At 69.9% G+C, this 103,663-nt stretch carries 89 protein-coding genes, 1 tRNA gene and 1 pseudogene; 42 read left to right on the forward strand and 49 right to left on the reverse strand.

Annotation, left to right across the window (positions count from 1 at the left end; translation table 11 throughout):
* Positions 1 to 94: 94 nt before the first annotated feature.
* The 6 genes from ACWEMY_RS10850 to ACWEMY_RS10875 form a co-directional block, all read right to left on the reverse strand.
* Entirely contained in the window at positions 95 to 1,240 is a 1,146-nt protein-coding gene (locus ACWEMY_RS10850) for an acyl-CoA dehydrogenase family protein (protein ID WP_452389821.1), read from the reverse strand.
* A complete protein-coding gene (locus ACWEMY_RS10855; protein WP_452389822.1) occupies positions 1,237 to 1,836 on the reverse strand; it encodes a QsdR family transcriptional regulator in 600 nt (199 codons plus the stop codon). Before ACWEMY_RS10855 ends, ACWEMY_RS10850 begins: the two co-directional genes overlap by 4 nt.
* A gap of 120 nt (positions 1,837 to 1,956) precedes the next feature.
* Positions 1,957 to 2,029: transfer RNA gene (locus tag ACWEMY_RS10860), tRNA-Glu, on the reverse strand.
* Positions 2,030 to 2,123: 94 nt separating this feature from the next.
* Entirely contained in the window at positions 2,124 to 3,365 is a 1,242-nt protein-coding gene (locus tag ACWEMY_RS10865) for an arginine deiminase (protein WP_452389823.1), read from the reverse strand.
* 31 nt (positions 3,366 to 3,396) lie between these two features.
* Positions 3,397 to 4,836, reverse strand: coding sequence for a basic amino acid/polyamine antiporter (locus ACWEMY_RS10870; RefSeq protein WP_452389824.1), 1,440 nt, complete (start codon positions 4,834 to 4,836; stop codon positions 3,397 to 3,399).
* Between the two features lie 134 nt (positions 4,837 to 4,970).
* On the reverse strand, positions 4,971 to 6,107 hold the full coding sequence (locus ACWEMY_RS10875; protein WP_452389825.1) for a WD40 repeat domain-containing protein: 1,137 nt from the start codon (positions 6,105 to 6,107) through the stop codon (positions 4,971 to 4,973).
* A gap of 71 nt (positions 6,108 to 6,178) precedes the next feature.
* Here ACWEMY_RS10875 and ACWEMY_RS10880 point away from each other — a divergent pair, with 71 nt between their 5' ends.
* Positions 6,179 to 7,132 carry a DNA polymerase domain-containing protein gene (locus ACWEMY_RS10880; RefSeq protein ID WP_452389826.1) on the forward strand — a complete coding sequence of 318 codons (954 nt, stop codon included), beginning with the start codon at positions 6,179 to 6,181 and terminating at the stop codon, positions 7,130 to 7,132.
* Between the two features lie 66 nt (positions 7,133 to 7,198).
* Here ACWEMY_RS10880 and ACWEMY_RS10885 read toward each other — a convergent pair whose 3' ends face one another.
* Together ACWEMY_RS10885 and ACWEMY_RS10890 are read right to left on the reverse strand one after the other, a co-directional pair.
* Positions 7,199 to 7,714 (reverse strand): hypothetical protein, encoded by a 516-nt coding sequence (locus ACWEMY_RS10885; RefSeq protein WP_452389827.1) that lies wholly within the window; start codon positions 7,712 to 7,714, stop codon positions 7,199 to 7,201.
* Between the two features lie 55 nt (positions 7,715 to 7,769).
* A complete protein-coding gene (locus ACWEMY_RS10890; RefSeq protein WP_452389828.1) occupies positions 7,770 to 8,330 on the reverse strand; it encodes a GlcG/HbpS family heme-binding protein in 561 nt (186 codons plus the stop codon).
* Positions 8,331 to 8,528: 198 nt separating this feature from the next.
* On the opposite strand from ACWEMY_RS10890, the gene ACWEMY_RS10895 reads away from it, so the two are divergent.
* From ACWEMY_RS10895 to ACWEMY_RS10905, 3 genes and pseudogenes are all read left to right on the forward strand, one after another.
* Positions 8,529 to 9,692, forward strand: a complete 1,164-nt coding sequence (locus tag ACWEMY_RS10895; RefSeq protein WP_452389829.1) for a sensor histidine kinase — start codon at positions 8,529 to 8,531, stop codon at positions 9,690 to 9,692.
* A 7-nt stretch (positions 9,693 to 9,699) separates the two neighbouring features.
* Positions 9,700 to 10,329 (forward strand): response regulator, encoded by a 630-nt coding sequence (locus ACWEMY_RS10900; protein WP_452389895.1) that lies wholly within the window; start codon positions 9,700 to 9,702, stop codon positions 10,327 to 10,329.
* 341 nt (positions 10,330 to 10,670) lie between these two features.
* A pseudogene (locus ACWEMY_RS10905) lies at positions 10,671 to 10,997 on the forward strand (transglycosylase family protein); the annotation flags it as partial.
* A 99-nt stretch (positions 10,998 to 11,096) separates the two neighbouring features.
* Here ACWEMY_RS10905 and ACWEMY_RS10910 read toward each other — a convergent pair.
* Positions 11,097 to 11,861, reverse strand: coding sequence for a dioxygenase family protein (locus ACWEMY_RS10910; RefSeq protein WP_452389830.1), 765 nt, complete (start codon positions 11,859 to 11,861; stop codon positions 11,097 to 11,099).
* A gap of 23 nt (positions 11,862 to 11,884) precedes the next feature.
* Positions 11,885 to 13,120 (reverse strand): PucR family transcriptional regulator, encoded by a 1,236-nt coding sequence (locus tag ACWEMY_RS10915; protein ID WP_452389831.1) that lies wholly within the window; start codon positions 13,118 to 13,120, stop codon positions 11,885 to 11,887.
* Between the two features lie 193 nt (positions 13,121 to 13,313).
* Here ACWEMY_RS10915 and ACWEMY_RS10920 point away from each other — a divergent pair, with 193 nt between their 5' ends.
* The 4 genes from ACWEMY_RS10920 to ACWEMY_RS10935 are packed head-to-tail and all read left to right on the forward strand — an operon-like array spanning position 13,314 to position 17,168.
* Positions 13,314 to 14,495 (forward strand): esterase/lipase family protein, encoded by a 1,182-nt coding sequence (locus ACWEMY_RS10920; RefSeq protein ID WP_452389832.1) that lies wholly within the window; start codon positions 13,314 to 13,316, stop codon positions 14,493 to 14,495.
* Positions 14,492 to 15,826: a lipase family protein gene (locus ACWEMY_RS10925; RefSeq protein WP_452389833.1), complete on the forward strand. Its 1,335-nt coding sequence runs from the start codon at positions 14,492 to 14,494 to the stop codon at positions 15,824 to 15,826. The genes ACWEMY_RS10920 and ACWEMY_RS10925 overlap by 4 nt, the downstream gene beginning before the upstream one ends.
* A 25-nt stretch (positions 15,827 to 15,851) precedes the next feature.
* Positions 15,852 to 16,214, forward strand: a complete 363-nt coding sequence (locus tag ACWEMY_RS10930; RefSeq protein WP_452389834.1) for an ADP-ribosylation/crystallin J1 — start codon at positions 15,852 to 15,854, stop codon at positions 16,212 to 16,214.
* A 39-nt stretch (positions 16,215 to 16,253) separates the two neighbouring features.
* The gene (locus ACWEMY_RS10935) at positions 16,254 to 17,168 is read left to right on the forward strand and encodes a DUF1152 domain-containing protein (protein WP_452389835.1); all 915 of its coding nucleotides are present in this window, start codon (positions 16,254 to 16,256) and stop codon (positions 17,166 to 17,168) included.
* Positions 17,169 to 17,689: 521 nt separating this feature from the next.
* Here the strand turns inward: ACWEMY_RS10935 and ACWEMY_RS10940 are convergent.
* The gene (locus ACWEMY_RS10940) at positions 17,690 to 18,670 is read right to left on the reverse strand and encodes a cation diffusion facilitator family transporter (RefSeq protein WP_375929466.1); all 981 of its coding nucleotides are present in this window, start codon (positions 18,668 to 18,670) and stop codon (positions 17,690 to 17,692) included.
* A gap of 159 nt (positions 18,671 to 18,829) precedes the next feature.
* Positions 18,830 to 19,153, reverse strand: coding sequence for a hypothetical protein (locus ACWEMY_RS10945; protein WP_452389836.1), 324 nt, complete (start codon positions 19,151 to 19,153; stop codon positions 18,830 to 18,832).
* A gap of 223 nt (positions 19,154 to 19,376) precedes the next feature.
* Here ACWEMY_RS10945 and ACWEMY_RS10950 point away from each other — a divergent pair, with 223 nt between their 5' ends.
* The 3 genes from ACWEMY_RS10950 (at position 19,377) to ACWEMY_RS10960 (ending at position 23,696) form a co-directional block, all read left to right on the forward strand.
* On the forward strand, positions 19,377 to 19,913 hold the full coding sequence (locus ACWEMY_RS10950; protein ID WP_452389837.1) for a sigma-70 family RNA polymerase sigma factor: 537 nt from the start codon (positions 19,377 to 19,379) through the stop codon (positions 19,911 to 19,913).
* Positions 19,914 to 20,093: 180 nt separating this feature from the next.
* Positions 20,094 to 22,529, forward strand: a complete 2,436-nt coding sequence (locus ACWEMY_RS10955) for an N-acetylmuramoyl-L-alanine amidase (RefSeq protein WP_452389838.1) — start codon at positions 20,094 to 20,096, stop codon at positions 22,527 to 22,529.
* Positions 22,530 to 22,652: 123 nt separating this feature from the next.
* Positions 22,653 to 23,696 carry a CobW family GTP-binding protein gene (locus tag ACWEMY_RS10960; RefSeq protein WP_452389839.1) on the forward strand — a complete coding sequence of 348 codons (1,044 nt, stop codon included), beginning with the start codon at positions 22,653 to 22,655 and terminating at the stop codon, positions 23,694 to 23,696.
* Here ACWEMY_RS10960 and ACWEMY_RS10965 read toward each other — a convergent pair.
* The 3 genes from ACWEMY_RS10965 to ACWEMY_RS10975 are packed head-to-tail and all read right to left on the reverse strand — an operon-like array spanning position 23,693 to position 26,368.
* Entirely contained in the window at positions 23,693 to 24,124 is a 432-nt protein-coding gene (locus ACWEMY_RS10965) for a molybdenum cofactor biosynthesis protein MoaE (protein ID WP_452389840.1), read from the reverse strand. The genes ACWEMY_RS10960 and ACWEMY_RS10965 overlap by 4 nt on opposite strands.
* The gene (gene moaCB / locus ACWEMY_RS10970) at positions 24,117 to 25,169 is read right to left on the reverse strand and encodes a bifunctional molybdenum cofactor biosynthesis protein MoaC/MoaB (protein WP_452389841.1); all 1,053 of its coding nucleotides are present in this window, start codon (positions 25,167 to 25,169) and stop codon (positions 24,117 to 24,119) included. Before moaCB ends, ACWEMY_RS10965 begins: the two co-directional genes overlap by 8 nt.
* Positions 25,166 to 26,368, reverse strand: a complete 1,203-nt coding sequence (locus tag ACWEMY_RS10975; protein ID WP_452389842.1) for a molybdopterin molybdotransferase MoeA — start codon at positions 26,366 to 26,368, stop codon at positions 25,166 to 25,168. Before ACWEMY_RS10975 ends, moaCB begins: the two co-directional genes overlap by 4 nt.
* 142 nt (positions 26,369 to 26,510) lie before the next feature.
* Here ACWEMY_RS10975 and moaA point away from each other — a divergent pair, with 142 nt between their 5' ends.
* Genes moaA through ACWEMY_RS10990 form a run of 3 tightly spaced genes read left to right on the forward strand, consistent with a single transcriptional unit; the run spans position 26,511 to position 28,166 of the window.
* Positions 26,511 to 27,569 carry a GTP 3',8-cyclase MoaA gene (gene moaA / locus ACWEMY_RS10980; RefSeq protein ID WP_452389843.1) on the forward strand — a complete coding sequence of 353 codons (1,059 nt, stop codon included), beginning with the start codon at positions 26,511 to 26,513 and terminating at the stop codon, positions 27,567 to 27,569.
* Positions 27,562 to 27,804 (forward strand): MoaD/ThiS family protein, encoded by a 243-nt coding sequence (locus ACWEMY_RS10985; RefSeq protein WP_375929456.1) that lies wholly within the window; start codon positions 27,562 to 27,564, stop codon positions 27,802 to 27,804. Before moaA ends, ACWEMY_RS10985 begins: the two co-directional genes overlap by 8 nt.
* 2 nt (positions 27,805 to 27,806) lie before the next feature.
* Complete coding sequence (locus ACWEMY_RS10990) at positions 27,807 to 28,166, forward strand: iron chaperone (protein ID WP_452389844.1); 360 nt, start codon at positions 27,807 to 27,809, stop codon at positions 28,164 to 28,166.
* A 6-nt stretch (positions 28,167 to 28,172) separates the two neighbouring features.
* On the opposite strand, the gene nadE is transcribed toward ACWEMY_RS10990, so the two are convergent.
* Positions 28,173 to 28,997: an ammonia-dependent NAD(+) synthetase gene (gene nadE / locus ACWEMY_RS10995; RefSeq protein WP_452389845.1), complete on the reverse strand. Its 825-nt coding sequence runs from the start codon at positions 28,995 to 28,997 to the stop codon at positions 28,173 to 28,175.
* A gap of 6 nt (positions 28,998 to 29,003) precedes the next feature.
* Positions 29,004 to 29,663: a TetR/AcrR family transcriptional regulator gene (locus ACWEMY_RS11000; RefSeq protein ID WP_452389846.1), complete on the reverse strand. Its 660-nt coding sequence runs from the start codon at positions 29,661 to 29,663 to the stop codon at positions 29,004 to 29,006.
* Positions 29,664 to 29,756: 93 nt separating this feature from the next.
* On the opposite strand from ACWEMY_RS11000, the gene ACWEMY_RS11005 reads away from it, so the two are divergent.
* The 4 genes from ACWEMY_RS11005 to nrdE all read left to right on the forward strand — a co-directional run bounded on the left by ACWEMY_RS11005 (position 29,757) and on the right by nrdE (position 33,585).
* Positions 29,757 to 30,326, forward strand: a complete 570-nt coding sequence (locus tag ACWEMY_RS11005) for an NAD(P)H-dependent oxidoreductase (protein WP_452389847.1) — start codon at positions 29,757 to 29,759, stop codon at positions 30,324 to 30,326.
* A gap of 391 nt (positions 30,327 to 30,717) precedes the next feature.
* A complete protein-coding gene (gene nrdH, locus ACWEMY_RS11010; protein ID WP_375929451.1) occupies positions 30,718 to 30,951 on the forward strand; it encodes a glutaredoxin-like protein NrdH in 234 nt (77 codons plus the stop codon).
* Between the two features lie 22 nt (positions 30,952 to 30,973).
* The gene (gene nrdI, locus ACWEMY_RS11015) at positions 30,974 to 31,444 is read left to right on the forward strand and encodes a class Ib ribonucleoside-diphosphate reductase assembly flavoprotein NrdI (protein ID WP_452389848.1); all 471 of its coding nucleotides are present in this window, start codon (positions 30,974 to 30,976) and stop codon (positions 31,442 to 31,444) included.
* Between the two features lie 59 nt (positions 31,445 to 31,503).
* Positions 31,504 to 33,585, forward strand: coding sequence for a class 1b ribonucleoside-diphosphate reductase subunit alpha (gene nrdE, locus ACWEMY_RS11020; protein WP_452389896.1), 2,082 nt, complete (start codon positions 31,504 to 31,506; stop codon positions 33,583 to 33,585).
* A 52-nt stretch (positions 33,586 to 33,637) separates the two neighbouring features.
* Here the strand turns inward: nrdE and ACWEMY_RS11025 are convergent, their stop codons facing one another.
* From ACWEMY_RS11025 to ACWEMY_RS11050, 6 genes are all read right to left on the reverse strand, one after another.
* Positions 33,638 to 34,090, reverse strand: coding sequence for an RDD family protein (locus tag ACWEMY_RS11025; RefSeq protein ID WP_452389849.1), 453 nt, complete (start codon positions 34,088 to 34,090; stop codon positions 33,638 to 33,640).
* Positions 34,091 to 34,446: 356 nt separating this feature from the next.
* Positions 34,447 to 35,949 carry an endoglycoceramidase I gene (locus ACWEMY_RS11030; RefSeq protein WP_452389850.1) on the reverse strand — a complete coding sequence of 501 codons (1,503 nt, stop codon included), beginning with the start codon at positions 35,947 to 35,949 and terminating at the stop codon, positions 34,447 to 34,449.
* 135 nt (positions 35,950 to 36,084) lie between these two features.
* Positions 36,085 to 36,558 (reverse strand): RDD family protein, encoded by a 474-nt coding sequence (locus tag ACWEMY_RS11035; protein WP_452389851.1) that lies wholly within the window; start codon positions 36,556 to 36,558, stop codon positions 36,085 to 36,087.
* A gap of 9 nt (positions 36,559 to 36,567) precedes the next feature.
* The gene (locus ACWEMY_RS11040; protein WP_452389852.1) at positions 36,568 to 39,804 is read right to left on the reverse strand and encodes a CHAT domain-containing protein; all 3,237 of its coding nucleotides are present in this window, start codon (positions 39,802 to 39,804) and stop codon (positions 36,568 to 36,570) included.
* Entirely contained in the window at positions 39,801 to 40,469 is a 669-nt protein-coding gene (locus ACWEMY_RS11045) for a TRADD-N-associated membrane domain-containing protein (RefSeq protein WP_452389853.1), read from the reverse strand. Before ACWEMY_RS11045 ends, ACWEMY_RS11040 begins: the two co-directional genes overlap by 4 nt.
* Before the next feature lie 137 nt (positions 40,470 to 40,606).
* Positions 40,607 to 41,599 (reverse strand): LLM class F420-dependent oxidoreductase, encoded by a 993-nt coding sequence (locus ACWEMY_RS11050; protein ID WP_452389854.1) that lies wholly within the window; start codon positions 41,597 to 41,599, stop codon positions 40,607 to 40,609.
* Positions 41,600 to 41,786: 187 nt separating this feature from the next.
* Here ACWEMY_RS11050 and ACWEMY_RS11055 point away from each other — a divergent pair, with 187 nt between their 5' ends.
* Together ACWEMY_RS11055 and mgtE are read left to right on the forward strand one after the other, a co-directional pair.
* A complete protein-coding gene (locus ACWEMY_RS11055; RefSeq protein WP_452389897.1) occupies positions 41,787 to 42,179 on the forward strand; it encodes a hypothetical protein in 393 nt (130 codons plus the stop codon).
* A gap of 327 nt (positions 42,180 to 42,506) precedes the next feature.
* Entirely contained in the window at positions 42,507 to 43,952 is a 1,446-nt protein-coding gene (gene mgtE / locus ACWEMY_RS11060; protein WP_452389855.1) for a magnesium transporter, read from the forward strand.
* Between the two features lie 17 nt (positions 43,953 to 43,969).
* On the opposite strand, the gene ACWEMY_RS11065 is transcribed toward mgtE, so the two are convergent.
* The 3 genes from ACWEMY_RS11065 to ACWEMY_RS11075 all read right to left on the reverse strand — a co-directional run bounded on the left by ACWEMY_RS11065 (position 43,970) and on the right by ACWEMY_RS11075 (position 47,068).
* Positions 43,970 to 44,938, reverse strand: coding sequence for a peptidase (locus tag ACWEMY_RS11065; protein ID WP_452389856.1), 969 nt, complete (start codon positions 44,936 to 44,938; stop codon positions 43,970 to 43,972).
* A gap of 139 nt (positions 44,939 to 45,077) precedes the next feature.
* A complete protein-coding gene (locus ACWEMY_RS11070) occupies positions 45,078 to 46,097 on the reverse strand; it encodes a hypothetical protein (protein WP_452389857.1) in 1,020 nt (339 codons plus the stop codon).
* Between the two features lie 14 nt (positions 46,098 to 46,111).
* Positions 46,112 to 47,068, reverse strand: coding sequence for a hypothetical protein (locus ACWEMY_RS11075; protein WP_452389858.1), 957 nt, complete (start codon positions 47,066 to 47,068; stop codon positions 46,112 to 46,114).
* A gap of 364 nt (positions 47,069 to 47,432) precedes the next feature.
* Here ACWEMY_RS11075 and nrdF point away from each other — a divergent pair, with 364 nt between their 5' ends.
* Positions 47,433 to 48,395, forward strand: a complete 963-nt coding sequence (gene nrdF / locus ACWEMY_RS11080; protein WP_452389859.1) for a class 1b ribonucleoside-diphosphate reductase subunit beta — start codon at positions 47,433 to 47,435, stop codon at positions 48,393 to 48,395.
* A 125-nt stretch (positions 48,396 to 48,520) separates the two neighbouring features.
* Positions 48,521 to 49,147: a DUF4203 domain-containing protein gene (locus ACWEMY_RS11085; RefSeq protein WP_375929434.1), complete on the forward strand. Its 627-nt coding sequence runs from the start codon at positions 48,521 to 48,523 to the stop codon at positions 49,145 to 49,147.
* A 27-nt stretch (positions 49,148 to 49,174) separates the two neighbouring features.
* Here the strand turns inward: ACWEMY_RS11085 and ACWEMY_RS11090 are convergent, their stop codons facing one another.
* Both ACWEMY_RS11090 and ACWEMY_RS11095 read right to left on the reverse strand, forming a co-directional pair.
* Positions 49,175 to 50,551, reverse strand: coding sequence for an AMP-binding protein (locus ACWEMY_RS11090; protein ID WP_452389860.1), 1,377 nt, complete (start codon positions 50,549 to 50,551; stop codon positions 49,175 to 49,177).
* A gap of 34 nt (positions 50,552 to 50,585) precedes the next feature.
* Positions 50,586 to 51,863 (reverse strand): lipase family protein, encoded by a 1,278-nt coding sequence (locus ACWEMY_RS11095; protein WP_452389861.1) that lies wholly within the window; start codon positions 51,861 to 51,863, stop codon positions 50,586 to 50,588.
* A gap of 95 nt (positions 51,864 to 51,958) precedes the next feature.
* Here ACWEMY_RS11095 and ACWEMY_RS11100 point away from each other — a divergent pair, with 95 nt between their 5' ends.
* Complete coding sequence (locus ACWEMY_RS11100; RefSeq protein ID WP_452389862.1) at positions 51,959 to 52,627, forward strand: TetR/AcrR family transcriptional regulator; 669 nt, start codon at positions 51,959 to 51,961, stop codon at positions 52,625 to 52,627.
* On the opposite strand, the gene ACWEMY_RS11105 is transcribed toward ACWEMY_RS11100, so the two are convergent.
* A complete protein-coding gene (locus ACWEMY_RS11105) occupies positions 52,612 to 53,421 on the reverse strand; it encodes a glycosyltransferase family A protein (protein ID WP_452389863.1) in 810 nt (269 codons plus the stop codon). The two genes, ACWEMY_RS11100 and ACWEMY_RS11105, sit on opposite strands and share 16 nt — an antisense overlap.
* A gap of 73 nt (positions 53,422 to 53,494) precedes the next feature.
* Between ACWEMY_RS11105 and ACWEMY_RS11110 the strand changes: the two genes are divergently transcribed.
* Positions 53,495 to 54,706: a hypothetical protein gene (locus ACWEMY_RS11110; protein WP_452389864.1), complete on the forward strand. Its 1,212-nt coding sequence runs from the start codon at positions 53,495 to 53,497 to the stop codon at positions 54,704 to 54,706.
* A 3-nt stretch (positions 54,707 to 54,709) separates the two neighbouring features.
* On the opposite strand, the gene ACWEMY_RS11115 is transcribed toward ACWEMY_RS11110, so the two are convergent.
* Together ACWEMY_RS11115 and ACWEMY_RS11120 are read right to left on the reverse strand one after the other, a co-directional pair.
* Positions 54,710 to 56,404 (reverse strand): outer membrane protein assembly factor BamB family protein, encoded by a 1,695-nt coding sequence (locus ACWEMY_RS11115; RefSeq protein ID WP_452389865.1) that lies wholly within the window; start codon positions 56,402 to 56,404, stop codon positions 54,710 to 54,712.
* 55 nt (positions 56,405 to 56,459) lie between these two features.
* Positions 56,460 to 56,897: a DoxX family protein gene (locus ACWEMY_RS11120; RefSeq protein WP_452389866.1), complete on the reverse strand. Its 438-nt coding sequence runs from the start codon at positions 56,895 to 56,897 to the stop codon at positions 56,460 to 56,462.
* Between the two features lie 104 nt (positions 56,898 to 57,001).
* Here ACWEMY_RS11120 and ACWEMY_RS11125 point away from each other — a divergent pair, with 104 nt between their 5' ends.
* Positions 57,002 to 57,571 (forward strand): TetR/AcrR family transcriptional regulator, encoded by a 570-nt coding sequence (locus ACWEMY_RS11125; RefSeq protein ID WP_452389867.1) that lies wholly within the window; start codon positions 57,002 to 57,004, stop codon positions 57,569 to 57,571.
* A gap of 16 nt (positions 57,572 to 57,587) precedes the next feature.
* Here the strand turns inward: ACWEMY_RS11125 and ACWEMY_RS11130 are convergent, their stop codons facing one another.
* From ACWEMY_RS11130 to ACWEMY_RS11165, 8 genes are all read right to left on the reverse strand, one after another.
* A complete protein-coding gene (locus ACWEMY_RS11130; RefSeq protein WP_452389868.1) occupies positions 57,588 to 58,487 on the reverse strand; it encodes a dioxygenase family protein in 900 nt (299 codons plus the stop codon).
* 92 nt (positions 58,488 to 58,579) lie between these two features.
* Positions 58,580 to 59,674 (reverse strand): ABC transporter substrate-binding protein, encoded by a 1,095-nt coding sequence (locus ACWEMY_RS11135; protein ID WP_452389869.1) that lies wholly within the window; start codon positions 59,672 to 59,674, stop codon positions 58,580 to 58,582.
* Between the two features lie 45 nt (positions 59,675 to 59,719).
* The gene (locus ACWEMY_RS11140) at positions 59,720 to 60,508 is read right to left on the reverse strand and encodes an ABC transporter permease (protein WP_452389870.1); all 789 of its coding nucleotides are present in this window, start codon (positions 60,506 to 60,508) and stop codon (positions 59,720 to 59,722) included.
* Positions 60,508 to 61,326: an ABC transporter permease gene (locus ACWEMY_RS11145; RefSeq protein ID WP_452389871.1), complete on the reverse strand. Its 819-nt coding sequence runs from the start codon at positions 61,324 to 61,326 to the stop codon at positions 60,508 to 60,510. The genes ACWEMY_RS11140 and ACWEMY_RS11145 overlap by 1 nt, the downstream gene beginning before the upstream one ends.
* Positions 61,323 to 62,324 carry an ATP-binding cassette domain-containing protein gene (locus ACWEMY_RS11150; protein WP_452389872.1) on the reverse strand — a complete coding sequence of 334 codons (1,002 nt, stop codon included), beginning with the start codon at positions 62,322 to 62,324 and terminating at the stop codon, positions 61,323 to 61,325. The genes ACWEMY_RS11145 and ACWEMY_RS11150 overlap by 4 nt, the downstream gene beginning before the upstream one ends.
* The gene (locus ACWEMY_RS11155) at positions 62,321 to 75,703 is read right to left on the reverse strand and encodes an amino acid adenylation domain-containing protein (protein ID WP_452389873.1); all 13,383 of its coding nucleotides are present in this window, start codon (positions 75,701 to 75,703) and stop codon (positions 62,321 to 62,323) included. Before ACWEMY_RS11155 ends, ACWEMY_RS11150 begins: the two co-directional genes overlap by 4 nt.
* A gap of 102 nt (positions 75,704 to 75,805) precedes the next feature.
* Positions 75,806 to 76,207: an AMP-binding protein gene (locus tag ACWEMY_RS11160; protein ID WP_452389874.1), complete on the reverse strand. Its 402-nt coding sequence runs from the start codon at positions 76,205 to 76,207 to the stop codon at positions 75,806 to 75,808.
* A gap of 143 nt (positions 76,208 to 76,350) precedes the next feature.
* Complete coding sequence (locus ACWEMY_RS11165) at positions 76,351 to 77,154, reverse strand: VOC family protein (protein WP_452389875.1); 804 nt, start codon at positions 77,152 to 77,154, stop codon at positions 76,351 to 76,353.
* A gap of 306 nt (positions 77,155 to 77,460) precedes the next feature.
* Here ACWEMY_RS11165 and ctaD point away from each other — a divergent pair, with 306 nt between their 5' ends.
* The 9 genes from ctaD (at position 77,461) to ACWEMY_RS11210 (ending at position 86,770) form a co-directional block, all read left to right on the forward strand.
* Positions 77,461 to 79,203 (forward strand): aa3-type cytochrome oxidase subunit I, encoded by a 1,743-nt coding sequence (ctaD, locus tag ACWEMY_RS11170; protein WP_375929417.1) that lies wholly within the window; start codon positions 77,461 to 77,463, stop codon positions 79,201 to 79,203.
* Between the two features lie 81 nt (positions 79,204 to 79,284).
* Positions 79,285 to 80,514, forward strand: a complete 1,230-nt coding sequence (gene serB, locus ACWEMY_RS11175; protein WP_278263685.1) for a phosphoserine phosphatase SerB — start codon at positions 79,285 to 79,287, stop codon at positions 80,512 to 80,514.
* 81 nt (positions 80,515 to 80,595) lie between these two features.
* The gene (locus ACWEMY_RS11180) at positions 80,596 to 81,018 is read left to right on the forward strand and encodes a hypothetical protein (RefSeq protein WP_375929416.1); all 423 of its coding nucleotides are present in this window, start codon (positions 80,596 to 80,598) and stop codon (positions 81,016 to 81,018) included.
* A gap of 33 nt (positions 81,019 to 81,051) precedes the next feature.
* The gene (locus tag ACWEMY_RS11185) at positions 81,052 to 81,813 is read left to right on the forward strand and encodes a peptidyl-tRNA hydrolase (RefSeq protein ID WP_452389876.1); all 762 of its coding nucleotides are present in this window, start codon (positions 81,052 to 81,054) and stop codon (positions 81,811 to 81,813) included.
* A 100-nt stretch (positions 81,814 to 81,913) separates the two neighbouring features.
* Positions 81,914 to 82,753, forward strand: coding sequence for an ABC transporter ATP-binding protein (locus ACWEMY_RS11190; RefSeq protein ID WP_375929414.1), 840 nt, complete (start codon positions 81,914 to 81,916; stop codon positions 82,751 to 82,753).
* A 182-nt stretch (positions 82,754 to 82,935) separates the two neighbouring features.
* Positions 82,936 to 83,742 carry an NUDIX hydrolase gene (locus ACWEMY_RS11195; RefSeq protein ID WP_452389877.1) on the forward strand — a complete coding sequence of 269 codons (807 nt, stop codon included), beginning with the start codon at positions 82,936 to 82,938 and terminating at the stop codon, positions 83,740 to 83,742.
* A gap of 9 nt (positions 83,743 to 83,751) precedes the next feature.
* Positions 83,752 to 84,528, forward strand: a complete 777-nt coding sequence (locus tag ACWEMY_RS11200; protein WP_375929412.1) for an enoyl-CoA hydratase-related protein — start codon at positions 83,752 to 83,754, stop codon at positions 84,526 to 84,528.
* A gap of 88 nt (positions 84,529 to 84,616) precedes the next feature.
* Positions 84,617 to 85,594 carry a class I SAM-dependent methyltransferase gene (locus ACWEMY_RS11205; RefSeq protein WP_452389878.1) on the forward strand — a complete coding sequence of 326 codons (978 nt, stop codon included), beginning with the start codon at positions 84,617 to 84,619 and terminating at the stop codon, positions 85,592 to 85,594.
* Positions 85,595 to 86,770: a THUMP-like domain-containing protein gene (locus ACWEMY_RS11210; RefSeq protein WP_452389879.1), complete on the forward strand. Its 1,176-nt coding sequence runs from the start codon at positions 85,595 to 85,597 to the stop codon at positions 86,768 to 86,770. It abuts the gene before it with no gap.
* A 52-nt stretch (positions 86,771 to 86,822) separates the two neighbouring features.
* Here ACWEMY_RS11210 and ACWEMY_RS11215 read toward each other — a convergent pair whose 3' ends face one another.
* Positions 86,823 to 87,224 carry a RidA family protein gene (locus ACWEMY_RS11215; protein ID WP_452389880.1) on the reverse strand — a complete coding sequence of 134 codons (402 nt, stop codon included), beginning with the start codon at positions 87,222 to 87,224 and terminating at the stop codon, positions 86,823 to 86,825.
* Between the two features lie 107 nt (positions 87,225 to 87,331).
* Here ACWEMY_RS11215 and ACWEMY_RS11220 point away from each other — a divergent pair, with 107 nt between their 5' ends.
* Together ACWEMY_RS11220 and ACWEMY_RS11225 are read left to right on the forward strand one after the other, a co-directional pair.
* Positions 87,332 to 88,315 (forward strand): helix-turn-helix transcriptional regulator, encoded by a 984-nt coding sequence (locus ACWEMY_RS11220; protein WP_452389881.1) that lies wholly within the window; start codon positions 87,332 to 87,334, stop codon positions 88,313 to 88,315.
* Complete coding sequence (locus ACWEMY_RS11225; RefSeq protein ID WP_452389882.1) at positions 88,312 to 88,623, forward strand: hypothetical protein; 312 nt, start codon at positions 88,312 to 88,314, stop codon at positions 88,621 to 88,623. Before ACWEMY_RS11220 ends, ACWEMY_RS11225 begins: the two co-directional genes overlap by 4 nt.
* On the opposite strand, the gene ACWEMY_RS11230 is transcribed toward ACWEMY_RS11225, so the two are convergent.
* A complete protein-coding gene (locus ACWEMY_RS11230) occupies positions 88,620 to 89,183 on the reverse strand; it encodes a DUF1697 domain-containing protein (protein WP_452389883.1) in 564 nt (187 codons plus the stop codon). The two genes, ACWEMY_RS11225 and ACWEMY_RS11230, sit on opposite strands and share 4 nt — an antisense overlap.
* Positions 89,184 to 89,217: 34 nt before the next feature.
* Complete coding sequence (locus ACWEMY_RS11235; protein ID WP_375929405.1) at positions 89,218 to 89,964, reverse strand: acyltransferase; 747 nt, start codon at positions 89,962 to 89,964, stop codon at positions 89,218 to 89,220.
* A 124-nt stretch (positions 89,965 to 90,088) separates the two neighbouring features.
* Between ACWEMY_RS11235 and ACWEMY_RS11240 the strand changes: the two genes are divergently transcribed.
* Positions 90,089 to 91,381, forward strand: coding sequence for an outer membrane protein assembly factor BamB family protein (locus ACWEMY_RS11240; protein WP_452389884.1), 1,293 nt, complete (start codon positions 90,089 to 90,091; stop codon positions 91,379 to 91,381).
* A 2-nt stretch (positions 91,382 to 91,383) separates the two neighbouring features.
* Here the strand turns inward: ACWEMY_RS11240 and ACWEMY_RS11245 are convergent, their stop codons facing one another.
* Positions 91,384 to 92,385, reverse strand: a complete 1,002-nt coding sequence (locus ACWEMY_RS11245) for a polysaccharide deacetylase family protein (protein ID WP_452389885.1) — start codon at positions 92,383 to 92,385, stop codon at positions 91,384 to 91,386.
* A gap of 90 nt (positions 92,386 to 92,475) precedes the next feature.
* Between ACWEMY_RS11245 and ACWEMY_RS11250 the strand changes: the two genes are divergently transcribed.
* The gene (locus ACWEMY_RS11250) at positions 92,476 to 93,834 is read left to right on the forward strand and encodes a putative glycoside hydrolase (RefSeq protein ID WP_452389886.1); all 1,359 of its coding nucleotides are present in this window, start codon (positions 92,476 to 92,478) and stop codon (positions 93,832 to 93,834) included.
* A 5-nt stretch (positions 93,835 to 93,839) separates the two neighbouring features.
* Here the strand turns inward: ACWEMY_RS11250 and ACWEMY_RS11255 are convergent, their stop codons facing one another.
* From ACWEMY_RS11255 to ACWEMY_RS11275, 5 genes are all read right to left on the reverse strand, one after another.
* Positions 93,840 to 95,249, reverse strand: coding sequence for a DUF1254 domain-containing protein (locus ACWEMY_RS11255; RefSeq protein ID WP_452389887.1), 1,410 nt, complete (start codon positions 95,247 to 95,249; stop codon positions 93,840 to 93,842).
* Between the two features lie 141 nt (positions 95,250 to 95,390).
* Positions 95,391 to 95,753, reverse strand: a complete 363-nt coding sequence (locus ACWEMY_RS11260) for a SpoIIAA family protein (protein WP_278263688.1) — start codon at positions 95,751 to 95,753, stop codon at positions 95,391 to 95,393.
* Between the two features lie 131 nt (positions 95,754 to 95,884).
* Positions 95,885 to 97,138, reverse strand: a complete 1,254-nt coding sequence (locus ACWEMY_RS11265) for a glycosyltransferase family 4 protein (RefSeq protein WP_452389888.1) — start codon at positions 97,136 to 97,138, stop codon at positions 95,885 to 95,887.
* The gene (locus ACWEMY_RS11270) at positions 97,135 to 98,667 is read right to left on the reverse strand and encodes a 1,4-alpha-glucan branching protein domain-containing protein (protein WP_452389889.1); all 1,533 of its coding nucleotides are present in this window, start codon (positions 98,665 to 98,667) and stop codon (positions 97,135 to 97,137) included. Before ACWEMY_RS11270 ends, ACWEMY_RS11265 begins: the two co-directional genes overlap by 4 nt.
* A complete protein-coding gene (locus tag ACWEMY_RS11275) occupies positions 98,664 to 99,452 on the reverse strand; it encodes a class I SAM-dependent methyltransferase (protein ID WP_452389890.1) in 789 nt (262 codons plus the stop codon). The genes ACWEMY_RS11270 and ACWEMY_RS11275 overlap by 4 nt, the downstream gene beginning before the upstream one ends.
* Before the next feature lie 183 nt (positions 99,453 to 99,635).
* Between ACWEMY_RS11275 and ACWEMY_RS11280 the strand changes: the two genes are divergently transcribed.
* From ACWEMY_RS11280 to ACWEMY_RS11290, 3 genes are all read left to right on the forward strand, one after another.
* On the forward strand, positions 99,636 to 100,421 hold the full coding sequence (locus ACWEMY_RS11280; protein WP_375929396.1) for an electron transfer flavoprotein subunit beta/FixA family protein: 786 nt from the start codon (positions 99,636 to 99,638) through the stop codon (positions 100,419 to 100,421).
* 37 nt (positions 100,422 to 100,458) lie between these two features.
* Complete coding sequence (locus tag ACWEMY_RS11285; protein WP_452389891.1) at positions 100,459 to 101,415, forward strand: electron transfer flavoprotein subunit alpha/FixB family protein; 957 nt, start codon at positions 100,459 to 100,461, stop codon at positions 101,413 to 101,415.
* A 209-nt stretch (positions 101,416 to 101,624) separates the two neighbouring features.
* Entirely contained in the window at positions 101,625 to 102,275 is a 651-nt protein-coding gene (locus ACWEMY_RS11290; protein WP_452389892.1) for a Uma2 family endonuclease, read from the forward strand.
* An 8-nt stretch (positions 102,276 to 102,283) separates the two neighbouring features.
* On the opposite strand, the gene ACWEMY_RS11295 is transcribed toward ACWEMY_RS11290, so the two are convergent.
* Positions 102,284 to 102,721 (reverse strand): GNAT family N-acetyltransferase, encoded by a 438-nt coding sequence (locus ACWEMY_RS11295; RefSeq protein WP_452389893.1) that lies wholly within the window; start codon positions 102,719 to 102,721, stop codon positions 102,284 to 102,286.
* A gap of 95 nt (positions 102,722 to 102,816) precedes the next feature.
* Between ACWEMY_RS11295 and ACWEMY_RS11300 the strand changes: the two genes are divergently transcribed.
* Positions 102,817 to 103,663 (forward strand): aminoglycoside phosphotransferase family protein (locus tag ACWEMY_RS11300; protein ID WP_452389894.1); only part of this gene is annotated, 847 nt, incomplete at its 3' end.

Consider the following 103,663-nt stretch of genomic DNA (forward strand, 5'->3'; position numbering starts at 1 on the left):
ACCAACAACTATCGGCCCGCGCGCACAAACCCAAAACAGCCACGGGCGCGCCGCCCCCCCCGCGCAACCCCGCGCGGCCCCGACGCTTTACGTCCTACAGCCCCAGATCGCGGCCGATGAGCTCTTTCATGATCTCGTTGGAGCCCGCCCAGATCTTGGTGACCCTGGCGTCCATCCACGCCCGCGCGACCTTGTACTCGCGCATGTAGCCGTAGCCGCCGTGCAGCTGCACGCACGCGTCGAGCACCTCGTTCTGGATCTGCGCCGACCACCACTTGGCCTTGGCGGCGTCCACGGCCGACAGCTCGCCGGTGGCGTGCGCGGCGATGCACTGGTCGACGAACGCCTGCGTCACCTCGACCTTGGTGACGATCTCGGCGAAGAGGAACTTGTTGTACTGGAAGCTGCCGATCTGCTGACCGAAGGCCTTGCGCTCCTTGGCGTATCGCAGCGTCTCGTCGAGCACCGCCGCCGCGTGCGCGATATTCGACACCGCCGCGCCGATGCGCTCCTGGGGCAGCCGCTCCATCATGGCGATGAAACCGCGGTCGACCTCGCCGATCCGGTTGGCGTCGGGCACCCGCACATTGTCGAAGAACAGCTCGGCGGTGTCGGATTCGGGCTGGCCGACCTTGTCGAGCTTGCGGCCGCGGGTGAAGCCCGCCATGCCGTTCTCCACGGCGAACAAGGTGATGCCCTTGGCCTTCTTCTCCGGGCTGGTGCGCGCGGCGACGATCACCAGGTCGGCGTTGAAGCCGTTGGTGATGAAGGTCTTGGAGCCGTTGACGATCCAGTCCTCGCCGTCGCGCACGGCGGTGGTCTTCAGCGCGGCCAGATCGGAGCCGCCGGAGGGCTCGGTCATGCCGATGGCGGTGACGATCTCGCCGGTGCAGAACTTGGGCAGCCAGCGCCGCTTCTGCTCGTCGGTGGTCAGTTCCACCAGGTAGGGCGCGCACACGTCGTAGTGGATGCCGAACGAGGACGACAGGGCCGCACCGGCTTTGGCCAGTTCCTCACCGAGGACGGCGGCGAAACGCCAGTCGCCGGCGTCGCTGCCGCCGAACTCCTCCGGGATGCCGAGGCCCAGGTAGCCGAGTTCGCCCGCGGCCAGCCAGGTCTCGCGGTCGATCGAGCGCTGTTCGATGAACTTCTCGGCATTCGGTTCGACCGAGCGCTTGACGAATTCGGCGACCGAGGCACGGAAGGCTTCGTGGTCCTCGGTGTAGATGGTGCGCTTCATGGCTTTCCTTTCAGCAGAACCAGCGAGGCCTGCACGACCTTGGCCGCGTCGGGCTCCTCGCCGCTGATCACATCGGCGTAGATGAAGGTCTCGGTGATCCGCGCCAGCAGCAGCGCCAGTTCCGGCACCGGCAGCGGCGGATCGAGTTCGCCCGCCGTGACCGCCTCGGTGAGCAGCTCGGCGATGACCGCGACGAAGCGCCGCTGCACCGAGCCCGCGGTGGTGGTGAGCAGGCGCAGCGCGCGTTCGGGTTCGCGGCGCAGGAACTGGCGGAACGCGTCGGAGGTGTTGACGGCCTGTGCGAAGTCTCCGAGGACGGTGGCGATCCGCTGCACGCCGCGGGTGTCGGTGGCGGCGACGGCGCGGCGCAGGGTGGGTTCGGCGACCGACCAGATCACTTCGGCGAGCAGTTCGTCGCGGCCGCCGACCCAGCGGAACAGGGTGGCCCGGTTGACGCCGAGTTCCTCGGCGAGTTCCTTCATCTCCAGCCTGCGCCCGGCCAGGAACCCGGAGCGGGCGGCCTTGAAGGCGGTGATGGCGTCGGGCCGGGCGGCGAGGTCGTCGAGGCGCTGTCCCAGCGTGGTCTGTTCGCGCACGTCACCTCCCGGTCGGCTTTGCAACGTTTCGGCCAGTGTATTGGTGATGCAACATCTGTCAATATGTCGCACCAGGGGTACAAAAAATCCCCCGGTCGCGATGACCGGGGGATCTCGTTGTAGCCCCGACGGGATTTGAACCCGCGCTACCGCCTTGAGAGGGCGGCGTCCTAGGCCGCTAGACGACGGGGCCAGAACCACAGCTCACCGGGGTGAACCGCGCGGAACATACGATAGCCGACGACTGGTCGTTCATCCAAAACGGCTGGTCCTGGTCCCGCCGGGGGTCAGAAGTCGACGGCGTCGCGGATGATCGGGCAGGTCATGCAGTGCCCGCCGCCGCGTCCACGGCCCAGTTCGGCGCCGACGATGGTGATCACCTCGACGCCCTGCTTGCGCAGCGCGGTGTTGGTGTGGGTGTTGCGGTCGTAGGCGAACACGACACCCGGTTCGACGGCGACGAGGTTGTTGCCGCTGTCCCACTGCTGGCGTTCGTTGGCGTAATAGCCGCCGCCGGTGTCGACCACGCGCAGTTCCCGGAAGCCGAGCGCCTCGGCGACCACGGTGAGGAACGGGTCGGATTCGTCGACCACCTCGATCGGGTTCTTGTCGCCGGGGCGCAGGGAGAAGGCGTGGATGCCGTGCACGATGTCGGGGAAGATGGTGACCAGGTCGCGGTCGGCGAAGGTGAACACGGTGTCGAGGTGCATGGCCGAGCGCAGTTTCGGCATGCCCGCCACGATCACCCGCTCGGCGGCGCCTGCGTCGAACAACGCCTTGGCGACCTGGCTGATGGCCTGGCGCGAGGTGCGTTCGCTCATGCCGACCAGCACCACGCCGTTGCCGACGGGCATCACGTCACCGCCCTCGAAAGTGGCCAGGCCCCAGTCGAGTTCGGGATCGCCCCACCAGACCCGGGCGCCGGTGTAGTCGGGGTGGAAGGTGTAGATCGCCTTCATCAGCAGGGTTTCGTCGTGCCGGGCGGGCCAGTACAGGGGATTCATGGTGAGGCCGCCGTAGATCCAGCAGGTGGTGTCGCGGGTGTAGAGGGTGTTGGGCAGCGGCGGGAGCAGGTATTCGCGGGCGCCGCTCTGTTCGCGGGCCAGGGCGCGGTAGGCCAGATCGCTGCCGGGGACATCGGCCACCGCGAGGCCGCCGATGAGGTGGGTGGCCAGCGTGCGGTCGTCGAGGGACTCCAGATAGCCGCGGGTCTGCTCGATCAGCCCGATGCCGACCTCGTTCGGGGTCATCGTGCGGTCCAGGACCCAGTCCCGCGCGCCGGGCACGGCCAGGGTCTCGGTGAGCAGGTTGTGCAGTTCGACGACCTCCACGCCACGATCGCGCAGCTTGGCGACGAAGTCGAAGTGGTCGCGGGTGGCGTTCTGCACCCACAGGACGTCGTCGAAGAGCAGCTCGTCGCAGTTGGTGGGGGTGAGCCGCTCATGCGCCAGGCCGGGCGCGCAGACCAGCACCTTGCGCAGGGTGCCGACCTCGGAGTGCACGCCGTAGGCGGATGCGGGCTGGGTCATGGGCTTACCTCCTGGCAGGGGACTTCGGGGGTCAGATGGTGATCCAGCCTGCGGCGAGCCCGACGATGCCGGCGACGGCGCCGAGGATCGACACGACCAGCAGCACCGGCTCCCAGCCCTGGAACGGCGTGCGGCCCTGCTCGCGGCGGGCCAGCCAGAACAGGATGGAGCCGGGGGCGTAGATGATGAGCGAGAGCAGCAGGAACTCCGGGCCCGCGGCCATGATCATGAAGGTGGTGTAGAGGGTGGCGATCGCGGCGATGATCAGTTCCTTGCGCCGGTCCTCGGGGTGCAGCTCGGTATAGGTCTCGCGGGTGTAGGCCAGTTTGAGGGCGTAGGCGGCGGCCAGCAGGTAGGGGATCAGCGACAGCGAGCTGCACAGTTTCAGCGTGAAGGTGAAGGCGTCGTCGGAGAACAGCGTGGTCAGCAGCACCAGCTGGATCAGTACGGTGGTGAAGATCAGCGCCACCACCGGCACCTTGTGGGCGTTGACGCGGGCGAGGAACGACGGCATGTCCTCGTCGGCCGCGGCGACATAGAGGACCTCGGCCGCCATCAGGGTCCAGGCCAGGTAGGCGCCCAGGACCGAGACGATCAGGCCGATGCTGATGAACCAGGCGCCCCAGGTGCCCACGGCGGATTCGAAGACCGGCGACATCGACGGCTGCTGGGCCGCGGCGAGTTCGTCGCGCGGCAGGATGCCGAACGACACCATGGTCACCGAGGCGAACAGGGCCAGCACACTGAGGAATCCGAGCACGGTGGCCCGGCCGATTTCGGAACGCTTGCGCGCGTAGCGGGAGTAGACGCTCGCGCCCTCGATGCCGAGGAAGACGAACACGGTGATCAGCATGGTCGAGCGGACCTGCTCGAACAGCGACTCCGAATACGCGTCGCCGCCCAGGAAGTTGTCGGCGAAAACGCCGGTGTCGAAATAGAACACGAGCACGATGACGAACACCATGATCGGCACGATCTTGGCGATGGTGACGATCTTGTTGATCGCGGCCGCCTCCTGCACGCCGCGCAGCACGATGAAATGGAACGCCCAGATGAACACCGTGGACAGCAGCACCGCGGGCACCGTATTGCCCTCGCCGAAGATCGGAAGCACCTGCCCGAGCGTCGATTTGATGAGCACCCAGTAGCTGACATTGCCCACACACGCGCTGGCCCAATAGCCGAATGCCGAGAAGAAACCGAGGTATTCACCGAATCCGGCCTTGGCGTAGGCGTACACACCGGCATCCAGATCGGGCTTGCGGATCGCCAGCGCCTGGAACACCAGTGCCAGCATCAGCATGCCGGTACCCGCGATACCCCACGCGATCAGCGCGCCGAAACCACCGGTGGCCTGGCCGAAATTGCGCGGTAGCGAGAAGACGCCCGCACCGACCATCGAGCCGACGACCATCGCCGACAGGGTCAGCAGCGGCATCGTCTTGTTCGTGCCTACGTCGGTTTTCGTCATCCGTGACTCCCCGGGCGAACCTGCTGGATGTAACGGGATGCAGCTAGCCGAATGTTAGCCGAGCGTCGGTTCTCCGGGGCCGGACCAGCCGGAAGTGAGTGCGCCCGTCTTCAGATCGTGATGAGGAGCGGGGGCTACGGCAGTTCCCAGACGTGGAGGGTATTGTCCGCGCAGCCCGCGACGACAACGGTGCGGCCCTCGCGCTGGGCGGTGGTGACCGCTTCCGCGGAGCAGCCGGTCAGTGGCTCGCCGACGGGTCGGCCGGTGGCGAGATCCCAGAGGCGGACCGTCCCGTCGCGGGCGCCGGAGACGATGACGGTGCGGCCCCGGTAGTCGGCGGTCGCGAGGGCCATGACCCAGCTCTCGTGGCCGGTGAGTGGCTCACCGACGAGTTGGCCGGTGGCGAGATCCCAGACGCGGATGGTGTCGTCGTTGCTGCCGGAGACTACGACGGTGCGGCCGTCGAGCTGCGCGGTGGTGAGGGAGGCGATGTCCTTCGTGTGGCCGATCATCGGTCGGCCGACGGGGCGTCCGGTGTCGAGGTCCCAGGCGCGGACGATGGTGTCCGTTCCGCCGGTGATCACCACATCGCGGCCGTCGACCTGCGCCGTAGCGACGGCGTCGACATTGTTGACGGTCATGGGGGCTACGCCGTCGGTGGTGCCCGCGAACCCTTGGCGCAGGCGCCTGCCGGTGCCCAGATCGATCAGGGCTACGCCCGAGGTGGTTCCGGCGAGGACGACTGCGCGCCCGTCCCGTTGGGCGGTGGCCAGCGCGCGGGGACTGCGGACCGAGAGTTCGCCGGGGACGTCGTCACCGGCGATCTCGCCGATGGGGATGGCCGCGTCGAGATCCCAGAGGCGGAGGGCTTTCGCGCCGCCGGACACGATGACGGTGCGGCCGTCGCGTTCGCCGGTGGTGAGCGCCTCGATGCGATCTTCGCGGTCGGCCAGCGGCGGGCCGAGCGGCTGACCCGAGGCGAGGTCCCAGAGACGGATCGAGCCGTCGTCGCTCGCGGAGACAACGACCGTGCGGCCGTCGCGTTGGGCGGTCGTGACGGCATTGACGGTATCGGTGTGGCCGGTCAGCACACCGACGAAGTGCTGGTCGGTCGCGTCGTGATCGGTTGTGCTGGAACCGTTTCGATCCTCGCGCGTCAGCACCACCGCGGTGATCGCGGCGAGTACGACCAAGGTGACGACTACGGCGGCGGCAGCCCACCAGCGGCGGGACCCGCCCGGTGGCGCACCCCCCCCAGAACTCTCGACCACGAGAGGAAACCTACCCGAGGTGAGACCCGCGTGTGGTTGACCCGGTGCGATGCCGGGGGAAGGGTGGGGTGATGGTCGGTAAGGAAGTGCGGGGCGGGGTCGAGATGTCGAATCTCGACCAGCCGCTGTTCGACGGTGCCGAGGCGACCAAACGGGATCTGATCGACTACCTGGAGTTCGCGGGGGAGCGGTTGGTTCGGGTGCTGCGGGGGCGGCCGCTGTCGGTGGTGCGGGTGCGGCCGGGGCAGGAGCCGTTCATGCAGAAGAATCTGCCGAAGTACACGCCGGAGTGGGTGGCGCGGACGACGGTCTGGGCGGAGAGTTCGCGGCGGGAGATCACCTACGCGCTGTGCGACGACCTGCGGACACTGCTCTGGTTCGGTAATCAACGGGCAGTCGAGTACCACCCGACGCTGTTCCTCGCCGAAACCGCCCCGATGCCAACCCATCTGGTGCTCGATCTCGATCCCTCGCCGGGGCAGACCTTCGCCGACGCGGTCGCGGGGGCGCGGCTGATCCGGGAGGCGCTGGCCGCCGACGGGCTGGCGGGGGCGGTGAAGACGAGCGGGTCCAAAGGGGTGCATGTCTTCGTGCCGGTGGTGGCCGGTGTCGATGTGGAGGACGCCGCCGCGGCGACGCGGGCGGTCGCGGCCAGGGCTGAACGCATCGATCCTTCGATCAGCACAACGGCTTTCATCCGCGAAGACCGGCACGGGAAGGTCTTCCTCGACGCCACCCGCGCCGGCGGCGCCACGGTGGCCGCGGCCTACAGCCCGCGGATCGGGCCGGGCGTCACCGTGTCGTTCCCGCTGCGGTGGTCGGACCTCGACGACGTGACACCCGCCGACTTCACGCTGCGGACGGTGCCCGGCCTCCTCGGCGACCACGATCCCTGGGAGTCGGAAATGCCTGCCCCGCAACAACTCCCCGCAGATCTCGTCGAGGAGGGTCACACCATTCCGGTGGCGCGGGTGCAGGCCATGCACGAGGGAAAACGGCGGGCGCGGGCGCGACGGGAGGAATGACCGTCCGGAGGAACCCGCGATGAATCCTCGCTGTCCGCACGCCCCCGGTCCATGGGTGGCGGTCAGCTAGGCGAGCGGCGGGGCGATGAAGAGGGCCGGGTTCTGGACTGTCATCGCCGCGATGATGTCGGCGGCCTTGTGCGGGCGCATTCTGGCAGGCCACAGGATCAGGGCCTTCCGGCCGTCGACCGAGGTCCAGCCGGTGGCGCCCGGTCGGAGGCGGGGTGGGTGTGTTCTGTCGGACCACTCGTGCAGGACGACTTCGATCATCTCCTGCCGTCGGTATCGGCCGATCCGGACGCCGGCGATCTCGGGCCAGGTGATCCTGACCGGCTCGCCGCCGACCGCGACGGTCATGCCGCCGGGGTCGAGGACGAGCTCGGGGAGGTTCCGGATTCCGGCGCGGATCGTCAGGACCAGGATCGCGCAGGCGAGGAGGGCGACGGGTACCGCGTGGATCACCCGGGGCACGAGGTCGATCTCGCTGTCGGTCAGCAGCCAGATCGCGAACACGGCCGCGCCGCCCGAAAGTAGCGCGTGGATCGTGAACTCGGCACGGGACGCCGGGTACACCGTGCGCATGCTTCCTCCCCCGCGATCCTGTAGACGGAACTGTAACCCGCTGTGGGAGAAGGGACTAGCCGCCGAGTGCGGCCACACCGGCCTGGGCGAACTTCTGGTCCAGGTCGCCGCTGGGCGCGCCCGCCACGCCGATGCCCGCGATGGGGGCGCCGTTGGCCTTCACGGGGGCGCCGCCGCCGAGGAACAGGGTGCCGTCGATATCGGCCAGGTGGGGTGCGGACTCGAGGCGCTTGGTGAGTTCGGTGGTGGGGGCGTTCCAGGAGACGGCGGTGAAGGCCTTCTGCTGGGCGGCGTCGTAGGACTGCGGGCCCGCGCCGTCACCGCGCAGGGTGACCAGGACATTGCCGTTGCGGTCGACCACGGCCACGCTCACGCGCTGGTTCTCCTTCGCGGCGGCGTCGAGGGCGGACTGGGCGGCCTCGGTGGCGGCGGCGAGGGTCAGGTGGGTGCTCTGCGCCAGGTTGGGCTCGGCGGCGTCGGCGACCACGGGGGTGCGGGTGGCGGGGTCGGGGTTCTGCGCCTGGACGGTCACCACGCCGACGACACCCGCGCCGATCACCGCGGCGGTGGCGCCGGCGACGACGAGACGGTTACGGGTGCTGAACTTGGTGGTCATGGCCTGCTCCTGAGGGGGTTCCGGCCGGTCGGCGGGGTGCCGTGGCCTGCTGATATCCATCCTGTGCGGGATCGGGGCCCGGCGGATCGGCGGTGTGGCTGGATTCCGGCGGCCGGAACGGACGACACCCGGGTCGACCGATCGGATGACCCGCCGAGACCGGGTCGGCGGTGAGAATGGGCAGGACAGGAGGTGGCCATGGACCCGGCACACGAACGCGACGACGACCGGCTGCTGCCCGTCATCGTGCACAGCGCCTTCTATGTCCTGCTCGCCGCCTCGCTGCTGCGCTGGCTGATCCGGCACAGTGAGACCAGGTCCACGCCGCTGATCGTGGCGCTCGCGCTGATCCTCGCCGTGCTCTACGCGCTGAGCGAGCTGCGGCAATCGCATCGGCTGGAGTGGTTCGCGGGGCTGGTGCTGACCTGGTCGGTGCTGGTGGTGCTGGCACCGAGTTTCGCCTGGTGCGCGGTGCCGCTGGTCTATACGGGTCTGCGGATTCTGTCCGAGCGGGTCGCGATCATCCTGGTGATGGTCCTGACCGTCCTGGTGGTGGTGAGCCAGGTGCGCATCGCGGGCTGGCTCGATCCCAATCTGGTGCTCGCCCCACCGGCGGTCGCGGCGGTGACCACGGCGCTGTTCGTCGGGATGCGCCGCCAGGCCGAACGGCAGCACGCGCTGATCGACGACCTGGTGCGCACCCGCGCCGAACTGGCCGCCACCGAACGCCGCGAGGGCACCCTGGCCGAACGCGAACGGCTCGCCGGGGAGATCCACGACACCCTCGCCCAGGGCCTGTCCAGCCAGCGCATGCTGCTGCAAGCCGCCGACCTGGTGTGGGACAGCGACCCCGGCCAGGCCCGCACCCACCTGCGTGCCGCCGCCGAGATCGCCGAACGCGACCTCACCGAGGCCCGCCGCTTCGTCCACGACCTCGCCCCGGCCGATCTCGCCGCGGGTGGATCACTGCCCGCCGCGCTGGCCGCCCTGGCCACCCGGGAGTCCGGTGACGCACTCGAGGTGCGCTTACATATAGAAGGAGCGCCCGGCCCGCTGCCGCAGCGGGTCGAGGCCACGCTGCTGCGCATCGCCCAGGGCGCGCTGGCCAATGTGCGGGAGCACGCCGCCGCGCGCACCGCCACCCTGACGCTCACCTGCCTCGACGACCAGATCGTGCTCGACATCGCCGACGACGGCCGCGGCTTCGACCCCGCCGCACTGCCCGGTCCGCGTCCCGACGGCGGACACGGGCTGCCTGCCATCCGCGCGCGGGCGCGTCAGCTGGGCGGGACCTGCACGATCGAATCGGCTCCCGGCGACGGCACCGTGCTCTCGGCCGCGATCCCCCTGGCCGCTGGCTAGCATCGGCATCGTGACTGTGCGCCTGCTCCTCTGTGACGACCACGCGGTCGTGCGCGCCGGCCTGCGCGCGCTGCTGTCGAGCGCGCCGGACATCGAGGTGCTCGACGAGGCCGCCGACGGGCCGAGCGCCGTCGCGCTGGCCGCGAGCCTGCACCCCGATGTGGTGCTGATGGATCTGCAACTCGGCGGCGACATGGACGGCATCGAGGCCACCCGCCGGATCACCGCCCAGCCCGCGCCCACCCCGCACGTGCTGGTGCTGACCACCTACGACACCGACGCCGACATCACCCGCGCCATCGAGGCGGGCGCCACCGGCTACCTGCTCAAGGCCGAGCGGCCCGAGGAACTCTTCGCCGCCATCCACGCCGCCGCGAGCGGTCGCACCACCCTGTCGGCCCCGGTCGCGGCCCGGGTGATGGCCAGGATGCGCAATCCCGGACCCACCCTCACCACCCGTGAGCGCGACATCCTCGGGCAGCTGGCCCAGGGCCTGGGCAACCGCGAGATCGCCCGCGCCCTGCACATCAGCGAGGCCACGGTGAAGACCCACCTGGGCCGGATCTACGACAAATTGGGCGTCGACACCCGTGCGGCGGCCGTCGCGGTGGCCACCGAGCGCAGGCTGCTCGCCTGAAATGCCCGAATAGTTTGTGACCGGCGCCACGGTTTACCGGTGACCTCGCTCACGAAATGCATGATCAATGACAGTCCTGTGATTACGGATTTATTACGGCAGACCTGCGCGGAACAGTGTTCTTTTGAACAATGCTCGCTACAGAATCGTTCGTGATCGGGATGTGATCGAAGCTGGCAAAGCCGCTACATTCGATCACGGCTTGAACAACAACCCGAGCCGAATCGAATCGCAGAACACCGGAAAGCCTGCCCCGCGATTCGAGGATCCCCGACATTCCTGAGGGGCAGGGACACGGCGATCGTCACCAGCCGGGCCGGTGGGCGCAGGTAGGAATCCTTATGTCTTTCAATCGCAAGTTCACCACTCGTGCCCTGGGCCTCGCCGCTGTCGCCGGTGCCATGATCGCCGTTCCGGCCGGTCTGACCACCGCCACCGCCTCGGCCAACAACTGGGACGCCGTGGCGCAGTGCGAGAGCAGCGGCAACTGGGGTATCAACACCGGTAACGGCTACTACGGCGGTCTGCAGTTCTCGCAGAGCACCTGGGAGGCCTACGGCGGTGCCGGTACCGCCGACAACGCCAGCCGTGAAGAGCAGATCCGCGTGGCCGAGAACGTGCTGGCCGCGCAGGGTCCCGGCGCCTGGCCGGTCTGCAGCGCCTACCTGTAAAGCGCGCTGTCACCCGAGACTTTCCTTGTCGGGAAACGAAATACCCGTTATTCGGAGCACACGCCGAATAGCGGGTTTTTTCGTGCCCGGATATATTCAGCCTATTTGTATCGAGCGCCGCGCCATGCCGAGCCAATAACCGTCGACGACGGTGCGCAGCGAGTCGAGATCATCCAGGCCGGCGCCGAGGGTGAAGAAGATCGGCGCGAAGTGCTCGGTGCGCGGGTGGGCCAGCCGGGCGGCCGGCGCGGTGTGCTCGAAATCCAAGAGGGCGTCGATGTTTCGCGCGTCGAGCGCCTCGCGGCCCCACTCGTCGAACTCGGCGGTGAACGTGTGCACCTGCCGGTCGTCGCCGGTGATGGCCCGCAGATTGTGGGTGAAGAACCCGCTGCCGACGAGCAGTACACCCTCTTCGCGCAAGGGCGCGAGTCTGCGGCCGAATTCGAGTAGTTCGCTGGGGTCCAGGGTGGGCACCGAGACCTGGAGAACGGGGATATCGGCGTCCGGGTACATCTGCGTCAGCGGGACGTACGCGCCGTGATCGAGCCCGCGCTCCGGCTCGTCCGTCACCGCGCCACCCAGCAGCGCGCGCACCCGCGCGGCGAGTTCGGGTGCGCCCGGCGCGGGATAGCGCACGTCGTAGTAGCGCTGGTCGAAGCCCCAGAAGTCGTAGACCAGCGGCACCGTGCTGGTGGCGCCGATACTCACCGGCGCCGACTCCCAATGCGCCGAGACGATGAGGATCGCGGTCGGGCGCGGCAGATCGCCCGCCCAGGCCGCCAGCTCGGCGGGCCAGGTGGCGTGGTCGATCAGCGGCGGCGCGCCGTGGGACAGGTAGAGCACCGGCATGGTCATGTTCATGATGAACAACCGGAGCGTCGCGGTTACTCCTCGAGGCGCGGAGCGGCGTCGAGCCGGTGCACGGTGAGGGCGGCGGCGAGCATGCGCGACGCCGTCGGGTCGGCCGGGTCGAGGCCGGTGAGCTCGGCGATGCGGCGCAGGCGGTAGGTGAAGGTGTTGGGGTGCACGTGGATGCGCCGCGAGGCCGTCTTGCGGTCGGCGCCGTGGCGCAGGTGCGCCTCCAGCGCCTCGATCAGATGCGGGCTCGACAGCAGGGGGATCACCCGCTGGGCGAGGCGTTCGCGCGCCGGGCCGGGGCGGGTGAGCTGGTATTCGAGCAGCAGGTCGTCGAGGCGGTAGCAGCCGCCGGGCCTGCCGCGCAGCCGGGCCAGCTCGGTGAGTTCGGCGGCGTCCTTGGCGGCGGCCGGGATGGCCTCGCGGGTGACACCGGAGAACTCGGCCAGATACACCGTCGCCCCGAACTGCTCGGCCAGCCGGGCGGCGAGGGCGTCGAACTGGGCGGGGTCGAGCACATCGGTCTCGGAGGAGTTGCTCAGCAGCGCGATGCCGTTGGCACCGTCGAAGGTGGCCGGGGTGGTGGTGCCGGTCAGTTCGTCGAGCGCGCGTTGCAGCACCCTGATCCGGCGGCGGGTGACCAGGTTGGCGGCGCTACCCGCGCGGGCGGGTTCGCTGAGATGGATGGCCAGCACGGTGTACTGGTCGGTGAGCACGGTGTCGGCGCGCGCGGCGAGTTCCTCGGCGGGCAGACCGCGCACCAGCGCCGAACACAGTTCGCGGCGGGCTTCGCGCTCGGCGTGATAGATCGACTGCTCGACCTCGGTGTAGGTCTCCACCACGGTCATGTTGATGTGGCGCAGCAGTTCGAGCAGGCGGCTGCCGACCACGATCAGCTCGGCCATCTCGGTCGGATCGGCCAGCGCGGAGGCTTCGGCCAGCACCGACTGGGCCGACCCGTGGATCGCGCCGATCAGCATCGGCAGCGGCAGGCGGTCCTCGGCGTGCCGTTCGGCGACCGGCCCGACGAAGGCGGCCACCTCGGCCTGGGTGAACTCGCGATCCGCGGCGATCGCCTCGAGCACGGCCCGGCCGCAGGCATAGATGGTGGGCAGGACTTCGGCGGTGAAATGGCCCGCGGGCAGATCGGCGGGTGCGGTGGCGCCCAGTCCCTCGGCGAGCATGCGTTCGGCGATCTGGGGCCAGCGGGTGAGCAACCGCGCCGTCAACGCGGGGCGGGTGGAAACGGGGTGTTCGGCGAGCATGACTCGATTGTGTCCGAGGACAGGGCGGCATGGGACCGGCCGGTCGAAAACGCACAGAACTTGGCGTCGGCGACAACCGTCGCGCGGTTTTCTCGGTGCACGGTGCAGTGACACCAGTGTGGCGCGGGTCATAGATTCGCAGAGCACGCCGAAGCGACACTGCTCGTCGGCGCTGTTCGACGGAAGTGACTTCATGACAACGCACACCCTGCGCCGCACCCTCTGTGGCCTCGGCATCGCCGCGGGCCTGACCGCGGCCTCGGCCCTGGGCACCACGCCCGCCGCGGCGGAACCCACGCTCGAGCCGACCATCGCCTCGCTGGCCGCCTACCTCGATTCCACGATGGCCACCGCGGCCGACGGGCGCAAGCCCACCGCGATCGCCGACACCGGCAGCGCCTCGGGCAGCGGTTCCGGCAGTGCCTCGGGCTCCAGCTCGGGCTCGGCCGCGGCCAGCCGGGCCACCGACACCCTCGGCGAGGGCCCGGCGATGACCGCCCCGCTCGCCGCCTTCGCCTACAGCCTCATCCACCCCGACGCCGCCCCGCCCGGGGCCAACCGGTGGGACTGCAAGCCCTCGGCCGCGCACCCCAACCCGGTGGTGCTGCTGCACGGCACCTGGCTCAACGCCTTCGACACCTTCTCCTATCTCTCGCCGCGCCTGGCCGAGGCCGGGTACTGCGTGTTCACCCTGAACTACGGCAAGTCCGGACTGATCGAAGGCGGCGGTGTCGGCGCGATCCTGCCCGGCCGCAACGGCGTGGGGCCGATGGCCGATTCCTCCCGGCAGGCCGGTGACTTCATCGACCGGGTGCGCGCCGCGACGGGCGCCGAGAAGGTCGACATCATCGGCCACTCGCAGGGCGGCACCATCGCCAACCACTACCTGAAGTTCGGCGGCGGCCAGGGCAAGGTCGGCAAGCTCGTCACCTTCGGCGCCACCCACCACGGCACCTCGCTGATGGGCATCGCCACCCTCGGCCGGATGATCAACAACGCCGGCATCGACATTCTCGGCTTCTACCGGCCGATCGTCGGGATCAGCAATATCGAGCAGGCGGTCGGCTCGCCGTTCTACGACACCCTCAACGCCCACGGTGACACCGTGCCCGGCGTCGCCTACACCGCGGTCGGCTCCCGCTACGACGAGGTGATGAACCCCTACGACTGGACCTTCCTCACCGCCGGTCCCGACGCCACCGTCGACAACATCACCCTGCAGGCGGGCTGCGAACAGGACATCTCCGACCACCTGACCCTGATGTACTCGCCGCGGTCGGCCTCGATCGCCCTGCGCGCGCTCGACCCGGAGCACGCGCCGGAGCTGGTGTGCACGTTCAACCCGTGGTTCCTCGGTGGCGGTGGCTCCTTGTGAGTCCCGATCTGCTCGCGTCACCGTGGCGTGCCGCGCCGCTGCTCCCCCCCGAGGACCCGTTCTACACCGCCCCGCCCGCCGTCGAGTCGCTCGCGCCGGGCGAGGTGGTGCGGGCCCGGCCGGTGGAGGCCGCGCTGTTCGGGCTGGTGCCGCAGCGGATCACGGCCTGGCAGTTGCTGTATCGCACCTGCGATCTGGACGGGCGGCCGGAGGTGTCGGTGACGACGGTGCTGCTGCCCGCCGACGCCGATGCGGCCCGCTCGCGGCCGCTGGTGTCGTTCCAGTGCGCGATCGATGCCGTTGCCCCACAGTGCTTCCCGTCCTACGCGCTGCGGCGTGGAGCCGCGACGCTCGGGTCGATCGCACCGCTGGAACTGCCGATCATCGCGATGGCGTTGCGGCAGGGCTGGGCGGTGTCGGTGCCCGATCACGAGGGGCTCGGCGGGCGGTTCGGTGCCGCCCGCGAGCCCGGGTACCGCGCGCTCGACGGGGCAAGGGCCGCACTGGCTTTCGCGCCACTGGGGCTGGACGCCTCGGCCCCGGTGGCGCTGTGGGGATACTCGGGCGGCGGGCTGGCCACGGCCTGGGCCGCCGAGCTCGCGGCGGAGTACGCGCCGGAACTGCGACTGGTCGGGGCCGTGGCCGGATCGCCGGTGGGTGACCCGGCCGCGGCGTTCGTGCGGCTCAACGGCGGCTGGTTCGCCGGGTTCCCCGCCGCCTTCGTGGCGGGGCTGCGCCAGGCCTACCCCGAACTCGACCAGGTGCTGCGCGATCACCTCGACGATCGGTACCGGGCGCTGCTGGGGGAGGCCGAACAGCGCAGTACCTTCGCGCTGCTGCTGCGTTTCCTGCGTCGCGACGTGAGCCGTCATCTGCGCGGCGGGCTCGACGGATTGCTCGCCGAACCGGCCCTGCGCCGCATCCTCGCCGATATCGAACCCGGCACCCGCGCGCCCGCGGCGCCGCTGCTGGTGGTGCAGGGCGTGCGCGACGAGGTGATCGCGGTGGCCGACATCGACGCCCACGTCGAGCGCTACCGCCGCGCGGGTGCCACCGTCGACTACCTGCGCATCCGTCGTGGCTCGCACCTGCCGCTCGAATTCCTCGTCGTCCCCGCGGTTCTCGACTGGCTCGGCGACCGGTTCGCCGGGCGTCCGGCGCCGGACGGGACCACCACGGTCACCTCGGTGGTCCGCACCCAGCGGGCTCTGCGGACCCATCTCGCCTTCCTCGGCGTCGCCCTGCGCATGCTCACCGGCGGTCACCTCGCCTCCGTGCCGGACCCCGAATTCGCCTCGACCCCAGCCCCGGAGGTTGTTAAGGTTCTCTAGACCAAAAACAGTGGGGGTGGAGATCATGACCGAAGGAACCGTGCTGTGGCGCCCGACCGGGCCCACCGAGCTGGCCCTGGTGGCCGAATCCGGTTGGCGCGCTTGGCCACCCCGCCTGCCCGATCAGCCGATCTTCTATCCGGTGCTCACCGAGGACTACGCGATCATGATCGCCCGCGACTGGAACGTGCCCGCGTCCGGTTCCGGGTACGTCACCCGCTTCACCGTCGACACCGCCTACCTGGCGAACTACGACATCCACCAGGTAGGCGGTCGCGACATCCTCGAATACTGGATCCCCGCCGAGGAACTGGACGATTTCAACGCCCACCTCCTCGGCCCCATCGAACTGGCGCACACCTTCCCGGAACCCGCCGACCAGGCATAGATCCCGGTGGACCTGTTCACTCCCCGCGCCGTAGCCCGCATGGCGAACCGTCGCAACGTTCTCCTGGCGGGCGCGGGCGGCGGCTTCGACGCCTACGCCGCCCTGCCGCTGGCCGTCGCCCTCCACGACGCCGGCGTCCGCGTCCACTTCGCGAACCTCTCCTTCACCGACCCGTCGGCACTGGCCGCGCTCGAGCGGGACGGCCTCGTTCCGGTGGTCCCGGACTCCCCGGGCCCCGCGACGTACTTCCCCGAGCGAAGTCTGGCGCGGGCGCTCGTCCCGACCGGCATGTCGCCTGTCGTCCATGCACTCCCACGGGCGGGGGTCGTTCCGCTCCGCGCGCAGTACGCGCTGCTGGCCGAGCGACTCGCGCTGGACGCGATCGTGCTCGTCGACGGCGGCACCGACATCCTGCTGCGCGGTGACGAGGAACGTCTCGGCACACCCGAGGAAGACCTGGCGAGCCTGGCCGCCGTCGCCGGGCTGGATCACGCCCTCGAACGGCAGGTCTTCTGCCTGGGCTTCGGGATCGACAGCTTCCACGGCGTCAACCACGTCCACGTGCTGGAGAACATCGCCGACCTGGACGCGGCCGGGGCCTACCTGGGCGCCTTCTCCATCCCCGGCGACGCCCCCGGCGCACTGCTCTACCGCGACGCGGTCGCCGCGGCGGCGCGGGAGACACGGCGGCCCAGCCTGGTCAACGGGCAGATCGCGGCCGCGCTCGCCGGTGCGCACGGCGATGTGGCCGTGCCGGGGCGCGCGCGGGTGGGGGAGTTGTTCGTCAATCCGCTGATGGCCATGTACTTCACCGTCGATCTCGTCGGGCTCGCCCGGCGGCACCGGTGCCTGGAGCGGCTGGAGGGGACGGAAACGCTCGAGGACGTGGCGCGCCGGATAGGGGAGTCGCGGGTGGGGGTCGAGTTGCGGCAGCCCCGGGTGTTTCCGCACTGAATTGCCGCCGGAAATGCGGTGTGCGCAGGGAATTCAGGGTTGTGTGTGACGGAATGTAGCGGTGCCCCTATTTCTCGGGGCATGGGAAATTTGTCCTTATCAGTTGGCGAAATGTGAATCTCAGAAGGCTCTCATATTCGCCTCAGAAAGATGGTGTATCACGCGAAAAGCCCTGGTGGTGATAGGTTTTTGTGTCAACTGTTACCGTCGTCACGAAATCGGGAAATTCGTAACCCGAGGCGATCGGGGCTCGATATGCCATTCGTAAGCCAGCCCCGCTGGACCTATCGAGAAACAGAGGAATTCTTATGATCCCCGTTATCATCGACACCGGTAGCGCCGCCCTGAACGGCCTCTTCGACACCCTCGGCGCCGCGCTCCACGGCATCGTCGACACCCTGTGGACCGGTTCCTTCGGCGGCTGATCCAGCCCCCAGGTCGATGTGACGACCAGGTCCGCCCTGACCGCGTGACCTACGAGAAGGCCCCGCACCCGGACGAGGTGTGGGGCCTTCCCGCGTTCAGTGCGAGTGCGTGGCGGTGCCGCGTCCCGGCACGTGTGTCGGACCGTGCGACTCGCCGCAGTGCCCCTCGTCCGGCCGCGCGGCGCCGATGTCGAGCACCTTCGGGTTCGCGTGGTCGACCTGCAGGGTGACGTGCCCGATGTGGTGCTCGTGGTCGAGCATGTGCGCGATGTCCTCGCGCACCGCGTGGCAATCGTGCCCCGGCTCCACCAATACGTGCGCCGACAGCGCGGGCGAGCCGGAGGTGATCTCCCAGATGTGCAGGTCGTGCACCTCGGTGACGCCTTCGCGGGCGGCCATGTCGCGGCCCACCCGCGCGGGGTCGAGATAGTCGGGCGCGGCTTCGAGGAAGATGCGGCTCGACGCGCGGATCAGCCCGATGCCCGCCTTGATCATCAGCACCACCACGATCAGGCTGGCCACGATGTCGGCGCGCGCCCACCCGGTGAGAATGATGACCAGACCGGCCACCGCCGTGGCGATGAAGGCGAACAGATCGTTGAGGATGTGCTGGTAGGCGCCCTCGACATTGAGGCTCGACCGGTCGGCCTTGCTGATCATCCAGGTCGCCAGGACGTTCACCACCACGCCGACCAGCGCGGTGATCAGCACGAGCGTGCCGTGCACCTCCGGCGGCTCGAACAGCCTGCGGATGGCCTCGTAACCCAGCCACATCGCCAGCAGTAGCAGCGTCAGCCCGTTGGCCTGGGCCGAGAGGATCTCCACCCGCTTCCAGCCGAAGGTCATCCGCCCCGCCGCCGGGCGCGCCGCCAGCCGGATCGCGAGCAGCGCCAGCACGATGGAGGCCGCGTCGGTGGTCATGTGCGCCGCGTCCGAGAGCAGTGCCAGCGAGTCGGCGATGACGCCGACGATCACTTCACCGATCAGGAACGTGACGATCACCGCCAGTGCCCCCGCCAGCCACCGCCGATCGCTGTCGGCCGACACCCCGTGGTCGTGCCCGTGTCCTGCGCCCATCGCGTTCCCCTTCTGCTGCGGTTCGATCGAGGGCTATCGTATGCACACATCGCTATGTGTGCAATTCCTTCGTTGTCGACGACGGCGCGCACGGGCCATCCAGGCTGGTCACCGGCGGTTACCAGCCTAGGCTCTGGACGGGCGTTGTGGTGAGGTCGCTCAGTCCGGGTCGGGCCAGGTGTCCTCGACGATCACCCGCGCCGCCGCGTACTGCTCGGCGATCAGCGAAGGGGGATAGGTCGGCCAGGCCGACACCGCGCCCGTCCGCTTGTCGATCACGTACACCGAACCGCCGACCGGCACCGGCCGATCCGCCGGTGCGTGCGTCGGCACGACCGCGAAAACGGCGAAACCTTCGGGGAATTCGGCGATCCGGCGTTCGGTGCCCGGCGCGTCGGCGGGTAGGTGATCGTCCGCGATGCGGGAGGCCTCGGCCCGGTCGACCGGCGTCTGCGCGCCGGTCGGAAATGCATGGATGTCCACGTAACAACAGCTCCTCGCCGCGATTGTCGTCGCCGCGCCGCCGTCGTGGGTGGGGAATCGGGGAAGCCGCCGAAAAGGGCGAGCCCGGCAGCCCTGCTCCCCCCTCCTGGAGCAGGCCCGGCCGGGCTCGCAGGAAAAGTGTCGCGCGGGGGCCCAGCAGTCTTCTGAAGACCGGCTTAAGACGCGACGTTGTCATCGGGGGCCGCCGGTGCGATATATCGATATGACCGACACACCCTGCGGCGCGCACTGCGCGCGACTGTGCACCAGAGACGGGCTGGCGGCGATGCTGGCCGCCGACCACGGCCTGCTGCACTGGCGGGCGATGCGCAGCCTCGGCGATCGGGGCCTGGCCGAACACGCGGTGCAGGAGACCCTGCTGCGCGGGTGGCGGGCGTGCGGGGTGTTCGACGAGCGCAAAGGCACTGTGCGGGCGTGGCTTTCGACGATCGAGCGGCATGTCCTCATCGATATCGCGCGGGCGCGGGCGGCCCGCCCCGGCGACGTGGGCTGGGACGACATCACCGAGTTGCCTGTCTGTGGCGGACCGGATTTCGCCGAGGGGGTGATCGACGGTCTGCTCGTCGAGCACCTGCTCGCGCTGCTGCCGGAACCGCAGCGGGCGGCGGTGGTCGAGGTGATCCTGCGCGATCGTGGATACCGGGAAGTGGCAGCGGATTTCGGCATTCCGGTGGGCACCGTGAAGACGCGGGTGCACTACGCGCTGCGCTCGCTGCGGCAGTTGCCAGACGTTGCCTGAGTAGGTCCGATTCCCGCTTATCTGGGCGCCTGACCAGCGCTTTTTCCTGTTTTTCCGGCGGTTGCGTTTCGGTAACGGTGCTTGATCTGTGGTAACGCTCGTTGCAAGAGTGAACCAGTGGGTTTGGTGTTACCAATGGGAAGGGAGGGGTGCTCCGGTCCCGGGGTGCCGACCGAACATATGCAACCAAACATCATCAATGCCGGTCTCTGCTCCGCTGTCTCCGCCGCGGTCGTGGTGTCGCTGTCCGGGCTGATGCCCGTGACCGCCCACGCGGCGCCACCCGGGCAGCCCGCCGACAGACTGGTCGGGAAGACGATCTTCCTCGACCCCGGTCATCAAGGACCGAATCACTCCGAGAACCTCAGCCGCCAGGTCGACAACGGCCGCGGCGGCACCAAGGACTGCCAGACCACCGGCATGACCTCGCTGCACGGCATCCCCGAGCACACCATCAACTGGGAGGTCGCGCAGCTGGTCAAGGCGTCGCTCCAGGCGCTGGGCGCCGAGGTGGTGCTCAGCCGCGACGACGACTCCGGCTGGGGCGGATGTGTCGACGATCGGGCCCGCGCGGCCAACGCGTCAGGCGCCCAGATCGCGGTGAGCATCCACGCCGACAGCGCACCCGCCGACCTGAGCGGCTTCCACCTCATCGTGCCGGAACTGCCGATCCCCGACACCGCCGCCGAGCACGCGCAGTCCGGCGCGGGCCGGGCGGCCTCGGCCGCGATACGCGACGCCTACCGCGCCGCCGGTTTCGCCTCGGCCACCTATGCCGGTGTCCAGGAGGGACTGCAGACCAGGGCCGATATCGCGGGCCCCGCGCTGACCCATATCCCGCTGGTCTTCGTCGAGATGGGCAACGGCGCCAACGCCGAGGACGCGGCGCTGCTGGAATCGCGCGACGGACAGCTGAAGCACGCGGTAGCGATCGCCACCGGCGTGGTGGGCTTCCTGATGAACGCACCCGTCGCCGGGACGACTCCGGTCGTCGAACCGGACCGGACCGCGGGCTCGGAGGAAACAACCGCCCCCGACTCCAGCTCGAACGGCACGGAGTCCACCGACGGTGCCGCTCCGACAGAATCCGCCGACTCGGGTGCCGCTCCGACCGAGCCCACGACCGCTTCCCCTGAGGGCACCGGACCCGCGGGTGCGTCCACCGACAGCACTGGCCCGGCTGCGCCGCCCGCCGCGGAGTCCAACGGCTCCGCGGCCCCCGACCAGCCCCACGGTGCCCCCGCACAGGGCGCCGACCCGGCACCGTCGGACCCGGCCGGTGCTCCCGTGCAGGGGACGGACCCGGCATCGCCGGACTCGGCCGGTGCCCCCGCGCAGGGGACGGACCCGGCATCGCCGGACTCGGCCGGTGCCCCCGCGCACGGGACGGACCCGGCATCGCCGGACCCAGCCGGTGCCCCCGCACCGGAACACCCCGCGGCCCCGCTCACGGCCGACCAGGGCGCGTCTCCGTCTGATCAGGGCGCTCCGTCCGGTACCCCGTCCGTCGACTCGGCCCCGGCAGCGGACCCGGCCCCCGCTCCCGCGGACGCCCCGGCTCCGGCAGAGGAACCCGTCCCCGCGGATCCCGCTGCCGCACCGGTCAGCCTGTTCGCCGCCGTCCGTCACCCGGTCGCCGACCCCCCGAAGCCGCCTACCGGTTCCAGCGGCCACCTGTCCATCCCCGGCGAGAAGAAACCGGACCCGGCCACCAACGGCCCGTCCCCCGTCGCCCCGAAGCCCCCGACCGGCTCCACCGGCGGCCTCACCATCCCCGGCGACAACGCGGCGCCGCCCGCAGCCCCGGACGGCACTCGGGAAGCCGTTCCTTCGAATACTCCTGATTCGGCGCCGAATCCAATGACGACATCGGTTCCGTCGGCGACACCGGACGCGGCTCCGGGCCCGCGCGGTGTTCCGGCCCAGGGCCTGGGTGCGGTCCCGGTTCCCACGCCCGGCGCCGGCCGGTCTGCCGTGCCTGACGCCGTCACCACTCCCGGCGCTGCTCCGGCTCCGGCTCAGGGTTTGGGCTTGGTCCCGGTACCCGGTGCGGACGTGGTGCCGACTGCTCCTCCGGCTGGTCTCGATTCTGTTCCGGGGGCGGGTGCGGTTCCGGCGGATTCGGGTTCTGTTCCGGCAGCGCCGAGGTCCGCACCGAGTACCGGTGCCGCGCGGACGACGACCTCCGTCCCGTCCGCCCCGCCGGCTCCGGCGACCACGGCCGACCCCGCTCCGGCGAATTCCGAGCCTGCCGCGCCGCCGCACGCTCCGGTTCCGCCGAAGCAGACTTCGCCCGCGACTCCGGTCGGCCCGATCCCGGCGCGTGCCCCGATCGGGGATCCGGTGCCCGTCCGCACCGCGCCGCCGGGAGCGCCTTCGGCTCCGGCGCCCACCCCGCGCGAGCGTGGTACCACGCCGAAGTCCCAGGCGACACCGGAGGAATCACTGCCCGATGTCAGCTCACTGAGCAGCTCGCTGGGTGGTCCGGTGATGACGATCATGAACCTGCTGATGCCCATGGCTCAGGCCCTCGGCATGGACAACAGCGCCGCCACCAGCCAGTTGATCAACCTCGCCTACACCCTCGCGGGCGTGGTGTTCGGCCCGACGAAGTAATCACGGCATCCGCGCAAGGCGCAGACCCGGCACAGCGGTCGTCACCACGACGGCCGCTGTGCCGTTCGCGTGGCGCGGCTGTCCCCTCGGGGGCCGAGGGAGCGGGCGCCGCGTAGTGGCACCATGGTCGGCGTGATTCCTGTCGTCATAGTCGCGGGCTTTCTGGGGTCGGGGAAGACGACTCTGCTCAACCATCTGCTGCGCAACAATCGCGGCACCCGCATCGGGGTGGTGGTCAACGACTTCGGGTCGGTGAACATCGACGCGATGCTGGTGGCGGGGCAGGTCGACGCGATGGTGTCGATGGGCAACGGGTGCGTGTGTTGCGCGGTGGACGTCTCCGAGCTCGACGATCTGTTCGGCCGGTTGGCCCAGCCTCGCAGCGCGGTGGATGTGATCGTGGTGGAGGCCAGCGGTCTGGCCGAGCCGCGCAATCTGATCCGGATGGTGATCGCCAACCCGAATCCGCGCATCGGGTACGGCGGGCTGGTCGAGGTGGTCGACGCCGAGCAGTTCGGGCAGACCAGCGCGCAGCACCCGGAGCTGGTCTCGCACCTGCGCCTGGCCGACCTGGTGCTGGTGAACAAGGCCGACCGGGTATCGCCGGAGGCCCTCGCCGAGTTGCGTGGGCGGCTGAGCGAATGGGTCGGCCAGGTGCCGGTCCACGCGACGACGCACGGCCGGGTCGACCCCGGCCTGCTCTTCGACGAGCGCACCCCGGAAGCCCCGACAGTCGCCCAGCAGTTGAGTTTCGACTCCCTGCTCGACGAGCACGACCACGATCACGACGAACCAGACCACCGCCATCTCCACGACGACTACGTCACAGTGACGTTCACCAGTGCACACCCGCTGGACCCCCGCGCCCTGGTCACCTTCCTGGAGGACCCGCCGTCAGGACTGTTCCGCGCCAAGGGATTCGTGTCCTTCGCGGTTCCCGGCGAGCGCCGCAAATTCGAGGTGCACCTGGTCGGCCGACACATCGTCTTCACCCCGGGCACCTGGGCGCGCGGCGAACAACGGACATCAACCCTGGTGCTGATCGGCACCGGAATCGACACCGAGCAGGCGCTGAAACGCTTGCGCGACACCGCCGTCGACGGACCGGCGCACACCGACGAACAGGCCATGCTCGGCGTGTGGCGCTACACCCCGAGTGTGGACTAACCGCAGGCGTTGACCCATTCGGAGAGCCCGTCGGCGAACAACTGCCGCTTCCAGATGGGCACTTCGTGTTTGATCCGGTCCACCAGCTCGTGGCAGACGGTGAACGCCTCGGCCCGATGCGGCGCCGCGACCGCGACCACTACGGCCAGATCGCCGATGGTCAGTGAGCCGATGCGATGGGTCGCGGCGACCGGAAGATCGTGGGCCGCAGCCACTTCGGCACACAGCTGCCGCAGGAAGCGTTCCGCCTGCGGGTGCGCGGAGTACTCCAGCGCGCTGACCGCCTGACCGCCGTCGTGATTGCGCACCTTGCCGGTGAACACCACCACCGCGCCGAATTCCGGTCCGTCGACGGCCTGTTCGACCTCGATGGGGTCCAGATCGTCCTCGCGGATCGCGGTCAGCCGGACGAGGCCGTGCTCAGTCATGGTCGCCTCCTCCGGCCACCTGCGCCAGCAGATGATCCAACAACGGTTCCAGCACGGCGATGCCGTCTTTCACGCCACCGGGGGAACCCGGCAGGTTCACTACGACGGTACGTCCTGCCAGGCCCGCCACGCCACGACTCAGTGCCGCCAGTGGGAATTTCGCCGTGCCGCGCTGCCGGATGGCATCGGCGACACCGGGCAGTTCCCGATCGAGCACCGCGCGAGTGGCTTCCGGTGTCGCGTCGGTGGGCGAGGCGCCGGTGCCCCCGGTGGTGACGACCAGCGCGGGCCCGCCGGACAGCGCGTCGGCCAGCCCGGTCGCGATCTCGGCATCGGCGTAGACGAGCGGTCCGCGCACCGAGAAACCCTGCGCGGTAAGCCATTCGGTGAGGACGGGGCCGGTGGTGTCCTCGCGGGTCCCGGCGGCGGTGCGGGTGGAGGCCACCACGACGACCGCCTTCGGTGAACCTGCCACGGCGTCAACGTCATTCGGTTCAACCGCCATCGAGACCGTGGCATCCGTCGGCACGGTGGCGTGGGTGACCTCGGGCGTCGCGACCGCGCCGGGACGACTCTCCGGCCGCACCCAATGCCCGTGCTTGCCACCCTCTTTGGTGACCAGCCGCACCCCGTTCATCACCGCCGCCGGGTCCACCGCCTTCACCATGTCGTGCAGCGTCAGCCCCGCCACCGCGACAGCGGTCAGCGCCTCCATCTCCACCCCGGTCGGCCCGGTCGTCTTGGCCGTCGCCTCGACCGTGATAGACGTCTCGGTGAACCCGAACTCCACCTTCACCGACGACAGCGCCAGCTGATGACACAGCGGGATCAGCTCGGAAGTCTTCTTGGCACCGGCGATTCCGGCCAGGCGCGCGGTGGAGAGCACATCGGCCTTGGGCATCCCGTCGGCCCGCACCAGTGCGATCACCTCGGCCGTGGTCTGCAATTCCCCTGCGGCAACGGCGATCCGGGTGGTGTCGGCCTTCCCGCTCACATCCACCATGCGTGCGCGGCCTTCGCCGTCGACGTGGGACAACTCGCTCATAGCGACAAGATTCGCACAGGGGCGCCCACGCCCAGCGAGGTGACCTCGGACGGGACGTCGACGAGCACATCGGCCCAGGCCATCCCCGCGATCAGGTGCGAGCCGGGCCCGCCGATCACCTCGACCCCGTCGTCGGTGCGCAGGCCGCGCAGGAACTGGCGGCGCCCGGCGGGGGAGCGCAGCGGAGTGAGCAGGGCGGTCTCGCCGGTCGGCGCCGGGGGCAGTCCGCCCAGGGCCCGGATGGCCGGACGCGCGAACACCGCGTAGGACACCATCGTGCTCACCGGATTGCCGGGGAAGCTGAGTACAGGGACGCCGTCGACCACGGTGTAGCCCTGTGGTCCGCCCGGTTGCACGGCGACCGAGCCGAAGGTGCCGCCCAGCGGCTCGAGCACGTCCTTGACCACCTCGAAATCGCCCTTGGACACCCCGCCGGAGGTGAACACCACGTCGGCGGCCGCGGTGGCGGCGTGCAGCGCGGCGGTGAACCGGGCCGGGTCGTCGGTGCTGTGCGCGATATCGACCACGTCGACCTCGTCGGCCCGCAGCGCGGCGGCCAGCGCGATCCCGTTCGAGTTGAAGATCTGTCCCGGCGCGAGCTCGCTGCCCGCCGGGCGTAACTCGTCGCCGGTGGTCAGGCACACCGCGCGCAGCCTGGTTCGCACCGGCACGGTGGGCAGGCCGACGGCGGCCAGCGCGGCGATGTGCCGGGGCGCCAGCACGGTGCCCGCCCGCGCCACCAGCGCGCCCACCCGCACATCGGTGCCCGCCTCACGGACGAACTCACCGCGCCCGCGTCCCCGTTCCACGACGATCCGCTGCGGCCCGGCCTGCACGTCCTCCACCGGGATCACGCAGTCGGCGCCGGGCGGCATGGGCGCGCCCGTCATGACCTTCAGCGCCGATCCGACGGGCAGCTCCGCACCGGCTCCGCCCGCGGCGATCACCCCGGCGACCGGCAGTTCCACCGGCGTGACGGTCACGTCGGCCGCACGCACCGCGTACCCGTCCATGGCCGAGTTGCGGAACACCGGCAGATCGATCGGCGAGAGCACGTCGGCGGCGAGGACGCGACCGAGCGCGCCGGGCACCGGGACCTGTTCGTCCTGGCGGTCGGCGAGCGGGGCCAGCAGCGCGGCGACGGTCTCGCGGTACTCGTCGACGCTGCGGGCCGACGCGGTGGCGGGCCGGGGAGTCATGGTCCCAGCCTAATCGCCGCCGGACCGGCGCGTTCTGCGCGCGTGGCTCACCGCGCGGGGTAGCTTGCGGTGAGCTGACGAGTTCGCGACCAATCGGCCCGCCGCACCGATCGTGCTGGGCCTTACGGGTCATACTAGAGAGATGACGTTGGTCGAGATGGGGATTCCCGCTGTGCGAACGGAGCTGCCGTCCCTCGACGGCAGGCCCGACACGCCTTTCCTCGTCGACCGCTTCGGCCGTGTCGCCCGCGATCTGCGCGTGTCCATCACCGAGAAGTGCTCGCTGCGCTGCACCTACTGCATGCCCGAGGAGGGCCTGCCGCCGATCCCGCGCCAGGAACTGCTCACCACCGACGAGATCGTGCGCCTGGTGTCGCTGGCGGTGCGCGAGCTCGGAGTCCGCGAGGTGCGCTTCACCGGCGGGGAGCCGCTGATGCGCCGTGAACTGGAGGACATCGTCGCGGGCTGTCACGCGGCCGTGCCCGACACGCCGCTGGCCATGACCACCAACGGCGTCGGCCTCGAACACCGGGTACGCGCGCTCGCCGCGGCGGGCCTGTCGCGGGTCAATGTCTCCCTCGACACCGTCGACCGCCTCGACTTCACCCGCCTGACCCGCCGCGACCGCCTCGAATCGGTACTCAACGGCATCCGCGCCGCCCGCGACACCGGGCTGGCCCCGGTGAAGGTGAACGCCGTGCTGATGCGGCAGAACCTGGCGGGCGCGCCCGACCTGCTGGCCTGGTGCATCGCCGAGGGCTGCGAACTGCGGTTCATCGAGGAGATGCCGCTCGACGCCGACCACGAATGGGCCCGCGACCACATGGTCACCGCGGCCGACCTGCTCGATGTGCTCGGCGCCCGCTTCACCCTCACCCCCACCGCCCGCGCCGACCCCTCGGCTCCGGCGGAGAAATGGCTGGTCGACGGCGGTCCGGCGACGGTGGGCATCATCGCCACCGTCACCCGCAAGTTCTGCGACAACTGCGACCGCACCCGCCTCACCGCCGACGGCATGCTGCGCTCGTGCCTGTTCAGCGACCAGGAGTTCGACGTGCGCACCGTGCTGCGGGCTGGCGCGAACGACGACGAGGTCGCCGAGCTGTGGCGCGGCGCGATGTGGCAGAAGTGGGCCGGACACGGTATCGACGCCGCCGGCTTCGTCCCCCCGGAACGCACGATGGGAGCCATCGGTGGTTGAGGTCCGCTACTTCGCCGCGATCGCCGACGCGGTCGGCAAGAACACCGAATCACTCGACCTGCCCGTGGGCGCCACCGTCGCCGATCTACGCGCCACCCTGGCGGCCACCTACGGCACCGAGGTCGACACGCTGGTCCGCGTGTGCGCCTTCCTCATCGGCGACGAACTCACCCGCGACCCGGCGGCCATGCTGGTCGAGCGCGTCGACGTGCTGCCGCCGTTCGCGGGCGGCTGAGCATGGTCCAGAGCCGCGCCACCGACGTCGCGACCTACCTCGCCGAGCTCCCGCCCGAACGCCGCGCGGCCCTGACCCGGCTGCGTGAGCTGTGCCTGGCCGAGCTGCCCGGTTTCACCGAGGTGATGGCCTACGGCATGCCCGCCTATGAACGCGACGGTGTCGGCGAGATCGCCTTCGCCGCCCAGAAGCAGTACATCTCCTTCTACCTGCTGCGCACCGACGTGCGCGACGCCCTCGCCGACCGCCTCGCCGGACACGACATGGGCAAGGGCTGCCTGCGCTTCCGCAAGGACCCGGACTACGACCTGGTCCGGGACCTGCTGCGCGCCACCGCGTCCGGCGAGGGAGTCAGCTGCTGAGGGTGCTCAGCGCCACCAGGTGTCGAGCGGGGTGACCGGCACCGTGCGCTTGTGCCGGGTGTTGGTGAAGATCGACTCCAGCCGCGCGGCCACCTCGGGCGCCACGTCCTTGCCCTCGAGGTAGTCGTCGATCTCGCTGTAGCGCAGGCCGAGCGCCTCCTCGTCGGGCAGCGCCGGGCGGTCGTCCTCGAGATCGGCGGTGGGCACCTTCGACCACACGCTCGACGGCGCGCCGAGTTCCTGCAGCAGCGCCGCGCCCTGGCGTTTGGTGAGCCCGGTGAGCGGGGTCAGGTCGACGCCACCGTCGCCGAACTTGGTGAAGAAACCGGTGACCGCCTCGGCGGCGTGATCGGTGCCGACGACCAGCAGGTTCTCCTGCCCGGCCAGCGCGTACTGGGCGACCATCCGCTCGCGGGCCTTGATGTTGCCGCGCACGAAGTCGCGCAGCCGTTCGTGGTCGAGCGCACCGGCCACCTCGGCGGCCACCGCGTCGGCGCCGGGGCGGATGTTCACCACCACGCAGCGATCGGGGTCGACGAAGTTCAGGGCGATCTGCGCGTCGTGCTCGTCGGCCTGCACGCCGTAGGGCAGGCGCACGGCCAGGAAGGTGGCCTCGGTGTCCTCGGCGCGCAGTTCCTCGGCGGCGAGCTGGCACAGCCGACCGGCCAGCGAGCTGTCCTGGCCGCCGCTGATACCGAGGACGAAGCCCTTGGCCGGGGTGCTGCGCAGATAGTCCTTGAGGAAGTCGACGCGGCGGCGGACCTCCTGCTTGGGCTCGATCTCGGGCAGCACACCCAGTTCGGTGATGATCTGTTCACGCAGTGTCGCCATGCCGTCTCACTCTACTTGTGCGGCAGGCGAAACAACCCGGCGAACGAGCCATTCCCAGTTGTCGCCGATCTGGTCGCGGGTGAAGCCGAGCGCGTCGATCTGGTGGGTGACCAGCGCCGCGGTGAGGGTGGCCAGCAGGGAGTCGGCGATCAGGGGGAGTGACCCGCGCACCCCGGCCGCCTGGAGCAGCAACTGGACGTGCGCCTTGTGCAGTCCGTAGGGGCCGCCGCCGAAACGGGCGTCGCCCTGCTCGGCGGCCCGGTGCAGATCGCCTTCGACCTCGATGTCGAGCAACCGGGTGCGTCCGAAGGCGATGAGCCGGTCGACCGGCTCGGCGGCGGGCCCGAGCGGGGCGGGGCCGAACATGAACGACGCCTGGAACTTCTGCTCGGAGTGGTCGAGCAGGGCGAGCATCAGGCCGGTGCGGTTGCCGAAGCGGCGGAACACGGTCCCCTTGCCCACGCCCGCGCGCTTGGCCAGCGCGTCCATCGTCAGCCCGTCGACACCGTGCTCGCGCACCAGCTGCTGGGCGGCGTCGAGCAGCAGGGCGCGATTGCGGGCGGCGTCGGCGCGCTCGATGGGCTCGGCGCTGCCGGGCAGGAGCTGCCCGATCGGCAGCAAGGGCGGCTCGTCCGACTTCGGTGTGCCGTAGCTCACGCCGCTCACACGTCCTCCGCGGGAAGTAATCGGACCTCGGTCCGGTTATTGTCGGATGAATCTTAGAAACATCCCCACCTACTGAGTACACCAGGAGTTGCCATGAGCGAGACCCGCATCCTCACTCTCGTCGGAAGCCTGCGCGCGGGCTCGATCAACCGCCGCCTGGCCGAAGCCGCCGCGCAGACCGCGCCCGAGGGTGCCGAGGTCTCGATCTACGAGGGCCTGGCCGAGCTGCCCTTCTACAACGAGGACATCGACGTGCCCGGTCAGGTGCCCGCGCAGGCCGAGGCGCTGCGCGCGGCCGTGGCCGAGGCGGGCGCGATCCTGCTGGTGACCCCCGAATACAACGGCACCCTGCCCGCCGTGCTGAAGAACGCCATCGACTGGGCCTCGCGCCCGTACGGCGCAGGCGCGATCAAGGGCAAGCCGGTCGCCGTGGTGAGCGCGTCGATCTCCCCGAACGCCGCCGCCTGGGCGCACGGCGACACCGTCAAGTCCGTCGGCGTGGCCGGTGGTGTGGTCGTCGAGGCGGCTGTCGCGCAGTTCGGCGGCATCGGTGAGCGCTTCGGCGCGACCCACCCGGCCGAGGACGCCGAGGCGCTGACCCAGCTCGGCGCGGTCGTGCACGAACTGGTGGCCGCGGCGGACGCGGTGGCCGTCACCGCGTAAGCTGTCCCACGGCTCTGACAGGGGCGTCGCATCCGTTCGCGGAGGCGACGCCCCTTCGCCGTCCCCGGGGTTTGCTGAAGACTCGCCGAGATGCGAAATCGTGATCTGGGCCACTGTTTCACCAGCGTGTCGATCGCGCGTCCTGGGACTTACCGCGTGGGAATTACATCTGTGCGACTCGCAACACCTTGTGTTGTTCCAATCTGTCGGCCACTAGGTGTAGTGTCTTCGGTACTGGAAGACGGTACGAAGCCACCACTGATCGGGCCCAAGGGAAGGGGTTACGAGCAGGGCTTTCTTCGCCAGATCCAGGAGTTTGCGCAGCATCACCGTTCGTGCTTTGCATACGGATCTCAGGCTGTGGATCAGGCATAGGAGAGGGAGAACCCAGATGACCGTCACCGTGTACACCAAGCCCGCGTGCGTCCAGTGCAACGCCACCTACAAGGCGCTCGACAAGGTCGGGGTGGAGTACGACATCATCGACATCTCCGAGAACGCCGAGGCGCGCGACTACGTCATGGCGCTCGGGTACCTGCAGGCGCCGGTCGTCGTCGCCGGCGAGGACCACTGGTCGGGCTTCCGTCCCGACCGCATCAAGTCGCTCGCCGTCGCGGCCGCCTAGGACTTCGCCGGAAGGAGGCGCCATGCCCGAGCGGAGCACTCCGGGCGGGCTGGTCTACTTCTCCAGCGCTTCGGAGAACACTCGTCGTTTCGTCGAGAAGCTGGGTCTCCCGGCCACTCGGCTACCACTGCACACCGCTGAATCGCTGCGCGTCGACGAACCCTACGTGCTGATCACCCCCACCTACGGGGGTGGTCGGCACGTCATGGGGGGACAACGTCCCGACAAGGACCTCGTACCGCGGCAGGTCGCCAAGTTCCTCAACGACCCGCACAACCGCGCGCTGCTGCGCGGGGTGATCGCGGCCGGAAACACGAACTTCGGCGATACCTATTGCGCTGCGGGCGACATCATCTCGCGCAAATGCGGGGTGCCGTACCTGTATCGCTTCGAACTCATGGGAACCGCTGAGGACGTCGCGCGCGTCCGAGAGGGATTGGGATTGTTTTGGCAACAGCAACCACAGCACCGGCAGGCAAGTCAGCCCGTCTAGAGCAGGCCGCGGTGCGTGCCGACGCGGGCGAGGTCCTGGACTACCACGCCCTCAACGCCATGCTGAACCTGTACGGCCCCGACGGCGAGATCCAGTTCGACAAGGATCGCGAGGCCGCGCACCAGTACTTCCTGCAGCACGTCAACCAGAACACGGTCTTCTTCCACAACCTGGACGAGAAGCTCGACTACCTGGTCGAGGAGAACTACTACGAGGCCGAGGTGCTCGACCAGTACGGTCGCCCCTTCGTCAAGCAGCTGTTCCAGCAGGCCTACGCCAAGAAGTTCCGGTTCCCCACCTTCCTCGGCGCGTTCAAGTACTACACCTCCTACACCCTCAAGACCTTCGACGGTAAGCGCTACCTGGAGCGTTTCGAGGACCGTGTCGTCATGGTCGCGCTGACCCTGGCCGCCGGTGACGAGGTGCTCGCGGGCAAGCTGGTCGACGAGATCATCGACGGCCGCTTCCAGCCCGCCACCCCCACCTTCCTCAACTCCGGCAAGAAGCAGCGCGGCGAGCCCGTGTCCTGCTTCCTGCTGCGCATCGAGGACAACATGGAGTCGATCGGTCGCTCCATCAACTCCGCGCTGCAGCTGTCCAAGCGTGGCGGCGGTGTCGCCCTGCTGCTGAGCAACATCCGTGAGCACGGCGCGCCGATCAAGAAGATCGAGAACCAGAGTTCGGGTGTCATCCCGATCATGAAGCTGCTCGAGGACTCGTTCTCCTACGCCAACCAGCTCGGCGCGCGGCAGGGCGCGGGCGCGGTGTACCTGCACGCGCACCACCCCGACATCTACCGCTTCCTCGACACCAAGCGCGAGAACGCCGACGAGAAGATCCGCATCAAGACCCTCTCGCTGGGTGTGGTGATCCCCGACATCACCTTCGAGTTGGCGAAGAAGAACGAGGACATGTACCTGTTCTCGCCCTACGACGTCGAGCGCATCTACGGCAAGCCGTTCGCCGATGTCGACGTCACCGAGAAGTACTACGAGATGGTCGACGACAAGCGCATCCGCAAGTCGAAGATCAAGGCGCGCGAGTTCTTCCAGACCATCGCCGAGCTGCAGTTCGAGTCCGGCTACCCGTACATCATGTACGAGGACACCGTGAACCGGGCCAACCCGATCGCGGGCAAGATCACCCACTCGAACCTGTGCTCGGAGATCCTGCAGGTCTCCACCCCCTCGGAGTTCAACGACGACCTGTCCTACTCCAAGGTCGGCAAGGACATCTCCTGCAACCTGGGCTCGCTCAATATCGCCAAGGCCATGGACTCGCCCGACTTCGGCCAGACCATCGAGACCTCGATCCGCGCCCTGACCGCCGTCTCCGACCAGACGCACATCTACTCGGTGCCCTCGATCGAGCAGGGCAACAACGAGTCCCACGCCATCGGCCTGGGCCAGATGAACCTGCACGGCTACCTCGCCCGTGAGCGCGTTCACTACGGCTCCGAAGAGGGTGTGGACTTCACCAACATCTACTTCTACACCGTGGTCTACCACGCGATCCGGGCCTCGAACCTGATCGCCAAGGAGCGCGGCAGCGCCTTCGGCGGCTTCGCCGACTCCAAGTACGCCTCGGGCGAATACTTCGACAAGTACACCGACCAGGTGTGGGAACCCAAGACCGCCAAGGTCGCCCAGCTCTTCGCCGACGCCGGTGTGCACATCCCCACCCAGGACGACTGGCGTGAGCTGAAGGCCTCGGTGCAGGAGTTCGGCATCTACAACCAGAACCTGCAGGCCGTCCCGCCGACCGGTTCGATCTCCTACATCAACCACTCCACCAGCTCGATCCACCCGGTGGCCTCGAAGATCGAGATCCGCAAGGAAGGCAAGATCGGCCGCGTCTACTACCCGGCCCCGTACCTCGACAACGACAACCTCGAGTACTACGACGACGCCTACGAAATCGGCTACGAGAAGATCATCGACACCTACGCCGCCGCCACCCAGCACGTAGACCAGGGCCTGTCCCTGACCCTGTTCTTCAAGGACACCGCCACCACCCGCGACCTCAACAGGGCCCAGATCTACGCCTGGCGCAAGGGAATCAAGACCCTGTACTACATCCGCCTGCGCCAGATGGCCCTCGAAGGGACCGAGGTGGAGGGCTGCGTCAGCTGCATGCTATGAGATGACACATCACGAAAAGGGCGGTCTCCCTGGAGAGGCCGCCCTTTTTCTGTCAGCCGATGCTGCCGAATATGTCGAAGCAGGACCAGCCGCCGCGGAACCATTGGGTGACGAGTTGCCACAGGGACGGGTGGGTGCCGTCGGCGCGGCGCAGGCGCAGGCCGAAGGAGCATTTGCCGATGGTGGTGTGGGTGAGGTGCTGGATGATCGTGCGGTGCAGGAAGGACGCGCCGAGCCAGGCGGCGAGGCCGTAGAGGACGGCGGTGGGGCCGGCGGCGAGGTACCAGGCGGTGGCGCCGATGGCGGCGTGCAGGGTCGCGTCGATGAGAAAGGCGGCGATCACGCCGGTCTCCGCGCCGCTGGATGTCGTTCCGGTGAGCGGGAATTCACTCTTCGGAGACGCCGGTGCGGCGGGCTCGCGGGGGACGTAGGCCAGTCGTCCGTCGGCGTCGCGCTCGTATCGGCCGTGTCGCGCCGCGGGCCGGATCGGTGCTGCAGTGCTCATGGGGTCAGCGTGGTGCACCGCGCTTAACAGGCACCCGGTGCAGTCCTTGTACCGCAACCTCCGGTCGAATTGTCGTCTCAACGACCGATATTCCGCACCGCCGCGGCCCGGTGCGATCGGCTCACGGTGCTGGTCTGCGCGTCCTCGGTGAAGTCGATATCCCCTGGCCGACCGGGTGCGCTGGATGCGCGAAATCCACCCGGAGCCAGGTATTTCCGTCGTCGGGACGGTGGACGACACCCTGATGGATCTCAACGATCTCGACATCTGTGCCGCGCACTGACAGTCCTCCGAGTTCCGCTGGGGAATCGCGGACCCGCTCCCGGAGAAGCGGTTGCGGGTCCGCGTCAGCCGGATCAGCCCGCCGAACCGGTCGACCAGGGCAATCCCGACGCCGACCCGGTGCCGCTACCCGAGGGCAGTTCGGCACCCGCCGAACCCGGCCGGTGGATGTGGACCGTGACCGGCTCGCTGCCGTCGGCCTCCACCGTGACGATGCGCGCCCCCGCCGCCGAGGTCACCCGGCCGCCGCTGATCCGGACCTCGTAGCCGTCCGGATAGGCCAGGTCGGAGACATAGATCTCGGTCGGTGCCGACGCGGCGCGTGGCCGGTAGCGATAGGCGAAATCGCCGGTGGTGGAGTCGAACACCATCTTGTCCGGGGTGCCCGCGGTGGCCTGCGGGTAGGTGCGGACCAGTTGCTTGCCGAGTTCGCCGCGGAACGGGTCACCGTCGCTTGCGCTGTAATGCCAGTAGTGCCAGCCGACGAACCGCTCGTCCGCGCGGGACACGGTGTTGTGCAGTACCGTCGGGTCGCCGTCGCCGAATTCGGTGACCAGCGTGGGGATGTCGGTGCGGGCGGTGAAGGAATCGATGTTGGCCCAGGTCTTGTCCTGCTGCACCGGGCACACCGCGCGCAGTTCCTCGGGCAGGTCGAGGTAGATGGCGAGCTGGCTGGGGATGCAGTAGTCGTGCGGGGAGAACACGATGTTCGGGCTGGTGATCGGCGGATTCTTGCCCAGATGGCTGGGCATGGTCTCGTTCCAGGTGACGTTCGGTTCCCAGAACACCGGCACCGCCGCGTTCCGCGCCCGCACCGCGTCGGTCAGGTATTGCAGGGCGCGTTGGTATTTCGCGTCGAAGTCCGGGCAGCCGTTGGGGAAGCAGGTGAGAAACGGTGTGCCGGGCCATGGTTCGTTGAGCAGTTCGATGCCGAGCACGCTCGCGCGGCCGTTCATGCGCTCGGCTAGTGCGCCGAGCGCGGTGCCGAGATGGTCGAGCACGCCGTGGGTGTTGTTCCACACCTCGTCCCAGCCCGCGTTCATGCTCGGCATGAGGTAGTAGAGAGGGAAGCCCGGATTCGGCTCGCCGTCACCGGGACGTGCCCTGATCGCCCACTCGGGAAAACCGTTGCCGCCCCAGATGTTCGACAGGCCGTCCTGGTGGTTGTCGAGCAGGGTGTAGATGCCGTGCGCGGCGAGCGTGTCCACCACGGTCTCGACCCGATCCAGATACGCGGTGTCGACCACGCCCTCGGTGGGCATCAGGCCGTCGAAGGAGACGCCGAGCCGCACGGTGGTGAACCCGCGCCGCGCCAGGATCGCCGCCGAGGCGTCGGTGAGTGTCAGGCCGTCGCCCGGCTGCAGATACGGCGCGGACTTGTCCACATTGTTGACCCCGTGCAGCAGTACTGTGCGGCCGTAGCCGTCGATCAGTTCGGCACCCTGGGCGCGCAGGGGAGTCAGCGCGACTCCCGGCTCCGCGGCGACCGGCGTGCTCCCGGTCATCCCGATTCCGGCGACCAGCGCCAGTGCCGCCATCCATCGCACGGCCCGGCCGCGCCTCGCTGTCTCGATCATCCGCGTCCCTCGACTCCGCAGATGGACAGGTGTTCATTTGAACGCCTGTCCAGTTCTGTTGGCGAGTGAACATAGCCGGAGACCATGGGTGTGGTCAAGGACACATCGAGGAAAGTGTCTGCCGGAGCGGCGCTCTCAGGGCAGCGAGACGAGTTCGCCGATCGTCCGCAGCAGCGTGGTGAACCAGCGCGCGATCAGCCGCTCCAGCGAGGGCGCACTGCCGTCGGGATGCTGCAGCCGAAGGCCGAACACGGCATTGCCGAGCGTGGCCCCAGCTAGAGCCTGCACCACGGTCCGGTGGACGAACGACACCGCGATCCAGGCGAGAAACCCGTACAGAAGCGCCATCCCGGGTCCGGACGGCCGCAGCGCCAGCCACACGCCCACCCCGACCAGGATGTGCAGCGTCCAGTCGATCAGCACGGCGGCGACAACGGCGGGCACCGGCTTGCTGCCGTCGGATCGACTGGCGGACAGGCTCTTCGGACTCGGTGCCGGTCTGCCCTCGGCATCGACCTCGGGTCCGAGGCGCAGTGTGCCGTCGTCGCGTCGTGGATATCTCTTCGCCAGCGCCGCTGCCTCACGCCGCTCCGCCCCCGGATCGCTCATGCCCTCAGGCTATTCCACCGGCGGCCGACTGGCACCCGCTGCCTGGGTGGCGACGAAGGCTGACCAGTTCAGCGGATGCATCGCCGGATCGCCCGTGCGCTGCCATCGTCGCAGGCGGTTCTGCCCCATGATCCGCACCGCGTCGGGAAACGCGTGGGTATCGGTCAGTTCGACGAGTTCTGCGGCGGCACTCCACATTCCGTCCGTATTGGGCAGCGGCCAGACACTGGACACGATCGACCCGACTCCCGCCGCCAGCGCCGCGGTGGCCAGCCCGAGCGGTTCCAGCGCCCGGGTGGCGAAGCTGTCGCAGCCGATCATGATCAGCGCGTCGGCGGCGGGGAACGCGGTGTGATCCTGGAACCACGCGGCGGCGGAGATCGTCCCGTCGGCCAACACGAAGGCGGCTCGGCCCGGGGACATGCTGTCGGCGAGCGAGGCGTGCCCGGCGAAGACGATCTTCTTCGGGGGACGTTCGGTGAGCGCGTCCCTGATGTTCTGCCGACTGGACCGGGACGGCCGGTGGGCTTTCAGCCGCGTCTGCGCCCAGCGGGGGAGGTGGTCGCCGACGAACACCGTGCGGAGGTCGCCGGGGAGGGGGATGTCGCGGGGGTGGCGGCCCAGCAGTCGTTCGCCACCCGGGTCCAGGATGAGCGCGCTGCCCTCGGCGTTCTCGCGGCCCGGACGGGCTCGGGTCATCAGCAGTGGTGACGGACAATAGTTGAGGGCGCAATGGTCGTGGACGCGGCCGTCCGGGAGGGGAAGAAGGCCGAGAGGGAGCTGAGCCGTCAGCCAGGTCGGCTGCACGAAAAGGGTTGTCGGCTTGCGTGACTCGGTCAGGAAAGCGCGGATGGTGTCGGGCAGGAGGGCCGCGGACACGCCCTCGGCGAGAGCTTGTTCCTCGGCGGGCGAAACCGCCGATGCCGCTTTGATGATGGCGCGGTAGTCGGTGTCGTCCTCTCGGGTGGCCAAGGGCAGGACCTTGCGGTATGCCGTTATCGCCTCGGCGACAGCGGATTTCGGTGTGCACGACGCGTCATGAACGCCGGTGCTGGTCACGACGGCGTGATAGAGACTGTCACCGTATTCCCACTGTGACCACCAGATCCAGCGCGCGTTTCCGGCTTCCGTGGCCAGCGTCGGTAGGCAGAAACCGGTGTCGCTGTGCTCACCGTCGCCGAGCGAGACCGAGATCGGCGGGCTCAGTGGGATGTGGTGGTGGCGTGCGTCTTCGATGAGGGTCTGCCGCTCGTCGGAGCGACCCAGAAGATCAGCGATCTCATCGGCGACCTCGGAATCGACGGGATGAGGGAGGTGCTCGTCGGGGAGGAGTTCGGGGGTCTCGTGCTGGGCCGGTGTGCTCTGCGATGCTCCTTCGATGATCAGCTCGATCATCGCGGTTCGAGGTTGTTCGCTGGCAAAGCCCGCTTGTAATGCGATGTGCCGCAGGAATTCCACCTGTCCGAGCAGACCGGCGCGCCAGGTGGTCATGGCCTGCCGCGCCCACCAGACCGCATAGCCGGACAGGACCGCGGACGCGTGCCTGTACGCCTCGTGCGGGTGCTTCTCGTGGACATCGCTCAGGAACTTGTTGATGGTCACGATCTTTCCGTCGCGGGTCTGGTCGAGAGTCGCCGCGATCACCATGTCGCGATATTCGTCGAAACCGATCTGGCCCGAGCGGAACAATGCCTGTGCGAGATCGGCGCGGATCTCGATCGCCTGCGCGTAGTCCTTGCGGCGCAGGCAGAGATCGATCGCCGCGGTGAAGACCTTGGCGGCCGGGAGGTACGAGCCGTCGACCGTCCAGCGCTGGCCGATCGCGGACAGGCAGCGCGCCAGATCGCCCCACGCACCCGCTCGCCGGAATCCCTCGGTGGCGAGGAACAGATGGAATTGCGCAGTCTCCGGTGCGCTGGCCTGGGTCATGCGCGAGATCAGCAGATCGACCTCGGCGAGCCAGCGCGTTTTGTTCTCGGCCACGGCCTTGTCACGCAGTGCCCACAGTTCCGTGTCGGGGACATGCAGCCGCAGATGGCTGAGAACATCGATCCTGGCCCACTGGACAGCCAATTCGCGAAACGGCGAGGAATCCAGCTCGGCGATCGTCCCCAGGCAGTCGAGCGCCTGGCGGTACAGGCCGATCTTGTGCAGCACGAAGTAGCCGCACCACAGCAATTCGACCTTGATCTCGGGGTGGTCGTCGATCTCGGGATCGGCGAGTGCCTTCGCGACGATGTCCACTCCTTCGCGCATCGCCGAGTCGGTATCGGCACGAGTCAGGCATTCGGCCTGCAGGGCCTGCGCCGCCAGCCGGTGCCGCGCGTGCCGAGACGCCTTGGCCGCCTGGGCGCAGATCCTCGCCTCGGTGCCGAGGACGGAGAAATCGCGGCCGATCAGCATCAGCGTGGGCATCACCCGCAGGACCAGCCAGTGATGGCCCTGTGATGACAGCAACTGCACCAGCGTGCGCAACTCGCGGTAGGCGATGTCGCGATCCGCCGTCGCCTCGGCGAAATCGGCGAAATTCCCGGCGATCTCGCCCGCTCGCTCGTGTTCTCGATGGCGCAGGGCCCGCCGGATCTTGCGTGCCACCCGCACATGCGCGCCGCGGCGCATCGGTGGCGGCACCACGATCGGGCTCCCGTCGCAGTGTGGAACGCGATAGCCGTGCTCGGTGGCCAGCAGCTCGGCTGAGACGCCGTGGCGGGGATAGGTGCCGGTGAGTTCGACCAGGTAGCGGATGATCGAGGCGCGGGCCGGGGAGATCTCGACCGCGCTGTCGGACAGCAGGTGCGGCTGCCGGTAGTCCAGCACCAGCGTGACGACATCGAGCAGGGCGGTCAGCTGGCCGCACACCTCGACGTCTGTGCACCGCCGCGCGGTGTCGACGAGTCGCCGGGCGAGCGCTTCGTCGTCGCGGTGGAAACCGTAGGCCGCTTCGAGCAGCAGGTGCGCGGCCATGTGCGCGTTCTTGTTGTACCGGTGCAGGTAGTAGGCGTTTCCAGCGAGCCAGTGCTGGGAGGAGTCGGCGCCGAAGGCCGCGCGCAGCGCCGACATCTCGGCGAAGCGCGCGGCGGGGTCGGTCGCGAATGTGAACGCGGCGGGACGCGCCCAGCGCCACGATGACGCGGGACCGTCGAAAAGGCGATCGCCCCCGGCGAGGGCCTCGGTGACGTTGCGCCCGGACCAGACCATCGACCACCGGCCCAGCCACACCGCACCCCGGCGCACCACCGAGGTCATCGCGCCGCCTGGTCTCCCTCACCCTCGGCATCGATGCTCTCGGCCATCCGCCAGATCTCCTGCCCGCTCAACTCCGGAAACGCGATGCTGAGCAGCACGGCGGTGGCGAACCGGTCACGGGAGCCGGGGTCGAGGATCGTCGCGGACATGCGCAGGGCCTCCGATCGCGCCGCCGTGGTCGAGATCCGGTCGGCGAACTTGTCGGCGCGTTCGCTCGCCCCGCGCGACTGCCAGAACAGCAGACCGCTGGCGGCGCCGGGCAGGAGACCGGCCGCGACGGTGGCGAGGCCCTGCGGATCACCGGGGTCGCCGGTGATCAGGCCGTACATGATGACGCCGATGGCGATGGCACCGCAGAGCAGGCTGGCGATCGTGGTCATCCGCTGCTGCTGCTGGGCGCTGGCGTGGTTCTGGATGTCGAGGTCGGAGCGTTTGCGGGCGGCGGCCTCGAGCCAGTCGTGTTTCCACTCGGCGGGGCGCTGTTCGTTGTCGGCGCTGAGGACCGGCGCCTCGGTGTTCTCGCCGCCCTCGGCGATCACCTGGGTCAGGTGCTGGACGCGGGTGCGGGAGCGCCGGGCCTCGAGTAGCTGGAGTCCGGCGGCATAGACGGCGCCCAGGACGGTCGAACCGGCGGCGAGCAGTTCGACGGACAGGATCTCACTCATTCGGGGTCCCTTCCGGACCTGTCACACGCCAGGTCCAGAAGGGAGATCCGCGGGATCGGTGGGGGTGTTACCCCGGGGCGGCGTTTCCGATTCGTACGGCGTGTTCGCCGGAACCGGCTGTCCGCCAGCACATCCGGTCAGCGCAGGGCCGGGATCACCTCGCGTTCGAACAGTTCGATGCCGGAGGTGTCGTAGGCGGCTTCCGGGAAGTTGACGATGGTGTAGGCCAGTCCGAGATCCCGGACGGCGGAGAGACGTTCCACGATCTGCTCCGGGGTGCCGGTGGCGGCGCTGGTGGCGAACTGTTCGCGGACGCGGGTTTCGGCGGCTTCGGCGCCGAGGAAGGGGGTGAGTCGGTCGACGACGGCGGCGAGGCGGTCGGCGACCTCGGCCTCGGTGGAGCCGACGACGGCGTTGAAGTTGGAGCTGCGGGTGATCGCGGCGAAATCGGTGCCCACCTCGGCGCAGTGCTCGGCCAGGATCTCGGACTTGCGGGCGAACTCGGCCGGGTCGCCGCTGAAGTTGGTGTAGTCGGCGTACTTGGCGGCGATGCGCAGCGTCTTCTTCTCGCCGCCGCCGGCGACCCAGATCGGAATCCCGTTCTCCTGCAGCGGTCGTGGGTGCACGATGGCGTCGTCGACCTGGTAGTACCTGCCGTCGAGGGTGGCGCGGCCGGTCTGCCAGGCCTGGCGGAAGATCTGCACGCCCTCGTCGAGCCGGCCGAGACGCTCACCGGCCGACGGGAAGCCGTAACCGTAAGCGCGCCATTCGTGTTCGTACCAGCCGCCGCCGATGCCCATCTCGACGCGGCCGCCGGAGATGAGGTCGACGGTGGCGGCGACCTTGGCCAGATAGGCGGGGTTGCGGTAGCTCATGGCCGTACACATCTGGCCCAGCCGCACGCGCGAGGTGGTGGCCGCGAAGGCCGACATCAGCGTCCACGCCTCGTGGGTCGCCTCATCGGTGGGGACCGGGGTGGTGTGGAAGTGGTCGTAGACCCAGATCGACTCCCAGTCGGCGCCGCTGTCGAAGCGCTGGGCCAGCTCGCGCATCACCGCCCACTGGTCCGCCGGTTCGATACCGACCAGGTCGAGTCGCCAGCCCTGGGGGACGAAGATGCCGAAGCGCACAGGTTTCTCCTCGGAGTGAGTGACGGGAACCGCTGCCCCCACTGTCCCCACTGTCGCGGCAACGGGCAACGGTTGTGCGCGCGCCGCGCCGAATCCAGGACCGGCGGATATGGGCGGAAACCGCTTGGCGCCAGGCGCGGGGGAATGCGCAGACACACTCTTCCTCTCCGGTGGCTTCGCCGAGGCGATGCGCACCCCACCCACCATCGATGCCTTGGATGTGCTGGCCGCGCTGGTGCCCCGTTTCGAGGGCCGGGTCTGGGTGATCTCGAAATGCGGTCCCCGCATCGAGCAGCGCACCCGGCAATGGCTCGACCACCACGATTTCGCCGCGCGCACCGGCATTCCCCGTGCGCATCTGCGGTTCTGCCGCACCCGCGCCGGGAAGCTGCCGCACTGTACCGAGCTGGGCATCACGCACATGATCGACGACCGGCTCGATGTCCATCGCCACCTGCGTGGACACGTCCCGCACCTGTATCTGTTCGGCGCGCAGGCCGCCCCGGCCCCGGACTGGGTGACCCACGCGCCGGACTGGCGGGCGGTGGAACGCGCCCTCGGCGCCGACCTTCCGCGGTGAGCGGGGCCACTGTGGCCAGTGGTACGACAGTGCCAAGGTGAAACGTCGGCGCATCGCATGTAGGCTACGAAGTGAAGGATGTCCGGCCGTGGGTCGGCAGCGACGACGAGGAGGTGGTGTTGCCATGCGCAGCGAACCCCCCAGTCGAAGGCCGCGCGGCGTCGCCCCTTCGTCCTCGTACTGATTCCCGGCTCGTTCGTGCCGGTCGTGCGTGATGGCCGTGGCGGTGGACGCCCGCGGTGTGTGCCACCGTTCCCTGATCCACACTCGTAGCATTCCCGCGGCGCTGTCGCCGGAGTGCGCGCCCACGCGCCAGAGGACTGTCCCATGTCGCAGACCGATCTCGTCGAAGCACGTCACGTAACCGTCGATTCCGTTGCGCCCGAAGCAGTTTCGGACCAGCAGCGCACCGAGGACCACTCGGTGACCGAGGCGCTGGCGATCCTGTCCGAATCGGTGCGCGACATCGTCGAGACCCACCGGGTCGCCGGGGTGATGGACTGGCTCGACAACCGCCCCCCGCACGTCATCGCCGACGCGCTGGCCCGCATGGACGCCATGCAGGCCGGCGTGGTGTTCCGGCTGCTGGACAAGGACCGCGCGATCACCGTGTTCGAGGAACTCGAGCCGGTCGACCAGCAGCAGATCCTGCAGGGCCTGCGGGAGAAGAGCTTCCGCGACCTGGTCGAGGCGATGGACCCCGACGACCGCGCCCGCATGCTGCGCGAGGCACCGGCCAAGGTCGCCAAGAAGGTGCTGGCCGGGCTGAGCCCGCGCGAGCGCCGGATGACCGCCGCGCTGCTGGGCTACCCCGAGGGCTCGGTCGGGCTCTACATGACCCCCGAGGTCGTCGCCCTGCCCGGCAACCTCACCGTGGCGCAGGCGCTGACCTGGGTGCGCGCCAAGGGCGGCAACGCCGAGACCGTGTACACGCTGCCGGTGGTCGACCGCGGCCGCAGGCTCACCGGCATCGTCGAGCTGCGCGAACTGGTGCTGCACGCGCCCGAGGCCATGGTCTCCGAGCTCGTCGTCACCGAACCCGCCTTCGTGCGCGCGACCGACTCCGCCGAGAAGGCCGCGCGCCTGATGAGCTCCACCAACGACATCAACCTGGTCGTCGTCGACAGTGAGGACCGGGTGGTCGGCCTGCTCACCATCGACGACGCGATGGAGGTGCTCGAGGCCGCCGACAGCGAGGACGTCGCCAAGCAGGCCGGTTCGGCGCCCTGGGAGGGCCACTACATGGCCGCCGGGGTGTTCCAGCTGGCGCGCTACCGGGCGCTGTGGCTGATGCTGCTGCTGTTCGCGGCCACCCTCACCGTCAGCGTCACCGATGTGTTCGCCGCGACGCTCGAGCAGGCGGCCAGCCTGGCGCTGTTCATCCCGCTGCTGATCGGCGCGGGCGGCAACGCGGGCGCCCAGGCGGCCACGGCGTGTGTGCGCGCGCTCGCGGTCGGCGAGGTGCGCGGCTCGGACCTGTTCAAGGTGATCTGGCGGGAATGCCGGGTGGGCCTGGTGCTGGGCGGGATGCTCGCCGCGGCCGGGCTGCTCATCGGCACGCTGTTCGTCGGGCCGAAGATCGCGGTGGTCGTGGCGATCACGCTGGTGATCATCTGCGGCTGGGCGGCGACCATCGGTGGCACGATGCCGTTGCTGGCCAAGCGGATCCGCATCGACCCCGCGGTGGTGTCGGCGCCGATGGTGACCACCCTGGTCGACGCGACCGGGCTGATCATCTACTTCACCACCGCCAAGCTGGTGCTGGGGATCTGACTCCGCGCTCGGGGAACTCAGCGTTCGGGGAACAGCGTGAGTGCCCTGGCCATGACGTCCCTGGCGACATCGTCGGTCTTGGCCACCACCTCGACCACCGGGATCCGCCTGCCGAACGCGGTGGATTCCGGGGGCAGTTCCGGGCCGACGGCGGCGGTGTAGATCGGGATGGAGCTGTCGTAGACCGAGACCGACCGGTGCACGGTGCGGCCGTCGATGTTCTCTTCGGTGCTGTTGGCGGCCAGGTACTCGGGCACGCGGTACTCGTAGCCGACGGTGATCTTCTCGCCGCGGTAGCCGAACAGGCACTGGGTCAGGCGCTGTTCGGCATCGGGCACGGTGTCGGCCAGCTTGGTCCGGACCGTGCACGGGTCGGCGCCGAGCAGCACCGTGGGCACCGTGTCCGGCGAGGTGCCCTGCGGGGGCGACTCGCGCCAGCGGTCGATCATCCCGGGCATGAGCTGGTCGGCCACGGTGCACGGGTTGGTGCCGGGCGGGGTGGACAGGCCGAGATAGAACGACGCGCCCGCCGGGAAGTGGGCCGTCGCGCCACAGGCGCGGGGTTCGCCGGCGTCGCGGTCGGGGACGACGCGCACCTGCACGTCGCCGATCTGGGAGAGCACGCCCTTGGCGGCGGGCGGCAGGCCGGGCAGCAGGGTCGCGTGCCAGGTGAGGGTGGTGCCGTCGCCGGAGGTGTCGCTGCCGATGATCGCCCGGCACGAATCCAGGCCGACGGTGACGCTCTTCACCTCCCCGAGTTCGGCGAGCTCGTCGCGCGGCAGCACCGCGCACACATCGACCTGACGCGTCGCCTGCGCCACCTCGTCGCGCTGGGCCGCGTCCTGCGGCACGTGCGACCAGAACTCCGGCGGCTGGGCCGGGATGACAGGAGGCGGTGGCGGCGGCAGCGTGCCGTAGTCGGGCGCCTCGCCCGCGTCGTCACCACACGCGGCGCAGACGAGCAACGCGGTAGCGGCCAACACCATCCTGCGATACATCGGCACCCCTGTCCTCGACAGACTCCGGCCCGGACTCGCGCCCGACCACCGAGTCTGCCCGGATGGGCAACCCGCGCGCAAACGATCGGGTCCGGTCGTTCCCAGAACGTTGTCAGCGTGGATCGGCTCAGTTCAGCGTCGCGAGGGTCTCGCGCATGACCTGTTCGGCGACGGCGGGATCGGCGGTGACGGTGACGACCGGGACGCGGGGGCCGAGCAGCTTGTCGCTGGTTCCGGGGGCGAGGGCCGGGCCGACGGCGGCGGTCAGGGTGTCGATCGAGGCCATCGCCGACTCGAAGCGGTAGACCTGCCGGGAGCCCGCGGTGAAGGCCGGGATGTCGTCGAGAAGGCTCTGCTCCTGGCGGTAGTCGAAACTGACGAGCGCTTCGTGACCGTCGACCGGCACCGTGCATCGCGCGACGTCCTGCTGGTTCACCGGCACGCCGACCCCGATCAGCGGCGCGGCCGCGCACGGGTCGGCACCGCTGAGCACCGTGCGGTCGGAGTCGGGGGAACTGCCCTGCGCGGGTTCGGCGCGCCAGGTCACCAACGCGACGCGCAGCAGTGATTCGGCCGTCGCGCACGCGTCCTGCGGCGCGCGCACGCTCATGGTCAGGGAAGCTCCCGACACGAACAGGGCATACGCGTCGCAACTGCTGCGCAGGGTCGGATCGGTGGCGGGTTCCTCCGCGTACAGCGTCCGCACATCGCCGAGCGCCCGTTCGGCTACCGGCCTGTCACCCAGCTCGTATTCGCCCGAGAAGATGGCCCCGGCGGTCCAGGTGGCGTCGATGCCACCCACATGCCCGTCGACGGCCATGTTCGCTCGGCACTGCGTCGGGCTCACGTTCTCGACCTCACTCACCGCACCGAACTCACCGAGCGACTCCCGTGGCAGCAGCGCACACACATCGATCGCCCGCACCTTGCGCAGCACATCGAGCCGCTGCTCATCGGAATTCGGTGCGGCCGACCAGAATCCACCGGTCGGCATCGAATCGGCGGCCTCGGAACTCTGACAGGCAGCGGCCAGCACCGCGGCAGCGGCGAGTAACGCCACCCGCCGCGCCGTCGACCGGCCCCTGGCCGAACCGTCGTTCTTCCCGCCGCTCATCGAGCGCGCCGCAGTCGTGATGAGCTGTCGCACAGTGGTTCTCCTGGTCAGGCGGCGGGGAAGAGTTCGGCGGTGGCGGTGAGGACTTCGCGCAGGACGGCGGGGTCGCGGCCGGTCAGTTTGACGACCGGGACGCGGGGGCCCAGGGACGAGGGCGGGCCGTCCGATGCCAGAGGTGCGCCGAGGATCGCCCCGTACCAGTAGTTTTCGGTGACGCTGCGCAGGTCGTAGCCGCGGTGTCCGTTGACTTCCAGTAGCGATTCGCCCTGGGTCAGGATGCCCTGCTGCTCGTAGGAGTACTGCAGGTCGACGGTGGTGCCCCGATACTCGAAGACACACCCGAACAGGAATTGCTTGTCCACCGGTGCGCTGACGCCCAGTCGCGACGTGACCGCACACGGATCGGCACCGGTCAGCGGGGTGACTGGGTTGTCCGGGGACGTGCCGGCAGCGGGCTGGGTGCGGAGCCGGTCGAGCGCGCCGGGCAGTACCCGCTCGACCAGGGCGCACGGTTTGTCCGCCACCGGTGTGGATATCTGCAGGCTGAGGCCGACCGTGGCCGGATACAGCGCCAGCCCGGTGCACGGGTGGGTCAGGACGTCCGGGTCCGGTGGGGTGTCTCGCTGGGCGACGACCGAGGCGTCACCGAGGCGGCTCTCGACGCTGTCGGGGAGCGGTTCCAACGGCTCGGCGGAGAGGAAGATCGACCAATTCAGGCTCGTCTTCTTTCCGAAATCCGTCGAATCGAGTTCCGCTGCACAGGAATCGGTGGAACGCGCGGCCACGGACAGGACCGTGCCGTGCTCCTCGAGAACCGACCGCGGAATCAGCGCGCACGGATCGATGGCGCGGGCGGCCGCCAGAATCGCCAACCGCTGCTCGTCGGTGTTCGGCGCGGTGTCCCACGCGATCGGCGCGACGGCGGCGGGCTCCGGGTCATCGCACCCCGCGACACCCGTCAGCAAGACCGCCGCGGCGACCACACCGGCCAGTCGACGAAGCATGATGTTCCCCCCTCGGGCTCGTTCGCCCAGCGGAACGGGCGCACGAGCCGCAGTTTGCCGGGTGCCTTCGGAGAATGCAAAGCGCGGCGGTGGGTGGTGGTCTTCACAGTGGGCGGACGTCCGGCGGACATCGGGAACGGATCACGGCGATGCGATGGTGGAGTGGCGGCGCCCGTGCCGCACAATAGGGGCCGCGTGTGTGAAGCGCTGGTTCTGGTGGTGCCGCCGGAGTCGACGCGATGCACCACAAGCTGTTGTGTCGGAGGGCGCGTTCGCCTACTAGAAGTAGTAGTGTTCGAGGTGAACTAGCTCATTCGCGATGGCACGTGCGAGTACAGGTCTGGCGGAAAGGTGTGGAAGCGGAATGAAGCTCATCGATCGGGCGTCGGCCATCAATTGGAATCGGGTGCCCGATGAGAAGGACGCCGAGGTCTGGGATCGGCTGACCGGAAATTTCTGGTTGCCGGAGAAGGTCCCGGTGTCCAACGACATCCCTTCCTGGAACACCCTGACCCCGGATGAGAAGCAGCTCACCATGCGGGTCTTCACCGGTCTGACGCTGCTGGACACCATCCAGGGCACGGTCGGCGCGGTGAGCCTGATCCCCGATGCGCTCACTCCCCATGAGCAGGCGGTGTACACCAACATCGCCTTCATGGAGTCGGTGCACGCCAAGAGCTACAGCTCCATCTTCTCCACCCTGTGCTCCACCAAGGAGATCGACGAGGCGTTCCGCTGGTCGGAGGAGAACCGCAACCTGCAGCGCAAGGCCGAGATCGTCCTGTCGTACTACAACGGCGAGGACCCGCTCAAGCGCAAGGTGGCCTCCACGCTGTTGGAGAGCTTCCTGTTCTACTCCGGCTTCTACCTGCCGATGCACTGGTCCTCGCGGGCCAAGCTCACCAACACCGCCGACATGATCCGCCTGATCATCCGTGACGAGGCGGTGCACGGCTACTACATCGGCTACAAGTACCAGAAGGGCCTCGAGCTGGTCTCCCAGGCCGAGCGCGACGAGCTCAAGAACTACACCTTCGAGCTGCTCTTCGAGCTCTACGACAACGAGGTCGACTACACCCAGGACCTCTACGACGAGGTCGGCCTCACCGAGGACGTCAAGAAGTTCCTGCGCTACAACGCCAACAAGGCGCTGATGAACCTCGGCTACGAGGCCCTGTTCCCGAAGGACGAGTGCGAGGTGAACCCGGCGATCCTGTCGGCGCTGTCGCCCAATGCCGACGAGAACCACGACTTCTTCTCCGGCTCGGGCTCCAGCTACGTCATCGGCAAGGCGGTCAACACCGAGGACGAGGACTGGGAGTTCTGAGCGCGTAGTACCACGACGAACGCCGTCACATCGCTCCCGGTGTGACGGCGTTTTGTGTCTGGGCAGGGCCCGTGCGGCGGTTTACTGTGAGATAGCGGTTTCCGTGTGGCTGACGGGAGTGGACGATGAACGGTCTGGTCGTAGCGCTGGTCGGCGCGTTGCTGTGCTTCTACGGGATCCGCTCGGTGCATCTCGGGGTGATCGCCGTCGGCTTCGGGCTCGGCTGGATGATCGCCGATCTGTTCAACGCCTCGTTCGCCTGGCTGTTGCTGATCGGGTTGATCGGCGCGGTGTCGTCGTGGGTGGTGACCTCGCTGGTCTTCCGGTTCGCCTCCTACTTCATCGGCGGGCTCACCGGCGCCATGGTCGGCGCGAAGCTGGCGACCGTGCTGCAACCCGGGGACACCCGCAATGTCGCGATGAGCCTGATCGTGATCCTGGCGATCGCCGTCGCCGGTGCGTTCCTGGCCGAGAAGTTCCGGGCGCGGGCGCTGCTGTGGCTCACCTCGATCGGTGGCGCGAGCATGGTGCTCAGCGGCGTCGGCCGGATGAGCGATTCGCTGGAGTTCCTGCGCCACCCCGAGAACGGCTGGCAGCAGATCGGTTCGACCCTGGCCTGGATCGCGCTGTCGGCGGCGGGCTGGATCACCCAGCGGCACCTGTTCGCCGAGAAGCTGGGCATCGAGCACCTGGTCGGCGACGACGAGCGCGAGGACCCTTCGCGCCGCAACGGCGGCTGGCCCAACGGCTGACGGCGGCGACCCCTCGCCGCCGCCGTCTCACCGCAGCGCCGCCAGCCCGCGCCGGTCGATCTTCCCGGTCGGGGTGCGGGGCAGATCGTCGACGAAGATCACCTCGCGCGGGGCCTTGAACCGGGCCAGATGGGTCTTCACGTACTCGCGCACCGCCGCGGCGTCGAGATCGGTGGCCACGACGAAGGCCGCCAGCCGCTGCCCGAACTCCTCATCGGGGATGCCGATCACCGCGGCTTCGGTGACGGCCGGGTGCCGGTGGAGCAGGTCCTCCACCTCGCCGGGAAAGACGTTCTCGCCGCCGGAGACGATCATGTCGTCGTCGCGGCCGTCGATGAACAGCCTTCCGGCGGAGTCGAAATGGCCGAGATCGCCGGTGCTCATCAGGCCCTCGCGCACCTGTTTTGATCCGCCGCCGGAGTAGCCGTGGAAGGCGATGCTGTTGCCGACGTGGACCGTGCCGACCACGCCGGGTTCGCTGATCCGGGTGCCGTCCTCGGCGTAGAGGGCGACGGTGATGCCGACCGGCGCCTTGCCCACCGTGCCCGGCGCGGCGGCCCAGTCCGCGGGAGTCGCGATGGTGGCGGTGCCGGTCTCGGTGCAGCCGTAGAAGTTGTAGAGGACCGGGCCGAACGTCTCGATCGCCCGGGTGCCCAGCGCCGAGGGCAGGGCGGCACCCGCCGTGAACACGATGCGCAGGGCGGTGGTGTCGGCGGCGGCGAGTGCTTCGGGTCCCAGATCGAGGATGCGGCGCAGCACGGTCGGCACGAGCACGACCATGTCGGCATGGTGCTCGGCCAGCTGGGCCAGTGCGCGGGCCGCGTCGAATCTGCCATGCAGGACGACGGTCGACCCGAGATTCAGGGCGAGGATGAACTGGGACAGTGCGGTGCCGTGGAACAGGGGAGCGCACAGCAGGACCGTCTGGCCGCGGCGCAATGGCACCCGGTCGACGAATTGCGCACCCGCCAAGGGAGATTCGATGCGACGCGGCGCGCCCTTCGGTGTTCCGGTGGTGCCGCCGGTCAGCAGGACGAAGCCGCCCTGTGCGGCGGGATCGGCGAGTCGTGCTGTGGTGCCGGATCGTTCGGCGGAGGGGGCGTCGCAGTCGAGCACGGTGACCCCGTCGGGAACCTCGGCCGCGGGGACGGACAGGCTCGGGTCGAGGACGAGCGCGTCCACCTGCTCGCGGACCAGTACCTCGCCGTCGACGAGTGCTATCCGGTGCGGGACCCTTCGTGCCGAAGTGCGGATGCCGCCGGCGATCGGGCCCAGTGTGCGCATCGTGCGTGCGGTGCGCAGGGTCTGTGCCGGGCGACGCAGGTCGATCAGCCCGGCGCGCTGCATGACGGTGAGCTGACGCGCGACGGTGCGCGCCGCGCGGAGCCGATGTGCCGCGCTCATCGCGAAATACCCTGGGGCGCAGGGGAGGAGCCGGTCAGCATACCCGCGGCCCCGGGTCCGCTCCGGCGGTCACCGCGAGCAGCCAGGCCACCGTGCCCAGCTCGGGCACGATCTCGGCGCTGATGTGCTCCGACATCGGCACCCGGAACATCCGCAGGTTCACCCCGCGCGCGCAGTAGCCCGCCACGATGTCGTCGATCGCCAGTTCGGCGGGCAGCAGCTGGTCGGTGGTGGAATGCCACATGAGCAGCGGGATGTCCGGGGTGTTCTCCGGGCGGCCGAAACTCGCCGCCGCCAGACCCGGCCGGGCTGCAGCGAGGGCCGCCTCGGGGTCGGTGAGATAGTCGGTGACCTGGCGCAGGAACGCGGTGGCGACGGTGGTGTAGAGGCAGCGTTCGCGCAGGTCGGCGGCGACCTGCTTGCCCTCCGGTGTCAGATACCGCTGGAGCGCGCGGTCGAAGTCCGGGTATTCGCGGGCCAGGCCGAGAATCGCCAGCCAGCCGGTGAAATTGGCCTGCGGCTGCTGCCCGGAAATGGCGAACGGCGCGATCGCCACCTTGTCACCGGGGATGCCGCCCTGCGCGCTGCCCCGGATCTCGAGCTCGGGCGCGTAGTGCTGTCGCTGTTCGGCCGCCGACGCCGAGGAATTGCCACCACCGGAATAGCCCCACAGGCCCACCGGCGACGCCTCCAGCCCGAGCCCGGCGCGCTTGGCCGCACGGATGCCGTCGAGCACCATCCGGCCCTCGCTCGGCGACATGATGGTGTTGTCCTTGCCGTCGAAATCGGTGACCACCACCGCCGCACCCGCCGCGAGGAACTGGCCGATCAGCGCGACCTCCTTCTGGATGCCCGCGCGCAGGGTGTACGACGGATTGCACTGCTGGCCGAGGCTGTCGATCGCCTCCTGGTACGAGATCAGCGGGCGCGCACCGGGACCCAGCCACGGGATGCCCGGCATGAGCACGGTGGTGGCGGTGGCGATCGGGGTGCCGTGGGTGTCGGTGCTGCGCAGCAGGAGCTGGGTGGTGTGCACCGGGACCGGGATGCCGAGCGCGTAGGTCTGCACGACGCGGCTGCGGATCACGTCACCGTCGGCGTAGGCGGCGAAGTCGTCGGGGTCGGCGTACCAGGGGTCGTGCTGGGGCGTGGGGATCGGGACGACGGCGGGATACACCTGCGCCTCGTCGGGCAGCGGTGGGAGCTGGAAGTCCTCGGCCGCGGCGGGCGCGGCCAGCACCACGACGGTTGCCAGCAGGGGGAGGGTGCGCGCGAACCGGCGCGCTCCGGTGGTGGCCGTGCTGCGCTGCATGGCGTCTCCTTCGGTAGGTGATCCCGATTACAGCACGGCGTCTTGTTGAGAACAAGAGTCCTTGTTCTTTTTGGGTGATCGGTAGGCTGAGCTGCGTGACGTCCACCGACAAGAGCCCCGTCCGCCCCCGGCGCATCCAGGGATTGGACGCCGAGCAGCGGCGCGCACGCCGCCGCGAGCAGATCCTGGCGGCCGCCTTCGAACTGATCGCCGCCGAGGGTTATGTCAACACCGCGATAGAGCAGATCTGCCAGACCGCCTTCGTCGGCAACAAGGCGTTCTACGAACTGTTCGAGAGCAAGGAAGCCTGCTATCTGGCCCTGCTCCAGCAGCAGAGCGAACGCGCTCAGGGCATGGTCGCCGCCGCGCTGGCCGAGGTCACCGGGGATCGCGACGCCGTGGTGGCCGCCGTCATCGGCGCCTTCGCCCACTCCCTCGTCGACGATCCCCGCGTCGCCAAGGTGACCTTCGGCGAAGCCAGCGGCATCTCCGCCAAGGTCGAACAGCAACGTCGCACCAACCGCCGCTGGGCCGCCCAATTTCTCGAATCCCTCTGGCGTACGCAAGGATTCGTTCCCCCTGGCGACATCCCCCACCTCTACCCCATAGCCGTCTCCACCATCGGCGGCCTCTTCGACACCGTCGCCGACTGGCTCCACACCGACGCGGGCGTCGCGGGCGACATCGACACCCTCCTCCGAGACCTGACAGCCTTCGCCGACATCGTCCACCGGGGTCTGTCCGCCGCCTACCCGCCGTCCTGAACCGCTGGCGTCAAGGCGCCGGTGTCAGCCACCCGGGACCGGCGAGCAGTGCTGCCGCCCGTGCGCGAACGAGAGATATTTGCTCCCCCCCCCCCCTCGAAGATCGAGGGTCTGGTGGAGTGCTGGAGGTGGTGCTTGCGATAGCGCAGGGTAGGGGTGTCGATGACGATGCCGGGGGCGAGAGCTGAGGCGGACATCAGGAGGGCAGTGTCCTCCATGCCGCGCAGGGCTGCCCAGCCGCCCGCGGTGAGCAGGAGGTCGCGGCGCCACAGGATGCCGGCGGGGTGGACCGGGAGACGGTAGGTGTCCGGGGTGGTGATCCAGGCGTCGAGCAGGGCGCCGCGTTCGAGGATGCCGGGGGCGGGGTCGTGAGGGAAGGGCCGGAGTTCGCCGGAGCCGAGGAGGTCGCGCGCGGGGCCGACGGCGAATCCGGCGGTGGGTTCGGTGGCGAGCGCGGCCGACAGGTCGGCGAGCGCGGTCGGCTCCAATTCGTCGTCGGCGTCGAGATTCTGGATCAGTGGGGCGGTGATCCGGCCGAGCGCGACGTTGCGGGTGATCCCCGGGCCTTCCCTGGTGCCGTTGAACGCCAGGCGCAGGCGGGGGTCGTCGGTGGCGCCGCAGCCGATGAGCGCGGCGGGGATCTCCGGGGTGCGAGGACCGTCGACCTGGACGAACCACGACCAGTCGGTATGGGTCTGCGCGCACAGTGACCGCCACGCGGCGGGTAGGTAGCGGGCGTACCCGGCGTGTACCGCCGTGAGCACCGCGATCTCCACGAACCGACACTCTGCCATGTCGACTCACGCGGAACCCTGTGGTAGGTAGTGACATTGATCATTCGGGTGTGGCGGCAGGCAGGGGACGTTCATGGATCACGCGCTGATCGAGTCGACGTTGAGCGGGCTGGTCGCCGCGAATTCGCGTGTGCTGGAACGCGATTGTGAGCAGATCGCGCTGCAGTACCTGGCGCAGCAGGTGGAGCCGCAGTTCGATGTGGACTCGGCGGATTTCGACAGTGATCCGCATCTGATCTGCGCCGATCGGTATTGGAATCACCGGTTCCGGGCGGAGCCGACCCTGCACACCGCCGTGTTGTGCGCGGGCTGGATGGCCGAGCATGTGGCGGCGGCGGTGCACGAGCCGATCCGGGAGAAGTGGGCGCTGGGGTACGCGTTCATCACGCGCGATTCGGTGGAGTCCGCCGGGGAGATCGCCGACGCCACCGGGGACATCGTCGCCGCCGACGACAGTGGTTGCAACAAGGCGTATTTCGCGACGCTGTATCACGCCGGGAAGTTGCGGGCCGACTTCTATTTCGATGAACTCGCGCAGTTCCTCGACGCCTCACCGTTGGCCATGGCGGCCGGGCCGCATCGGGAATCGGTGCTGTTCACCGCCCTGCGAGCCTTCGCCGCCTTCGGGAGCCGGCGCGCCACCGGGGAATACGCGCGGGAGTTGTTCGATCGGGTGTGGAGCGATACCGACCGGACCTACGCCGCCGTGGATGTCGCGCTGAACGGGCTCGCCTACAGCGTGGAGTTCGACGGCAGGAACGAACTGCTGCGGGATCGGGCGGGGGAGGCGGTCGCGGCCTATCCCGGCAGCCACATCCTGCATTTCCGGCTGGCGACCGGGCAGTGGTGGTGTGGTGAGCACGACGCGGCGCTGGTGAGCATCGATACGGCGGTGCGGTTGCTGCCCGCGATCGGTGGCCGGGTGAGTCATGAACTGCTGCAGGAACAGTATCGTGCGCGGCGGGAGGCCATCGAGGTGGCGCGGGTCAATGCCCGGCATGCGGCGGCAGCGCGGGAGAGTGCCGAACGGACCGAGGCCGAGATCGCGAAACTGGCCGAGACCGTGCGGGGTTCGGTGGTGAAGGTGATCGAGGGTGTGTCGATCTTCGCGGCGATCATCGCCTTCGCTGTCGGCTCGCTCAATATCAGCCTGAACGGGTCGCTCTCACTGGGTGATCGGTTGTGGATTCTCGCGGCGTTCGGTGGGGGATTGCTGTTGTTCGCGTTGCTGGTGGTGGGTGGGACGTGGACGATCGTGCATCGGTTGTCGCGGCGGTCGCGGTGAGGGCTATCGGGGCGCGGTGCCGAGGACGAATCGGTCGCGGGTTTTGGTTTCGCAGACGATGAGGGTGGAGCCGGGGGCTCGGAGCAGGGTCTTCGGCGTGCACTTCGTGAAGGGAGCGGGGGTGGTTTCGGTGAGGTCGGGCCGTTGCCAGGTCTGGAGGCCGTAGGCGATCGAGATCAGTTCGTCGTCGAGGAGCAGGTGGCGGCCGCCGATGGGCAGCAGGCCGTCCAGGCCGATGGGCACGGTGCGTGAGCGCGTGGGGTCGGTGCGATCCGAGACGGTTGTTTCACCGAGGCCGGGGCTGGTGACGACGGTGGTCCGGTCGGCGGCGAGAACGTCGACGCTGTCGGTGATCTCGGCGGTGGTGAGGTGGGTGGGGCTGACGAAGTGGAGGTGGCGCAGTCCCTCGGTGCGGTAGCTCCAGTCGAGGGAGACGACATCCTCGACGACGGAAATCGTCGGCAGGCGGTTCGGTTCCGGGGTGGGGAAGGCGCGTTCGGTGATGACGGCACCGGTGGTCGCGTCGAGGGCGCGCACGGTGGTCGCCGGGCCGAGCGAGTCGCGGCAGACCATCACCTGGTAGACCGCGACCGAGGTGATCGCGATCTGGGCGCGTTCCGTCCGGCAGTTGTCGGGGACGGCCGGGGCGGACCACAGGCGCTCACCGGTGCGGGCGTCGTAGCGCCGGAAGTCGCCGTCGTCGGCGCGGGCGAGCAGCGTGTGTTTCCCGTCGCCCGTCAGCGCGTCCAGCCCCGTCTCCCTGTCGCGGGTGAAATCCGATTCGGTCCACAGGGTTTCGCCGGTGCCCGCGTCCAGGGCGATCCAGCCGAGGCCGTACCAGTAGGCGATTACGGCGTTCTCGGCGGTCAGCGAGTACGGGGTGTCCGGATCGAGGTGGACGCCCCGCTCGGTCGCGGTGGGTCGCAGGTGGTGCCAGCGTGGGGTTCCGGTGGTGCCGTCGTAGGCGGTGATGCCGGTCGAGGTGGCGACGAGGAATCCGTGACCGCCTGCCACGACGGTGGACGAAGGGGGCAGGTCGAGGCGGAATCGTTCCTGTCCGAGGGCTTTCGGCTGCGCCGGGACGGGGGCGTCGGCGACGGTGCGGTGATCGAAGAACCGGCTGTCGTCACCCGCCCACACGGCGGCACCGGTGGCGGCTACACAGGCGAGGACGCCGATCGCGGCCATGGTCGCGCCGGTGCGTTTCGGGAGCGCGCCGTAGAGCGGCGGTGAGATCGCCGCGCCGAGGACGAGCAGCGTTCCCACCACCACGAGCGCCCACGCGGCGACCGACATCGGCAGCTTCGGGAAGGCCGCGTAGTGCTCGAACGTGGTTTCGACCATGGAGGGGATGTGCAGCCGCCAGACGGCGAGGAATCCGATGACCACGATCACGTGCATCGCCGCGCTCGGGACGTTCCCGATTCCCTTGGCCTGCAATGTCCGTGCCCAGCGCAGGGCACTCGCCAGTACGAGCAAGGAGGCGATGCCGAGCCCTACCGCGAGCAGGCCGAGATCGGTGGAGAGATCGGTGACTTCTTCCGCCGAGATGTCGACGCGGCTGTCGGCGGCGACGAACAGGCTGTAGAGCCCGAGCAGTACACCGCCGACGAGCAGGACGACGCCGAGGACCGCCGCGGCCGACACCGGTCGCGAATAGTCCGGGCGCCGTGGCAAAGACGTGCTGCTGTCGGTCATCGACCCTCCCCCATGAAGCTGCGGACCCGAGGATAGCGGGCCTCGCGGACTCGGGTCAGGCGAGGACCACCACCGCGCACGCCGCGAGGAAGACGCCCTGGAGGGCGGTACGGGCGGGGAGCGGCATGGTGGTGATGCCCAGGTCGGCACGGGCGGCTCGGATATTGGCGGGGAACATCACCAGCAGCAGGACGAACAGGCAGGCGGCGGCCACCGGTGCCGTGGCGGGGATGAGCAGGCCGACCGCGCCTGCCAGTTCGAGGAATCCGGTGAGGGTGACCAGTGCGGGGGCATTGGGCAGGCGGGGCGGGACCATCGCGATCAGGGCGTCCCGGCGAGGCTGCTGGAAGTGGGCGACCGCGGTGAGGGCGAACATGGCCGCCAGGCCCAGGGTGATGGCGTGGGGCCAGGAATCGAGCCAGGTCAGCGGGGCGATCCAGCCGAGCAGGCGGGCCAGCAGGGTGACGGTGGTGAGGACGATGAAGGGGGCCATGTGGAGCTCCTGAAGCGGGCGACGCGGTGTCAATCTTGACACTGGAAAGATTGACACCATCGCGGGAACTTGTCAATGACAAGTTCGTCGGTCAGGATCTAGGGATGGCCAAGGACGGGTATCACCACGGGGATCTGCGGGCGGCGCTGCTCGACTCGGCGGCCGAGCAGATCGCGGCGGAAGGCGTGGAGGCGGTATCGCTGCGGGCGCTGGCCCGGCGGGCGGGGGTCTCACACGCGGCGCCCGCGCACCACTTCGGGGACCGCGCGGGACTGTTCACCGCGCTGGCCATCGAGGGATTCGACCTGCTGGCAACGGAATTGGCGGCCGCGGGGGAGGACATGCGCGAGGTGGCGGTGGCCTACATCCGGTTCGCGCTGGCCCAGCCGGGGCGCTTCGATGTGATGTACCGGCGCGAGGTGCTGCGGGCCGACGATCCCGACCTGCTCGCCGCCCGCGAGCGGTCCGGCGCGGCACTGCGGTCGGGGATCGCCGGGCTGCGGGCCGGGCAGGCGCCCGACCGGCAGCGCTCCACCCGGCTCGCGGCCTGGTCGCTGGTGCACGGGTTCGCGACGCTGTGGCGGGAGGGGGCCCTCGAAGGGTCGGAGCTGGCGTCCTCGGCCGATCCGGAACAGCTGGCCCGGGCGATGCTGGCGACGGTGCAGTTCGACTGAGCGACCCGATGTCGCGTTATCGGGGCGGACGACCACCGCTGGGCGGCTCGCCACCTTGGCCGCCCGGTGGCTGACCGCCCATCCCGCCCGGGGGCTGCCCGCCGGGAGCGGACTGGGTGTTCTGGGACTTGTCGGCCACTCCGATCGTGAGCGAGACCGCCATGCCGGTGGCCGGTGTCCCGCTGACGGTGGCGAGCTCGGCGTCCCACCCGTCACCGAAGACATTGTCCGAGGCCAACGTCACCCCGGACATGTTGCCGGTGCTGGCGGCATAGCCGGAGTCGGCGGCGAAGACGGTCTCGCAGGCGTCCTGGGGGAGGGCGATCTGGGAGGTGAGGCGGGCATTGTCACCGGCGACGGCCGTGGCCAGCGAGTCGTAGACCTCGAAGTGGATGTGCGGCCAGCGGCCGGTGTAGCAGGCGGGGAAGATCGAGGTGAACTCGACGGTGCCGTTGTCGTCGGCGACCTGGACACCGCGCAGGTAGTTCTGCTCGGTGACGCCCTCGCTGTAGAGCGAGTACCGGCCCTCGCGGTCGCAGTGCCAGACGTAGACGGCCATGCCCGCGCCCGCCGCGCTGGTCGTCAGGTCGACGAGGTTCAGCGTGAGAGTCATCGGAACACCCTGTGCGGTCCCGGAATACGCGCCGAAGCTGCCGGTGATATCGGAGCGGACCACACCCGATTCGATGAGCACATTGGGTCCGTTGGAGCCGTCACCTGGATAGGGTCCGGCCGTCTCGCCCGGTGCGGCGGCGGGCAGGGTGGCCGGGGTGGACGTGGCGGTGGTGGTGGTGCCGGAATCGCTCGCGCAGGCCGCCGCCGCGGCCGCCACGCCGGCGATGCCGAGCGCGCTCAGCATCTGTCTGCGTGACATCACCCGCAGGTCGTGGCCCAATCCGAGGTCGTGCTCGTGCATCGCGTCTCCTCCGCTTCTCCGGTGTCGAGGTCGACGGTAGGAGCGGGGTCTGCGCCGAGGCTGGGGACGCGCTGGGAGGTTGCTGGGAACGCTCAGTCGGTGACGTAGCCGTTGAGGCTGTTGCGCAGATCCGTGAGGACGGCGCGGGCGGCGGTGAGGCCGGTGGTGTGCCAGATCTTGTCGTCGACGGCGAAGACGCGGCGGTCGGTGGCGGCGCCGAGCTCCTCGAACTCGGTGGAGCGCAACACCTGCTTGCCGTGCTCCTCGCCCTGCTCGCCGTCGAACATCACGTAGACGACATCGCCCTCGGCCTTGGTGGCCAGTTCGTCGGCGGTGATGTCGTAGGACTGGCCGCGCTGGGCGGTGGGACGCTGCACGCCGACATCGGCGAGGACCTGGGCGGCGAAGGTCTCGCTGCCCTGCACCTGGGTGCTGTCGGCGGTGAAGCGCAGCACCGACGCCTGTGACTGGCTCGCGTTGAGGGCGGGGCCGAGGTCGTGAGCTTCGGTGAGGTAGTCGCGCAGGGCGGTGGCGGCGGCGTCGCGGCGGCCCATGCCGGCGGCGTAGGCGGTGAAATCGGACTGCCAGCTGCCGCCCTGGCCGATGAGCACGGTGGGGGCGATGGCGCGCAGCGCCTCGTAACCGCCTGCGGCGGGGGCGATGTCACCGAGGATGAGGTCGGGCTTCAGTTCGGCGATGCGCGCGGGATCGGGCTGACCGATCGGGCCCACGCTGGGCACCTCGAGCACGCCGTAGCCCAGATACATCGGCTGCGGGCGGTCGCCTTCGAGGGTGACCGCGCCCGCGACGCGTTCCCACAGGCCCAGCGCGCAGGCGGCGTCGAGGGCGGAACTCGTGAGCACGACGATGCGCTGCGGGTCGGCGGGCACCTGGGAGACCCCGGCGGTGTGGGTGACCGCGCGGGTCGCACCGGGTCCGGCATCGGGGGCGCTGGGCAGCGGGCAGGCGGTGGCGGTGTCGCGGTCGGCGCCGACCACACCGGCTCCGGCGATATTGGTGGTGGTGCGGATGATGGTGCTGGCGTCGTCGGTCTTGTCCGCGCAGCCCGCGGTGAACGCGACGGCGCACAGCAGCGCGGCGCCGACGGCGATGCCGCGCGAGCGGGCACGACCGGCCCGCTCGGCGGTGCGACGGAATCGGGTGCGTTCTCGGGCGCTCACCGGCATGCGCACGAGGGTACTGCGTGGCCCCGGTGCTGCTCGCCGGGGGCGTCACCGGCGGCTGGCGCGGCGGAAACCGATGGCGGCGGGGACGGCGAACAGCAGCACCGCGCCCGCCGACCAGATCAGAGTCAGGACCAGCGGACGGGCGACCGGGCCGTGGTCGGCCAGCCCGCGCATGGCGTCCACGGCCACCGACATCGGCTGATTGCGCACCACCGGCTGGATCCAGGTCGGGAAGGCGACCAGCGGGACGAAACCGGTGCTGAAGAACATCATCAGCGAGGTGAGGATGGTGATGCCCTCGACCAGCGCGGCCTTGGCGGTGTAGACGGCCACCGCGGTGACGATGGTGGCGAAGGCCAGCCCGAAGATCACCGGGACCAGCAGGAACGCCAGTGCAGCCAGCGGGCCGTGGTGGAACCGGAAACCGAGCAGGAAACCGACCAGGACCACCGCGATCGTGCCCGCGAGGATGCGGCAGCCCTCGGCCAGGATGCGTGAGGCCAGGCCGGAGGCCCGGTGCACCGGCAGCACCCAGAACCGGGCCAGCAGGCCCGCGTCGCGTTCGCGGCCCAGCAGGACTCCGCTGGCGACGGCGCCGGAGAGCGCGCCGACCAGCGCGACCATCGGCACCGAACCGTAGAGGGCGTCCTCGCCGGTGAACCGTTCGATCTGCCCGCCGACCACGATGTCGAGCATGATCAGCAGCAGGCACGGGATGAGCAGTGTCTCGAGCAGGGTGATCGGGTTGCGGGCCCAGCGCACCAGCAGCCGCTGGGTCTGGATGAGCGTGTGCCGGACCAGCGCGGCGGGGGAGTTCTCGGTCTGCAGTGTCATCACGCCCTCCGTGCGCTGAGCCGGACGGCGACGGGCGCGCAGATCGCCAGGATGGCGGCCAGCCACAGCAGCGACGGGCCCATCAGCGACCAGCTCACCACCCCGGCATTGCCGGCGGTGTCCCCGGCCAGCGCGCGCAGGGCGATGGCGAACTGGGACACCGGCTGATTGCGCACGAACCACTGGATCCACTCCGGGAACTGATCGGCCGGGGCGAGACCGGTGGAGAGCATGCCGAAGATCAGCGGTGGCAGCACCAGCGCCTGCGAGGTCGCCTCCGGGCTCTTGGACAGCGTGCCGATGACATCGGCGCCCAGGGTCAGCGCGATCCCGATGAGCAGGGACAGGGCCAGGAAGCCGAGGGTGTGCCAGCCGTCGAGCCGGAACCGGAACCCGATGACGTACCCCGAGGCGATGGCGGCGGCCAGCGAGATCACCAGCCGGAACAGATTGGCCGACATCCGCGCCGCGACCGGGACCAGCGGCCGCAGCGGCATGGCGCCGAAGCGGCGGTTGAGCCCGGCGACGGCGTCGGTGGCCGAGCGGAAGGCTGCCGAGATGGCGGTGAAGGCAGCGGCCTGGAGGATGACCAGCGGCATCATGTACTGGGCGTAACTGCTGAAACCGTTGCCGGAGAACATCATCACCGTCTTGAGCGGGATGTAGAAGCTGGCCGTGAACGCGGCGGGGGCCAGCACCGAGGACAGCACCTCGCCGGACCTGACGGCGGGCGCGATCAGCCGGGTGGTCAGCACCCACCACTGCTGCACGGTGGCGGGGGCGGCCCGGACGTCGGTGTGCCAGGTGGCGGCGGTCACGGGACGGCCTGCTCGGTCGTGGCCAGATGGCCGGTGAGCTGGAGGAACACATCGTCGAGGGAGGGGCGGCGCAGGGCGATGTCGACGAGTTCGATGCCGGCGTCGTCGAGGCGGCGCAGGGCTTCGGCGAGGGTCTTGGCGCCCTCGGGGGCGGGGATGGTGAGGCGGTCGGATTCCGGGGTGAGCGCGGCCAGGTTCTCCGGGGGCAGCAGGGTGCCGAGGGCGGCGGCGATGGTGGGCAGGCCGTCGAGATCGAGGGGCACGATCTCGCAGTAGCTGCCGCCGGTGCGGTGTTTGAGTTCGTCGGCGGTGCCCTCGGCGATCACCACGCCGTGGTCGATGACGATGATCCGGTCGCTGAGCGCGTCGGCCTCTTCGAGGTACTGGGTGGTGAGCAGGGTGGTGATGCCCTCGTTCTTGAAGCCGCGCACCAGGTCCCAGACACCCTGGCGGCTGCGCGGGTCCAGGCCGGTGGTCGGTTCGTCGAGGAAGACCACGTCCGGGCGCACCACCAGGCCGCAGGCGATATCGATGCGGCGGCGCATACCGCCGGAGTAGGTGCCGACGCGGCGTTCGGCGGCCCGGTCGAGATCGAATTCGGTGAGCAGTTCGCGGGCCCTGGCCTGGGCGGCGGGTTTGCGCAGGCCCATGAGCCTGCCGAACATGACCAGGTTCTCGTAGCCGCTGAGCATGTCGTCGAGGGCGGCGTACTGGCCGGTGAGCATGATGCTGCGGCGCACCGCGGCCGGATCGGCGACGACATCATGTCCGGCGACCACCGCCCGCCCACGATCCGGGGTGATCAGGGTGGACAGGATATTGACCGTGGTGGTCTTGCCCGCGCCGTTGGGACCGAGGATGCCGAGCACCTGGCCCGGCTCGGCGGCGAAGTCGACCCCGCGCAGGGCGTGCACGTCACCGAAGGATTTCTCGATGCCCTCCACGAGCACCCCGCCGGTGCGGGCGGGACTGGGGGCGAGAGTGGGTTCGACGCTCATGGCCGGTCTCCTGCTTCCATCTGGTCGTCGAGCAGTGGTGAGATCACCGACAGGGCAAGCGGAGTGGTCATCTCGTCGTGGGTCACCGGCACGTCGTGGCTGACGATCTCGCCGGTCACGTAGGGCCGCCAGCCGTCCTGGCCCATCCATTCCTGCGGGTCGACGGCGGCGCGGAAGTAGAGCAGGTCACCGTCGTGGACGGGGCGTTGATAGCCGGTCCTGGTGCCCGCGGAGGCGTTGTAGGAGGCGGCCATCCGTTCGAGGGTGGCGGCGTCGACGAGTTCGACGCCGAGCCGGGCGGTGATGGCGGCGGCGGCCTGCTCGGCGGTGGCGTCGGCGGGCACGTCGTCGATGCCGAAGATCGCGCCGAAGGTGTGGATGAAGGCACCCGCGGTGAGGCGTTCGATGCTGTCGCCGTCGATATCGGCGGTGTCGGTGTCGAGCAGGGCGACTACGCCGACCTGCTCGCCCGCTGCGGCCAGTTCGACGGCCATGGCCTCGGCGATCAGGCCACCGAACGACCAGCCCAGCAGGTGGTAGGGCCCGTGCGGCTGGACCGCGCGGATCTCCCGGACGTAGCGGCGCGCGAATTCCTCGATCGAGCGGGCCGAGGGTTCGCGGCCGGCGAGGTCCGGGGCCTGGAGGCCGTAGATCGGGCGGCCCGGCCGGAGGCTCTCGGCCAATCCCAGGTAGCTCCAGGACATTCCGGAGGAGGAGTGCACGCAGAACAGGGCGGGTTTGTCGCCGTCGGGACGGATGGGGAGCAGCACGTCGAGGCCGAGACCGGTGGGACCAGCGGGGGCCGTGGTGGTCGTGGCGGCTTCGTCAGCGGCGGCCGTCGCGGCGGCGGGCGTGTCGGCGAACCGGGCGGCGGCAGTGAGGGCCTCGGCCCACAGCTGGGCGAGCTCGGCCACGTCGTCGTGGTCGAGGAGCTGTGCGGCATAACCGAAGTCGGCGCGCAGGCGGTCACCGACGACCATGGCGTTGATGTCGATGGCCGCCATCACGGGCACCTCGCCGTGTTCGGCGGCGTCCAGGTCACCGAGGTCGCCGGTGGGCAGCCAGCCGAGGCCCTCTAGTCCGGCGGGGGTCTCGACGGAGGTGTGCCTGCCGAGGTAGTTCACACAGATCTGGCCTGGGAGGGCGGCCGGAAGTTGTTGGGCGGTCTCGGGATCGAGGTAGCGGAGCATGCCGAAGCCGATGCCCTTGTCGGGGACGGACAGGAGGTCGTGTTTGACGGTGCGGATGGCGGTGCCCATGGCGGGGCCGCCGGTGCAGGCGTCGTCGATGTCGATCTCGGCCAGGTCGAGGCGGACGGGGTACAGGTTCGTGAACCAGCCGATGGTGCGGGACAGGTCCGCGCCCGGCACCACTTCCTCCTGCCTGCCGTGGCCTTCCAGGCGCAGCAGTGCCGAGGGTTCGTCCACGCCGCGGCGGGCCCGCCAGCGCACGAGAGCGAGGGCGAGAGTGGCGAGCAGGGCGTCGGTGACGCCGCCGTGGAACAGGCCCGGCAGCGTGGTGAGCAGGGCGGTGGTGGTGGTTTCGTCGACCTCGATGTCGAGGCGGCGCACGGTGTGGCCCTGGTCGATCGCGGGATCGAGGGGGCGACTGCCGAGCAGCGGGTCGGGGCCGCCGGTCACCGTCTGCCAGTAGCCGAGTTCGGCGCGGCGGCGGTCGCTGTGCGCCTGTTCGGTGAGCGCGTGCGACCAGCGGCGCACGGAGGTGCCGGTCTCCGGCAGGACCGGGGTGGTGTCGGCGGCGACCTGGGCCCAGGCGGCGATGAGGTCCTGCACGAGGATGCGCCAGGACACACTGTCGATCACCAGGTGATGGGCGACGACGATCAGGCGGCCGGGCCGGGTGCGTGACCCGGCGTCGCCGACGGGGTCGAGCCAGACGAACTGGAGGACCACCCCGGTGGCGGGATCGAGGCGGTTCATCGCGGAATCCAATGCGGTCTGGGCGTATTCGCGCAGTTCCACGGGGTCGACCGCGGCGTCGAACTCGGTGCGGTGCACGAGAGCGTCGACGTCGATCGTGCCGGGGTCGGGCACGCTCAGCCGCCAGTCGTCGCCGTCGCGGGACAGGCGTGCGCGCAGCATGTCGTGCCGGTCGATCACGGCGGTGAGGGTGGCGACGAGCCGGGTGCGGTCGATACCGACGGGCAGGTCGAGCACGGCGGTCTGGACGAACCGGTCGAAATCGCCGCCGCGCTCGATCATGTACCGCACGATCGGGGTGAGCGGCAGGTCGCCGACCCCGCCACCGGGCAGCTCCGCCAGTGCCTCCACGGTCTCGCCCGCGTCGACGACGGCGCCCAGTGCGGCGACGGTGCGGTGTTCGAAGACCTGGAGCGGAGTGCACTGCACGCCCCGCAGTTTCGCCTGCGTGACCAGCTGGATGGCGAGGATGCTGTCACCGCCGAGGGCGAAGAAGGAGTCGTCCACGCCCACCCGCTCGCGGCCCAGCAGTTCGGCGTAGATGTCGGCGAGGACCTGTTCGGTCGGGGTTTCCGGGGCGCGGTAGGCGGTGTCGTCGGTGACGAACACCGGGTCGGGCAGGGCCTTGCGATCGAGTTTGCCGACTGCGTTGATCGGGATGGCGTCCAGGACGACGAACGCGGCCGGGACCATGTAGCCGGGCAGGGTGTCGGCGGCGACGGCGCGTACACGGTCGATATCGAGTTCGGTGCCGGGCAGACGCACCAGATAGGCGGCCAGGGCGGTGGCGCCCGTGGGCCCCGGAACGCCGAGGGTGACAGCGAGATCCACGCCGTCGATGCCGCCGAGGACCGCGTCGATCTCGCCCAGTTCGATGCGCTGGCCGCGCACCTTCACCTGGAAATCGGTGCGGCCCAGGTATTCCAGGGTCAGGCCGGTGGCGGTGTGGGTCCAGCGGACGAGATCGCCGGTGCGGTAGAGGCGGTCGCCGGGTGCGCCGAAGGGGTCGGCGACGAAACGGGCGGCGGTGAGGGCGGGACGGGCGTGATAGCCACGGGCCGCGGCGGTGCCCGCCAGGTAGAGCTCCCCGGCGACGCCGAGCGGTACCGGACGCAACCGGTCGTCCAGGACGAGAGCCTTCGCACCCCGGATCGGTGTGCCGATGGTGACCGGTTCCGATTCCGACAGCGGCGCGGAACCCGTTGCCCAGATGGTGTATTCGGTCGGGCCGTACAGATTCACCATGGTGCGGCCGTCCGCGCCGCCGCACCAGCGCGCGACGAGGTCGGGGCCGACCGCCTCGCCGGCCACGGCCAGCACCCGCACGCTCGAGACCTCGGCGGGATCGATGGTGGCCAGGGCCGAGGGTGTGATGACCATGTGCGTGACCTGCTCGGCGGCGATGAGTTCCGCGAGCGGGGCACCGCCGAAGACGTCCGGCGGTGCGATGACGGCGGCGGCCCCGCAGCCGTAGGCCATGAGCGCCTCGAAGATCGACGCGTCGAAGCTCGGGGAGGCGACCTGGAGCACGCGGGCGTGCTCGTCGAGGGCGAGGTCGGCGCGCTGGGCGGCGATCAGGTCGGCCAGGCCGCGATGGGTGACGGTGACGCCCTTCGGGGTGCCGGTGGAGCCGGAGGTGTAGATCATCCAGGCCGGGTTCTCGACACGGATCGGGGCCGGGAGCTCGTCCGGGGTGAGTGGGGCGTCGCTGGTGGCGGCGAGGCGCTCGGCCACGGCCGGGTCGTCGAGGACGAGCCAGTGGGTGCTGTCGGGGAGCCCGGGCCGGTACTCGGCGAGGGTGATGCCCACGCGCGCACCGGAATCGGTGAGCATATGTTCGATGCGGTCGGCGGGGTGCTTGGGGTCGACCGGGACGAAGGCGGCGCCGGTCTTGGCGGTCGCCCAGAGACTGGTGTGCAGGACTTCCGAGCGTGGGAGTGACAGGGCGACGACGGTTTCCGTGCGGGCACCCGCCTCGATCAACAGTCGCGCCAGCTGGTTGGAACGGGCGTCGAGTGCGTGGTAGGTGGTGGCGGAAGGTGCTGCCACGCCGGAGGGCTTCGTGGCGGAGGGGACGGTGTGCGCGTCTGCGGCGGAAAGTGCTGTCGTGCCGGAGGATTCCGTGGTCGAGGGAGTGCCTTCCGTCTCCGCATCTGTGCGCCGAGTGGAGTGTGCTGGCGCGGGGTCGACCGTGGGATGCGGCTGATAGGCGATGACGGCGGGGCGGTCCGGGAAGGTTGTGGCCGTACTGGCCAGCAGGTGGGCGAGGGTGGTCGTGCCGGTGGTCGCGGGGCCGTGCACCGGGACCAGCTGGGCGCGTTCGGTTTCGGTGAGGATGTCGATCTCGGCGAGGGGGAGGTCGGCCTCGGCCAGGACGGCCGTGAGGACCCGGTGCCAGCGGTCGGCGAAGGCGGTGACGGTGGGGGCGTCGAACAGGTCGGTGGCATAGGACAGGGTGCCCTCGATACCGGCGGGGCGTCCGGAGTCGTCGAAGCGTTCGCGCAGGTCGGCGGTGAGGTCGAAGGCCGAGGAGCGGCGGTCGAAGTCCTCGACCTCGAAGCGCAGGCCGGGGAGTTCGAGGACGGGGGCGACGAAGTTCTGGAGCGAGAGCGAGACCTGGAAGAGGGGGTGGTGGGCGGTCGAGCGGGTGGGGTCCAGGGCTTGGACGAGTTGCTCGAAGGGGATGTCGGCCTGGGCGAAGGCGTCCAGGTCGGTGCCGCGCACGGTGTCGAGGAACCGGCGGAAATCGGTGCCGGGGTCCACGGGGGTGCGCAGCGCGAGGGTGTTGACGAACATGCCGACCAGCTCGTCGAGAGCCTCCTCGCCGCGACCGGCCACCGGGGTGCCGATGACGATGTCGCCGGTGCCCGCCAGACGCGACAGCAGGACCGCCAGGGTGGCGTGCACGACCATGAAGACGCTGACATTGTGCGCGGCGGCGAATTCGACCAGGGCACTGTGTGTTTCGGTGTCGAGGGTGAAGCCGACATCGTCGCTGCGCAGGGACTGGACCGCCGGGCGGGGGCGGTCGCCGGGGAGTTCCAGAGCGTCCGGGGCGTCGGCGAGGGTGTCTCGCCAGAACCGGATCTGCTGTGCCGCCAGGGAATCGGCGTCCGTGGCGGCACCGAGCACCTCCCGGTGCCAGAGGGCGAAGTCGGCGTACTGGACGGTCAGCGGTGCGCGGGTAGGTGCCGACCCCGCGATGCGGGCGGAGTAGGCGGCCACGAGATCGGCGGCCAGCGGTGCCATCGACGCGCCGTCGGCGCTGATGTGGTGCACCACGAGCACGATCACATGCGACTCGGTGCCGGCGGGTTCGGTCACGCGGAACAGGGCCAGGCGGACGGGGGTCTCGCGGGTGAGGTCGAAGCCGGTGGCCGTGAGTTCGTTGATCCGTGCGCGGAGGGCGGCGCCGTCCTCGGTGACGAGGACGGGCATCGTGGGCGGGTCGGTGCCGACGATCACCTGGCGGGGGCCCTCGGAGTCGGCGGGGTAGCGGGTGCGGAGGGATTCGTGGCGGTCGATGACATCGGTGAGAGCCTGGCGCAGGGCGGGGACGTCGAGGTCGCCGGTGAGGCGCAGGGCGATGGCGATGTTGTAGGCGGCGGAGTCCGGGTCGAGTTGGTTGAGGACCCACATGCGCTGCTGGGCGGGGGAGAGCGGGATGCGGTCGGGGCGAGGGTGCGCGGCAAGGGCGGGGCGGCCCGGGGTGCCGTCGGGCGCGGGGACGAGGCGGGCGGCGAGCTGGGCCACGGTCGGGGCGTCGAACAGGTCGCGCAGGGCGATCCCGCAGCCGAGGGCCGAATTCACCCGGGCGACGACCTTGGTCGCGCTCAGCGAATTGCCGCCGAGTTCGAAGAAGGACTCGTCGACACTCACGTGGTCGCTGCCCAGCACCTCGGCGAACACCGCCGCCACCGACTCCTCGACCGGTGTGCGCGGGGCGAGGTAGGACCGTCGCGCCGACGAGAAGTCCGGTACCGGAAGGGCTTTGCGGTCCAGCTTGCCGACCGGGGTCAGCGGGATGTCGTCGAGCAGCACGACATAGCCGGGCACCATGTATCCGGGCAGCTCGGCCGCGACCTGCGCGCGCAGGTGTTCGGGATCGAGGTCGGCGCCGGGCGCGGGCAGCACATACGACACCAGCACCGTCGCCCCGGCCGGTCCCTCGCGGCCGATGGTGACCGCGTACTCGACCTCGGTGTCGCGGGAGAGCACCGCGTCGATCTCGCCCAGCTCGATTCGCAGGCCACGGATCTTGACCTGGAAATCGCTGCGGCCCAAGTACTCCAGAGTCAGCGCGCCGTCCGCGCCCTGCACCCAGCGCACCATGTCGCCGGTGCGGTACATGCGGTCCCCGGGCGCGCCGAAGGGGTCGGCGACGAAGCGGCTCGCGGTCATCTCGACCCGGTGGAAATAGCCGCGCGCCAGCGCCGGGCCCGCCAGGTACAGCTCGCCCTGGATGCCCACCGGGACCGGTCGCAGCCAGCTGTCGAGCACGACCACGGCCGCGCCACGGATCGGGCCGCCGATGGTCACCGGTTCGCCCGCGTGCAGTTCGGCGGGACCGGTGGCCCAGATACTGAATTCGGTGGGGCCGTACAGGTTCACCATGCGCCTGCCCGCCGCCCACTTCTCGATGAGCTCGGGCGTGGCCGCCTCACCGGCGACGGCGAGCACGCGCAAGGCGGTGAGATCGGTGGGTTCCATGGTGGCCAGGGCCGAGGGCGTGATGACCGCGTGGGTGACCTGTTCGGTGCGCAGCAGGGCTTCCAGTTCGCTGCCGCCGTAGACCTCCGGCGGCGACACCACCAGCCGCCCGCCCGCCGCGTGCGCGGTGAGCATCTCGAACACCGAGGCGTCGAAACTGGGGGAGGCGACCTGCAGGGCGCTGGCGGAGGGGTCGAGATCGAGGGTTTCCCGTTGCGCGGTCACCAGATTCGCGATGCCGCGATGGCTGAGCAGCACCGCCTTGGGTTTGCCGGTGGAGCCGGAGGTGTAGATGAGGTAGGCGGTGTGGTCGAGGTCGAGGGGGCCGCCGCGTTCGGCGTCGGTGATCGGGGCATCGGAGACCAGCATGGCCCGGCGCATGGTGTTGAGGTCGTCGAGCAGCAGCCAGTCGATGGTGCCGGGCAGGGTTTCGCCGGTGGCCGTCACGGTGACGCCGATCGGGGCCCTGGAATCGGAGAGCATGTGCTCGATGCGCTCCACCGGATAGCTGGGGTCCAGCGGGACGAAGGCCGCGCCGGTCTTGGCCAGCGCCCAGACCGCGACCACCGATTCCAGCGAGCGGGTCAGCGCCAGCACGACGAACACCTCCGGGCCCACGCCGCGCCCGAGCAGGACCCGGGCGAACCGGTTGGACCAGGCGTCGAGTTCGCCGTAGCTCATGCGCAGATCGCCCGAACTCACCGCGACGGCCCCGGGGTCGAGGGCGGCACCGGCGGTGAGGATGTCGGGCAGGGTTCGCATCGGCACGGGCGGCGCGCCGCGGACCGGGGCCAGGGTGGACAGTTCGGTGTCGTCGCAGGTGCGGATCTGCGAGACGGGCAGGTCCGGGTGTGCGGCGAGCTGGGTCAGCAGCCGGACGAAGCGATCGAGCAGGGACTGCGCGGCGGTGTGGTCGAGCTGGTCGGCCAGGTATTTGACGGTGACGCGCAGGGCGTCGCCGTCGGGGGTGTGCAGCGGGATCACCATGAGGTTGAGCGGATACGGTGTCGCGTCGGTGCCTTCGACATCGAGCACCCGCATCCCGGCGATATCGAGAGCCTGGGAGAGGGCCTCGCGGTCGATCGGGTAGGACTCGAACACGGTGAGGGTGTCGAACAGTTCGGCCAGGCCGACCGCGCGGTGGATGGCGGCCAGGCCGACGTGCTGGTGGTCCATCAGCCGGGCCTGCTCGGTCTGCACCCGGCCCAGCAGATCGGCGACCTTCTCCGCCGGGTCCAGCGTGACCCGCACGGGGACGGTGTTGATGAACAGCCCGACCATCTCCTCCACCCCGGGCAGCTCCGGCGGGCGACCGGACACGGTGCTGCCGAACACCACATCGGTGCGGCCGGTGAGCAGCGACAGCAGCAGCGACCAGCCGACCTGGACCAGGGTGTTCACCGTGGCCCCGGCCGCGCGGGCGGCGGCGTCGAGCGCGGCGACGGTGGCGGCGGGCAGCTCGTGCGAGCGCATGGCGGTCTCGGGGGAGGTGATGGCGGCCAGGCTGGGGACGGCGCGGGTGGGGGTGTCGATGCCCGCCAGTGCCGCGCGCCAGGCGGTGAGCGAGGCGTCGGTGTCCTGGTCGGCGAGCCAGGACAGGAAGCCGCGATAGGAGCGGGCGGGTGGGAGGGCCGACGGGTCGCCCGCGGTGACGTAGAGGGCGAGCAGTTCGCGGACCAGCAGCGGGGTGGACCAACCGTCGAGCACCACATGGTGATTGGTCATCACCAGGCGGAAGGTGTCGGGGCCGGTTCTGATCAGGGTGAAGCGGAGCAGGGGTGGGTGGGTGAGGTCGAAGCGGGTGCGGGCGTCGAGATCGATGACGCGCGCCAGTTCGTGGTCGCGCTCGGCGGGGTCGGTGATCTCGCTGAGATCGATGTCATCCCAGCGGATCTCGGCGTGGGCGAGAACGAGCTGGCGGGGGCCGTCGTCGGTTTCCACGAAGGCGGCGCGCAGGTTCTCGTGGCGGTCGACCAGGGCCTGGGCAGCGGTGCGGAGGCGGGTGGCGTCGACGGTGCCCGCGAGGGTGAGCAGGGATTGGACGGTGTAACCGTCGGCGGTGTCGGAGTCGTAGAGGGCGTGGAAGAGCAGGCCGTACTGGAGTGGGGACAGCGGCCAGACATCGGTGAGTCGGGGGTAGGTGTGTTCCCAGCGGTCGATCTGTGGTTGGTCGACGGTGACGAGGGTGAAATCCGACGGGGTGCGGCCGCCCGCGCCCTCGGTGGCGGCGTGGGTGACCAGGGCGGTCAGGGCCTGTGACCAGAGGTCGGCCAGGTCGCGGATGTCGGCCTCGGTGAGGAGTCTGCTCGCGTAGGCCCAGGTGACCTCGAGGCCCGCGTCGGTGCGGACGGCATTGATATCGACGGTCGCCGCCAGGGGTGCCCGGTCGTCGTTGGTGGCGGCGAAACGTTGTGGCAGCCAAGGGTCTTCGCCGGTGACGGCGCGGCCCAGATAGTTGAAGCTCAGCTGGGGAACCGGGGCATCGGCGAGAGCGGCTGTGGTCTCGCCGTCGAGGTAGCGCAGCAGGCCGTAGCCGATTCCGCGATCGGGAATCGCGCGCAACTGTTCCTTCGTGGTCTTGATCGCCTCGCCCGCGGCCGGGCCGCCGGTGAAGGCGTCGCCGACATCGATGCCGGTCAGGTCGACGGCGACGGGGTACACGCTGGTGAACCAGCCCACCGTGCGGGCCACATCGGCGCCGGGCAGGAGGGATTCGGCGCGGCCGTGGCCTTCCAGGGTGATCAGGGTGGCGGTACGTTCGCGCCATCGGGCCACGGCGAGGGCGAGGGCGGTCAGCAGGACATCGTCGGCGCCGCAATGGAATTGCTCGGGGACGGTGGTGACGACGGCGTGCGCGGTGTCGGCGGGGATCGTCGACCGGCACTGCGCCATGGTGTCGACCACATCGCGGGTGGGATCGAAAGGCTCTGTGCTGAACGGGGAGTCGGGAGTGGTCAGGATGCGCTGCCAGGTGGGTAGTTCGCCCGCCCTGGCGATGGCTTCCAGGGGTTGGCTGTGTGCCCAGCGGCGGAACGAGGTGCCGACCGGGTCGAGGGTGCCGCCATAGGCGGCGGTGGCCAGGTCGGGCAGCAGGATTCGCCAGGAGACGCCGTCGGTGACGAGGTGGTGCAGGACCAACCAGCACAGGGGAGCGGCGTCGGCGCGCTCGAGGAGGACGACGCGTACGACGCTGCCGGTCGAGGGATCGAGCTGGTCGGCGGCGCGTTGCAGCGCCTGTTCGACGACGTCGGCATCCGTCGGCATCCCGGAGCCGGATTCCGCGTCGCCGGGCGGACGGGCACCGGGAGTGTGATCCGCAGGCACCACGTCGACGAGCACGGCCGGATCGATCGTGCCCTTCTCGGCGATCTCCCAGGTCCAGGCACCGGGTGACCCACGCAGGGTGGATCGCAGGACATCGTGGTGGTCGAGCAGGACGCGCAGGGCGTCGGTGAGAGTCGCGCGGGTGGTTGCTTCGGGGAGGCCGATGAGGACGGCCTGGGCGTAGCGGTGCCAGGGGGCGTCGTGGTCGAGCATGGCGTGGACGATGGGGGTGAGGGTGATCGGGCCGGTGCCGCCGCCGGGGAGTTCGTCGACGATGTGGACCGGGGTGTCGGTGGCGACGGCGGCCAGGGCGGCCACGGTCTTGCGTTCGAAGACGTCGCGGGCGCTGAAGGTGAGGCCGGCGGCCTTGGCGCGCGAGACCAGCTGGATGGAGACGATGCTGTCGCCGCCGAGGGCGAAGAAGCTGTCGTCGGCGCCGACCGCGTCCACGCCGAGGACCTCGGCGAACAGGGCGGCGAGGAGTTCTTCGCGCGGGGTCGACGGGGGACGGCCGGTGACGGTCTCGGTGCGGAAATCCGGGGCGGGCAGGGCCTTTCGGTCGACCTTGCCGAGCGGAGTGAGCGGCACCCGGTCGAGGACGGTGACCACCGCGGGCACCATGTAGGCCGGAAGCCGTTCGCCGACAGCCGCTTTGATCGCCTCCGGATGGAGTTCGGTGCCGGGTTCGGCGGTGACATAGGAGGCGAGCGCGGTGGCGCCCGCCGGGGTCTCGACGCCGAGCGTGAGGGCGAAGTCGACGCCGGGCAGCCGTTGCAGCGCGGCGTCGATCTCCCCGAGTTCGATGCGGAAGCCGCGCACCTTCACCTGGAAATCGCCGCGGCCCTGGTATTCCAGGGTGAACCGGCCGGTGTGATCGGACCAGCGGACGAGGTCGCCGGTGCGGTAGAGGCGCTCGCCGGGCGCGTACGGATTCGCGACGAACCGGCTCGCGGTGAGCCCACTGCGCCGGTGATAGCCGCGCGCCAGACCGGGGCCCGCGAGATACAGCTCGCCGACGGTGCCCGCGGGGACCGGGCGCAACCAGGGGTCGAGCACCAGACCCGACACGCCGCGGGTCAGGCCGCCGATGGTGACGGGGGCGCCGGGGACGAGGGGATCGCTGAGGGTGGTGGTGACCGTGGTCTCGGTGGGGCCGTAGCCGTTGAGCAGGGCGCGACCGGTCCACTTGGCCACCAGTTCCGGTGGACATGCGTCGCCGCCGACCACGATGGTGCGCAGCGCGGGCAGCGTCGCCGGGTCCAGCGACCCGACCACGGCGGGGGTGACATTGAGATGGGTGACGCCTTGCGCGCGCAGGACCTGTGCCATGTCCTCGCCCGCGTAGGCCGAGGGTGGGACGATCGCGAGGGCGGCACCGGCGGCGAGGGTCACCAGGATCTCCTCGACGGAGATGTCGAAACTCGGGGAGACCGCGTGGGCGATCACCGAATCGGCGTCGACCCCGAAACCGGCACCCGAGCCGGTGGCCAGATTCGCCAGGCCCCGGTGCGAGACCAGTACACCCTTGGGCAGGCCGGTCGAGCCGGAGGTGTAGATGACGTAGGCGATCTGGTCGAGGTGCAGGGGTGCGGTGCGGTCGGCGTCGGTGATCGGGGCGGGGTCCTGGGTGGCGACGGTCTCGTCGTCGAGGGTCAGCCAGGTGATCCGGTCGGGCAGTGTCGAACGGGCTTCCGGGACGGTCAGGCCGGTGACCACACCGCTGTCGTCGAGCATGTGCTCGATGCGGTCGGCGGGATAGTTCGGATCGACCGGCACGAAGGGCGCACCGGTCTTGGCGACGGCGACGGTGGCCAGCACCGATTCCCGGGACCGCGGAATCGACAGCGCGACACCGTGTTCCGGGCCCGCACCGGCGGCGATCAGGAGGCGGGCCAGGCGGTTGGTGTACTCGTCGACCGCGCGGTAGGTCATGGACTCACCGGTGCCCCAGCACAGCGCCACGGCGTTCGGGTCGAGCGCGGCACCCGCGGCCAGGATCTCCGGCAGGGTGCGCGCGGTGGTGCCCGCCGGGCCGCGCGCGGGCACCGAGACAGCCTGCTCGGTGTCGGAGAGCACCGGGACCGTCGAGAGCGGGGCGTCGGGACCGGCGGCCAGGAAGCGGTGCAGGAACCGCAGGAAGCGCGCGTGGTGGGCCGCCAGGTCGGCGTCGGTGTAGAGATTGCCGTTGCCCTGGAGATCGATATGGGTGCTCTCGCCACCGACACCGGGATACAGGTTGACGAACAGGTCGTCGATCAGGCCCGAGGTGAGCACGTGCAGGCGCCCGACCACCGGGCCGAGCGCGATCCGGGTGTCGACCATCATCAGGTTCACGGCCGGACCGAACGAAGCCGTCTCGTCCATCGACCAGCCCAGATCGCGGACGATGTCCTCCTGGCGGTACCGCTGCCTGCGCAGCGCGCCGGTGAGCTCGCTCTGCACCGCCAGGATCGCCGCGCCGACCGTGGTGGCGGGCGCGAGGGTGACGCGCAGCGGGACGACATTGGCGAGCATGCCGCCGGACCGGCGCAGCGTGGCCGAGGTGCGGGCCGAGACCGGCAGGCTCAGCACCACCTCGGGCGCGCCCGTCATCGCGGCCAGATAGGCGCCGAACGCGGCCACCACCGTCGGCGCGACACCGGAGTTCACCGCGGCGGCCACCTCGTCGAGCAGGGTCGCGGTGGCGGCGGGCAGATCGCCGGAGACGCGGCGCGGATGTCCGTCGACGGCGGCCGCGCGCCCGGCCAGGGTCACCGGATCGGCCAGTTCGGCCAGGTGCGTGCGCCAGTACTCGCTGTCGGCGGCGAACCGGTCGGAGCTGCGATAGGCCAGATCGGCCTCGACGATCTTCTGTAGCGGCTCGGCCTTGGCCTTCGGCGGCTCCCGGCCCTCGAGAGCGGCGTTGTAGAGCTCGCCGGTGCGCTGGACCAGGGCCAGCGCGCCCATGCCGTCGAGCACGATGTGGTGCATCCGTGAATACCAGAACCAGCGGTCCTCGCCGACGCGCAGCATGGCCAGGCGGACCAGGCGGTCGCGGGTGATGTCCAGCGGGGCGGAGTACTCCGCGCGCATCCAGGCGTGCGCGGCGCGCTCGGGGTCGGGCTCGCCGCGCAGATCCAGCTCGGTGATGTCGGCGTCGAGGGTGGGGTCGACGAGCTGATACGGCTGGCCGTCGACCTCCACCATCCGCAGATAGCCGGTGCCGAACTCGCGCCCGGTGCGCCGGACCGCCGTGGTGAGCAGCCCGAGATCGACCGCGCCGCGCAACTCGACGTACTGGGCGATCGAGATCGGGGTGTCGCCCGCGATGTGCTGGGCGAACCAGATGCCGCGCTGGGCGGCGGACAGGGGGAAAGGACCTTCGGCGGCGCCGGCGTCCGGCGCGAGCGAAGAAGTCTGGGTCATGAGCGGACCTGTGTTCTCATGTCTGGATCACCGTGTGTCCCCGACCGCGTACCGCGCTCCAGATCCATTCTGAACCTGTCGCGCGCGGATCGGAATGGGGTATCAGGAAGCAGCGCGCAGATCGGCACCCGACAGCGGCGCGTCCGAACTCACCAGGTAGTGGCGCAGCGTGCCGCGATCGTCGAGCACCAGCCAGTCCACGGCGTCGGTCAGCGCGGGGCGGTGCTCCCGGACGGTGATCCCGAATCGGGGCGTGGGGGCGTGCTCCGCCACCGGGATCGCACCGATCTTGCGCACGGCCGCCTCGGCGACGATCGCCTCGATCCGCGGCTCGACCACCAGCGCGATCCGCTCGCCTGCCGTCGCGCCCCTGGCCAGCAGCAGCCGGGCCAGACGATTGGCCCAGCGGTCCAGATCGGCGTCGGCGAGGCGGCCGTTCGCGACCGGCGCGCGCTGCGGCAGCTGGATGACGTTGTGGGCGGAAGCGGTGGCCGGTGCGCTCATCGTGTGTCCCCTTCGAGGCTGGTGGGAGGTGTTTTTCTGTACCTCTCCACCCTCGCCGCCGGGCGGGGGATCCGACAGCGACCCCAGCGGTGGGGTGGCCGCTCCCAGGGGGAGCGAATACCACCCCAAGGTGGGTGAACCGCTCAGCGCTTGTTGCCGCCGATGCTGAAATGCGCGCCGGTGGCATCGGTGAGCCCGGCCAGGCGGCCGTAGGGGGTGTCCATCGGCTCGAAGACGATCGCGCCGCCCAGCGCCACCGCCTGCTCGGCCGTCTTGTCGACGTCGTCGGCGCCGAAATAGATCGTCCACGCGCCCGGCAGGCCCTCGGGCAGGTGCCCGCTGCCGTCCATCACACCGCCGAGCATGGGGGAGGTGGCGTGCAGGGTGGTGTAGCGGAACTCGTCGGAATCGGCGACGGTGAAGGTGTCGTCCCAGCCGAAGACGTCCCGGTAGAAGGCCAGCGAGGGCTCGTAGGAGCGCGTCATCAGCTCGAACCAGGACGGCACCCCGACATGGTCGGACCAGGTGCCGTCGGCGACCGTGCCCCTGGCCTCGAACCCGCCGAAGGAGGCCGCCTGCCAGACACCAACGCCCACCCCGCCGACATCGGCGAGCACGGCCATCGTGCCGATATCGGCGACCGCCATCGGCGCCACGAACACCTGGCCGCCCGCCTCGCTCGCCTTGGCGACGGTCACCGCCGCGTCCGGGGAGGACAGGTAGACCGTCCACCGGTCGGGGTAGACGTCGGCGGGGTCCTCCAGCCTGGCCATCGCCCCGGCCACGGCCCGGCCGTCCTTGCTCAGGGTGGTGTAGCCACCGAACTCCGGGCCGCCGCGCTCGGCGGTCCAGCCGAACAGTTCGCCGTAGAAGGCGATCGCGCGGTCCAGGTCGGCGGTGTAGAGGTCGGCCCAGACGGGATCGCCGGGCTTGGAGGTGATGGTCATAGCGGACTCCTCGGTTCGACAGGTGGTTCGACAGAGGCGGTGGGCACGGTGCGCACCGTCATCGATCATGACGCGCCGAAGGCCGAAAAGTCATCGCCGCCAACCGTTGCACCCGCCGGACCTGCGGAGGAAGATCGAGACGGTCCTCGGCCCGCCGTCTACGGCGCGCCGAATACGACACAGAGTAGGACCCGCGCGGAATGCTGCGGCAGCACGGTTTACGATCACTTCAACGCATGTCTGCTGCTGTCCTCCCGAGGCGGGGCCGACGCTGCGAGTGACGTACAGGCATCTTCAGGAGGATCAGTGACTGCGGTAGAGCCCAGGCCAGTCCCTCAGTTGGAAGCGACTCGACCGTATCCGGCCCGGACCGGGCCGAAGGGCTCGTTCCTCTACAAGGCGGTCACCACCACCGACCCCAAGGTGCTCGGCACCATGTACCTGGTGACGGCGATCAGCTTCTTCCTGGTCGGCGGTCTCATGGCGCTGCTCATGCGCGCCGAGCTGGCACGCCCGGGTCTGCAGTTCCTCTCGCCCGAGCAGTTCAACCAGCTGTTCACCATGCACGGCACGATCATGCTGCTGTTCTACGCGACCGCGATCGTGTTCGGCTTCGCCAACATCATCCTGCCGCTGCAGATCGGCGCCCCCGACGTCGCCTTCCCGCGCCTGAACGCGTTCAGCTACTGGCTGTACCTGTTCGGCGGCACCATGGCGACCGCGGGCTTCGTGACCCCCGGTGGCGCGGCGGACTTCGGCTGGACGGCGTACGTGCCGCTGACCGACATCCTGCACTCGCCCGGTGTCGGCACCGACCTGTGGATCCTGGGCCTGGCCGTCTCCGGTCTGGGCACCATCCTCGGTGGTGTCAACATGCTCACCACCGTGGTCTGCCTGCGCGCGCCCGGTATGACCATGTTCCGCATGCCGATCTTCACCTGGAACATCGCGGTGACCTCGGTCCTGGTGCTGCTGGCCTTCCCGCTGCTCACCGCGGCGCTGTTCGGTCTGGCCTACGACCGCCACCTGGGCGGCCACATCTACGACCCGGCCACCGGCGGCATCCTGCTCTACCAGCACCTGTTCTGGTTCTTCGGCCACCCCGAGGTCTACATCATCGCGCTGCCGTTCTTCGGCATCGTCTCCGAGATCTTCCCGGTCTTCAGCCGTAAGCCGATCTTCGGTTACACCACGCTGGTCTACGCGACGCTGGGTATCGCGGCGCTGTCGATCGCGGTGTGGGCGCACCACATGTACGCCACCGGCGCGGTGCTGCTGCCGTACTTCTCCTTCATGACCTTCCTCATCGCGGTCCCGACCGGTGTGAAGTTCTTCAACTGGATCGGCACCATGTGGCGCGGTCAGCTGACGTTCGAATCACCGATGCTGTGGTCGATCGGCTTCCTGGTGACCTTCCTCTTCGGTGGTCTGTCGGGCGTCATCCTGGCCTCGCCGCCGCTGGACTTCCACGTCACCGACTCGTACTTCGTCGTCGCGCACTTCCACTACGTGCTCTTCGGCACCATCGTGTTCGCCACCTTCGCGGGTATCTACTTCTGGTTCCCGAAGATCACCGGCCGCATGATGGACGAGCGCCTCGCGAAGTGGCACTTCTGGACCACCTTCGTCGGCTTCCACACCACCTTCCTGGTGCAGCACTGGCTGGGTGCCGAGGGCATGCCGCGTCGCTACGCCGACTACCTGCCCAGCGACGGCTTCACCACGCTGAACACCATCTCCACCATCGGTGCCTTCATCCTGGGCTCGTCGATGCTGCCGTTCGTGTGGAACACGTTCAAGAGCTACCGTTACGGCGAGGTCGTCACCGTGGACGATCCGTGGGGCTACGGCAACTCCCTGGAGTGGGCCACCACCTGCCCGCCGCCGCGCCACAACTTCTACGAGCTGCCGCGCATCCGTTCGGAGCGTCCCGCGTTCGAGCTGCACTACCCGCACATGGTCGAGCGCATGAAGGCCGAAGCGCACGTCGGCTGGGGTTCGGGTAAGCACAACGCGCACGCCGGCGAAGGCGCGCTCGCGAAGAAGTAGGAAACACCGTAAGACCAGGGTGTGCACCTGCTGGGTGACCAGCAGGTGCACACTCTTTTTGTGGGTAATCGAACGGAGCAGATCGACTTGGCCGACACCACAGTTCTCGTGACCGTCACCGGCCCCGACCGGCCCGGCGTCACGTCGGTCCTACTGACGGCGCTGTCCAAGCATCAGGTGAGCCTGCTCGATGTCGAGCAGGTCGTCATCCGGGGGCGGCTGACCCTCGGCGTGCTGGTGTCGTGCCCCAACGACCCCGAGGCGTTGCAGGACGACCTCGAAGAGGCGATGAACACCGTCGGCATGCAGGTCGACGTCTCCGTCGACGCGCAGATCGGCAAGCCGCCGATGTCCACGCACGCCGTCGTCGTGCTGGGCGCCCCGGTCACCGCGCACGCCTTCAGCGCCATCTCGCGCATCCTGGCCGCCCTCGGCGCCAATATCGACACCATCCGCGGCATCGCCGACTACCCGGTGACCGGCATGGAACTCATGGTCACCGCGACCGACACCGGCGCCGACACCGACTCCCGGCTGCGCACCGCGCTGGCCGACGTGGCCGTCGCCGAACAGGTCGACATCGCGGTGGAACGCGCGGGCCTGGCCCGGCGGGCCAAGCGGCTCATCGTCTTCGACGTGGACTCCACGCTCATCCAGGGCGAGGTCATCGAGATGCTGGCCGCGCACGCCGGGGTCGAGGAGCAGGTCCGCGAGGTCACCGAGGCGGCCATGCGCGGTGAGCTCGACTTCGCCGAGTCGCTGCGTCAGCGGGTGGCCACGCTCGAGGGCCTGGACGCCTCGGTGATCGACGAGGTCGCCGACCGCATCGAGCTCACCCCCGGCGCCCGCACCACCATCCGCACGCTGCGCCGCATCGGTTTCCGCTGCGGGGTGGTCTCCGGTGGGTTCCGGCAGGTCATCGAGCCGCTCGCGCACGAGCTGGAACTCGACTTCGTGCAGGCCAACACCCTCGAGATCGTCGACGGCAAGCTCACCGGCCGGGTGGTCGGCGAGATCGTCGACCGGGCGTTCAAGGCCACCGCGCTGCGCAAGTTCGCCGCCGACGCGGGCGTGCCGATGGAGCAGACCGTCGCGGTCGGTGACGGCGCCAACGACATCGACATGCTCAATGCCGCCGGGCTCGGCGTGGCGTTCAACGCCAAGCCCGCGCTGCGCGAGGTGGCCGACACGGCGCTGTCGCATCCGTATCTGGACGCGGTGCTGTTCATCCTCGGCGTCACCCGCGACGAGGTCGAGGCCGCCGACGCCCGCGACGGCGGCGTGCGACGGGTGCCGCTGCTCGGTCGCTGACGCCGAAACGAGACTGCCGGGACGTAGAGTGACGACGAGGTGTTCCGCGTCGTCGTCACTGTTCGTCACTGGGAGGCTGCGGTGGGTAGGACTTTGTTCGTGCTGGTCACCGTGGCGAGTCTGGGCGCGCTGACCGCGGGCTGTGGCGGCGACGATCCGGAACCCACGTCGGTGGTCCTGCCGGAGTACCAGCCCGCCGATCCGGCGCCGCCGGTGCTGATCGACCAGACCGTCAACGGGGGCACGGTGGTGATGCCCGTCGGGCGCCGCCTGCACGTGCGATTACCGCAGTCGCCCGATTCCACGGACCAGTGGGCGGTGGTGAACTTCGAGGCGGGCATCCTGGTGGCCGACGGCGGTCCGGTGGCCGACGGCAATGCCACGATCTGGCGTTACCGGACGGTCCAGCCCGGCGATACCGCCCTCCAATACAGCTACAGCCCGGCCAACAAGGCGCCGGTGCGGCCCGCCCCGGCCTTCTTCCTCGACGTCCAGGTGAAGTGAGCGTCCGTCCGGTTCGATTAGGCTGATCCGACGATGAGCGACGAATCGACCGGCACCGTGGACGCCCCCGACACCTTCGCCGCGCTGCACGCCGAACTCGCCCGGGGGTACGGCGGCGCGGGCGACCCGGCCGACCCGGCCCTGGTGCAGGCCATGCAGATGGTGCTGCACATCCCCAAGACCGACCCGCCCGCGCGCAGCGCCCTGCTGGCCGCCGCGGCCGCGTCGGCGCTGGCCGTGTGCCTGGACCCGCGATCGGGGCCGGACGGGGAATGGGAGTCGCGGTATCTGGCGTGGAAGCGGTCGCGGATCAGGAAGGTCGCGCGCCGGGCCAGAGGCGCGCAGTGGGTGGCCGCGGGGGAGGTCGACGGGGTGACCGTCGAGGTCGACGGCGCGCAGGCCCGCGCGTTCGTCCCCGGACCGGTCGGCGAGATCGACCCGCGCGTACGCAGACTCCAGATCGGCGGCACCGATCTCGAACACGACGAGCCGGGACCGGCCGACCCCACCCTGCCCGTGCTGTGGGTGAACGCGGCGCTGGAGATGTCGGTCGGCAAGGCCGCCGCGCAGGTGGGGCACGCGAGCATGCTGCTGGCCGGTGCGCTGCCCCTCGACACGGTCGAGGACTGGGCCGCGCGCGAGTTGCGCTGCGCGGTGCGCGACGCCGATCCCGAACGGTGGGCCCGGCTCACCGCCGAGGTGGCTGCGGGCCGCGCGGTCGCGGTGCGTGACGCCGGATTCACCGAAGTGGCACCGGGTTCGATGACGGTGATCGCGGTACCCGCCGCACGCTGACCCGGCCGACACGCGCGCGACGAGCTCCGCGCACCGTGTGACCCGGTCGCGTGAATCCGACCCGGGCCGGTCGTTCCGCAAAGTGCCCGGGTGGGCCAAGATGGAGCGCGTGTCGCAACCCGATCCCGATCCCGATCTGCTCATCGACTTCTCCGACGTCACCATCCGCCGCGCGGGCCGAACGCTCGTCGGCCCGGTGACCTGGCAGGTCGAGCTCGACGAACGCTGGGTGGTGCTCGGCCCCAACGGGGCGGGCAAGACCTCGCTGCTGAGAATGGCCGCCGCCGAGATCCATCCCACCTCCGGCGCGGCGAACCTGTTGGGCGAGACGCTCGGTCGCGTCGACGTCACCGAACTGCGCCCGCGCATCGGCCTGTCCTCGGCGGCGGTGGCCAGCCGCATCCCCGTCGACGAGAAGGTCAGCGACCTGGTGGTCTCGGCCGGGTACGCGGTGCTGGGCCGCTGGCGCGAGCGCTACGACCGCATCGACACCGAACGCGCCGTCGACATGCTGGAAACCCTGGGCGCCGAACACCTTTCCGACCGCACCTACGGCACCCTGTCCGAGGGCGAGCGCAAGCGCGTGCTGATCGCCCGCGCCCTGATGACCGACCCGGAACTGCTGCTGCTCGACGAACCCGCCGCGGGCCTGGACCTCGGCGGCCGCGAGGAGCTCGTCGAACGCCTGGGCAATCTGGCCGCCGACCCCGACGCGCCCGCCATGGTCCTGGTGACCCACCACGTCGAGGAGATCCCGCCGGGCTTCACCCACGCGCTGTTGCTCAAGGAAGGGGAGGTGGTGAGCCAGGGCCTGCTCGAGGACGTGCTCACCGCCGCCAATCTCAGCGCCGCCTTCAGTCAGTCCATCGCGCTGGACCGGGTCGACGGGCGCTGGTTCGCCCGGCGGGCGCGGCGGGCGGGTCAGCACCGCCGGGCCTGAACCGCGCAGGCGGGCTGAACCGTCCACTGAGCGGGAAGCCGGGTCGCGCGCGCCTGAACCGTTACCGTGGCGAACCAAGCGGGCGTTAGGGTGCAGACAGGCCGGTGCATCGGCGCACCGGCCCGAGCACACCAGGCACGGCCCCAGGTCGTCGCGGGTGCGCGCAGGTGGAGAGGAACGGTATGAGTGAGTCCGGGGTGCCCGTGCGGGACGCGTCGACGGTGATTCTGGTGCGCGACGGCGACGCGGGCCTGGAAGTCTTCCTTCAGCAGCGGGTCAAGGGCATGGCCTTCGCCGGTGGGATGACCGTGTTCCCCGGCGGCGGGGTCGACCGCACCGACGCCACCGCCGACATCGCCTGGGCCGGGCCAGGGCCGGACTGGTGGGCCCAGCGTTTCGGCACCGACGAACCGGCCGCGCAGGCGCTGGTCGCCGCGGCCGTGCGCGAGACCTTCGAGGAATGCGGCGTGCTGCTGGCCGGTCCGACCGCGCAGACCGTCGTCGACGACCCCACCCACTACCGCGAGGCACGCGGCAGGCTCGAGCGCCGTGAACTCTCGCTGGCCGAATTCCTGGCGGCCGAGGGGCTGGTGCTGCGCGCCGATCTGCTGCGTCCGTGGTCCAACTGGATCACCCCGGTGGCCGAACCGCGCCGCTACGACACCCGCTTCTTCGTCGCCGTGCTGCCCCAGGGCCAGAGCGCCGACGGCGCCACCTCCGAGGCCGCCCGGGTGGCCTGGGCGAGCCCCGGCGCCGCGCTGGCGAGCTGGAAGGCGGGCGAACACGTGCTGCTGCCGCCCACCTGGTCGCAGCTCGACGCCCTGTGCGGATTCGCCGACACCGCCGCCGTGCTGGCCGCCGAACGGCCGATCACCCCGATCATGCCCACCTACACCCCCACCGGTGACGGCCTGCCGCTCACCGACTTCCCCGACAATGCCCGGTATTTCGCGGAGCTGCCGCAGCTGGGTGCACTGGGCGGCCGGTAGGTTGGCCGCATGGCCGAATTCGTCACCCTCGAGCTGCCCGCCGAGCCCTCCGCTCGCGGCGTCGCGCTGCTGCGCATCGATCGTCCGCCGCTGAACCTCGTCGACGCCCAGCTGGCCAGGGAGGTGGCCGCCGCGGCGGCGACGGTGGCCCAGCATCCCGGGGTGGCCGCGCTCATCGTCTCCGGTGACGAGCGGGTCTTCAGCGCGGGCGACGAGATGCGCGAGCTCGCCGAGCTCGACTCCGGGCAGGCCGCCGCCATGGCCGCCGACCTGCAGAGCGCGCTGGGCTGCCTGACCCGGGTCCCGCAGCCGACCGTCGCCGCGATCACCGGCTACTGCCTCGGCGCCGGGCTCGAGCTGGCGCTGGGCGCCGACCACCGGATCATCGGCGACAATGTCAAGCTCGGCCTGCCGCAGATCAAGGCAGGGCTGATCCCGCTGTCGGGCATCCGCAGGCTCACCCAGCTGATCGGCGCGAGCCGGGCCAAGGACCTCGTCTACACCGGCCGTTTCGTCGACGCCGAGGAGGCCGCCGCGCTCGGACTGGTCGACGAGGTCGTCGCCCCCGACGACGTCCTGACCGCCGCCCGCCGCTGGGCCGAACAGTTCGTCACCGCCGCGCCCCGAGCCCTCGCGGCCGCGAAAGCGGTGTTCGAGGCGGGCCCGCACGGCCACTCCACGGCGGTCACCGAATGGTCGGCCCTGTTCGACACCGACGACGCCCGCACCGGCACCCGCGCCTTCGCCGCCGAGGGCCCGAACAGCGCGGTGTTCACCGGCCATTGAGCGGAGTCCCGGTCGACCGACCAGGTGGAACGGCCGGAAACAAGACCGCTCACCGCGTGCTGAGGGTCTCCTATTACGCTGTGCTGTTATGACGGTCCACCCCGATGACCCGGCGCCGAACCCGCATGCCACCGAGGCCGAGGTCGAAGCAGCGCTGAAGGACACCAAACTCGCCCAGGTCCTGTATCACGACTGGGAAGCGGAGACCTACGACGACAAGTGGTCGATCTCCTATGACGAGCGCTGTATCGCGTATGCGCGCGGCCGGTTCGACCTGGCCGTGGGCGACGCCCCGCTGCCCTACGAGCGGGCCCTGGAGCTCGGCTGCGGCACCGGCTTCTTCCTGCTGAACCTCATGCAGGGCGGCGTGGCCAAGTCGGGTTCGGTCACCGACCTCTCGCCCGGCATGGTGAAGGTGGCGCTGCGCAACGCCGAGAACCTCGGTCTCGATGTCGACGGCCGCGTCGCCGACGCCGAGACCATCCCCTACGACGACGACACCTTCGACCTGGTCTGCGGCCACGCCGTGCTGCACCACATCCCCGACGTGGAGCTGGCGCTCAAGGAGTGCCTGCGCGTGCTCAAGCCGGGCGGCCGTTTCGTGTTCGCCGGTGAACCGACCACCGTCGGCAACTTCTACGCCCGCAAGCTCGGCCAGGTGACCTGGAAGGTGACCACCGAGGTCACCAAGCTGCCGTTCCTGTCCGGCTGGCGCCGTCCGCAGACCGAACTGGACGAGTCCTCGCGCGCCGCCGCGCTCGAGGCCGTCGTCGACCTGCACACCTTCGATCCCAGCGAGCTGGAGAAGAAGGCGAAGTCGGCCGGTGCCGTGGACGTCAAGGCCACCACCGAGGAATTCGCCGCCGCCCTGTGGGGTTGGCCGGTGCGCACCTTCGAGGCCGCCGTCCCCGACGAGAAGCTGACCGTGGGTTACCGCATGGCGCAGTACCGCGCGTGGCTGGGCCTGAGCTGGCTCGACGAGAACGTCCTGCGCAAGGTCGTGCCCCGCGAGTTCTTCTACAACGCGATGATCACCGGCGTGAAGCCGGGCGCCGCGCAGAAGTAGGTGGGCTACCGCTTCGGCCGCGACGACATCGCCTATCTCGGCAGCGCGGCAGGCCGTGCCGCGCTCGCCGAGGTCGACCGGCTGGAGCTGACCCCCGCGACGCACCTGCGCGATATCGAGCAGGTGCGCCGCACCCACGGCGAACACACCGCCGCCCTCGTCGAGACGGTGCGGTTGCGGCGCAAGGCCGTCGCCAAGCTGCCCGGGTCCGGTGGCTGGCTGTTCACCGACGACGCCTTGCAGCAGGCCACGCCCGCGCTGGTCGCCCGGCATCGGGCCGGTCGGCTGGCCGGTCGCGCGGTCCACGATGTCACCTGTTCGATCGGCGCCGAGCTGGCCGAACTCACGCGCACCTGCCCGGCGGTCATCGGCAGCGATCTCGACGAAGTCCGCCTCGCCATCGCCGCGCACAACCTGGGTATCGCGCCGGTCGTGCTGGCCAGGGCCGACGCCCTCACCCCCACCTCCCATGACACCGTGATCATCGCCGATCCGGCCCGGCGCGCCGACGGCCGCCGCACCTACGATCCGGCCAAACTCCAGCCGCCACTGCCCGATCTGCTGGCCACCTACGCGGGCCGCGACATCGCCGTGAAGTCCGCGCCCGGCCTGGATTTCGACCGGCTCGGCTGGGCGGGTGAGATCGAGGTGGTCTCCCTCGACGGCGCGGTGCGCGAGGCGTGCCTGTGGTCGCCCGGCCTCACCGAACCCGGTGTCACCCGCCGTGCCACCGTCCTCGATTCCCACGGCGGCGCGACCACGCTCACCGACACCGACCCCGACGACATCCCCGACCGCGCCCCCGGCGACTGGATCATCGACCCCGACGGCGCCATCGTCCGCGCGGGCCTGGTCCGTCACTACGCCGCGAAACACGGCCTCTGGCAACTGGACCCACAGATCGCCTACCTCACCGGCGACACCGTCCCACCCGGCGTCCGCGGCTTCCGCATCGAAGACCGCTTCGACCTCCGCGAGAAAGCCCTCCGCCAGGAACTGTCCCGCCGCGACTGCGGCTCCCTGGAAATCCTCGTCCGCGGCATCGACCTCGACCCCGACGCCCTGCGCAAAAAACTCAAACTCCGCGGCTCCCACCCGTACACCCTGGTGATCACCCGCATCGGCCGCACCGGCGTCGCCTTCCTGTGCACGGCGAGCGCCCCGTCGCGCGCCTGACGAGCACGGCGGCCGGACCGCCGCCTCCGGGTGTGGAGGCGGCGGGGGTGGGTCAGTCGACGGCGGTGGCCTCGAGTTCGATGAGTTGGCCGGGGATGGCCAGGCGGGTGACGCCGAGCATGGTGGTGGCCGGGGCCGCGCCCGCGGTGGCGAGGCGGGCGGCGAGGACGCCGTAGTGCTGGAAGAGCAGGTCCACGTCGGTGGTGTAGACGTTGAGGCGGACCAGGTTCGTGAGGGTCATGCCCGCCTCGGTGAGGACGGCTTCGACGTTGTCCAGGCTCAGGGCCAGCTGGGCGGGCAGGTCGTCGGGGTGTTCGGGCTTGCCCTCGGCGTTCATGGCCGTCTGTCCCGAGCAGTACAGGGTGCGGGTCGCCCCGATGACGAGCTCGCCCTGGTTGAACCCCAGCTCGAGCGACCAGTCCACAGGGTTGACGGCCGTACGTTGCGCTGCCACATCAGCTCCATTCGATTCGGTGACCGACGTCCCTCGACGTCGTAGCAGCAAGCCTCACAGCGAATCACGACATCTTGTGTCGTGTATTCGGTGCTAGTTTTTCCGGTGTGCGCGCGGACAGATTGGTGGCGCTGGTGCTGCTGCTGCGCCGGCGCGGCAGGCTGACAGCGGCCGAGCTGGCCGCCGAACTGGAGGTGTCGACGCGCACCGTCCTGCGCGATATCGAGGCGCTGTCGACGGCCGGGGTGCCCGTCTACACCGAACGCGGCAGGCACGGCGGTTTCGCCCTGCTGCCGGGTTTCCGCACCGAACTCACCGGCCTCAACCACGATGAGGCCCTGGCCCTGCTGATCGCCGGATCACGCCGGGGCGCCCAGGCTTTCGGGCTCGGCTCGGCGCTGGCCTCGGCCATGCTCAAGGTGGTCGACGCGCTGCCCGAGAGCTATCGCGACACCGCCACCGATGTGGCGCAGCGGCTGCTCATCGAACCCGAAGCGGATCTGCTGGCCCGCAAACAGGTCGTCGAGGAGGTGCCCGTCGCGATCCTGGCCGAGATCCGGCGCGCGGTCCTGGCCGGTCACAAGCTGCGCATCCACTACGCGGCCGTCGACCAGCCGCCGCGGTGGCGCACCGTCGACCCGATCGGCCTGGTCGTCGTCCGCGACCAGGGCTACCTGCTGGCCACCCGATCCGGCGAGGACCGCACCTACCGGCTGGCCCGGGTGCACGCCGCCGAGGAACTGGCGGAACCGGCCCAGCGCCCGGCCCGCGTCGACCTGGACCGCGCCTGGCAGGACCGCAGCACCCGTTTCCGTGCCGGTGGCGCGCAGCTCACCGTCGAACTCCTGCTCGCCCCCGCGCGCCGCGAGGAACTCGTCGGCACCGCATTGGCCGTGCTCGCCGAAGAACCCACCCCCGACGGCCTGCTGCGCCTCGAGGTCACCTTCCAGGACGCCCGGCACGCCGAATGGGCCCTGTGGCAGCTCGGCACGGCCGCCGAAGCCCTGTCCCCACCGGCCCTGCGCACCGCCCTACGCGACCGCGCCACCGCCTTCGCCACCCACTACGACACTCCGAAAGGCCCCCGATGACCGTCTGGCACACCCCCGCCGATGTCGACGACGACAGCGCCGTCGCCGAGCAACTCACCCTGATGGAAACCTACGCCGATGGCGAGATGACCCGCGCCGACTTCCTCACCGAATGGCGGTCCGCCCGCCGCCTCGCCACCGCCGACGGCGAACAGGTCGGCGAGGACTTCGCCTGGATCCTCGACGGCGTGGACTCCGAAGTCCGCGACTACCCGACCGACCCCGCCCCACCCGAAGCCGACGACCCCTCCGAAGACCCCCTGCGCGCCGAGGTCGACCAGGCCCGCATCGCCCTGGGCGGGCTCTAGCCCTCGATCTTCTTCACCACCCGTTGCACCGTGAGCCAGGTGCGGGTGGTGATGTCCTTGCCGTAGGTCTTGTCCAGGCGGGCCATGAAGTCGGGGGTCGCGCCGGTGCTGTTGTCGATGACGGTGAGGAAGGCGCGGGCCTCGGGGTCGTAGCCGATGACGCGGGTGAGCGGGTCGTCGGTGAAGGCGGTGGTGTCGGCGTCACGCATCTCGTGCTTGAAGAAGGTGACGGTGAGGTAGGAGCCGCGTTCGTGGGGCAGGCCCTCGAACGGGTCGCGGTCGAGCAGGGCGCGCAGCACGGCGTGGCTGCGGACGATGGTGCCGCCGGGGATGCCCAGCTCGGTGACCAGGCCCTGCTGGATGTGATCCTCCAGGTCGGCCGGGTCGTCGCCGGTGCGGAAGACGATATTGCCGCTGCTCAGCACGGAGGCGACCCGGTCGAAACCGAGTCCCTCGAACACCCCGCGCAGCTTCTCGTTCTTCATGTTCGGGTTGGTGGGCATGATCCCGCGCAGCAGCGCCGCATAGCTCTCCACGCCGCCGACGCTACCCACACCCACCGACAGACTCCACGACCGTCACCGGCCCGGCGGATCAGGCCTCGGCGGCGGCGTTCTTCTTGCGCTCGATGTCGGCCAGGGCGGCCAGGTAGGCGGCGCGTTCCTCGGCGGTGGCGTCCCAGGCGACCTTGCGGTTCTTGACGACCTTGGCGGGCGCGCCGACGGCGATGCTGTAGTCGGGCACGTCCCCGCGCACCACGGCGTGGGCGCCGAGTACACAGCCGCGACCCACCCGGGTGTCGCGCAGCACGGTCACCTTCGCCGCGATCCAGGTGTCCGGGCCGATCCGGACAGGGCTCTTGACGATGCCCTGGTCCTTGATGGGCAGGGTGATGTCGTCCATCTTGTGGTCGAAGTCGCAGATGTAGCACCAGTCGGCGACCAGGGTGGATTCGCCGATCTCGATGTCGAGGTAGGTGTTGACGACATTGTCCTTGCCGAACACCACCTTGTCGCCGATGCGCAGCGAACCCTCGTGGCAGCGGATGGCGTTGCCGTCGCCGATGTGCACCCAGCGGCCGATCTCCATGCGGGCGAAGCCGGGGGTCGCGTGGATCTCCACATTGCGGCCGAGGAAGACCATCCCGCGCAGCACGATGTGTGGGTTGGCCAGGCGGAACTTCGCCAGCCGGTAGTAGCGGACCAGGTACCACGGGGTGTAGGCGCGGTTGGCGAGCACCCAGCGCAACGAGTCCCTGGTCAGGAAGCGGGCCTGCTGCGGATCCCTGCGGCGCGATCCACGCCAGCGCGCGCTCAGTGGCGCACCCCACATGCTCGTCACGAAGTACTCTCCCGTCGTGATCCGCCGGGCCTGCCACCCGGGGATTCGGTCATCGGGTACACAGAGTACTTTCGTCAGCGCACACCAACAGTGCCCTACCCCGATTACCCAGGGAGATCAGCAGGTGCGAACCCGGACTCGCGTCGTTGCCTCGCTCGCTGCCGCCGGAGTGGTGGCGCTGGCCGGGTGCGGAACCGATGTGGACGACATCACCGTCGGTGCCGGAAAGGGCTGGCCCGCCGTGCATCACGACGGCGGCAATACCGGTGCCGCCCCCCTCGACGGCGCGAAGGAGGTGGCGCTGCGCTGGTCACGGCCGGTCGGCGGGCCGATCGCTCAGCCGTTGACCATCGGTCCCGAGGGCCAGATGTTCGTCACCACGAGCACCGCGAACTGCGCGGTCTTCTCCTATCAGATGCGCACCGGCCGCAAGCGCTTCTGCAATCAGCTCGGACCCTCGACGATCCAGGCGCCGACCGTGGTCGACGGGGTGAGCAATGTCTACGTCGGCGACGACGGCGCGGTGAACTCGTTCAACTACCTCGGCCAGCCGCGTTGGCGCACGCCGGTGGCCGGGGTGCCGGTGGCGATCCAGTTCACCGGTGACGGCAAGGTCCTCACGGTGACCCAGTCCGGCCAGGTCGACGTGCTCAGTCGCCAGACCGGCGGCCGCGAGGTGCCCACCCTGCAACTGCTCGGCGAGCCCGATTTCCTGCAGTTCCCCGGCCTGACCAGGCCCGCCTCCGGTGACGGCCTCGACGACTGCGAGACCGGCGGCCCGCGCTGCGCGGTCGCCAACACCACCGCCGTCGATCCGGCCACCGGCCGCTTCTACGTCACCGTCTGGGAGCCCGGCAAGGCCGCCGCCGCCCTGCGCGCGATGCGCTACGCCGACGGCAAGGTGACCCAGGACTGGAGCGCGGAGATGCTCACCGGCGGCAGCGCCACCAGCCCCACCCTCTCCGCCGACGGCGACACCGTCTACCTCGGTGACAACAGCGGCAGGCTCATCGCGGTCGACACCGAGGACGGCAGCACCCGCTGGACCCACGCGCTGGGCTGGACCCCGCGCGGCGGCATCGCGCTCGCCGACGGCCTGATCGTCCCCGCGGGCGACGACGGCCACCTGACGGCCCTGCGCGACACCGGCGAGGCCGCCGAACTCGTCTGGGAACGCAAGGATCTCGCCCTGCGCGGCACCCCCGCCCTCACCACCGGCGGTGTCGGCTACACCGTCGCGGCCATCGGCGCGGGCCTCAACCTCATCACCTTCGACACCACCACCGGCGAGACCCTCGACTCCGACCACCTCCCCGACGCCACCGGCACCGTCAACGGCCCGTCGATCGGCCCCGAGGGCGAGGTCGTGGTCGCCACCCGCCTCGGCGAGATCTTCGCCTTCGCCCCGGAGGTCTGAGCTCAGTACGGGTTGGCGGGGGCCGACCAGCGGGCGTCGAGGTCGCCGGCGAGCTGCCGGGGGAAGGAGACGCGCGCCGGGTCGCCGTCGGCGGTGTAGCGCTGTTCGGGGTGGGCGGCCAGCCAGTCCAGCCAGTAGGCCGAGTCGAACGGGACCGCGCCGCGGCCGGAACGGATGCGCGGGATGCCGCCGGGGTCCAGCGGGCCGAACGGGGCCGGGGCGGGATTGGCGCCGACCAGCATCACCGCGTCGAAGGTGTAGGCCGTTCCGTCCCAGCTGCCCGCGCGCGTCAGGGCGTGGTCGCGGGGGTGGATGCCCAGCGGGAGGGCCATGGTACGCACGGTGACCGACGGCGCGGCCGCGGCGATCGCGCGCACGTTCCGCACCAGCTGACGCTGCACGCCCTCGGCGTCCAGGCTCGCCAGGTCGGCGTGGTCGGCGGTGTGCGCGCCGATCTCGTGCCCGTGCGCGGTCAGCCAGGGCAGCGCGCGCGGGTCGGCGCCGAAGGGCTCGTTGTTGACGTAGAAGGTGGCGACCGGACGGAAATCCGGGTAGCGCGTGGCGAATTCGGCGAGGATGCCCGCCGCGCTGTCGGGGGCGATGTCGCCGGTGGCGGTGAAGGCGAGCTGGCTGTCGGTGGAGTCGTCGAAGGTGAGTACCACGGGGTGGGTTCCGGCGGGGAGGTCGATCTCGCCGGAGACATACTGCGCGGCGGTGACCGGACGGTAGTTCTCCCTATACAGCCGTTCGAGTTCGGCGCGGAACTCGGCAGGGGTCTGGTCGTACTCGCCCGCCGGATTCGCGGTGATCTGGTGGTACATCAGCACCGGAACCAGACCCAGTTCATTGGCGGCGACCGCGGCCGGATCGGGCGGTGCGGCGGGCACCGGCGCGGGTGCCGCGGACGGCTCGACGGGCGCCGCCGCGTTTTCCGCGGTGCATGCCGTGAGTGTCACCGCGAGGAGCAGCAGAACTCGGAGTACCGTCGTCGGACCACCCGCCATCGGGGCAATGTTACGGGGCGGCCGAGGTTTTCCTGCGATCTTCGAATATCCGTCGGTGCGCGCCCGGTCTGCGGGATAGTGGCCTGACGGATGGACCGGAAGGCGGTGTGGGCGTTGGGATTGCGGCTCGGGTCGGTCACGCGACGGCGAGGGGCGACGATCGCCTGCGGCGCCGTCCTCGCGGCGGTCGTGGTGGCACTGGTGGCCGGATTCGCGCTGAGCAGATCGGCGGGGATGCCCGCCGCGGACGCCCTGGCGCCGATGCTTCAGGTCGCGCCCGCCGAACCCGGTTCCTATCGCGCGCCGGTCGTGTTGCGCGGCACCGCCGCCGACGCGCAGCGGGTGTCGGTCGGTGAGGTGAGCGCCACGCCCGGTCCGGACGGTGCCTTCGAACTCTCGGTGCCGTGGGCGCCCGCGCTCGAGGTCGTCGCGGTGGACGCGGCGGGCAACGAGAGCCGCAGCACGGTGGTCACCGCGACGGCGCTGCCGCGGATGCGGGCGGTGCACGTCACCGCGCACGCCTGGTCACACGAGGGGTTGCGCGAGGCGGTGCTCGACCTGGCCAGGCAGGGCCGCATCGACACCGTGCAACTCGACATCAAGGACGAGGACGGCGTCGTCGGCTACGACTCGCAGGTGCCGCTGGCCCGCGAATCCGGCGCGGTCGCCGCGATCTACGACGCGCCCTCGGCGCTGAAGCAACTGCACGATCTCGGCCTGCGGGTGGTCGGGCGCATCGTCGCCTTCCGTGATCCGACCGTCGCCGCGTGGGCCTGGCACAACGGCCGACCCGACTGGGTCGTCCAGAACCCCTCCGGGCAGCCGTATTCCAGCCACTATGGCCCGATCGCCTTCACCAATGTGGCCAACGACGAGGTGCGCCGCTACAACATCGATCTCGCGGTGGAAGGCGCCCGCCTCGGTTTCGACGGCATCATGTACGACTACGTGCGCCGCCCCGACGGCAGCCTGTCGAGCATGCACTTCGCCGGTCTCACCGGCACCCCCACCACGGCCGTCGCCGACTTCCTCGCCCAGAGCCGCTACCCGGTGCACAGCGCGGGCGCGCACCTGAGTGCCGCCGTCTACGGCATCGCCGCCACCCGCCCCGACCAGATCGCCCAGGACATCCCGCTCATCGCCCGCAGCGTCGACTACGTGGCCCCCATGATCTACCCCTCGCACTGGAACTCCGGCGAATACGGCGTCGCCAACCCCAACGCCCAGCCCTACGACATCGTCCTGCGCTCCCTGCGCGACTTCCAGACCGCCACCGCGGGCACCGGCGCCGCCGTCATCCCCTGGCTCCAGGACTTCAGCCTCGGCGTCACCTACTCCGACGCCGAGATCGCCGCCCAGATAGCCGCCACCCGCGACGCGGGCATCGACAGCTTCTTCCTCTGGAACGCCGCCACCCGCTACCACGGCGGCGGCATCCACCCGGCCTGAGCCGGCTACTCGACCTTGACCAGATCGTCGGGCCGCCAGGTCTGGTCGTAGAAGGCGACTTCGGTGCCGTACAACCGCAGCGCGACGATGAAGTGGCGGCCGGGAACGGTTTCGACGAAGGCCGCGTCGACCACCCCGTCGGGCAGGCGCGGACCGAACCAGATGTCGATCGAGCCGTCCTCGTTGGGCGGGATGTCGTAGTAGCCGTTGGTCGAGGGCAGCAGCTGGGGGGTTTCGGGCATGGTGCCGTCGGTGATGTTGTAGGCGGTGGTCGCCCAGAACAGTGCCGCGGGGATGTCCGGGGGCAGGTGCAGCTTGTAGGTGTGGCTGCCGTCGAGGAATTCGCCGTCGGCGTCGTGGTAGGTGAAGGGGTACTTCGATCCGGCGCCGGTCGAATGGATGTTCATGGCGGGTGCGGACGAGTAGGCGTACTGGAAGAACCGCGCTCGTGTGTTGATGTCGAGGTAGCTCTCCTGCATCCATTCGGCTGTGCCGCCGGCCCAGGCGACCTGCCAGCGCCGGTCGTCGTAGTAGTAGTTGCGGTCGTCGTCGCGGCCGAGCTGTGCCAGCGCCAGAATCATGCGTGGCGCGTCGGTGAGCGCGCGGTTCAGGGCGGCGCGCTGCCAGTCGTCGGGTTCGAACGGCTCGCCCTTGACGATCCCGATCGAGGCCAGCACCCCGCGCAGTTCCGGATCGATCGCGGCGACCGGTTCGTAGTCGACGAAGTCCTTCAACTTGGTCCAGTAGGTGAAGTCGGTCGGGTACATCATGTCGAGGCGGCGGCCGCTGGCATTCGGGAACTGCATGGCGGGTACGTCCTTCTCCGGCATCCAGAGCGGGAAGATCCGCGTGCGTTCGGCGAGTGCGACAGCCACCGACGGGTCCGGCTCGCCCGCACCCTGTCCCATGACCGTGCGGAAGAACAGGAAGACGTTGTACGTCGAAGACGTCACGGTGTAGTAGCCACCGGGCACGTGGCCGTCGTAGTTCGGCGGCAGCAGCAGGTACAACCCGCCGCGGGCCCGGTCCGGGCCGATCGCCCCGACATCGGTGAGCGTGCGCTGAAAGAAATCGGTGAACATCCCGATCACGTTCGGTGGAGCGTCGACGACCAGCGGACCGGTCTGCTTCAGGTCCAGGTAGTTCATCGAGTAGATGACATCCGCGTTGGGCGTGGGTACCCAGGTGCGGCTGTCCATCCGGTCCTTCCAGATCGGGAGGATGTGGTAGCCGCGGCCGAAGGCCCGTTCGGAGCCGTCGCGCATGCCGATCACGTTCAAGGCCGGCTGCATCGTCATGTACGTGTGCACCGCTCGCTGGTAGTACAGCTCCGCGCGCAGCGACTCGGCTTCCTGCTGCGGCAGCCAGTTGCCCTGGTTGATCTGATCGACCAACGGTGACGTCGTCTCGGCCACAGCTGCCTCTTTCGTGGAGTAGTCCGCCTGAACTGCGGTGTTCGCGCGTCGCATCGTGACGCTAAATCCCCTTCGGCACACCGTGCCTCACACGTTCCGGGTGAAGTCGGCGATAGGCGAGCCGGCTCGTCTGGGTACTGGTCAGGCGATCCAGGCGAGGGCGTCGGACTCGGCGGACGTGGGGAAGACGCGGACTTCGGCGGGGAGCAGGAAGCGGAACAGGTGGAGGGCCTCGCCGAGGGCGCGGTGGTCGGTGACCAGGGCGACGCGGCCCCAGGCGCTGCGGGGGACGCGGACCAGTTTCGCGTCCTGCCAGAGGGCCTCGAGGGAGTAGCGGTCGAAGTCGGGGCCCAGGACGTAGACGAGGTTGACCGGCTGTTCGTGTTCCAGGGCCGACTCGATGGCGGGGTCGAGGACGGTGGTGTAGTCCTCGGCGGTGACGGTGCCGACGGCGCGGAAGCCGATGGTCGCGGCGGGGAGGTCGGGGATCGGCTGCAAGGGCATGGCACGGGCTCCTTCGGCGGCGGGGCTGGTCACCGGTGACGGTAGGCCCGGGCCGACGCGGCGGCGTCATGCGTTGCGGGTGAAATCGATCGTGCGCCGCCGACCGGACCGGTCGGCGGGGAGCAGGCGAACTACTTGGGGTCGCGTTCGGGCAGCGGCCGCTCGACGATGTCGGGGCGGCCCAGCGAGGTGCGCACCCGGCGCTTGGCGGCCGAGTAGACCTGGGCGGTCTCGGCGGCCACCACGTCCCACGCGAAATCGGCGGTGAGCCGTTCGCGGGCGGTGAAGGCACGGTCCTGGGCGGTGGCGGGGTCGTCGAGGACGGCGCGGGCGGCGTCGACGATGCCGTCCACGTCGGCGGGCTCGAACGAGGCCCCGGTGACGCCGTCGATCACGGCCTCACCGAGTCCACCGGCGGTGGAGGCGATCAACGGCACCCCGGCGGCGGCGGCCTCGAGGGCGACGATGCCGAAGGGCTCGTAGCGGCTGGGCAGCACGATCGCGTCGGCGCCGTGCAGCCAGCCGAGCAGTTCCTCGTGGCCCAGACTGCCGACGAAGTTCACCGCCCGCGCCACCCGGTGCACCCGGGCGCGCTCACGCAGCCAGTCGAACTGGGTGCCGACACCGGCGATCGTGAGCGTGGTGCCCGGATGGGCGCGGCGGATGCGCGGCAGCGCGGCGATGGCGTCCTGCACACCCTTCTCGTATTCGAGCCTGCCCACATACAGCAGCTTGGGCGGCCCGGAGCGCGGCGCGCGCGGCCGGAAGGTCCACGCGCCCACATCGATACCGTTGCGGATCACCGTGATCGGCGAGAGTTCGGGCCCGTAGAGCCGTTCCACCTCGTCCTGCATGGAGGTCGAGCAGGTGATGAGCTGGTCGGCCTCGTTGGTGAGCCACCACTCCACCGAGTGCACCTGCTTGTTGACCCGGCCCGACACCCAGCCGCTGTGCCTGCCTGCCTCGGTGGCGTGGATGGTGGCCACCAGCGGCACGTCGTAGAACTCGGCCAGCGCGATCGAGGGGTGCGCCACCAGCCAGTCGTGCGCGTGCACGACATCCGGGGTCCAGCCCTCGCCGACGCCCGGCTTGCCCAGGGCGACCCCGGCGCGCACCATCGCGTGGCCCATGGCCAGCGTCCAGGCCAGCATGTCCTCGCCGAAGTCGAAGCACGGCGGGTCCTCGGCCACCGCCACCACCAGCACGCCGTCGGCGATGTAGGAGTGGGTGGGATGGGTGATCGAGTCGGTGCCCGTCGGCCTGCGCGCGAGCACGACCACCTCGTGCCCGGCCGCGGCGAGTTCCACGGCCAGGTGATGCACATGCCTGCCGAGCCCGCCGACCACGACCGGCGGGTACTCCCACGACACCATCAAAATCTTCATCGGAATCCTTCAGCGGCGGCCGAGGTGACGGCGCTCGGCAACCGCCGCGCGTCCAGACCCGGGAAGAATCCGTCGGCCGCGCTCCATCCTGCCGCGAGTCGGGCCGCTTTGGCGAACTGACCGGCTCCGATCGCCTCGGCGAGTTCACGCACGGCGTGCGCGTGCTGGTGCGCGCGGTCGCGCGCGTAGCCGGCGGCGGAGTCCTTGGAGACCATGAACGCCCAGTCGCTGGAGACCGTGAGGATGGCCTCGCGCAGCAACTGGTCGGCGACCGGATCGCGCAGAGAATCGGCCCGGCGGGTCTTGTCGAGGGTGTCCAGCGCCAGCCGGACGACCTCGGCGTTGAGCTCGACGAGGTCGGCGACCTGGTCGCCCGCCCACACCCGCCAGTCCTTGCCCGAACCCCACGACGAGTCGTTGAGCTGCACCGCTTCGCCCACGAAGCCGTTGGCGCGGGCGTCGGCGAGGGTTCCCACGGTGACTCCCGCCTCGGGCAGCGCGCGCAGCACCTGCTCGAGCCACTGCGGTCCCTCGTGCCACCAGTGGCCGAACAGTTCGGTGTCGAAGGCGGCCACCACGAGGGCGGGCCGCCCGATCCGCGCGGACTCCTCGATGAGCCGCGCGCGCACGGTCTCGACGAAGTCGGCCACATCGCGGGTGACCGCCGTCGCGGCGAGTTCGGGATCGTAAGGGGCCTTGTCAGGACCGGCCACCGTTTTGCCGGTGACCCGGGAGGGCTTGAGCCCGGTCGCGTGGTCGTAGTGGTGGAAATCGCGGTACGCGGACTGGCCCGGGTAGCCCTGCTTGGGCGACCACACCCGGTAGCTCACCTGGAGGTCGCGGCCGAAGGCCACCACGTCGGCCTCGCGCACCGGCCTGCCGAGGCTCGTGTCGCCACGCAGCGAGGGCCCGTCGACCATGAAATGCGTCACACCGGCGGCGTCGTAACCGAGCTCCATGCCGGGCGTGTACCCGCACTCGGGCGCCCAGATACCGGTCGGGGTGGACCCCCAGCGCTGCCGCGCGTCGGCCAGGCCCTCGGTGAGCTGGAACTGCCGCAGGCGCGGGTCCAGCAGCGGCTGGAACGGATGGGCCAGCGGACCGCCGAGCAATTCGATGGCGTCGGCGTCGATCAGCGAGCGCCACACCGGCGACCCGCCGTGGCGCCAGTCGCGCTCGAATTCCGTCAGCGCTGTCGCCGCGAGCCGATGTTCGTGGCGGCCCAGCGCCACATTCCCCGACATCGACGCCTCGTCGGCGCGCAACTGCCAGTTGCCCAGCCAGTGGTGCATCCCGGCCAGGCAGTGTGGGTCGTCGAGCTGGGCCGCGAGCACCGGGGTGATGCCCAGGCTCAGCAGGTGCGAACGTCCTTCGGCGGCAAGGTTTTTCAGGACTCGGACCAGCGGCAGATAAGACGCGGCCCAGGACTGGTAGAGCCATTCCTCGCCGACCGGCCAGCGCCCGTGATGGGCCAGCCACGGCAGGTGGGAATGCAGAACGAGGGTGAACTGCCCCGGAACTTCGGTCAACGCCTTGCCTTTTCGGCGATCGCCACCAGGTCCAGGCTGGCGTCGATGTCACCGGCGCGCAGGTCGAAATCGTCGACGGTGACCGCGGCGACGTCGGCGGTGAGCTCGGCGGGCCACGGCTCACCGGCCAGCGCGCGCTCGATCTGGGCGTCGATGAACGAACCACCGTGCTTGGCGTCCAGCGCTTTCAGGCTCGCGCCGTGGTGCACGCCCAGCATCTCCGACACCGTGAAACCGGCCTCCACCAGCAGTTCGGTGAGTTCGGCGGCATTGAGCTCGCGGGTGTGGAAGGGGTTGAGCGGGGTGTCGCGGCCGGGGGAGAAGGTGATCCGGTTCGGCGTGCTGATCAGCAGCTGCCCGCCCGGGCGCAGCACCCGCAGGCACTCGCGCAGGAACTGCGCCTGGTCCCAGAGATGCTCGATGACCTGGAAATTCACCACCACGTCGACGGATTCGTCCTCGAGCGGCAACGCGGCCAGGTTGCCCTGGATCATCTCCACGCGCGGGTAGCGCGCGCGCACGTGCGCGACGGCGCTCTCGTCGTAGTCCACTCCGACGACACGCGCGGCCACGCCGGCGATCATGTCGGCGCCGTAGCCCTCGCCCGAGCCCGCTTCGAGCACGGTCAGGCCGGCGCAGCGGTCGATCAGGCGGGCGTAGGCGATCTCGTGCCGACGGAACCAGTAGTTCTCCTCGGCGATGCCGGGCACGGTCCGCTCGCCGGTCAACGGGAGTGGTTCATGTGTGGCGGCCGCGGGTGCGGCAGGGATCACAGCCTCGCTCATGGGTACCGACGTTACTGGTACCGCCGGTTCCCGCAGGAGCCAGGGACCTGTTGCGCACGCAGGTTACCCACGAGTAACTTAGTTTGGGGTAGTGTTCCGCCCTGAGCTATTTCTCACCCGGACGTACGGCTCCGCTCGTGCGGCCACCACACACGTGTCCCAGAAGGAGGTCGACGAAGACCGATGCCGAACATCGTCGTACTCATCAAGCAGGTTCCCGACACCTGGTCCGAGCGCAAGCTGACCGATGGTGACTACACCCTCGACCGCGAGGCCGCCGACGCCGTCCTCGACGAGATCAACGAGCGCGCCGTCGAGGAAGCGCTGCTGATCAAGGAGGCGCAGGGCGGCGAGGTCACCGTGCTGTCCGCCGGTCCGGATCGCGCCACCGAGGCCATCCGCAAGGCGCTGTCCATGGGTGCCGACAAGGCCATCCACATCAACGACCCGGCGATCCACGGCTCCGACGCCGTGCAGACCGCGTGGGTGCTGGCCGGCGCGCTGGGCCAGGTCGAGGGCGTGGAGCTGGTCATCGCCGGCAACGAGTCCACCGACGGCCGCGCGGGAGCCATCCCGGCCATCATCGCCGAGTACCTGGGCATCCCGCAGCTGACCCACCTGCGCAAGCTCACCGTCGACGGTGACAAGGTCACCGGCGAGCGCGAGACCGACGAGGGTGTCTTCAAGCTCGAGGCCAACCTCCCGGCCATCGTCTCGGTCAACGAGAAGATCAACGAGCCGCGCTTCCCGTCCTTCAAGGGCATCATGGCCGCGAAGAAGAAGGAAGTTCAGGTCTTCACCCTGGCCGACCTGGGCATCGACCCGTCGACCGTGGGTGTGGCCAACGCGGGCACCGCGGTGACCGCCGCCACCCCGAAGCCCGCGCGTACCGCCGGCGAGAAGATCGTGGACGAGGGCGAGGGCGGCAACCAGATCGCCACCTACCTCACCGGCCAGAAGATCATCTGATCCGGTCCCGTCCGAGAACTTCCTAGGAGAAAGAACAATGGCTGAAGTACTCGTGCTCGTCGAGCACGCCGACGGTGCCGTCAAGAAGGTCAGCACCGAACTCATCACCGCCGCCCGCGAGCTGGGCTCCCCGGCCGCCGTGGTCACCGGTGCCCCCGGTACCGCCGAGAAGCTGGCCGCCGCGCTGGCCGCCGCCGGCGCCGAGAAGATCTACGTCGCCGAGTCCGACGACGTCGACGGCTTCCTGGTGACCCCGAAGGTCGACGTGCTGGCCTCGCTGGTCGAGTCCGCCGGTCCGGCCGCCGTGCTCGTCGCCGCCTCCGCCGAGGGCAAGGAGGTGTCGGGCCGCCTCGCCGCGCGCATCGGCTCCGGCCTGCTCGTCGACGTCATCGGCGTCAACGGTGACGGCTCGGCCGTGCACTCCATCTTCGGTGGCGCCTTCACCGTCGACGCCAAGGCCACCGGCGACGTGCCGGTGATCTCGGTCCGTCCGGGTGCCGTCGAGGCCGCTCCGCAGGCCGGTGCCGGCGAGCAGGTCGCCGTCGAGGTGCCCGCGCAGGAAGACGGCGTCGTCAAGGTCGTCTCGCGTGAGCCGATCGTGGGCGGCGACCGTCCGGAGCTCACCGAGGCGGGCATCGTCGTCTCCGGTGGCCGTGGTGTCGGTTCGGCCGACAACTTCGCGATCGTCGAGGCGCTGGCCGACTCGCTCGGTGCCGCCGTCGGCGCCTCGCGTGCCGCGGTCGACTCGGGCTACTACCCGGGCCAGTTCCAGGTGGGTCAGACCGGTAAGACGGTCTCGCCGCAGCTCTACATCGCCCTGGGCATCTCCGGCGCCATCCAGCACCGCGCCGGCATGCAGACCTCGAAGACCATCGTCGCGGTCAACAAGGACGAAGAGGCTCCCATCTTCGAGATCGCCGACTACGGCATCGTGGGCGACCTGTTCAACGTCGCCCCGCAGCTGACCGAGGCCGTCAAGTCCCACAAGGGCTAGTCCGCCTCCCCGCGAATTTCTGCGGGCCGCTCGTGCGCGGGTTCTTCGTGCACCCGGCTTGCGGAGACGGGAAGTCGGCTCAGCCGGTACCCGGTGAGTTACCCTCGGCTCGCGAAATCTGTTGTTGCGTCAGCGCAGGCAGATTTCGCGAGCCGTTCGGGTTTCGGCGCCGTACCGGATGTGTCGGTTCCGGTGCGTAGCATGAGGGCATGGCCATGCCGAGCGTCGATCGCCCCGATCTTCCCGAGTCGATGACCTGGGAGGAACTGGAAGCGCTACCCGAAGAACTCGCCGCCCAGATCGAGCTGTGGAATGGGCGGGTCGTGTGGATGCGCCGAGGGCCGGGTGAGCACCAGTTGGCGACGTTGTTGCTGACGCAGGAGATCAGGCGATGCTCCGGCGTCGACAAGGCAGCGCATCCGGAGCGTTGCTGGCGCGGCAATCTCGAAACGAATGTCTTCTTCGGCCTCACCGGAAAGACCGACTTCGTCACTCCGGACTTCCTTGTGCACCGTTGCCTGGAGCCCGGCGCAGACGTTCGTGCCACCGATGTGGTTCTGGTCGGCGAGGTCTTGTCGCCCTCGAATACGCCCTCCGAGATCGAAGCGAAGAAAGCCCGCTATGCGGGCGCCGGTATCCCGTCGTACTGGGAGGTCGAGCTGAGGCGCGATCTCACCGGCATCGCCGCACTGCGGGTATCCATCCTCGAGACCGGTCACGCCGAACTACCGCCCGGCGTGCGTCCACTGCGCAACGCGAACTACCTGCTGGCGGGCGAGTGGACACCCGAATCCGCGACAGGCATTTCCTTCCCGTACCCCTTCACGCTCGAGATCCCCTGGTCCGCGCTGGCTTTCTGACGACACCGTCACGGCCTGCCGAGGACCATCCAGTTCTCGGGTCGCGGCAGGGGCGTGAAGCCGATCTTCTCGTAGACGCCGTGGGCGTCGTTGGTGGCGAGTGCGACACGGGTCAGGCCGTAGGGCTCGAGGTGCTCGCGGACGGCCGCGACCATGGCCGTGCCGACGCCTTTGCCACGCACACTCCGGTCGACGTAGACATCGCAGAGCCAGGCGAAGGTGGCCTGGTCGGTGACGACGCGGGCGTAGGCGACCTGAGTGCCCGACACGCTGTCGTACACACCGAAGTTGAGTGAGGCCGCGATGGCGCGGTCCTGCCGGTCGCGGGGGCGGCCCTCGGCCCAGTAGGAGTCGGTGGACAACCAGTGGTGCACGCGGGCCGGGTCGAGGCGGGCCGGGTCGGTGGAGACTTCGTAACCGTCGGGGAATCCGGGGGCTGCGGTCATGCCGGAAATTCTTCCGGGGCGGGGCCGGTGTGTCGAGCCGGGTTCGTCGGGGGAAGTCGGTTGACGGGGCCGGGGCGGGTCGACAGGGTGGGGGAATGTCGTTGGGGCGGTTCGGGGTGGTGCTGGATTCGGCGGTCGAGGAGAACGTGCGCGCGGTCTTCGGTGCCGAGGGGCAGCGGTGGATCGAGGAGCTGCCCGGGGTGGTGGCCGTCTTGAAGCCCCGGTGGGGTCTGCGGGAGTTCAGTGCGCCGTTTCGCGGCGGGACCCACGCCTACGTCGCCGTGGTGTTGCGAAACGACCGCAGACTGGCGGTGTTGAAGGTGCCGATGGTCGACGAGGAGAACGTCGCCGAGGCCACGGCGCTGCACGCCTACGACGGGGACGGGGCGGTGCGGCTGCTCGAATACGATCCCGGCAGTGGCGCCATGCTGCTCGAACTGGCGGACCCGGGCACGGCATTGCTGACTCAGCCCGGCTTTCCGAGCCTGGAGGGCCGACCCGAGAACGCGGAGAAGGTGGCCCTGGCCTGCTCGCTCTACCGGCGATTGCGCCGGCCGCTGCCCGCCGTGCCGCCGAAGTTCCCGCCGCTGCCGCTCGCCACCGATCTGATCGCGGCACTGCGCCTTCGGCTCGCCGACCCGGATCCCGCTCTGGCGCCGCTGCTCTCGGATCGGCTGCGCGAACGGGTGGCGTCCTGGTGTGCCGAACTGGCCACGTTCGACGGCCCGCCGCTCATCGTCAACCGCGACACCCACCTCGGCAATATCGTTGCCGCGAAACGGGAACCGTGGCTGCTCATCGACCCCAAGCCCTGTCTGGGCGAGGCCGCCTTCGACGCCGGGTTCCTGCTCATGATCCAGGTGCAGTCCTGCCCGACCCGCGAACACGCGGACACGGTCGTGACCGCCACCGCCGCGGCCCTGGCCGTCGACCCGGCCAGGG

It is taken from the genome of Nocardia sp. NPDC004415 (assembly GCF_053602435.1).

What these genes read in the sequence shown, in the direction of transcription:
- ACWEMY_RS10850 (WP_452389821.1), bottom strand. Translation starts at nt 1,240, where the DNA reads ATGAAGCGCACCATCTACACCGAGGACCACGAAGCCTTCCGTGCCTCG.
- ACWEMY_RS10865 (WP_452389823.1), bottom strand. Translation starts at nt 3,365, where the DNA reads ATGACCCAGCCCGCATCCGCCTACGGCGTGCACTCCGAGGTCGGCACC.
- ACWEMY_RS10870 (WP_452389824.1), bottom strand. Translation starts at nt 4,836, where the DNA reads ATGACGAAAACCGACGTAGGCACGAACAAGACGATGCCGCTGCTGACC.
- ACWEMY_RS10880 (WP_452389826.1), top strand. Translation starts at nt 6,179, where the DNA reads ATGGTCGGTAAGGAAGTGCGGGGCGGGGTCGAGATGTCGAATCTCGAC.
- ACWEMY_RS10885 (WP_452389827.1), bottom strand. Translation starts at nt 7,714, where the DNA reads ATGCGCACGGTGTACCCGGCGTCCCGTGCCGAGTTCACGATCCACGCG.
- ACWEMY_RS10890 (WP_452389828.1), bottom strand. Translation starts at nt 8,330, where the DNA reads ATGACCACCAAGTTCAGCACCCGTAACCGTCTCGTCGTCGCCGGCGCC.
- ACWEMY_RS10895 (WP_452389829.1), top strand. Translation starts at nt 8,529, where the DNA reads ATGGACCCGGCACACGAACGCGACGACGACCGGCTGCTGCCCGTCATC.
- ACWEMY_RS10910 (WP_452389830.1), bottom strand. Translation starts at nt 11,861, where the DNA reads ATGAACATGACCATGCCGGTGCTCTACCTGTCCCACGGCGCGCCGCCG.
- ACWEMY_RS10915 (WP_452389831.1), bottom strand. Translation starts at nt 13,120, where the DNA reads ATGCTCGCCGAACACCCCGTTTCCACCCGCCCCGCGTTGACGGCGCGG.
- ACWEMY_RS10920 (WP_452389832.1), top strand. Translation starts at nt 13,314, where the DNA reads ATGACAACGCACACCCTGCGCCGCACCCTCTGTGGCCTCGGCATCGCC.
- ACWEMY_RS10930 (WP_452389834.1), top strand. Translation starts at nt 15,852, where the DNA reads ATGACCGAAGGAACCGTGCTGTGGCGCCCGACCGGGCCCACCGAGCTG.
- ACWEMY_RS10935 (WP_452389835.1), top strand. Translation starts at nt 16,254, where the DNA reads ATGGCGAACCGTCGCAACGTTCTCCTGGCGGGCGCGGGCGGCGGCTTC.
- ACWEMY_RS10940 (WP_375929466.1), bottom strand. Translation starts at nt 18,670, where the DNA reads ATGGGCGCAGGACACGGGCACGACCACGGGGTGTCGGCCGACAGCGAT.
- ACWEMY_RS10950 (WP_452389837.1), top strand. Translation starts at nt 19,377, where the DNA reads ATGACCGACACACCCTGCGGCGCGCACTGCGCGCGACTGTGCACCAGA.
- ACWEMY_RS10955 (WP_452389838.1), top strand. Translation starts at nt 20,094, where the DNA reads ATGCAACCAAACATCATCAATGCCGGTCTCTGCTCCGCTGTCTCCGCC.
- ACWEMY_RS10960 (WP_452389839.1), top strand. Translation starts at nt 22,653, where the DNA reads ATGGTCGGCGTGATTCCTGTCGTCATAGTCGCGGGCTTTCTGGGGTCG.
- ACWEMY_RS10965 (WP_452389840.1), bottom strand. Translation starts at nt 24,124, where the DNA reads ATGACTGAGCACGGCCTCGTCCGGCTGACCGCGATCCGCGAGGACGAT.
- moaCB (WP_452389841.1), bottom strand. Translation starts at nt 25,169, where the DNA reads ATGAGCGAGTTGTCCCACGTCGACGGCGAAGGCCGCGCACGCATGGTG.
- ACWEMY_RS10975 (WP_452389842.1), bottom strand. Translation starts at nt 26,368, where the DNA reads ATGACTCCCCGGCCCGCCACCGCGTCGGCCCGCAGCGTCGACGAGTAC.
- moaA (WP_452389843.1), top strand. Translation starts at nt 26,511, where the DNA reads ATGACGTTGGTCGAGATGGGGATTCCCGCTGTGCGAACGGAGCTGCCG.
- ACWEMY_RS10990 (WP_452389844.1), top strand. Translation starts at nt 27,807, where the DNA reads ATGGTCCAGAGCCGCGCCACCGACGTCGCGACCTACCTCGCCGAGCTC.
- nadE (WP_452389845.1), bottom strand. Translation starts at nt 28,997, where the DNA reads ATGGCGACACTGCGTGAACAGATCATCACCGAACTGGGTGTGCTGCCC.
- ACWEMY_RS11005 (WP_452389847.1), top strand. Translation starts at nt 29,757, where the DNA reads ATGAGCGAGACCCGCATCCTCACTCTCGTCGGAAGCCTGCGCGCGGGC.
- nrdH (WP_375929451.1), top strand. Translation starts at nt 30,718, where the DNA reads ATGACCGTCACCGTGTACACCAAGCCCGCGTGCGTCCAGTGCAACGCC.
- nrdI (WP_452389848.1), top strand. Translation starts at nt 30,974, where the DNA reads ATGCCCGAGCGGAGCACTCCGGGCGGGCTGGTCTACTTCTCCAGCGCT.
- nrdE (WP_452389896.1), top strand. Translation starts at nt 31,504, where the DNA reads ATGCTGAACCTGTACGGCCCCGACGGCGAGATCCAGTTCGACAAGGAT.
- ACWEMY_RS11025 (WP_452389849.1), bottom strand. Translation starts at nt 34,090, where the DNA reads ATGAGCACTGCAGCACCGATCCGGCCCGCGGCGCGACACGGCCGATAC.
- ACWEMY_RS11030 (WP_452389850.1), bottom strand. Translation starts at nt 35,949, where the DNA reads ATGATCGAGACAGCGAGGCGCGGCCGGGCCGTGCGATGGATGGCGGCA.
- ACWEMY_RS11035 (WP_452389851.1), bottom strand. Translation starts at nt 36,558, where the DNA reads ATGAGCGATCCGGGGGCGGAGCGGCGTGAGGCAGCGGCGCTGGCGAAG.
- ACWEMY_RS11040 (WP_452389852.1), bottom strand. Translation starts at nt 39,804, where the DNA reads ATGACCTCGGTGGTGCGCCGGGGTGCGGTGTGGCTGGGCCGGTGGTCG.
- ACWEMY_RS11045 (WP_452389853.1), bottom strand. Translation starts at nt 40,469, where the DNA reads ATGAGTGAGATCCTGTCCGTCGAACTGCTCGCCGCCGGTTCGACCGTC.
- ACWEMY_RS11055 (WP_452389897.1), top strand. Translation starts at nt 41,787, where the DNA reads ATGCGCACCCCACCCACCATCGATGCCTTGGATGTGCTGGCCGCGCTG.
- mgtE (WP_452389855.1), top strand. Translation starts at nt 42,507, where the DNA reads ATGTCGCAGACCGATCTCGTCGAAGCACGTCACGTAACCGTCGATTCC.
- ACWEMY_RS11065 (WP_452389856.1), bottom strand. Translation starts at nt 44,938, where the DNA reads ATGGTGTTGGCCGCTACCGCGTTGCTCGTCTGCGCCGCGTGTGGTGAC.
- ACWEMY_RS11075 (WP_452389858.1), bottom strand. Translation starts at nt 47,068, where the DNA reads ATGCTTCGTCGACTGGCCGGTGTGGTCGCCGCGGCGGTCTTGCTGACG.
- nrdF (WP_452389859.1), top strand. Translation starts at nt 47,433, where the DNA reads ATGAAGCTCATCGATCGGGCGTCGGCCATCAATTGGAATCGGGTGCCC.
- ACWEMY_RS11085 (WP_375929434.1), top strand. Translation starts at nt 48,521, where the DNA reads ATGAACGGTCTGGTCGTAGCGCTGGTCGGCGCGTTGCTGTGCTTCTAC.
- ACWEMY_RS11090 (WP_452389860.1), bottom strand. Translation starts at nt 50,551, where the DNA reads ATGAGCGCGGCACATCGGCTCCGCGCGGCGCGCACCGTCGCGCGTCAG.
- ACWEMY_RS11095 (WP_452389861.1), bottom strand. Translation starts at nt 51,863, where the DNA reads ATGCAGCGCAGCACGGCCACCACCGGAGCGCGCCGGTTCGCGCGCACC.
- ACWEMY_RS11105 (WP_452389863.1), bottom strand. Translation starts at nt 53,421, where the DNA reads ATGGCAGAGTGTCGGTTCGTGGAGATCGCGGTGCTCACGGCGGTACAC.
- ACWEMY_RS11110 (WP_452389864.1), top strand. Translation starts at nt 53,495, where the DNA reads ATGGATCACGCGCTGATCGAGTCGACGTTGAGCGGGCTGGTCGCCGCG.
- ACWEMY_RS11115 (WP_452389865.1), bottom strand. Translation starts at nt 56,404, where the DNA reads ATGACCGACAGCAGCACGTCTTTGCCACGGCGCCCGGACTATTCGCGA.
- ACWEMY_RS11120 (WP_452389866.1), bottom strand. Translation starts at nt 56,897, where the DNA reads ATGGCCCCCTTCATCGTCCTCACCACCGTCACCCTGCTGGCCCGCCTG.
- ACWEMY_RS11125 (WP_452389867.1), top strand. Translation starts at nt 57,002, where the DNA reads ATGGCCAAGGACGGGTATCACCACGGGGATCTGCGGGCGGCGCTGCTC.
- ACWEMY_RS11130 (WP_452389868.1), bottom strand. Translation starts at nt 58,487, where the DNA reads ATGCACGAGCACGACCTCGGATTGGGCCACGACCTGCGGGTGATGTCA.
- ACWEMY_RS11135 (WP_452389869.1), bottom strand. Translation starts at nt 59,674, where the DNA reads ATGCCGGTGAGCGCCCGAGAACGCACCCGATTCCGTCGCACCGCCGAG.
- ACWEMY_RS11140 (WP_452389870.1), bottom strand. Translation starts at nt 60,508, where the DNA reads ATGACACTGCAGACCGAGAACTCCCCCGCCGCGCTGGTCCGGCACACG.
- ACWEMY_RS11150 (WP_452389872.1), bottom strand. Translation starts at nt 62,324, where the DNA reads ATGAGCGTCGAACCCACTCTCGCCCCCAGTCCCGCCCGCACCGGCGGG.
- ACWEMY_RS11155 (WP_452389873.1), bottom strand. Translation starts at nt 75,703, where the DNA reads ATGACCCAGACTTCTTCGCTCGCGCCGGACGCCGGCGCCGCCGAAGGT.
- ACWEMY_RS11160 (WP_452389874.1), bottom strand. Translation starts at nt 76,207, where the DNA reads ATGAGCGCACCGGCCACCGCTTCCGCCCACAACGTCATCCAGCTGCCG.
- ACWEMY_RS11165 (WP_452389875.1), bottom strand. Translation starts at nt 77,154, where the DNA reads ATGACCATCACCTCCAAGCCCGGCGATCCCGTCTGGGCCGACCTCTAC.
- ACWEMY_RS11185 (WP_452389876.1), top strand. Translation starts at nt 81,052, where the DNA reads ATGAGCGACGAATCGACCGGCACCGTGGACGCCCCCGACACCTTCGCC.
- ACWEMY_RS11190 (WP_375929414.1), top strand. Translation starts at nt 81,914, where the DNA reads ATGGAGCGCGTGTCGCAACCCGATCCCGATCCCGATCTGCTCATCGAC.
- ACWEMY_RS11195 (WP_452389877.1), top strand. Translation starts at nt 82,936, where the DNA reads ATGAGTGAGTCCGGGGTGCCCGTGCGGGACGCGTCGACGGTGATTCTG.
- ACWEMY_RS11200 (WP_375929412.1), top strand. Translation starts at nt 83,752, where the DNA reads ATGGCCGAATTCGTCACCCTCGAGCTGCCCGCCGAGCCCTCCGCTCGC.
- ACWEMY_RS11205 (WP_452389878.1), top strand. Translation starts at nt 84,617, where the DNA reads ATGACGGTCCACCCCGATGACCCGGCGCCGAACCCGCATGCCACCGAG.
- ACWEMY_RS11225 (WP_452389882.1), top strand. Translation starts at nt 88,312, where the DNA reads ATGACCGTCTGGCACACCCCCGCCGATGTCGACGACGACAGCGCCGTC.
- ACWEMY_RS11245 (WP_452389885.1), bottom strand. Translation starts at nt 92,385, where the DNA reads ATGGCGGGTGGTCCGACGACGGTACTCCGAGTTCTGCTGCTCCTCGCG.
- ACWEMY_RS11250 (WP_452389886.1), top strand. Translation starts at nt 92,476, where the DNA reads ATGGACCGGAAGGCGGTGTGGGCGTTGGGATTGCGGCTCGGGTCGGTC.
- ACWEMY_RS11260 (WP_278263688.1), bottom strand. Translation starts at nt 95,753, where the DNA reads ATGCCCTTGCAGCCGATCCCCGACCTCCCCGCCGCGACCATCGGCTTC.
- ACWEMY_RS11265 (WP_452389888.1), bottom strand. Translation starts at nt 97,138, where the DNA reads ATGAAGATTTTGATGGTGTCGTGGGAGTACCCGCCGGTCGTGGTCGGC.
- ACWEMY_RS11275 (WP_452389890.1), bottom strand. Translation starts at nt 99,452, where the DNA reads ATGAGCGAGGCTGTGATCCCTGCCGCACCCGCGGCCGCCACACATGAA.
- ACWEMY_RS11280 (WP_375929396.1), top strand. Translation starts at nt 99,636, where the DNA reads ATGCCGAACATCGTCGTACTCATCAAGCAGGTTCCCGACACCTGGTCC.
- ACWEMY_RS11285 (WP_452389891.1), top strand. Translation starts at nt 100,459, where the DNA reads ATGGCTGAAGTACTCGTGCTCGTCGAGCACGCCGACGGTGCCGTCAAG.
- ACWEMY_RS11290 (WP_452389892.1), top strand. Translation starts at nt 101,625, where the DNA reads ATGGCCATGCCGAGCGTCGATCGCCCCGATCTTCCCGAGTCGATGACC.
- ACWEMY_RS11295 (WP_452389893.1), bottom strand. Translation starts at nt 102,721, where the DNA reads ATGACCGCAGCCCCCGGATTCCCCGACGGTTACGAAGTCTCCACCGAC.